Origin of the sequence: Nonlabens antarcticus, from assembly GCF_015356755.1 — a bacterium.
Classification (GTDB): Bacteria; Bacteroidota; Bacteroidia; order Flavobacteriales; family Flavobacteriaceae; genus Nonlabens; species Nonlabens antarcticus.
Map to the genome: position 1 here is coordinate 1 of NZ_JADFCO010000062.1, position 115,343 is coordinate 115,343.

Here is a 115,343-nt window from a genome sequence, read left to right on the forward strand (position 1 = left end):
TCGACCACTTGAAGCTTGAAAGAAAGCGAGTAGTCTTTTTGGGTACGCTTCACGTAACCCCTGTTTATAGGTGTTTCCATTACACTAAGGTTTTTGTGTATCGCTATTTCAGAACGGGACAGTGTGCAATGAATAAATGTCCTTTGTGCTAATTAATTTCTAATTGGGATTTTTGTTTCTAGTTGGTACTATTGAGGAAACCCAATTACCTTTGCAGCGTGAGAACCCATAGACATTCCCATAGTTTTCAGCTTAAAAATCAACTAGGTTTTAAAGAACGGCTTTTGGCATATTATAAGACCGAGCAGTATGTTGTTTTTCTGGACAGCAATGAAGCCGAAAAACACGAGTATGCCTGTTTATGCGGTATAGGTGCCATCGACCTAATAAAGTGTAATGTAGGAGGAGCTTTAGATCGGCTGGAATCGTTTCAAGAAGAGCATCAAGATTGGATTTTTGGCTATCTAGGGTATGACTTAAAGAACGAATTAGAACCATTACAAAGTCAAAATAGGGATCTGATGGAATTTCCAGACCTTCAGTTTTTCATCCCTGAAACGGTCGTTGAAATAGGAGTAGACCAGGTTGTATTCCATTCTTACGAAGAAGATCCATACGAGCTTCAAAAGCTTTTTGAGAAAATCCAGCAACAGGAGTTGAGATCGGACATCAAATTTTCGGCACAATCCCCACTAATTGCGACCGATTCCAAAACAGATTATTTAGAAAAAGCAAATGCTTTTCTAAAACACATCCAGCGTGGTGATATTTATGAAGCAAATTTGTGCACTCAATTTTATGCGAAAGAGGTGGAGTTGAATCCGCTAAAAGCGTTTGCAGATTTGAATGCGAGCAGCTCTCCGCCCTTTGCAGCTTATGCTCGATTTGATAATCATTATATTATCAGTGCCAGCCCAGAGCGCTACTTAAAAAAAACCGGAAGACAGCTGCTTTCCCAGCCAATAAAAGGAACCGCTGCGCGGTCCAGCGATCCAGAAACAGATCGCCAGATCAAAAATGATTTGCTGGCAAATCAAAAGGAACGATCAGAAAACGTAATGATTGTGGATTTGGTGCGGAATGACCTTTCTAGAATAGCAAAAAAAGGTAGTGTTGAGGTTTCTGAGCTGTTCGGTATGTACACTTTTCCGCAGGTACATCATATGATCAGCAGTATTACAGCAACCCTCTCAGATCAATTTTCTGGAATGGATGCGATTAAGGCGACATTTCCTATGGGAAGCATGACGGGCGCGCCTAAGATCAGCGCCATGAAAATCATTGAACAAACCGAATCTTTTAAACGAGGCGTTTATAGTGGCGCCGTGGGATATATGAGTCCGCAAGGAGATTTTGATTTTAATGTGGTCATTAGAACGCTTCTTTATAATGCAGAAAAGCGCGTGGTTTCCCTGAGTGTAGGCAGTGCTATTACAGCTGCAGCAGTTCCAGAATCTGAATATGAGGAATGCCTTGTTAAAGCTGCAGCTTTGATGAAGGTTCTAGTGCAGCAAGGCATTGATTTTCCTTAAATTTGGCGCATGCAACAAGCCTTTGCGCAACATATTCAGCAACAGTTCCCGCAACTTTTTAAAAAGAGATTTTTAATCGCCATAAGTGGCGGATTAGACAGTGTAGTTTTGACCCATTTACTACTTAAAAACAATGTTGATTTTGAACTGGCGCACTGCAATTTCAATCTTAGAGGTGCAGAAAGCGATGGGGATGAGGAGTTTGTAGAGCAGTTAGCAAAAGAATTAGAACTTAAAGCCCACAAAAAGCATTTTCAGACAAAGAAATTTGCCGCTGAGAAAGGTATATCTACGCAGATGGCAGCACGGGAATTGCGATACGATTGGTTTTTCCAGCTATTGCAAGAGCAAGGTGTTAAAGCTATTCTTACCGCACACCACCTAGACGATCAGATCGAGACTTTTATGATGAACCTCAATCGCGGAACAGGAATAACCGGCCTGAGCGGTATTCCAGAACATACGGACCAACTGTTGCGGCCATTATTGCCTTTTTCCAGAGCCCAGATTCTAGCCTATGCACGAGCAAATGGTTTGACATGGCGGGAGGATTCCAGTAATGAAAGTAACGACTATCAGAGAAACGCCCTGAGAAATAAGGTGCTTCCCAGCTTGCATGAAGAGTTACCGCTTCTACGTGCAAATTTCTCTAAAACGCTGGGGTACTTGAAAGACGTGGAGTCCATTGTGGATGATGCGGTAGTCCGCTTTCGCGAAAGCGTTACCACCACAAATCCAACAGGAATTGATTATCACCTGGAAGAAGTCAAAGCTTATCCCAATTATAAGAAATATATATTCTATGTATTTCACGAGTATGGTTTTTCAAATGTGCCTGAAGTACTGCGTTTGATGGAATCTGAAACCGGTAAATACCTAGCCAATGCTGAATATATTCTACTGAAGGATAGAGATGTGTTGCGGCTTGAAAAAATACAGGAGCCCATTACAAAAAAGTGGTATTTACTTCCTGAAACGACACAGGTACAAGTAGCGGCTGCGATGGTAGTTTTAGAAACGATCGCAACGGAAAACCCAATAGATTTTGTGAAGTCCCACATAGACAAAAATGTACTGTGGCTGGATAAGGAACGGCTGGAATATCCGTTAACTTTACAGGCATGGCAAGCTGGCGATCGCATGAAACCTTTTGGTTTTAATGGTTCACAATTGGTTAGTGATATTTTGACAAATAAAAAACTTTCTCGAACAGAGAAGGATCGGATTATGGTACTTTATTCCGCAGAAAAAGTGCTTTGGATTCCAGGAATTAGATCGAGCAAACATTTCCCTGTGACACAGCAAACGAAAGAGATACTAAAAATTAAATGGATTCTATGAGAAAGCTGATTATAGCTTTTACGCTGCTTTTTAGTGCAGTGATGCATGCCCAGTTATCTGACCCCACCAGCTGGCAAGTTGAAGTAAATGATTTAGGAAATAACGAGTACGAATTAATGACCACCGCCACGCTCGAGCCGGGATGGCACATATATTCACAGGTTCCCATCGATGCAGAAATAGGACCGACGCCCACCCAGTTGCGATTCTATGAAGCTGATGGAAATTATAAACTTCTAGGTCCCAACGAAGAAATAGGAACCTATGCAGAATTTACAGACGTATGGGGAACTGACGTCCTTCAATTCAAGGATCGAGCAGTCTTCAAACAAAAAATAAGATTAGAAAACCTTGATATAAAATACATCATTGCAGAGGCTGTATTTATGGTTTGCGACGATGAGCGCTGTATTCCCGGCACGCCTGAAGTGCTGATTTTCAAGATAGATCCAGACGCCGTTGTAGGCGATGATGTTACTACCATTATTGATAGTTACTATGATAACGACAAACAGCCACTAGTTGCAAGCGCACCAGATTTATCCAGCTTAAACAGTACTACAACAGCAGGAGAATCTGATGAAGATGTTGCGGCAAGCGATTCTACAAAAGGGGAGTCCGTTGAAGAAGATAATTCAAATGATTTGACTACCATCTTTATTTTGTGTCTGCTGGCTGGGTTTAGTGCGTTGCTCACGCCTTGTGTGTATCCCATGATCCCTATGACCGTCTCGTTTTTCACGAAGCAGAGTGAGAATAAGGCCAAGGGGAAGTTTCAAGGCTTGCTCTACGGGTTCTTTATCCTTTTGATTTACGTGCTTTGTAGTTTGCCATTCCATATATTTCAATCCGTTTCTCCTGATATTTTCAACGAATTCAGTACGAATCCGTATTTGAATATATTTTTCTTTGTGATTTTCGTGATTTTTGCGATTAGCTTTTTTGGTGCTTTTGAGATCACCATGCCTAATTCTTTGATCAATAAAGTAGATAAAGCTTCTACGGCTGGCGGGATTATAGGCGTGTTTTTTATGGCGCTGACCTTAGTGCTGGTTTCTTTTTCTTGTACCGGTCCCGTGATAGGTGGCGTTTTGGGAAGTGTACTTTCTTCTGATGGTGGTGCTACTGCGCTAAGCGTTGGACTTGCCGGTTTTGGTTTTGGATTGGGAGTTCCATTTGCATTGTTTGCAATTTTCCCCAGTTGGATGAATAATTTACCGAAATCCGGAGGCTGGTTAAATACTGTCAAGGTCTTTTTAGGATTCCTAGAGTTGGCTTTTGCCTTCAAATTTTTATCAAATGCAGACCTCGTCTGGCAAGCTGGCTGGATCCAGCGGGAGCTCTTCATTGCGATCTGGATAGCGATATTTGGTGCGATGGCGATTTATCTGTTTGGAAAAATTCGTTTGCCTCATGATGATAAGGACCAGCCAATCTCGGTGGGACGTTTACTGCTCGCGATTCTTGCCTTGTGTTTTACCTTGTACTTAGTTCCAGGATTGTGGGGCGCGCCGCTTAAATTGATCAGCGGTTTTCCACCGCCTATGACTTATAGTGAGTCACCGTATGGTTTTTCCAGCAGTTCAGGAGTTTCTGATATTGACTTGCCAGAGGGTGCCCATTTGACCGTCCATGATATCGTCGCTTTTGATGATTATGAAAAGGGAATGGCTTATGCTAAAGAAGTTGGGAAACCTGCCATGATTGACTTTACCGGCTGGGCTTGTGTGAATTGTAGAAAGATGGAAGAACGCGTTTGGGGAGAGCCAAAGGTTCTGGAAATCCTTAAAAATGACATTGTTTTGATCTCTTTATATGTGGACGAGCGTGCTGATTTGCCTAAAGATGAGCAAGTTATTTCCGCTTCTACCGGTAAGAAAATCAGAACGATTGGAAACAAATGGAGTGATTTTCAGATTGAAGAATACCAGGTAAACGCACAGCCTTTCTATGCATTGGTAGATGCTGATGGTAACGATCTCGTGGCGCCCGTAGGTTATACCCCAGACCTGAAGGAATATACCCAGTGGTTGAAATCCGCGCTGGATCAATAAAATAAGTTTATGAAAAAAGTTATTGTTTTAAGTTTAGTGATCATGTTGATCTCTTGTAAGGATAGTGCTGATAATTCCGCTTTCGCGAAAGCGGACAAGCAAGAAATATCAAAACAATTCAACGACTGGCTGGAGACTCAATTCCAGGTAGATCTCTCCCGCGATCCAGAAATGCAAACTGGAATGGGAATCAAAACCGATTATGATAAGTGGACAGACATTTCTGCGGAGCGTGATCTAGAGGATAAACAACTAGCAGAAAAGCGCTTAGTTTATCTCGCAGATTCGGTTAAAGTTAGCGCTTTAGAAGGACAAGATTTGTTGAGCTACAAATTATATAAAACCATTCAGGAACAAGAAATTGCAGATTACGACTATCGTTTATATACTTATCCAGTCAATCAAATGCATGGAATGCAGGCTGAGATCCCTGCATTTTTAATTAATATGCATCAGGTAGAAAGCGAGTCAGATGCTCTAGCATACATCTCGAGATTAAAAGGAATACAGCCATTATTTGCAGAGTTAAATAAGGGACTGGAATTGCGGGAGATCAATGGAATTATGTTGCCCAAATTTGTTTATGAGTTGGTCTTGAAGGATTGCAAAAACCTTTTGCTAGGAGCACCATTTGAAAAATCTGCCTTTCAAAGTACGTTATCAGCAGATTTTTCAGATAAAGTTTCAAAATTAAAAATAGCGCAAAATAGAAAGAAAGCGTTAGTGGAAGCGGCTAATGAAGCTCTAGTTGATAACGTAAAACCAGCTTACGAGAGTTTGATTGCCACCTTACAGGACCAACAGCAACGAGCAACTGGAAATGATGGTGCCTGGAAATTTCCTAAAGGAGAAGAATTTTATGAATACGCTTTAAAACGAACTACCACTACAAATTTGAGTGCGGGAGCAATTCACGATTTTGGATTAGTGGAGGTCGACCGCATTCACAAGGAAATGGAAGGGATCATGAAAAAAGTGAAGTTCGAAGGAACACTTCAAGACTTCTTTAGCTTCATGCGAACGGATTCCCAATTTTATTACGAAGATTCCGAGGCAGGAAAAGCCAAATACCTAAGGGAAGCGACTGCTAAAATCGAAGCCATGAAAGTAAAGTTGCCAGAGTTATTTAACACAATGCCAAAAGCAGATATTGTTGTAAAAGCCGTAGAGTCCTTTCGGGAAGCAAGTGCTGGAAAGGCATTTTACCAGCAACCCGCAGCAGATGGTAGCCGTCCTGGAACCTATTATGCAAACCTATTCGATATGAAAGCTATGCCTATTTATCAGATGGATGCACTGGCTTACCATGAGGGGATTCCGGGCCATCACATGCAAATCGCAATTGCACAGGAATTAGAAGGTATACCAGAATTTCGCAAGCATCTATTTTACACCGCCTATGTGGAGGGTTGGGGATTGTATTCTGAATTGATTCCTAAGGAAATAGGCTTTTATCAGGATCCATATAGCGATTTTGGAAGATTGGCTATGGAACTATGGCGCGCTTGCCGACTCGTAGTGGACACCGGAATCCATTCCAAAAAGTGGTCTAGGGAACAAGCTATTGAATATTACACAGCTAACACTCCCAATGCAGAAAGTGATGCGGTTAAAATGGTGGAACGTCATATCGTAATGCCATCGCAAGCTACAGCTTACAAAGTAGGAATGAATAAAATCCTCGCCTTAAGAAATAAATCAAAAGAAGCTTTAGGTAAAAATTTTGACATCAAAGAGTTTCACGATGTGATTCTAACTAGCGGAGCGATGCCATTGAGCTTATTAGAGGAAGAAGTAGCTGCTTATATTGAGGAGAAGGAATAGAGGTCTAATTTTGAGCTTTGAGCTATGATGCTTATGAGTTTTGGTGGCATTCACTCTTGCGCACCCCATTGTCTTCGACGTGCGTTCCTCTCGCAAAAAGGCTCGTAGGATGCAGGAAAAGGTAAGCCAAGTGATCTAGAATGATAATTGTTCTTATGAAGTGATCCTAAAAAAACAGCTCCTCGCCTCAGATGAGCAGAGGACAGATCTTTCTCGCCATTTATGGCGATGCGATCAGGAGTGGTTGAAGGTGTAGGGTTTTAATATTGGTTTTCAAAATTCTATTATGCGCAGGCCACATCACCTTTAGTGTTTCTCCGGTGGAGAAAGCAAGAACTAATTGAACTTGAAAATGAACCTAAAAAACAGTTCCCTGCCTCAGATGAGGAGAGGACAGATCGGTCTTGCCATTTATGGCGATGCGATCAGGAATGTTTGAAGGTGCAGGGTGTTGATAGTATTTATCAAAATCCACTTGTACGCCATACGCATTGCCTTCAACGTGCCTCCTCTCGCAAAAGCTCGTCGGATGCAGGAAATGGAAAGCAATTCTGATTGAACTTGAAAATGAAAATGAAACTGAATCTGAAAATGAGGGGAATCTTCAATCTTGCGCAGGCCTCATTGCCTTCGGCATTTCTCCAGCGGAGAAAGCAAGTCACCTCATATATTCCTGTTACTAATATACCTACCACTAAAATCCATCGTTCATTTTTTTTAAAAAACAGGAAAAAAAAAGGGCTGCCATTTGGCAGCCCTTTCTAATATTAAAGTGTGATGTTATTAGTTCACTTGGAACTTCACTCTTCTTACTAATTGTCTAGCAGGATCACTTGACTTCTCAACGGAAGCATCTTCTCCTTGACCTTGATGTGTTAATCTTGATGCGTCAACACCAGTAGCAACAAGAATATCATATACCATCTTAGCTCTACGCTCAGAAAGTGTTTGATTATAATCAGAAGTACCTAATTCGTCAGCATAACCTGTAAGATTTGCAGATGCACTTGGGTTCTCATTCATATACTTCGCAAGGAAGTTTATAGAAGATAGAGAATAGTTAGTTGGCTTAGTACTATTGAACTCAAAGTATACGTTAACATAACCTTCGTTGATCAATTGCTTAATCAATCCTGAACCGTCTGTACCGTTTGTTCCAGTTGCGTTAGAACCTTTCATTGCATATTTACTATCAAGAGCATTCTGATCTAAATATCCAGGAAGAGTATAATCTGTATCATTAGCAACCTCTGTTTCAAGAGTAGAAACTCTAGAGTCAAGATCATTCAATTGAGATTGGACACTTCCGTTGTACCAGTCTGCATGTACTTCATTTCCACCTAAAGCGAAAGAGAAACCAACAGATGCGTTAACTAGAAAACCGTCAAAACCTCTTAAGTTTTGTGCAGCAGTACCATCAAACGTACGATCCTGTCTTACGTGTCCAAAAATGGAAAGATCACCAAAGAACGTTACGCGGTCACTTAATCTCAACTGTGGAGTAACACCTACAGTGAAATTTAACATTTCGTCTCTATCGTCTATATCTAAAGGCTCTTTATAAGACATTGCAGTTACACCAGCACCAGCGTGAACCAAGAAATTGAAACGATCTGTCCATTCTCTAAAACCTAAAAATGTACCAGCATTTACAACACCTTCTAGAGAAACACGATATGCATGAGATTTGAAAGGGGCACTATCATCATCTCCTTCAAATCTGTTGTAACCTAGATCTAAATTGAAACCAAATTTGTCATTCACCATGTAACGAACTCCTAAATCTCCTTGTGCAAATGATGGTGTGTTTGTGAAATACCCGCCAGCAAGAGGACGAACTGGTTTGTGAACTCCTGCTCCTACATCAATAGACCATTGATTATAAGGTATTACGTCACGGTCACGTGGACCATCTTGAGTCATAGTCTCTTGAGCCATGGCAGCTGCGCCACTAAGTAAGAGTACTGAAAATAATAATTTTTTCATTTTATAAGTTTTTGCTTTCAAGGGGCAAATATAGTTTGGTTAGTTTAAATATCCACGTATTTGATTCTTAAATTCCTCTTTTAACTCTTTATTAGCTCAAATCATCTTGTTATTAGGATGTTATTAAGAAATTAGCAATACTAATATTTTCATACATGAATTGGATCAAGTCTTATGTACAGGGCTGCTGGGTTGGTAGACAGTCATAAAAAATAATCTTTTGATTTCAAGTTCTTTCAGCAAATTGGGTTAGGCTATTTCAAAATTTGATATTGATAATCAAATTATATTGGAAGCCGCTGAAACAAAGTCGAGCTTTTTCTCTTTCAAATCAAGATTTAATAGGTTATCGTTATATAGGAGTGATAGTTATAAACATGCTCAATAGGCGCAGCAAATGGAATGATAATAATGATAATAAGGTATTGTTTTGACAGGCAGACTTATGAACTATAGCAAGTGAAACTATGTCGCTAGCGAGGTGGTTAAAAACAAGTGACCTCTTGAAATTGCTTTCAAAAATTTGAAGGTATTAATATTGGGACTGACCTTTAAGAAAAACTGTCTTGATGTTCGAAATACAAAGGTGATCGATCTTCTTCTTACTTATATAAACAAGGTATGTAGGTGGTGGTTTGTAACCTGCTACCTTCAGCTACCAAAATTAAAGAGCAGAGTGAACTATATTATTACTACCAAATGCCAGTAAGCCGTTATGATGTACTAATTTTGTCATTGTCGCAAAATGCTTTTTTATAAATCAAATAGAGTTTAAAAGAATGTAAAAAGCCCAAGTTTGTTATTTACGATATGAAAGGCATACTGGGATATAAAGCCAACAAACGATTATAATATGAAAATCAATAATATCTGCTGTATAGGAGCAGGCTATGTGGGAGGGCCTACTATGTCTGTTATTGCAGCAAAATGTCCGCACATCCAAGTGAACGTGGTAGATCTTAATGAACAACGCATTGCCGCCTGGAATGATAACGATCTTGAAAAATTACCTATTTATGAGCCGGGACTTGCGCAGATTGTAGGTAAATCTCGTGGTGTGAATTTGCATTTTAGCACGCAGGTAGATCAAGCCATAAGAGATGCCGACATGATTTTCATCTCGGTCAACACGCCTACCAAAACTTATGGAATAGGGAAAGGCATGGCGGCAGATCTGAAGTATATCGAGCTTTGTGCCCGTCAGATTGCGGCTGTTTCCCAAAACGATAAGATAATTGTGGAAAAATCGACCCTTCCGGTACGGACGGCAGAAGCGTTGAACGATATACTTTCCAACACTGGTAATGGAGTTAAATTCCAGGTGCTTTCTAATCCTGAATTCCTTGCCGAAGGAACGGCTATTGAAGATTTATTACAACCAGATCGTGTGTTGATAGGAGGGGAACGAACTCCTGCTGGAGAAGAAGCCATGCAAGCATTGCACGATGTTTATAACCACTGGGTTCCTACAGAGCGCATTCTAAAAACTAATGTCTGGTCATCAGAGCTTTCTAAGCTAACGGCTAATGCGTTTTTGGCACAGCGTGTTTCCAGTATCAATAGTTTAAGTGCATTATGTGAAGCTACGGAAGCTGATGTAGATGAAGTGTCGCGTGCCATAGGTCAAGATTCTAGGATCGGATCTAAGTTTTTGAAATCGAGTGTTGGCTTCGGCGGTTCGTGTTTTCAAAAGGATATTTTGAATTTGGTCTATCTATGTCAAACCTACGGACTTCAGGAAGTAGCCGATTATTGGCATCAGGTCATCATCATGAATGATTATCAAAAGCGCCGATTTGCCCAAAAAATAATCAGTACGCTATATAATACCGTTAACGGTAAAAAGATAGTCCTCTTAGGTTGGGCATTTAAAAAAGATACGAATGACACCCGGGAATCGGCGGCGATTTATGTGGCGGATTACTTATTGAGTGAGCAAGCGGAATTAGTGATCTACGATCCAAAAGTCACCGCAGAACAAATTTATGCAGATCTGGATTACCTAAACACCAGAACCGAAGAAGAAAACAGGAAGTTAGTTACGATAGTTCATGACCGAACCGAAATTTTTAATGATGCGCATGCGATTGCTATTCTTACAGAATGGGATGAATTTAAAGAAATCGACTGGAAAATGGTTTATGATAAGATGCTTAAACCAGCCTTTATATTTGATGGTCGTTCCATTCTTGACATGGAACAATTGAGCGAAATTGGTTTTAAAGGATTTGCTATAGGGAAAGGGTAGGGTTAAATTGACAAACGACTGGCTCGGTTGTCGCTGCACTCCAACCTTGCTGACGAAAGACAATCGACTTGATTTTAGATAAATGGAGACTTTTTTAGTAGGAGTGAACTTCAGACTTTATTCCGACAGCCGTTGATTACCTATTTTTCAGTTGCACATTTAGACAAGTTCAATGTGAGTTGTAAATTTCAATTATGAATGCCGATTCCATTTTGTTAAGCAATATATTATAGCGAATTACTTATTGCCACGCTGCTGGAGAGCGGAATCGGTTTGAACCTAATTGAAAAATTAATTGGGAAAAATTTGAAAGAAATCTTTGAATTTCAACTGCTAATCTGTTCTTGACTGCGCGCAAATCAACATTTTTACTAAATACTAAATACTAAATACTAAATACTAAATACTAAATACTAAATACCCAATTCATGCAAAAAACAATTCTCATCACCGGCGGCGCTGGATTTATAGGTTCTCACGTGGTGCGACGCTTTGTAGTGAATTATCCAGATTATTACATTATCAATCTGGATGCGCTGACCTATGCTGGGAACCTGAAGAATATTGAGGATATTGAGAATCACGCCAATTATCAGTTTATCCATGGAGATATTACAGATGGAAAGTTATTAGAAGGGTTATTTGAGAAGCATTCCATAACCCACATCATCCACCTTGCCGCAGAATCCCACGTGGATCGCTCGATTGAGAATCCGCTGGAGTTTGTGAAGACTAATGTGATGGGAACGGTGGAGCTGCTGGAAGTAGCACGTCGGTTTTGGAAAGATGATAAGAATCACCTGTTCTATCACGTGAGTACCGACGAGGTTTATGGGAGCCTGGGAAAAACAGGGTTGTTTACAGAGCAGACCGCTTATGATCCCAACTCGCCCTACAGCGCATCAAAGGCTAGCAGCGATCATTTCGTCAGGGCTTATGGGGAAACTTATGGAATTCCGTTTATTATTTCTAATTGTTCGAACAACTATGGGCCGCACCATTATCCGGAAAAACTGATTCCCTTATTTATTAAAAATATTATAGACAGCAAACCGCTTCCCGTTTATGGTGATGGGAATTACACCCGGGACTGGTTGTATGTCGAGGATCACGCTAGGGCGATCGACCTTGCGTTTCATAAGGGCACGTCAGGGGAGACCTATAATATAGGAGGCCATAATGAATGGACAAACATGGATCTTGTGCATTTATTGTGTGATGTTATGGATGAAAAACTCAACCGGGAAAACGGTACTTCCCGCAAATTGATTGCATTTGTTAAGGACCGCCCGGGCCATGATTTAAGATATGCTATCGATGCTTCAAAGATCCAGAATGATATGGGGTGGAAACCTGATGTTGATTTTGAACAAGGGTTGCGTTTGACGGTAGACTGGTTTCTCCAGAATCCAGAATGGTTGCAGAAGGAATAATGGTGATCTCGCTTTCGCGAAAGTGGAAACAACATCATTACTATCACAAAACATAAGATCTTATTACATTTGGCCTTTACTAAAAAATTAGATTTTTAACATGCGCACAAGGCCATCTTTGAACTTTGTACCCCATATTTAATACTCCACTATGAAAGGAATCATACTCGCTGGCGGCTCAGGAACACGATTGCACCCGTTAACAAACTTAGTGTCAAAACAGCTGTTGCCGGTGTATGACAAGCCCATGATCTACTACCCGCTATCCACCTTGATGTCGGCGGGAATACAGGAAATCCTGATCATCACAACTCCCAAAGATGCCGCACTTTTCCAGGAATTATTAGGCGACGGCAAAAAGTACGGCTGCGATTTTCAATATGCAGAACAACCTGAACCCAACGGCCTTGCCGAAGCTTTCATCATAGGCGAGAAATTCATTGATGGCGATACCGTCGCCTTGATTTTAGGAGATAATATCTTTTACGGCTCTGGTCTGGCACAGCTGTTACAAAACAATACAGATCCAGATGGCGGGATCGTATATGCTTACCACGTCCAGGATCCAGAGCGTTATGGCGTGGTAGAATTTGACGGGAATGGCACGGCAGTCTCCATTGAAGAAAAGCCCAAACGGCCCAAGTCATCTTTTGCAATTCCAGGGATTTACTTTTATGACCATACCGTAGTAGAAATAGCAAAGAATTTGCAACCCAGCAAGCGCGGTGAGCTGGAAATAACAGACGTTAATAAGGCCTACCTAAAAGAAGGAAAACTCCAGGTTCAGATTATGGATAAGGGAATTGCGTGGCTGGATACGGGTACTTTTGACAGCCTGATGCAGGCCTCGCAGTTTGTGGAGGTCATCGAACAACGCCAGGGCCTGAAAGTAGGTTCTATTGAAGGCACCGCCTATGAAATGGGTTATATAACCCGGGAGGAGTTGGGTCAATTGATCCAGCCTCTTCTAAAAAGTGGTTATGGTACGAACCTTAAGGATCTAACAAAATGAAAGTAACCGAGACTTTTTTAAAGGGCTGTTTTATTATCGAACCCACTGTTTTTGAAGACGAGCGCGGTTATTTTATGGAGAGCTATAATAAGGAGCGTTTTGAGAAAGCAACGCAGCTAGCTGTAGATTTTATTCAGGATAACGAGGCGAGATCCTCCTACGGAGTCATACGCGGGTTACATTTTCAAAAAGGCAAGCATTCCCAAGCAAAGCTCGTACGCGTGATGGAGGGAAAAGTTCTTGATGTAGCGCTGGACCTTAGAAAGGATTCAGATACTTTTGGAAAACATGTTGCGCTGGAGCTTTCTGGAGAGAACAGGAAACAGCTATTTGTACCCAGAGGTTTTGCACATGGGTATTCCGTGTTGTCTGAAACCGCTCTGTTTTTCTATAAATGTGATAATGTCTATAGCAAGGACAGCGAGTCGGGAATTGCTTATGATGATGCTCAATTGTCAATCGATTGGAAGATCCCTTTTCATGATCAAATTATTTCATTGAAAGATCAGAATTTGCCGGCTTTTGCTTCTTCATTGAAACCGACAAAGGACTAGCTCGATATTCGCTTCACTCCAATCTTGCCGACGTAGGACAAAAGACTTTTTTGTTTTTCCTCACTTGCGTTCTCCGCTGGAGAAATGTCCGATAGGACAATGAGGTGATTGATTCCATTCAAAATTCTTATTTTAAACGGAAGTCGGGAATAGAAATGTGCAAGGAACATAGAATGCTGACAAACCATATCTCGACTTTCGCTCGATACTGGTTAGAGGTTATTTATTCTAAATTAGAAATGTTCTACAATTTCATGACTCTTGCTTTCTCCGTTGGAGAAATATCCGATAGGACAATGAGGTGTCTGGTTTCATTCATAATTCATTAACGTTCAACCGCTTTTGATTGTTTTTGTTTCTCTAATCTTAAAATTCATGTTTTGAACGGAAATCGGGAATAGCAATCTGAAGGAACATAGAATGCTGACAATCCATATCTCGACTCTCGCTCGATATTGGTTAGAGGTTCTTAATTTTGAATTAGAATATTCTACAATTTCATGGCTCTTGCTTTCTCCGCTGGAGAAATGTCCGATAGGACAATGAGGCACCTGGTTCCTTTCACATCTCGACTTTCGCTCGATACTGATTAGAGGTTCTTAATTTTGAATTAGAATATTCTACAATTTCATGGCTCTTGCTTTCTCCGCTGGAGAAATGTCCGATAGGACAATGAGGCACCTAGTTCCTTCCGCACCTCGACTCTCGCTCGATACTGGTAAGAGGTTTTGTATTTTAAATTATTGAGATTTTACAATTTCACAGCCTTTGCTTTCTCCGCTGGAGAAATGCAAAATGAAATGAAGTGTCAAATCGATATATTATTGGTAAAGCTTACAAAAACTTGTTTCCCTTCTGGGGAAATGCCGAAGGCAATGGGGCCAGCACAGGAGGTAAATATAATTTTATAGTTCAGGTTCACAAAATCCTAACTCTTACCATCCAAAAGAAAGAATGTAATTCCTGCGAATCGATCTATTTTCGTTAAACCAAGTGTTTTCCACCTCGACTCCGCTCAGAGCAACGCCTTAGGGAAGACGGAAGATGAGATGTCAACAAACCACAAACCGTCAAAAGTCTTATATCTTAAGTCACGAGATTTTACTAAGGGAAAACAAGCATCGTAGGTCATTTTTATCCTATTATTCTATCTTTACCACTCCAGCAAAGGATCAGCAATTGATTCTTAAAACCAACTAAAACTTACAAGTTTCATGAAAGTTGCCTTAATTACAGGAGTTACAGGACAAGATGGTGCCTATTTGAGCGAGTTTCTTCTCAAAAAAGGATACGAAGTTCATGGGCTGAAACGCAGGTCTTCTCTTTTGAATACAGATCGTATTGATCATTTATATGAAGATCCGCATGTGGAGAACCAGCGTTTTATATTGCATTATGGAGATATGACGGACAGTACGAACCTGACCCGTTTAATACAGCATATCAACCCAGATGAGATCTACAATCTCGCTGCGATGAGTCACGTTCAAGTATCTTTTGAAATGCCTGAATACACCGGGAATACCGATGGATTAGGTACACTAAGGATTTTGGAAGCAGTACGATTGCTGGGGCTGGAGAAGAAAACAAGAATTTATCAAGCTTCAACTTCTGAGTTGTATGGGAAGGTGCAAGAAGTGCCGCAGTCAGAAACGACACCTTTTTATCCGCGGTCGCCCTATGCGGTTGCCAAAATGTATGCCTATTGGATTACGGTAAATTATCGGGAGGCTTATGGTATTTATGCCTGTAATGGGATTTTGTTCAATCACGAGTCGCCCATACGTGGTGAGACTTTTGTGACCAGAAAGATTACCAGAGCTGCAGCACGTATAGCTTTAGGGCTTCAGGATAAATTTTATTTGGGTAATCTAGATGCACAACGCGATTGGGGCCATGCTAAGGATTACGTGCGCATGATGTGGATGATCCTGCAGGCAGACGAGCCAGAGGACTGGGTGATTGCCACGGGAAAGAGCACTTCGGTTAGGGATTTTGTGCGAATGGCATTTTTAGAAGTGGGAATCGAACTGGAATTCAACGGGTCTGGTGCAGGAGAAACGGCAACCGTGGTCAACTGTACCCATAATGATTTTCAAGTGGAGATCGGTAAGGAAGTTTTAAGTGTTGATCCTGCCTATTTTAGACCTACAGAAGTGGACCTGCTCATCGGCGATGCCACCAAGGCTAAAACAAAGCTGGGATGGGAATGCCAATACGATCTACAGGATTTGGTTAAAGAAATGATGCAGGGCGATGTCAAGCTCATGAAAAAAGACCAGTTTCTTAAGGATAACGGGTATGATACCCTTAATTATTTTGAATAGTCGAAGTGCCGCACCTGATGCGGCATCTCCTGATACGAGTACCATAATTGAATCACACCACGTTATCATAATTTAAACGCTATGAACAAATTTTCAAAAATTTATATAGCAGGCCATCGCGGTCTTGTGGGAAGTGCGATTGTTGACAATCTTAGCGATAAGGGATACGCAAACTTAGTTATGCGAACCTCGACCGATTTGGATTTGCGGGATCCGGTTGCCGTCAAAGACTTCTTTGATAAGGAGAAGTTGGACTATGTTTTTCTCGCTGCTGCGAAAGTTGGAGGCATCGTGGCTAATAACACTTATCGGGCAGATTTTATCTACGAGAATCTCATGATCCAGAACAATGTGATCCATCAAAGTTATGTGTCAGGGGTAAAGAAATTATTGTTTTTGGGCAGCACCTGTATTTATCCCAAGGAATGTCCACAGCCCATGAAAGAAGAATATTTGTTGACCGGGCCGCTGGAATATACGAATGAACCCTACGCGATTGCCAAAATTGCCGGAATCAAAATGTGCGAAAGCTACAATTTACAGTATGGTACCAATTTCATTTCTGTCATGCCTACCAATCTATACGGTCCCAATGATAATTTTGATTTGGAAAAATCCCACGTATTGCCCGCTTTACTTAGAAAAGTACATTTAGGAAAAGCGCTGGAAGAAGGCAACTGGTACATCATAAAAGCCGACTTAAACTCACGACCCATTGAAGGAGTGAATGGTGACGCTACCCAGGAGGAGCAACTGAAAGTTCTTCATAAATACGGTATCATTTTGTCAGATCAAGCAGTCCAAGTAGAAATATGGGGCTCAGGTAAACCCATGCGGGAATTTCTATGGAGCAAAGACATGGCAGATGCCTGTACCTTTATCATGAAAACCGTGGATTTCCAACAAATCGCTGAGGTCTCAACCCCAGATTCTCAAGAGATCCGCAATACCCATATCAATATAGGAACTGGCATAGATATTAGTATAGCAGATCTAGCCCAGCTTATTAAGAGCATGGTAGGCTTTAAAGGCAGCTTTTTCTTTCGGGATGAGAAACCAGATGGTACGATGAAGAAGTTGACGGATGTGAGCAAGCTGAAAAAGTTGGGGTGGGAATATAATATGCAGTTGAAGGAAGGGATTCGGGAGATGTACGGTTGGTATATAAAATAATCTTGTTTTGTTTCTCTGTGCCTGCACGCGGAGTCTATGGAATCTTACTTTCAAGTTCTGAACATGAATACATTGTCTCTCCGCGCCTGGACGCGGAGTCTATGGGATCCTTCTTTCGATTTCTGAACACGAATCAGATTTGTTACAATTGAGTTTAGGCAATCACGAACGGTATTCTGATTTATTGTTTCTCCGCGCCTGGACGCGGAGTCTATGGAGTATTTCTTTCAAGTTCTAAACATGAATCAGATTATGTAAAACTGAGTTTAGGAGGTCACGAACGGTATTCTGATAATTTGTAGGCTTTTCCTCCGTCCAGTGGATCCCGCGTCAGGCGCGGGAAGACAATTTAAGTTTTGTAAAATGAATACATTGTTCCTCCACCCATTGGGTCCCGCGTCACTTCGACTTCGCTCGGTGCGGCGCGTGTGCGCTAAGACAGAGGGCAATGGAAGGTTTTGGATTTATTGTTCATTATCCATAAACCCTTTCCAATCATCCGTCAAATCCCACCATTCGGGATTGTCTTTTTCGATCAGGTCAATCTTCCATTGTCTTTTCCACTTTTTTAATTTTTTCTCTCGTGCAGCTGCATCGTGAACCCATTGGTATTCTTCAAGGTAAACCAGCATTTTAACATTATACCGTTTGGTAAACCCCTCGAATATTTCCAGTTTATGTTGTTCCATCCTATTATCAATTCCGCCGGACATACCAACGTATATAGTTCCGTTTTTCTTACTGGCAAGAATATAGACGTTGTAGCAATGATAGTCTCTTCTGGGCATTTGATTTTGGGCTTCTGATTCTGCGCACCTGGACGCGGCTGTCTATGCGTGTAACGTCATTTTTAATGATTGACGTATGGGAAAATTACGAAAAATCCTGTTGAGGAGGTCACGAACGGTATTCAAGTAATTTGCAGTTTATCCCTCCGCCCAGTGGATCCCGCGTCAAGCGCGGGAAGACAAATACACACAGGTTGTTTCTCCGCGCATGGACGCGGAGTCTATGGAATCCTTCTTTCAAGTTCTGAATATGAATCAGATTTGTTACAATTGAGTTTAGTCAATCACAAACGGTATTCTGATAACTTGCAGATTATTCCTCCGCCCAGTGGATCCCGCGTCACTTCGACTCCGCTCAGTGCGGCGCAAGCGCGGGAAGACAAAACAAATTATTCCATACGCCTAGGACGCTAATCCCTAATAATTCCAATTAAAAAGATCAAAACGATAACGTTGTAGCATAACCTGAGCTACCAAAATGCAATAAATGAATCTGGTAGTATAGAATATTCTTACCTTTGCCGCTCAAATGTTTACGACCGTTTAAAACAATCAGCTTGAAAATACTTATTACCGGTGCCGCCGGATTTATTGGAAGTAATTTATCAGAATATTTTATCGATAAAGGCCATCAAGTTGTAGGTCTTGACAACTTTGCTACCGGACACCGTCACAATATTGAGCCGCTGCAAAAATTTGAGAACTTTACATTTATAGAAGGAGATATTCGGGATTTAGATACCTGTCATAAAGCGGTTGATGGCTGTGATTATGCATTGCACCAGGCAGCTCTGGGCAGTGTTCCCAGGTCCATTAAAGACCCCATTACTTCTAACGACGTGAACGTAGGAGGCTTTTTAAATATGCTAGTCGCTTGTAAAGATGCGGGAGTGAAGAAAATGGTATATGCCGCCAGTAGTTCTACTTATGGCGATTCAGAAGCTTTGCCTAAAGTGGAGGATGTCATTGGAAAGCCATTGTCTCCTTATGCGATTACAAAGTATGTCAATGAATTGTATGCAGACGTATTCTATAAAACCTATGGACTGGATACGATAGGGTTGCGTTATTTTAATGTTTTTGGTCGCAAGCAGGATCCCAACGGTGCTTATGCTGCTGTGATTCCTTTATTTACAAAAAAATTAATGTCTAAGGAGTCTCCTAACATTAATGGAGACGGCACCTTTTCTAGGGATTTCACCTACATCGACAACGTGATTCAGGCTAATGAAAAAGCAATGTTTTCCACTAATCCTGAGGCGGTGAATACAGTCTTTAACGTAGCTTACGGAGATAGAACTAATCTGAATCAATTGGTAGATCTTCTTAGAGACGCACTTGCCAAGTATGATCCTGAAATTGCCCAGATTAAAACCACCTACGGAGAACATAGGATAGGGGACATTCCTCATTCCTTGGCTTCTATTGACAAAGCAAAATCGCTGTTGGATTATAACCCTAAATACAATATCAAATCTGGTATTGATGAGGCGGTAAAGTGGTACTGGGAAAATTTATAATATCGCTTTCGCGAAAGCGAAGACTTTAAAAATAACAATGGAAATTAAAATAGCAGTAATAGGATTGGGATATGTGGGGTTGCCCTTAGCGAGATTGTTCGCTACTAAATTCCCTGTGGTGGGATTTGATATCAATACATCCAGAGTTGATGCGTTGCGCAACGGTCATGACAGCACTTTAGAAGTGGCTGATGATATTTTGCAGGATGCGTTAAAAGATAAAAATGACCGTAATAACGGTCTTTACTGTTCTGCAGATATCGCTGCTATAAAGGACTGCAATTATTACATCGTTACGGTTCCCACACCAGTCGATAAAAACAACCGTCCCGTACTCACGCCACTATACAAGTCCAGCGAGACCGTAGCTAGTGTTTTGAAAAAAGACGATATCGTCATTTATGAATCCACTGTTTATCCTGGAGTTACAGAGGAAGAATGTGTGCCGGTACTTGAAAGGGTCAGCGGACTCAAATTTAACGAAGATTTCTTCGTAGGCTATTCCCCAGAACGCATCAATCCAGGCGATAAGGAGCATACGGTAGAAAAAATATTGAAGGTTACTTCTGGTTCAACACCTGAGATTGGAAAAAAAGTGAATGCATTATATGCCGCAGTGATTACCGCTGGAACACATCTAGCACCAACAATCAAAGTGGCAGAAGCTGCAAAAGTGATCGAGAATTCCCAGCGCGATATCAACATTGCCTTTGTCAATGAATTGGCCAAAATCTTCAACATCATGGGCATTGATACCCACGATGTGCTAGAAGCGGCTGGGACAAAGTGGAATTTTCTTCCCTTCAAGCCTGGATTAGTTGGTGGTCACTGTATTGGGGTAGATCCTTATTATCTGGCTCAAAAGGCACAAGAATTAGGCTACCACCCAGAGATTATCTTGGCAGGTAGAAGAATGAACGACAGCATGGGACAATATGTCGCAAGTGAAGTGATCAAATTGATGTTGAATCATGACTTAAAGGTAAAGGGAGCAAATATTTTGGTTTTGGGAATCACCTTTAAAGAAAACTGTCCAGACGTGCGCAATACTAAGGTGGTGGATGTGATCAAGCAATTAAAAGAATATGGGACTACTGTGGATATTTACGATCCTTGGGCAAGTCCTGAAGAGGTGATGAAGGAGTATAATTTGATCACGACTAGAGAAATACCTTCGAAAAAATATGATGGGGTAGTTCTAGCAGTTTCTCACAAGGAGTTTATGGAGTTAGATATTGATGCTTTGAAGAGTACCGACGCGGTGGTTTATGATGTGAAGGGGATTTTAGGAGATCAGGCACAAGCCAAATTATAAACTATTCTAAAATTTAGGGCAAAAGCAAACATGTTAAGTTAATTCAGGCAAAATAAGCTTGTTTGAATAAAGAGTAGAAATGGAGATAAAGAAAATTTGTTGCATCGGAGCAGGCTACGTTGGTGGTCCTACGATGAGCGTGCTCGCTCAGAAAAACCCTCAGATAAGGGTAACTGTAGTGGATACAAATGAAGAAAGAATAGCTGCCTGGAATGCATCAGATTTAGAGGTTTTACCTATTTATGAGCCAGGATTAAAAGAAGTTGTAAATGAGGCAAGAGGTAGAAATTTATTTTTTAGCACGGAAGTAGAAAAAGCTATTGAGGAGGCTGAAATGATATTTATATCTGTAAATACACCTACGAAGACCTATGGAAAGGGAAAGGGATTTGCATCAGATTTAAAATACATTGAATTATGTGCGAGGCAGATTGCTAAGGTTTCTAAGACGAATAAAATCGTGGTAGAAAAATCAACCTTACCTGTTAGAACCGCACAGGCCATAAAAGATATTCTTGATCATACGGGAAATGGAGTTGAATTTCAAATATTATCCAATCCTGAGTTCTTGGCAGAAGGAACTGCTATTGACGATCTTGTAAACCCAGATCGTGTTCTAATAGGTGGTGAAGAAAGTGAGAAAGGTAAGATTGCTGTTAAGGCTTTGTTTGATATATATGCTAATTGGATATCTAAAGAAAAAATACTCACCACTAACGTATGGTCATCTGAATTGTCAAAATTAGCAGCTAACGCCTTTTTAGCACAACGAGTGTCTTCTATAAATGCTATATCAGAATTATGTGAAGTTACTGGAGCAGATGTAGATGAGGTTGCTAAAGCTATAGGGACCGATAGTCGAATTGGTTCTAAGTTTTTAAAGGCATCTGTAGGCTTTGGTGGCTCTTGCTTTCAAAAAGATATTTTGAATTTGGTTTATATAGCGAAATCTTACGGGTTACACGAAGTAGCGGATTATTGGGAGCAGATAGTTATTATGAATGATCATCAAAAAAATAGATTTGCTGATAAAATAATAAGCACTTTGTATAACACAGTTTCGGGTAAAAAAATCACTTTTCTCGGTTGGGCATTTAAGAAGGATACTAATGATACACGGGAGTCAGCTGCTATTTATGTAGCTGATGCTCTATTAAATGAAAAAGCAGAAATAACAGTTTATGACCCGAAAGTTAGCGCAGAAAGAATATATGCCGATTTAGATTATCTAAATTCTCGCAGTCCAGAAGAGAATAGACGACTCTTGAAAATTGTTGATGATCCGTATGATGCCTGCACAGACTCACATGCTATAGCTGTTTTAACAGAATGGGATGAATTTAAAGAATACAACTGGAAAAATATTTTCGGGACTATAATTAAACCTGCATTTGTTTTTGATGGTAGAAAAATACTGAACGGTTATGCTATGAAAGAAATAGGATTTAAATATAATTCTGTAGGCGTTTTAAACTTAAAAAGCTAGTATGAAAATTTTAGTTACAGGCGCAGCTGGTTTTATTGGTTATCATTTGTGTGAAAAACTTATTAGTCTTGGGCATGAAGTAGTTGGTTTAGATAACATTAATGATTATTATGATGTCGACCTAAAATATGCTAGGCTTAATGAGTTAGGCATAATCAGAGATTCCATTAGCTTTAATAATCTTGTTGATAGTACAATTCATGGATTGCAAATGCAATTCGTGCAAATGAATCTTCAGGACGAAATGGAGTTGCCTAAGATTTTTGCAGACCACAAATTTGACATTGTTTGTAATCTTGCCGCTCAAGCAGGCGTTCGCTACAGTATTGAGAAACCCATGAAATATGTAGAAAGCAATATTGTAGGTTTTGTGAATTTATTGGAATGCATTAGGAATTTTAAAGTAAAAAAATTGATTTATGCCAGCAGTTCTAGTGTTTATGGTATGAATGTGAAAGTTCCTTTTTCTACCGATGATAACGTAGATCACCCGATAAGTATGTACGCGGCCACTAAAAAAAGTAATGAATTAATGGCACATACGTACAGCCATTTATTTGGGATTGAAACTATAGGTTTACGCTTTTTTACGGTGTACGGTCCTTGGGGAAGACCAGATATGGCAATCTATTTATTTGCGGATGCAATATCTAAAGGCAATCCAATTAAAGTCTTCAATAATGGAAAAATGAGTAGAGATTTTACTTATATTGACGATATAGTAAATGGAATTCAATTTTTTTTAGCAAAAACTCCTAATGAAAACTCGTTAAACTCCTCAAATGTGAATTACAAAATATTTAATATAGGAAATGGTAATCCACAATCTTTGACTGACTTTATAAGTGCTATCGAGTTTAACTTTTCTTTAAAATCGAAAAAAGATTTTTTATCTATCCAAGATGGAGATGTTCCTCATACTTGGGCCGATATTTCTCAACTAGAAGGTTTGGGATATAATAGCACCACGGGTATTACAGAAGGAATCCAAAAATTTGCCGCCTGGTATAAAAGGTACCATCATGAAAATAATTAGTATAAGTAATATAAATTTAGAAACGGATAATGGAGATGCCCATGCTATTAGGACGAAACTTTTACATAAGGGATTAGAAAAAAAGATAGATTTAGAAATATTTTCTTATTCAACTGCGCAGCACGTCGAAAAACAAATTCCGTCTGGAAAGTATTTGTTTAGTAGTAATCTTGGGAAAATTAAAATAGCAGTTTATATTAATCATATTGTGAACTCATTTTACTTTATTTTTTTTCTATGTAGAATAAAAAGACAGACTTCACTATTAATTGATAAGTTACCTATCAATTTAGTAATTCCCTTTATATTTTTTAAATTATTTAGAAAAAATAAAGTAATAGCACAATATCATGAGTTTCTAATTTACCATAGTCCCCCATCAAAACTTTATATTCGATATATAAAGGATTTCCATTATTGCCTTTTAAAAATCTTGTTAAAGGCTGTTGATTTTTTGATTGTTATTTCACATGAACATTCCAAATATTATAAAAAATTCCTCAAAAAAGAAGCCCAAATACTTATTGTACCAATTCTTATTGATGCATCTCTAAGTATTACATGTAGAAAGATCGATGATTTTTCTAGATTTAAAATTTGTTATGCAGGTGCCATTTCTAAAAGTAACGGAATTGAACTGTTATTAGAAGCTATAAAGAATAACTCTAAATTAGAATTATTAATATTTGGACCTTCAGATAAAACCTATTTTGAAATTTTGAAGCATAACTACTTTTCTTATTCGAATATTAAATTTGAGAAGGCGAAAAGTAATCAGGAAACAAAGATTGTTTTATCACAGCAAGATTTACTAGTAATTCCTAAAATACAAGATCTGCGGTCTGTTGGATACATTCCCACAAAATTAGCAGATTTCTTATTTTCCGGAACCCCTGTATTGGCGACAAATATTGGCGAATTAGATAAGTATATTATTGATGGTCATAATGGATACTTAGTAAAAGCAGATAACTTACCAGAAATGAGGGAAAAGATAAATAATATTTCTCTTAAGTCTGTAAATGAATTACGCTCTATAGGAGAAAACGGTATATTGACTTCAAAAATGTTTCATTATGAAAAACAGGTTGAATCGATTTTAAGTGAAATTTTCAGAAATGAATAAGCAGTTATTAAATTCTTTTCTCTTTTATGGAGTCAGCACAGGATTAAGTCGTTTTATATCACTAATTCTAATTCCTATTTATGTCCGGTATTTTAACACAAGTGAATATGGTGTTATCGACATAATTCAAACCGTTGTAAGTGTAATTGTTATTTTCGGAATCTTGCAATTGGAAACTTCAATTCAGCGTTATTATTACGAAACGAGGGGGAGATACAGGAAAATGATGATTTCTACAGTATGTTTTACTATATTTTTCATTTCAATAGTCCTAGTTATTGTAATAAGTATATTCTCAAAATTAATTTCAACTGCATTGTTTGATATACCATCTTACAGCACTGAAATAATTGTAGCCTCGCTAATTATACCTTTTTTAAATATTACCGTTATATTTTTCATCGTTTTGCGTTATTTGAAAAAGCCAGTTTTATTTTCAGTTTTGATATTGCTACAAGTAGTAACAAGTGCAGGTTTAACGCTATTACTAGTTTTAAAATTTGATCTTGGAATTAAAAGCGTTTTTTTAGGACAACTAGCTGGTTACATAATTGTTGCAATAGTTCAATTATACGTACTACGTAATAATCTTGTATTACAATGGAACAGAAAGATTCTCAAAAAAATGTTGGTATTTGCTATTCCGCAATTCCCTGCTAGAATTGGAAGTGCAAGTGTAACTTACCTTAATAGATTTGTTATGCTATCGTTATTAACGACTTCGGCAATTGGAATCTTTTCTGTTGCATTAAAATTCGCGTCTGTGATGCAACTATTAAATATCTCATTCTCGATGGCTTGGATCCCATTCATGTATGAGAATTTAAAGAAAAGTGATCACAAAGAAATTTACAAAACGGTTTTTGAATTCGTAATTCAAATAACTTTCGTTGTTGTTTTTGTTGTTAGTTTGTTTTCAAAAGAAATCATTCAATTGTTTACTGTCGAAGCTTATTACGACGCAGCGTATTTATTACCAGGATTGATATTGTATAATGCATTGTTTATTGTTAAAGCCATCACAGATATAGGAATTGTAATAACAAAGAAAATGATTTATATATCGTACGTTTATTTTATTGGAGCTTCTGTAAATGTTGGGTTTTTGTATTTAGGAATATATTTCTTTGATTTAAAAGGTGTTGTATATTCGATGTTACTTACTAACATTGTGATAGTTTTTTTAGGATGGTTTTTTTCGGAAAAGCTATATCATATTGGAATGAATTTGAACAAATATTTACTTTATTTAACTACGAGTATTATATGTGTAGTGGTTCTCATGAATTATAATTTTAATGATTATTTTAGGTATAGTTTAGCTTTACTATCCTTATTATTTATGATATATCAAAATAAAGGTTACGTTAAAAAATTTTTTGTAACATAATAAAATTTGTAATAAATAATTGCTTCGATATTTGTTTTCGAGCTAAATGTAAAAATAAGGATTAAAATCAAAATTTTATTTTAAGCAATTTTTCAATTGTAATAAAAAAACAATATATTGGAAACTCAGGTTATAGTATCTGTATTGATGAGCATTTACGATGAGCCCATAGAATGGATCAATTGCTCAATTTCTTCGATTTTGAATCAATCATTCCTGAATTTTGAATTTGTAATCATCAATGACAATCCTTCTAGAAATGAAAATATTGTTCTTTTAAATAAGTTTAAAGGAAAAGATTCTCGTATCAAAGTTATAAGTAATGTAGAAAACTTAGGATTGACAAAATCATTGAATATTGGGTTGAAAATTGCAAAAGGGAAGTATTTAGCTCGGATGGATGCCGATGATATTTCCTTGCCATTGAGGCTTGAAAAACAAGTTCAATTTTTAGAAAAAAATCTAGAGTATATTTTGTGCGGTTCAAGTCGAATTGATTTAATCGAGGGAAAGGAGAATCTTGTGACATTACCAATTACCGATGAAAATATTAAGTTGGAAATGCTCTTAAGAAATTGCATAACGCATCCAACCGTGATGTTAAGAAATGATATTTTAAAGTCTAAAAATATTCATTACGATGAACATGTAAAAAAATCTCAAGATTATGCGTTATGGGTGCGAATGTCTTCCCTTGGGAAATTTTATAATATATCAGAACCTCTCATTCATTATAGAATATCCAATAATCAAATTAGTAAAAAAAATTATAACGAACAATATAAGTTTAGTAACGGTAATAGACTTATGTATATAAACCAATTCATGATATCCTATGGCATTGATATATCGGGTAAAAATAATTTCAATAAAATTAATGTTCTTAAAGTAAATAAACGACAGAAAGAGATCATGCAATCAGCAATTATGATTTCTAAAAATAAAATAAGTACCTTTTCTCTTTTAAAATTCATTTTACGTTTTAATTTTGTCAGGTACTTATCTGTTCACAAATATTTATTACATTATTTATTACACATAAGTAGAAATGCATAGTTTATCTAGAATCTTATTATTTAGAATTCAATTTCTTCTGGGTTTATTTGGTTTATTTTATTTTTTATTATTTAGCGATTTTCCATTTATTTTAAACTGTATTTTTTTCGGTTGTTTACTATATAACCTAGTTAGCAACCTGAAGAATGGATTTTCTATAATTTATTTTTATTGTATTTTACTTTTATCAACATTACTTCCGCTTGTAATCGTTAATTTGGGTATTCTTTCAGATTTAGTCCGTCCAAACTCTATTCGATCAATTATTCTGTCCGAAAGAATCTACGGTGTAGTATTCGACTTAATTCTTTTTTCTACTTTTATTTTTAGTTCATATTTAAATTTAACTTTGGGATTTTCTTTTACTAAAATTCAAAAACAAATAACTAAAAATAAAACTTTATTCTTAGAAATTCTTATTCTTTTTTTTTCATTTATGATCAATCGGAATAGTTCGAATATTTTATATAATTCCTATCATGGTGATGGCTATGTAGATGGAGAAAGTTTCGGTGGTTGGTCAGTATTTTTTATCGTCACAATGGCATTTTACATTTATAAAACTAATTTAGAAAATAGAAGACATCTTTTTTTTTCTATTGCTGTTATCCTTTATTGGTTTTTGTTTGGTAATAGGGGTGAGGTTTTTCCATTAGTATTCTTTATCCTATTAAAGATATCTAAAACTAATTTAAAAATTAAAAGTTGGAAAGTTTTATTATATGGTAGTTTTGGTGTTGCTGTATTTATGATCAATGGTCTTATGAGATCTGGAACAACATTTAATTTTTCTACATTTTTAGGTTCATTTTTTTCTAATTTCACTGGTACGCCGGTAACTTATTCTTTGATGGCTGTGGTTTACCATACTGAGAGGGTTGGGTTTGCTTACGGTATTACGTTTTTTGAATATTTTTTGAGATCGCTGCCTAGTTTTATTCAATCTGAAAGACCAGGCGATTTATCGATGTTCTTAGTGAAAGAATATTCTACCTTGGGAGGTACGCATTTTATTGGAGAGCCATATTTTAATTTCGGTATATTAGGTGTTTTCTTTTTCATGCATTCATTTAGCTCTCTTTTTTTAATAATAGAAAAAAAAGCAAGAGCTCTCTATGAGTATCGTTACATATTTATAGTGTTGATATTTCTAGGAACTAGGACGGTCTGGTATGGGTACATAACATTTTATAAAACTTTTCTTTTATTAAGTTTTGTTCTAATTTTTTTGTTCATCCTCAAAAAGTTTAGATTTAGTTTAATTTAATTTCATTAAATGAGAATAGGCTTTGATGCAAGTAATATTGGCGGTGGGGGTGGTATCACTCACTTAAAAGAAATTTTGGAAAATTTCTGTAATGAAAAAATATTTGAAGATGTTGATGAAATTGTGGTTTTTGCCAGTCGAAAAACACTAGAGCATTTACGTCCATGTACAAGGATAAGTAAAGTAACATTTCCTGCTCTCAATGAATCACTTGCAAAGCGGCTTTTTTTTCAGTTATTTAATTATGATAAAGAGGTATCTAAGCGTTGTGACATTTTACTATCTCTTACAGGTGACTATCTAGGCAAGTTTAAACCTTTAGTCGGTATGTCACGTAACATGCTACTCTATGAAAGAAATGTATGGGGTGATATAAAAAGTTTTAGAGAGAAAGCTCGATTTTACATCAATTATTTAAAACAAAAGTGGTGTTTTAAAAACTCCAGTGGCATAATATTTATTTCAAATTATGCCACTCAAATAATCATTAAACAACTTAGACTCGATAAAAAAAATACTAAACTCATACATCATGGGGTTTCCACAAGATTTGAATCTAATGTAAAAGAACAAAAGGATATAATTAATTATAATGCCAAAAATCCTTTTAAAGTATTATATGTAAGTCAGGTTCATACCTATAAACATCAATGGAACGTTGTCAAAGCTGTGGATCGTTTAATTAGCTCTGGATACCCCATCGAATTGAACCTTGTGGGGTCAATCATTTATAATCCTGCTGGAGTAATGTTGAAAAATGCATTGAATCATGCACAGAATAAATCATTTATAATTTACCACGGTCACTTGCCTTATAATAAAATTGACAATATTTATAAAGATACTGATGCTATTATTTTTGCATCAACCTGTGAAAATATGCCTAACACTTTACTCGAATCGATGGCATCTGGCTCTCCAATTGCATGTAGTGATAAGCAACCGATGCCAGAATTTATTCAACAAGACTGTTATTATTTTGACGCGCAGTCCACAGACTCCATTGAGAATGCGCTATCGAGATTGATAAATCATCCAACGGAACGCCGTATTTTTGCGGAAAATAATCTAAAGAAAATCGGCAACTATTCCTGGCAGAAAACAGCTAAAGAAACCATAGAATATTTAATTTATATCCACAAAAATTATTGTAAAGAAAATATAAATCATGCTTAAATATAAAACACTATTAATTACTGGGGGCACGGGATCATTTGGGAATGCGGTACTCAATAAGTTTTTAGATACAGATCACTTCAACGAAATCCGTATTTTTTCAAGAGATGAAAAGAAACAGGATGACATGCGTAATTTATATAAAAACCCTAAACTGCGTTTTTATATAGGTGATGTTCGTAATTATGATAGTGTTGAAAGGGCGATGAGAGGTGTTGATTATGTTTTTCATGCCGCTGCATTAAAACAAGTTCCTTCCTGTGAATTCTTCCCTTTAGAAGCAACCCGTACAAATGTTTTAGGAACTCAAAACGTTATAGACGCTGCTGTGGTAAGTAAAGTTTTGAAAGTAATTTGTTTAAGTACTGATAAGGCAGCGTACCCCATTAATGCAATGGGCATTTCTAAGGCGCTAATGGAAAAAGTTGCAGTCGCTGCCTCCAGAAATAGTCCAGATACCACAATCTGCTTGACACGTTATGGTAATGTAATGGCTTCTCGAGGTTCTGTAATTCCATTATTTATAGAGCAGATAGAATCAGGAAGAGAATTAACAATAACGGATGCATCGATGACCAGATTCCTTATGTCTCTGGATGAGGCAGTGGATTTAGTTCTTTTTGCGTTTGAGAATGGCGAGGCAGGTGATTTATTTGTTAATAAGGCCCCTGCAGGAACGATCGGTGACTTAGCAGAAGCCTTAAAACAGCTATTGAATGCGAATAATGAAGTGAAAGTCATAGGTACGCGACACGGCGAGAAGTTGTACGAGACCTTATGTACGAGAGAAGAAATGTCAAAGGCTCAGGATATGGGAGAATTTTACCGCATACCAGCCGATAACAGAGATTTAAATTACGCTAAATATTTTTCCGAAGGAAAAATGGAGCAATCCGTCTCTCATGATTATCATTCCCATAATACGGAACAAAAAAATGTTGAAGGAATGAAATTACTTTTAAAGAAACTTCCTATAGTTCAGGAGGCAATTAAAACAAGTCAACATAATTGAAAAAACTAGTATTTACAAAAGGAGGATTTCATATAGATAACCGTGGTACAATTAATTTTAATAATAATTTTGACGCTACCGCTATCAAACGCATGTACTTAATTTCAAACTCAGTGCATCTAGAATACCGTAGATGGCAGGGACACAAGATTGAGAGTAGATGGTTTTCTAACGTTATTGGAGAAGTTGAGATACAAGTTATACACATAGATGATTGGAACCAGCCTGACAAAAATCTACCAGTAAAATCTTTTAAGCTAAAGGGCAATGGTCTTGATATTCTTTATGTACCTAACGGTTATGTAACCAGTATAAAATGTAATGAGGCTTTATCGAAAGTTTTGGTAATGTCCGACCATGCTTTAGATGAAGTTGATGACGAATATAAATTTCCTACCGATTATTTCTTTAACGCTAATTAAATAATAGACGATCATGAAAAAAATAAAATTAGCAACAATTTTAGGTACACGACCTGAAATAATACGTCTTGCAGAATGCATTAAGAAGGCAGATAAATATTTTAATCATGTTCTGATTCATACCGGTCAGAATTATGATTATGAATTAAATGAAATATTTTTTGAGGATCTAGGTTTGCGAAAACCGAACTATTTTTTAAACGTTGCTGGAGATAATCTGGGACAAACAATAGGAAATGTTATTTCTTCTTCTTATGAGATACTAGCTAAGGAAAAACCAGACGCCCTATTATTGTTGGGGGATACAAATAGTGTATTGAGCACGATAGCCGCCAAGCGCCTAAAAATCCCAATATTCCATATGGAAGCGGGTAACAGATGTTTTGATCAAAACGTGCCAGAAGAAATTAACCGCAAAATTTCAGATCACATTAGTGATATAAATTTAACTTATACAGAAAACAGTAGACGTTATTTATTGAGTGAGGGCTTTAGAAAAGATCACGTTTTTCTAACAGGATCTCCGTTAAGAGAAGTGCTTGAGAAATATAAGTCCGAAATTGAACGTAGCAACGTTGTTAAAAAATTAGACCTCAAGGAAAATAACTACATGGTAGTTAGTGCACATCGTGAGGAAAACATAGATCTAGGATCAAATTTTTCTGTCCTAGTTAAAGCGTTAAATAAGGTTGCAGAAGAGTATCAAATGCCCATTATTTTTTCAACACATCCTCGTACAAAAAATAGGATTGAAAAGGAAAACATCAAATTTCATAAACTCGTTCAAAACGTCCCGCCACTCGGATTTTTTGATTATGTTAAACTTCAACAACAATCATACATAGTGTTATCTGACAGCGGCACTATAAGTGAAGAGTCTGCCATGATGAAGTTTCCAGCGGTAAGTATAAGAACAAGTACAGAAAGGCCTGAGGCTATTGATGCTGGAACCATAGTTTTGGGAGGTATTACAGAAGATGAAATTCTAAATGGGATTAATATTTCAAAAGGCCTATTTCATCAGGATATTCAGTTGCCATTTGAATACAACATTAGTAATAGTTCTGAAAGAGTTATCAAAGCGATTCAAAGCTATACATCGATCGTAAACAAGGTGATCTGGGATAAAAGTATATAATTATGATTAAAATCTTAATACTGGGAAGTAAAGGAATGGCAGGTCATGTTCTTTTTGACATTTTATCGTCTCAAAATAAATATAGCGTATATGGACTAGCGAGAGGAATCGAGAGCACTGATAGGACATTTAATCTTGATGTAACAGATATCGAGGGGCTCAATAACATTATTCAGAAGAATGACTTTGATATCGTTATAAATTGCATTGGAATTTTGAATAAGGACGCAGAGAATAATCCTGCTAAAGCGATATGGTTCAATAGTTATTTTCCTCATTATTTAGAGAACATCACTAGAAACACAAATGTAAAGATCATACATATTAGCACAGACTGCGTGTTTTCAGGAAAACGTGGCTCTTACACTGAAAACGATTTTCGGGACGGAACCGGCTTTTATGCAACATCCAAAGCTTTGGGGGAATTAGAAAACGAAAAAGATCTAACAATAAGAACTTCCATTATCGGACCAGAATTGAATCCAAAGGGAATCGGTTTATTTCATTGGTTTATGACGCACTCCATGGATGATAAACTTCAAGGGTTTTCTCAAGTGTTCTGGTCGGGATTGACCACAATTGAACTTGCTGACATAGTCATCCAATCAATAGACGCTAATTTAACAGGTCTTAGAATAGCATCTGTAGTTCCCAGTATAGATAAATTTACGCTTCTTAAAAAGTTCAACTCGGTATTTAGTAATGATTTACATGTTATAACCGAGAAAGATGATTACAAAAGCAATAAAAGTTTAATATCTACTAAGAAAGATTTTCATTACATCATATCTAATTATGATGTAATGCTGTATAATATGAAAAAATACCTGATATCTAAGTCCGCAACTTACCCTCATTATAACATCCATTAATGAGGATATTGATTGTAACACAATACTTCTATCCGGAAAATTTCAGGATCAATGATGTAGCTCTAGGATTGAAGGACCTTAACCACGAGGTGACTGTCTTAACTGGTAAGCCTAATTATCCAAAGGGAGTATTTTATGATGGTTATGGTTTTTTTAAACCATCCAAGGAAACTTGGAAAGGTATAAGTATTCATCGCTCACCGTTAGTACCTAGAGGCAAGGGTGGAGGCCTTAGATTGATTATTAACTATTTAAGTTTTGCAGTTTTCGCGTCACTAAAAAGTTTGTTTATCAAAGGGGATTTTGATGCTGTATTTGTTTACGAACCATCGCCTATCACTGTAGGCCTGCCAGCTATTACCTTGGGTAAAAGAAAAAAAGTTCCTGTTTACTTTTGGGTTCAGGATCTATGGCCAGAAAGTATAGAGGCAGCCGGTCAACTCTCTAATAGGAATATCTTAGCACTAGTTAATAAATTTACTAAATGGGTTTATAGAAATTCTAAGAAGATTCTGATCCAGTCCCCAGGTTTTAAAGAGTATATATTAAATCAAAATGTGAGTGAAAGTAAGATTCTCTATTTTCCCAACTCCACAGAAAGTTTCTATAAAGTAGTAGAACCTAGGATTGATATACAAAAACAAGTTCCTGATTCAGCTTTTACGGTTATGTTTGCTGGCAATATCGGTGAAGCTCAAGATTTTGATAATATTATAGAAGCATTCAGAATTATTCTAAACACTACTAAAGAGATTAATCTCGTAATTTTAGGGGATGGTAGGAAGAGAAATGAAATTGAGCAACAAATTATTGAAGAAGGATTAAATCAAAACATCATTTTTCTCGGCAGCAGACCTCCTGAAACTATGCCTCATTATTTCGCATGCGCCGATGCTTTGTTAGTTTCCCTAAAAGATGAACGCATATTCTCATTAACCATTCCATCTAAATTGCAAAGTTATATGGCTTGCGGTAAGCCCATAATTGCTTCCCTAGATGGAACTGCTTCCAGAATTGTAAATGAGTCAAAATCTGGAAGATCCTGTAAACCTGGTAATCCTAATGATTTGGCAAAAGTGATACTTGAAATGTTTGAATTAAATGATGAAGAAAGAAAGGTATTGGGACAAAATGCCTTGAATTACTGTGGAGATAATTTTAATAGAGATAAGTTACTTTTTAAATTAACTGAAATCCTTTCAGGAAACTAATTAATATTGCAGAACAGTAAATTTACATCGATAATTTCTGATCTCTATCGTTTAAATTATTATTAGATTTTGAGCATAGCTCGACATCAAATTAAACGGAAGTTTTAGATTTCAAGAAATGTACATCCATTTAATTACCCTTATGATAACTAAAGACCATTTATTAATAATGAAATTTTTAATAGGCGGTCTGTAACGTATTGTTGAAATCGTAAATACTAAAAAAGGATTTAGGTTAATTTACATTAAAATTTAGCCTTCAAATCTCGGAAAATTCATAAAAGTATATCCAGTGAATAAAATTATTATTTCAGGAGCCTCAGGTTTCGTAGGGCAAAACCTTATACCTTATTTAGAGGGTAATGGATTGAATGTTATTGCACTGTCACGCGAAAGTAAAGTTGCAAAAACAATTACATACGACGGTATTTCTATAGATAACTGGAATAACGCATCCACCTTTGTCCATCTAGCAGGCAAAGCGCACGACCTTAAAAAGACATCTGATGACTCTGCTTATTTTGAAGTTAACCGAGATCTGACTATAAAATTATTCAACCAGTTTTTAAAGAGTGATTGTTCTACCTTTATCTTTATGAGTTCCGTAAAAGCAGCGGCAGATGAAGTGGAAGGAGTTCTTGAAGAATCCTATATTCCAGATCCCCAAACTCCCTATGGAAAATCAAAGCGAGAAGCGGAAGAATATTTGCTAGCCCAAAACTTACCTCACGGTAAGAACTTGTATATACTAAGACCTTGTATGATCCATGGCTCTGGTAATAAGGGAAATTTGAATCTACTTTATCAAGTGGTAAAAAATGGAATTCCTTATCCGTTGGGAATTTATGAGAATAAAAGGTCTTTTCTTTCCATTCAAAACCTCAATATTATTATTGCTGCGTTCATAAAACAACAACCAGCATCAGGAATTTATCATATTGCTGATGATGAGCCTATTTCAACATCTGATTTGATTCGATTGATTGGAGCTGTTTTGAAAAAGAAACCAATGATTTTAAATGTACCAAAGCCTGTAATGCAAGGATTGAGTAGACTAGGTGGTATGCTGAAAGCCCCATTTGATACCAATGCATTGCAAAAACTAACGGAAAGCTATGTTGTCAGTAATAAAAAGGTCAAAGAAAGCCTTAATATAACCCAGCCTTGGGATACTATTGCTGGCCTAAAGAAAACAATTGAATCATTTGACCTTAAATAATGACTTATCTCATAATATTTTTCATATTGATGGTGTTGTCATTTGCATATTATAAAATAGCAGACTACTTTAATATCGTCGACAAACCCAATCATCGCAGCTCCCACACCATAAATACGATTCGAGGCGGCGGTATCTTATTCTACTTTGCCATACTTATTTATTTTATTTGGAGCGATTTCAATTTCCCCCTCTTATTTGTTGGAATAACGATGATTGCGGTAGTGAGTTTTATTGATGATCTTCATCCTTTACCCCCTAAACTGCGTTTGCCCGTACAATTTATTTCGATTGTTTTGGTACTGCTGCAATTGAACTTAGACTTTCCGTACTATATTTTATTACTGCTGCTTATTTGTGGTGTAGGATTTATCAATGTTTATAATTTTATGGATGGTATTAACGGCCTCACGGGTCTGTATTCTTTGGTAGTTGTGCTGTTCATGATTGTATTTAATGAATATAGTTATTCGTTTATTGATCTTGATTTACTTGTGTTTATCGCTCTGTCATTGATAATATTTGGGTTTTATAATTTTCGAAAAAAAGCATTATTTTTTTCTGGGGATGTTGGAAGTATTAGTATGGGAGTGATATTTTTCTTTTTATTACTCAAGTTGTATGCAGTGATACAGGCTCCTTCTGTGATCTTGATTTTTAGTGTTTATGGTGTTGATGGTGTTATCACTATCCTTAAAAGATTGCGTTTAAAAGAACGTATTAGTGAAGCTCACAGGCGTCATGTTTATCAAATCCTTGTGGATAAAGCAGGAACCTCGCATCTTACTGTTTCCGCTCTTTATGCAGGATTACAAGCTGTGTTATGTTCTATTTTCTATTTTATATATGAGATGAGTATTCTTGCTCAAATTATTATCTCGTTAGTCACATTACTATTGACTACTCTTCTTTATCTTTTTGCTAATTACAAATACCAGCCAGATACCCTAATATTTGAAAATGATTAAACCAGCGAGGATAGTGCTTTCTCCTATGATTTATGAAGAGGAACTTAAATTGTCTTTAGGTGCTTTTAATTCAAACACTATAGCGGAAGATATTAGCCGTTTTGAACAACAATGCCAAAGCATTTTAAATATAAATAGGCCTATTTTAGCACTTAATAGTGGTACAGCTGCGATTCATCTATCATTGTTATTAGCGGGAATTAAGAAAGGTGATCATGTGCTTTGTCAATCCATGACTTTTGTAGCAAGTGCGAATCCGCTGTTATACATAGGTGCTATTCCAGTTTTTATTGATAGCGAGAAGAACTCATGGAACATGGATCCTCAATTGATGGAAGAAGCCTATCAGGATTTAAAAGGAAAAGGAATTCATGTAAAAGCGATAATGCTTACCAGTATTTATGGGATGCCTTTTGATTATGAATCTATTTCCGCTTTCGCGAAAGCGAACCAACTGAAACTCATAGATGATAGCGCGGAAGCTTTGGGAAGTTCTTTTCAAAATAAAGCCAACGGAACATTGGGCGATTATGGAATTATCTCGTTTAACAATAATAAAATAATAACGACATCTGGAGGGGGATTGTTAGTTTGTCCATGTCAGGAACAGTATGAAAGAGGTTTGTTTCTCGCCACACAAGCAAAAGAGAAACAGCCGTATTATCAGCATGAAGAAATAGGTTACAATTACCGAATGGGGCACATCAATGCGTTATTAGGATTGGCTCAATTGCCTTATTTACTGTCAAGAATACGATCTAGGCGAGCTATGAATGCATTTTATCAGGAGCTATTTAAGGATATTGCTGGAGTCACGGTACAGGTGGAGAAGACGGCAGACTATTATTCCAACCACTGGCTTAGCGCCATACTGGTAGATCCATCTAAAACAGGAGGTATTTCAAGAGAAGATCTGCGACTGGCCTTGGAGGCTGAAAATATCGAATCCAGACCGCTCTGGAAACCCATGCATTTGCAACCTTTATATGAAAAATATCCCTATTATGGTGGAACGGTATGCGAAGAATTGTTTGAACAAGGTTTATGTTTACCGTCTGGATCTAATCTTACTGATACTGATAGAAGTAGGATTAAGGCTGCGGTATTGAAGGTTTTTAATTCATAAATCTATTTTAAAATATTTTGGTGATTTTGTTTTGAGTCAATAATTTAGTTTAGGCATGAGGCATGAGGCATGAGGCATGAGGCATGAGAGATGAAAAAATCAAAGTCGATCTGAATTACTTCCCCTAATGATTCCTGTTTCGAGCGGAAGACAAATGATGGATTTTGAATATTTGCTAGAAACTTTGATGTGCTTGTTTTCCCTTGGGGAAATGCCGAAGGCAATGGGGATGGTATATCGAGAATCAAAATCAAAGTCAATCTGAACTACTTCATCTACTGATTTATGTTTCGAGCGAGAGTCGAGAAAAGGTATTTGTACCAAACAAGAATCAACAAACCACATCTCGACTCTCGCTCGATACTGGTTACTGCATTTATGGATGAATAGTTAAGATGATGATGAGGCCTGTCACTCTGAATTTAGTTCAGGGTCTCTTGATGCAGCGGTCAAATCTGGTCAGCAGTTGCGATTGAGATCCTGTTGATTCTAGTTAACCTCAATTTAACAATCAGTTTCAGGAGATGCTGAACCAAGTTCAGCATGACAAGAACAATCAGAGATGTTGAAATTTTATTTGTAAACCTATTTTTGTTTTACTTGTTTTTCCTTTGGGGAAATGCCGAAGGCAATGGGGATGGTATATCACGAATCAAATTTGATTCAATTTGTTTTTTAATCATCCATCCAATAGATCCCGCGTTACCTTGACTTCGCTCAGTGCAGCGCATTCGAGTTAAGACCAATATTTATTTCCAATTTCCAATTTCCAGCTTCCAGCTTCCAACTTCTAGTCTCCAGTTTCCAATCTCAAGCTTCCAACCTCCAATTTCCAATCACCAACCTCCAAATTCCATTCTTCCACCAAAACTATAAACAACAACGGGATATATCGAAAAACCCTATCTTGCACCTGCTAAAAAAGAAATTTGTGAGGTGGAGTTATTTTAAAGTGCGTACGCGACAGATACTTTGGAATGAAGACAATAGGGTGCGATTGCGTAATCTCAATTACCTTCCCAGATGGTTGATTATTTTAATCGATGTGGGAATCGTTGTGTTTTCTTTTTTCCTGACGTGGTTGATTGCCTCAAACATGAACGTCTCTTTTTATAAGATCTTGACACGACCGCAGGAATGTGTTTTTATTTCCTTGATCTATTTTAGTTCCTTTTTTTTATTCAGCACATATGCTGGACTGATACGTCATAGTACGTTTGTGGATGTATTTAAGATAGCAATTTCTTGTTTGGCCAGTGCGCTATTTTTAACGGCAATCAGTTATTCCTACTTCGTTTTTTACGGCGATAAAATATTTTTGATTCCGTTTTTGATGATCAATATGGTCATCACTTTTTCCTGCATGTTAATGTTACGTCTGGTGGTAAAGTCTCTGTATTCCTACATGGTTACTATGGGTAAGAAAAAACATCGGGTATTGATACTGGGAGTGAATGACGACAGTATTGCCGTAGGAGAAGCACTGGCAACCACCGAGCAACAGAATTTTGTACTAGCTGGTTTCGTGAGCCTTAAAAAGAAATACAAGAAAATTAATATTTTAGGTGTTCCTATATTTAGGTTTGATGATCATTTTTTCGAAGCGATCACACCCTATAAAGTGAACGGGATCATCATGGTAGGTAACCAATTGAGTGTTAAAGAAAAAAATGAGATTGTCGATCGGGCACTAGAGCATAAGCTGCGCATTTATCATGCACCCACAATTACCCAATGGGATCAAGATGCCACTTTAAATTTTCAAATCAAGGAAATCCAAATCGAGGATTTGCTAGAACGTCAGCCCATCACCCTGGATGATACTCAGATTAACGCTTATCTAAATGATAAGGTAATACTGATTACAGGTGGTGCCGGTTCCATAGGAAGCGAAATTGTGCGCCAAGTAAGTCAATATAGTCCTCAACTGGTGATCGTCTTAGACCAGGCCGAATCCCCCTTGCACTGCCTAGAGTTAGAATTACGTAAAAATTATCCAGAGATTGAATTCCAATTTGTACTGGCTGATGTGCGTAAAAAGAACCGACTGGAAATGATATTTGCCGCTCATGAGATTTCCGTTGTATTTCATGCGGCAGCGTATAAACATGTACCACTAATTGAGCGCAACCCCACAGAAGCTGTACAAGTGAATATATTAGGAACCGTTACCCTAGCAGATCTTTCCGCTCAATATCATGTAGATCGATTTGTAATGATCAGTACTGATAAAGCAGTAAATCCTACCAATGTCATGGGGGCTAGCAAACGTGCTGCTGAGATTTATGTCCAGGCACTGATGAAAGAAAACCTTTCTACTACAAAGTTCATAACTACACGATTTGGTAATGTCTTAGGTTCCAACGGTTCTGTAATTCCATATTTTAAAGAGCAAATTTTAAATGGAGGGCCTATAACGGTGACCCATGAGAATATAATCCGGTATTTTATGACCATTCCAGAAGCTTGTCAGTTGGTACTGCAGGCAGGAACTATGGGGCAAGGTGGAGAAGTATTTGTATTTGATATGGGCAAACCAGTACGAATTATGGATCTTGCCAAGAAAATGATTCAGCTTTCTGGTTTAGTACCAGGAAAAGATATAGAAATAGCTGTTATAGGGTTAAGACCTGGGGAAAAGCTTTATGAAGAGTTATTAAGCGATGCCTCCACCACGCTGCCCACACATCATAAAAAAATCATGAGGGCTATTGACGAGACGATGAAATTAGAGGATGTCATGAACCTTATTATCGAAATTGCGGCGGCGGCGGAAACGTCTAATGATACATTTATGATCAGTAAACTAAAAACTTTAGTTCCTGAGTTTATCAGTGAAAATAGTGTGTATCAATTGCTAGATTTGCCTGCAAATGCTGATGATTAAAACCTTAATTTTGCAAAATTAAATAATAATAATGCTGCGTACCTTCTCTATACTCTGCGGATTGATTGCGATCCTTCTACTTACAGGATGTTCCAATAAAAAAGACATTCTTTATTTTCAAAACTTAGAGGCTAAGGAATCTTTTAGCCCGAAACCCTATAAATCTATTATCAAAAATAACGACCTGCTTTCCATTATTGTCAGTAGTTCAGATATGGCGAGTGCTATAAAATACAATAGACTGGTGCCAAGTATCCGAGATGATCAGGATACTCGACTTACAGGTCAGCCTCAATTACAGACCTACCTAGTGGACAATGATGGAAGTATTGACTTACCGGAATTAGGGATCACACAAGTTGCTGGTAAATCTAGATTTGAGCTGGAACAAGAACTGACTGCAGAATATAGGAAATATATTAAGGATGTAATTGTCACCATACGGTTGACTAATTTTAAAATCACCATACTGGGTGAGGTAAATAAACCTGGTACTTATCCCATCAGAGATGAGCGGGTAACGCTACCTCAAGCTTTGGGAATGGCTGGAGATATGACAGTTTATGGAAAACGTAAAGATATTATCCTATTGCGGGATAATAATGGAGTACAGGAAAGTCATGTCATAGATCTTACGCAAACTGATGTATTAGAAAGTGAGTTGTTTTATTTACAACAAAATGATGTCCTTGTGGTAAACCCGAATGATACTCAAGTAGCCACTTCTGCTTTTAATAGAAATAATGGATTGTACGTATCCATTGCTTCTTTATTACTGTCTGTCATCATTTTAATTGCGAGATAATGAAAGAATTGAATTCCCCCTCTATGGAAAACGAAGAAAGTCTAAGCGAACAAATCCAGCCTTACCTGAGAAAATGGTGGTGGTTCGTGGTTTCAGCCCTTGTTATTTTATCCGTAGCCGCGATTTATCTGAGATATTCCACGAGTATTTATCAGGCAGAAGCCTCTATACTGATTAAGGACACACAGTCAGGCGGCGGTATTTCTGAAATTGCAGCTTTAGGCGATCTGGGCAGTTTGGGAAGTAACTTCAATACCGTAGAAAACGAGATCGAAATTCTTTCTTCCAGAAAATTAATGTCCCGGGTCGTAGAAGAGCTTGCTTTAGATGTTCAATACTTTAATGAGGGTAATGTCAAGATATCAGAATCTTTTCAAAGTGCTAGTTTTAGAATTGTAAAGAACCAAACCGAAGAATTATCCGAACCTGTTGCGTTTTATGCACAAAAAATATCAGCCACGGAAATAAGCTATTGGAACGAAGAGGATAAAGAGCGTAAGACGGTTAAAATGGGATCTGCAGTTTCTCTAAAGGAGAAACTGAGTGTTGTTTTTTTAGACTCTAAAATTGCAATCACTAGGGAAGAGGAGAAATTTCCTTTATTTCTCATTACAATAAGTGATTTAGAATCGACGGTTATCCGTTATACTCATAAATTAATGGTTGATCAGGCAGTAAAATCTGGAAGTGTCATTAACCTGTCAATTGCAGACCCAGTACCAAACAAGGCTGAGGCTATTTTGAATCAGCTGATTGTTGAATACAACAAAGACGCGACGGAGGATAAAAATATTGTAGCGCAGAACACGGTGAACTTTATCGATGAGCGTCTGGCCAATATTGAGCTGTCCTTGGATTCCGTTGAAATTAAAAAAGAAAATTTTAAGAGAAGCAACAACTTATCAGACATTGTAGCAGAAGCCACTTTAAATTTAGAGTCTAGCGCAGCATATACTGCTCGTCAAATAGAAGCTCAAACACAATTAAGTATTGCTAGAGATCTGAAGAATTACATGTCAAGCTTGGGGACTAATGAATATATTCCAGCTAACCTGACCATGGAGAATTCTTCGATTAATCAGATCATCAACAACTACAACGAGTTGTTGCTTACTTACAATCAGCGTACCGAGACGGCTACGGATTTAAATCCGCTGATACAAGAATTACAAGGTCAGTTGAGTAGTCTTAAAACAGCGATCAATTCTTCGTTAAATTCCTATATTCAATCATTGGAAACGAGATTAGGAAGCATCTCTTTACAAAGCAGCACGATTGATCGAAGACTGGGCGAAGTTCCGGGAACGGAACGTACTGCACGTGATATAGAACGGGACCAAACGATCGTTGAAGCTATATACCTATACTTGTTTCAGAAAAAAGAAGAAACAGCCATTAGTCTTGCGGTAACGGCTCCAAAAGCAAAAATTGTTGACAGCGCTTTAGTCGCAAACCAACCTATATCGCCCAAGCCACAAATTATCCTGCTGGGTGCGCTTATTGTAGGTCTGCTGATTCCGTTTGCTTTTATTTACCTGAAGGGCTTGCTGTATAACAAAATAGAAAACAGAAAGGACATCACTGCGAAGTTGACAAACACCTCTTTCCTAGGTGAAATACCCAAGCTATCGACTGACGACGAAGATACAATCAAGAAAAATGATCGCTCTGTACTTGCAGAATCCTTTCGTATTTTGAGAACAAATTTGCAATATAAAATTGCGACCTTGCCTAAAACAGGTAAAGCTCCGGTCATTATTGTGACTTCTTCCGTAAAGGGAGAGGGAAAAACATTTGTATCTTACAATCTTGCCATGACTATGGCAAATTCTGGCAAAAATATACTTTTGATAGGTGGTGACATACGAAACCCACAACTTCATAGGTATTTGCAAGAGGGAAGTAAAAGCCTAAAAGGTGTTACTGAATTTCTAGTTTATCCAGAATACACAAACCAAGAATTGATCCATACCAGTGATGAGAACGAAAACCTTAAGATCATGTTATCAGGTTCCATTCCACCTAACCCAGCAGAATTATGGTTAAGTGGACGTGTGGATGAGTTGCTCGATTACGCAAAGGATACTTTCGATGTCGTCATCATTGATTCAGCACCATCGATGTTGGTGACTGACACCTTATTAATAAGCGATAAGGCAGATGTCACGGTTTATGTTTCTAGAGCAAACTATACGGAAAAACCATTGTTGGATTTTGTAAGTGATACTATTGAAAATGGCAAACTCAAAAATGTCTCTATGGTATTGAACAATGTTAAAACAGCCAATTTTGGCTACGGGAATAAGTATGCCTATTCCTACGGTGTTGATCAAGATAGTGGTTGGGATAAATTCCTAAAAACAGTGAAGCTGAAGAAATAAAAAACGGATCTTTAACTTACCCTCAAATGAAAATGGCCTTGTGTTTTTCCACTAGCGTTTTTAATTGACTATATTGTTTTTTGGAGAGTTTTGTTTCTTTTATTTTGGTCAGGTGCTCTACACGATGCGCATCCGTACCCAGAAAATCGTAGGCATTAGCTTCTAAAAGCGTCATAGCTTTACGCAAGGCATCCTTGCCGTAATGACCTGACAAGGAAAGCAAGTTCAGTTGCAACGCACAGCCTCGCTCTTTAAATTCCAACATTTCTTCTGGACTCAAGTAACGGTAACGTTCTGGATGGGCTAGTATGGGATTCAGGTCTTTATGATCCATTTCAAAAATTAATTCCTCTGCTTCTTGAGGCTTTTGAAAATAGCTGAATTCAAATAATAAATGATTATCCGGAAGTGTTTGATAATCACCCGTTTCCAATAGTTTTCCAAACCCACCATCCATCATATATTCTGAGGATGTTCCCAGTAGGAAATCAGCGTGAATGCCCAGTTGGTTTTTTGTTTGATGGAAACAGGTGACAATGCTTTCTACATCATTGCCATAATAATCTTCCATCGTATGTGGGGTCGTGTAGACACCCTTAAACCCCAGAGCTTTGAATCCGGCAATCATTTCCAAAGTCGTGGCTAGATCTGGAGATCCATCATCGATTCCGGGAAGCAAATGATTGTGGATGTCCACCATTCCTTCTAAAAGATCTACGAGATAGATTTTACGGCTAAAAAAAGTCATTACTTGTATTGAGATAATAAATCTTGAACTTCTGGCATTTCATATACCTGCGGATACAATTCTTCCAGTATTACGGCAGATTCACGATCGGATTTCAAGGCGTTTTGAAGGTGGAACCTTGCTTTCACAGATTCGTTAAGTTTGTAATAAGCGCCTGCAATTCTATATTCCATGGCAACATGCGCAGGATAAAATTCCATTCCATGATTTAAATTGGAAACTACGGCTTCCGTTTCTCCTAGTGCGAGTAGTATATCTGCTCTAGAAGTCCAGGTCTTTTCCTCATAATTTCCCAACTCAATCGCCTTGCTGTACCCATATTCTGCCTCTTCAAAAAAATTGAGGCGTCTATTGAGGTCGGCATATCTGATCCAGTATAACGCGTTTTCTCCATCAACATCCACTGCTTTTTCAATGTAACTTAATGCTTTGGGATAGTTTAGGTCTTTCGTATAATAATCCACAATTGCAATCCAGCCTTTATCCAGTAAAGGATCTTCTGTGACGCATTGTTTAAAATACTTTAAAGCCAACTCCTTATTGCCTAATTTGTTGAAGCATTTTCCCAGTCGCAGGTAAGCGAAAGAGGTAGGGTCATCCAGCTCTAAAGTGATTTGATAATTTTCAATTGCTTCATTATAACGGCCTAATTTTTCCAGCACCTTGCCTTTTTCAAGATAAGCACCGATGAATAAATCATCAGAAATAATAGCAAATTCAAAAGCAGCAAGTGCTTTTTCATACATCTTCAAATCAAAATATTGTTTACCCACTTGATGCCAGGCAACTTCACAATAAGGATTATCATTTAAAAACGAGTTTAAAAACTCAATAGCTTGTTCATGCTCCTGTAGAAAATCAAAACAATACATAATATTGTAAAGTGCGGAATAATCCATCTCATCGAGATCCAGGCACTGCATAAAATTTGTTTTGGCGTTGGAATAGTCCTCTATAAAAAGGAATTCCATGCCCATTAAATTATAAACATCAGCTTTATCGTCTGTCAAAATGAGTGCGTCATTCAATAGATTGATTGCTTTATCGTGACGTTCTGTTTTGGAAAATATGTTTGCTTTCTGAATGTATATTTCAGAATTTTGAGGCTCTAATTCATGCAGCTCATTCAGCAGGTTGTGTGCCAGGTCAAACTTATCGTCAAACACGAGCATCTCTGCATGAAACAGCTTTAAATTCACTGATGTGGGGTGTTGCGCCATAGCCAGGTGTATAGCCTTGCGTGCCAGCGTCATTTTCCCCTCGTCGAGATAATGTTCAATAATCTCTTCAAATTCATCGCTGTCAAAAAAACCAACTTCGTTCGTTTTAAGCATCAATTCAAACTTTGCAATGCTCAAATCGTCGTCATTATTAAGGTTGAATTCCATAGTCCGAATATTTAATGATTCGCTTCTTACTAAGTTCAAAATTATTGCCAAAGTCTCACTGCTTCCCAGCAATCTATTGTCAACATCTTATAAACACTGATTTTACTGCTATTTTAGGCATAAAACTCGTCAACAACATCGGTAAGAATGCGACAAGCCTTATCGATTTCGGCCACAGTCACCGTGTAAGGAGGTGTGATGCGTATAGCGCGTTTTTCAAACAACAACAGGAAAAATATAACGCCTCGATTTCGGCATTCGTCAACAATGGCAGCCGTGAATCGGTCATCGGGCAATATGGCAGCCAGCATTAATCCGGTGCCTATTATTTGTTTGATATTTGTGGAGTTTAAGCTTTCGCGAAAGCGTGCTTCTTTCATCTTTACTTCTTCCATCAATCCCTCGTTTTCAATCGCATTCAAAGTAGCCAGTGCTGCCGCAGCAATAACGGGATTCCCACCAAAGGTAGTGATGTGTCCCAACATAGGGGTTTTTTTAAAGTGCGAAAGATGTTCCTCGCTGGCAGTCAAAGAACCTATGGGCAGGCCACCGCCCAATCCCTTGCCGCTAATCACCATATCTGGAACAATTCCATATTTTTGAAAATGCCACATGGTACCGGTACGTCCGACGCCCGGCTGGATCTCATCCAAGATCAGTAATACGCCCAGTCTGGTGCAGGTTTTCCGCAACTGCTCAAACCATTGCTGATTAGGCATCAAAAAACCAGCGGCTCCTTGAATAGTTTCTAACACCACGGCCGCCGTTCTTGACGTAATTTTCCTTAAATCAGGAATGCAATTGAATTTGATATGTCTGATATCTGGAATCAAAGGTCTAAATGCCGATTTCCGCTCTTCAAAATCCATCAAACTTAGCGAACCTAAAGTATTTCCGTGGTAACAATTTCTCATGGCGATGATTTCACTTCTTCCCGTGACGGTTCGTGCCAGTTTTATGGAAGCTTCTATTGCCTCAGTCCCGCTGTTGACCAGATAGGTCATATTCAATGGATCTGGAAGTGTGGACGCGAGTTTCTTACATAAATTAACTGCTGGCGACTGCGCATATTCCCCATAGACCATAACATGCATGTATTGCTCTGCTTGATCCTGGATAGCTTTTACTACCACTGGATGACAATGTCCTAATGGCAATGCGCTCACCCCAGCAACCATGTCTAGATAGGCGTTGCCGTCTGTATCATAGATATAACTTCCAGCCGCTCTTGCGATTTCTAATCCTGAAGCGTAGGGCGTGGTAGGAGCCTGGTATTTGAAAAAATCTTCTTTCAATTATCTTCTTTTGCTGGTAGATTTTTCACTTTGTCTTTTTCTCGGGTCTTCAAATCTTTCTTTTTAAGTACGCTGTTTTTATCCAGCTCTAAAGGCTCTTCAGTTTTAAAGAAATCTTCTTCAACTTCTGGCAAGGGTAAACCTTGTATCTTAATCTGTTTGGGAATGGGTTTTCCTTTGAACAAATCATCCTTTGAAAAAATTTGCTCGTCACCACGCCATTTCATACCACGCAAGGTTCGTGCATTTTCTGGAAGCTCGTCGGGTGGGAAGGTCGTTCCTCGCACATCATCATAGTTGGTATTGACAGCTACCTCTCCGTCTGCAAATTCCAGCACCATTCTGCCACTGGTACGTTTATCAATGCCTATTAATTCCTGGGTGTCATTGCGCACGTAGATCAAATGTTCGACGTTTTTATTAATGTTTACAATGTCCAGCTCGTTCTCTTTGAAAAAGCCCGTAAGTTCTTTCCCCTTAATTTGATTAAAGCCACCAGCGGTATCCCGATCTACAATAAAAGCATTGTAAAATACCCGAAGTGAGTCCAGTTTTTCTGTCTTGACGTTGCTTTGGATAAAAATACTATCGCCAGTCATCTGGCTTTTACCGCTCCATAAGATAGGGTTGCCTATCATTTTTGTCAATCCTGTAACTTGCCTAGAAACAATACTATCTGACTTTCCACTCAAGTCGGTTTTAAAGATGCGAACGCCGTAAAACCCGCGTACGAGGCGATCGTCTTCTTTACCGGTGACCATTAGCGTGTCGGCATGAATATAGACGCTGTCCTTATCTTGTAGGGTAATCGCTACCGCACGTTTGGTCAGGAACACGGAGTCTTTATCCCGGTAAACTTCTGCATAATCGCCCTTCAGGATGCTTTTATTGATGGTATCTGTAATGATGATGTTATTGACCGCGCTGGCAAAGTTGCGACCTCGGTTAAAATACAGGCTGTCGCCTTTTACATTCCTGTCGTTATAGTCAATGCTGGAATTCTTTACAAAATAGCCTTCATCTGCTCGCGTGTCGTAAAAACCTCGTTCACAATAAACCTTACTGGTCTGGCCTGTAATAGTAGATGGGCCGTACATATAAGCATGACCGTTATCTGAATAGAAATTTAGATGATTTGAATTGATGACATATTCTGGATTTGTCACGACTACGTTGTCCAGAAATTGATATTTTTTATCCTTCATAAAATACCTGCCCACCCGACTTTTAAGGGTGCTGGCTGTATCGCGAACGGTACCGCCACTGCGGTAATAAGCTTGCTGCTTTGCGCGGTCAAAGTATAACGTATCGGTTTGAAGGGTTGATTCGGGACTTTTCATATCCACATTGCCACTGGCATAGGCAAGCTGTGAATTCCCATTGTATTCTGCATATTTTGAATTCATGCGGATGCTGTCGCCCTGATTCATTTTGACATTTCCTATAGCTTTGACAAAATTACTCTTCTCATAAAACACCGCTTTATCACAATACATTTTAATGCCGCGATGTTCAATAAAAACCTGTTCGCCACCATCTCTAAAATAAATAGCAGCTCCTGGAAATTCATCTTGATTAACGGTAGCAAATGGTGCTTTCACACGGATCAAAGAATCCACCGGTTGCTCTTGAGCCTGCATTTGAGTGCTCGTAAAAATTATAAAAAATAGGATTGCTAGGTTTCTCATTATAGAGCAGTTTTTTGCGAAGCTAAGGAAACCCATAGCATCGGTTCAGGCAAATCATGTACTGTTGAAATAAGAACTCTAGAACTGGCAGAATATTTTGCGTCTGTGCTGCTTGTGATTTCTTTCACTTCGTGTTTAAGTGTATTCCAGCCGGGTTTGATGCTTACCTCATAGACAGTGGAAAGATCATAACTCTCGTCGTTCTCATTAGAGAAAAGTTGTTGTGTGCTGTTATTTCCTTTGATGCCAACTGGTTTTTCTGAGTAGATAAAGTAGTAATAGGTGCCGGTTATGGCTTTGTTGACACTTGGCGTTATCACTTGCTTTATAAATTCCGCTGAGGTAGTTGGATAAATGGTGGTTACATATTCGCTTCTTTGGAAAACTTGGAACCCGTAATTCTTTCCTGCTAATGCCAGTTCTACTGTGGCGCCATCAAATACCAACCCGTCTGTATTTGCAAAAGTTTCCTGGGCATTTGGAATTTCTAACGCGTATCCTAATGTTTCTGAAGAGTCCGCTTTCGCGAAAGCGGATGCTGTCAAATTATTAAAATCATCAGGCAGCAGGATCTCCAGATGACCTTTGGAATCAATGGTTCCAGAAAACTGAGGAGCCACAAAATAACCCATGATATTGATGTCGCCCTCTGGTTTATTCCACTTTGAAATACTGCCGGACAAAGTCATTGAATGGGTGTCATTGTCACTGACAGTATTAACTTCTCTTCCCGCATCAGGTTTGCAACCCATTAAAAATAGGAGGGAAGTAAAAAAAAAGAAATAGGAAAATATAGTTTTCAATAGTTAAATAGCAATTTATAAATCGTGCTCAAGGCTTAAAATATGAGAAATCATAATGGGACAGAACATAAATCTAGGTTCATTGATTACCGAGTTTTAGTGGATTTGAACATTGAATCCATAATGGTTTGAATGCCTTGATACATAAATACGACCGCCAATATCGCAAATGCAATCCCAGGCATTAAAAATACAATGGGATGCTCGCTGCCGGCTCCAATGTAAATGAGGATAGGACCTGCGATAAAAAAGGGAATCGCAAGCATTAGTTTCTTGATACCTTTACTTAAAACATCACGATCTGTGGAGGGTTGTTCTGACATTAGCAAATTCCTATGTGGTTGAGTACGTTGCGCACGCTACCGTATTTTTTTAATAATTCTTGAGCGCGATCATAATCCAGCTGTGCGCTTTCCATAATCATTCGCGTTCCTCGATCGACAAGCTTATCGTTGCTAAGTTGCATGTCCACCATTTTATTTCCTTTAATATGCCCTAATTTAATCATTACACTGGTACTGATCATATTCAAAATCATCTTTTGTGCCGTTCCAGCTTTCATGCGACTGCTGCCTGTTACAAATTCTGGTCCTACAACTGCCACCATAGAATGCACCGCCGTCACATCTAACGGACTACCAGGATTGCAAGTGATACCACCAGTTGTAATTCCAGCAGTATTGCAAGCATCTAATCCGCCAATTACGTACGGAGTGCGACCGCTTGCGGCGATACCTATAACGACATCCTTATCGCTGATGTTGAATTTTTGCAGGTCCTTGAAAGCTTGTTCACCATCGTCTTCTGCATTTTCTACCGCATGACGTATCGCATGATCGCCACCAGCAATGATCCCAATAACCTTATCAGCAGCTACCCCAAAAGTGGGCGGACATTCACTTGCGTCCAAAACACCTAATCTACCACTGGTACCGGCGCCAATATAAAAAAGCCGGCCACCAGATTGCATTTTTAACACAATCGCATCCACCATTTTTTCAATGGCGGGAAGAATGTTTTCAACAGCTGTAGCGACGGTTTGATCTTCTTGGTTGATCGCCTTTAACAGCTTTGTCGTGCTCATCTTTTCTAGATGATCATGTTTGGAATCTTGTTCTGAGATATTCTTAAACTCCATGGGATGTTTTTATTCTTGATGGACTGGGTTGATGTGTGATCATGATTTCATCCTTAGATAAAAATTAGAAAAAATAAAACGAAAAGTAAAAATAAATTCATCTAGCGATTAAAGCCTCAAAACTTTCTATTTCAGCTTGAAAATGAACTTGAAATCAAAGTTTAATTTCACATTTTAACAAAGAACCTGTTCTCGACTGCGCTCGAACTGACATTTTATCCAGTTTCCAGTTTCCAGTTTCCAGTTTCCAGTTTCCAGTTTCCAGTTTCCATTTTCCAACTTCTAGCTTTCCAAACCCTAAAGTTACATTCCAAATTTTAACAAAGAACCTGTTCTCGACTGCGCTCGAACTGACATTTTATCCAGCTTCCAGCTTCCAGCTTCCAGTTTCCAACTTCTAGCTTTCCAAACGCTAAAGTCACATTCCAAACTTTAACAGGAAACCTGTTCTCGACTGCGCTTGAACTGATATTTATCCAGCTTCCAGCTTCCAGCTTCCAGCTTCCAGCTTCCAGCTTCCAGCTTCCAGCTTCCAGCTTCCAGTCTCCAGTTCCCAGCTTTCCAAACCTTAAGGTTACATTTTAAACTTTAACAGGAAACCTGTTCTCGACTGCGCTCGAACTGACATTTTACCCAGTTCCCAGTTCCCAGTTCCCAGTTCCCAGTTCCCAGTTCCCAGTTTCCAGTTTCCAGTTTTCATTTTCCAGCTTCTAGCTTTCCAAACCCTAAGGTTACATTCTAAACATTAACAGGAAACCTATTCTCGACTGCGCTCGAACTGACATTTTTACTAAATACTAAATACTAAAAAAACTACTTTTCGATACTCAATATTCCGTAATCGGTGTTCAGTTTTCTATTTTTCTAACCTCTAACCTCTAACCTCTAACCTCTAACCTCTAACCTTAGAATCCCACTGTTTCCACAATCTCCAGATCATAACCTATCATTCCTATACGTTTGCTTTGCTCACTATTGGTCATTAACTTGAGCTTGGATATGTTCAAATCATGTAAAATTTGAGCACCAATGCCGTAATCTTTATTGTCTAAATTTCTACGTGGTGCTTTATTGGTTCCATTTTCTTGTAATGCTTTCAATTCTTCCAGTCGGCCTAGCATATTTTCTGGTTCGAATTGCTGGTTGATAAATACGACAGCACCTTTTCCTTCCTTATTAAGTCGCTCAAACATCGCATCCAGTTTGCGATCTGCTTCTGAAGTTAGGGTAGAGAAGAGGTCATTGTTAACTTGGGTAGAATTCATGCGGGTCATCACAACATCATCGTGATTCCAATCTCCTAGAGTTAAGGAAATATGAATTTGATCGTTAGTGGTTTGTTGGTAGGCTCTGAGACGGTATTCGCCAAACCTAGTCTTCAACATAAAATCTTCTTTTTTAACAATCAGACTGTCATTTTTCATGCGATAAGCGACAAGGTCTTCAATGCTGACGAGTTTTAAACCATGCTTTTTAGCCACTTCCATAAGTTGTGGTAAACGCGCCATGGTACCGTCTTCATTCATTATTTCTACAATAACTCCCGCGGGTTCATGGCCTGCCAGTCTTGCAAAATCAATCGCAGCTTCTGTATGGCCTGTACGTCTTAAAACACCACCGTCCTTTGCCCGTAATGGAAAGATATGTCCTGGCTTGGTCAGATCATGCGATTGTGTGTTCTTGTCAACTATAGCTTTAATGGTCAAGGCACGATCGCTAGCACTAATACCGGTCGTCACACCATTACCTCGCAAGTCAACCGATACTGTAAAAGCTGTTTCCATGGGGTCAGAATTGTTATTGACCATCATGTTTAGATCCAGTTCTTTCACGCGCTGTGGCGTTATGGGACAACAGATCAAACCACGACCATGAGTGGCCATAAAATTGATCATTTCTGGCGTAACAGATTCTGCGCTGGCAAGAAAATCACCCTCGTTTTCGCGGTTCTCGTCATCTACAACGATGATGACTTTTCCGTTTTTTATGTCGGCGATGGCATCTTCTATACGATCTAACTTAATGCTAGTTTCCTGGGGTGTAGTAACCATTAATCTAAGTCTCTTTTTAGAGCACAAAGATAAGGATTATGCCGATGTTGGTGGGAGTTTGGGCTTCTTTTTAAACTTGTCCAATAGGGCACTGAAGGTAAAGTTGATATTGAAAAAACCTTGATCTGTAGTAGCTCGATAGGTTAGGAATATGCCGATAGGGAATATTATGGCCGTACTCAACCATGCCCCTATCCATGCCGGGAAAGCCCCTTCTGCCGATGCTTTTTCAGCAAATATCCCGATGAAGTGATAGGTAAGAAAGAAAATAGTAGCGATAACTAATGGCAACCCCATGCCTCCCTTTCTAATAATAGCTCCTAACGGTGCTCCTATGAAAAACAGAATGATACAAGCTACTCCCAAAACAAATTTCTTATGAATCTCAATTTCATATTTATTCAAGCGTACCAGTTCTTGTTGCAGCTGGTCCTTACGTGTTCTGAGCAGGTATTTTTGTTGGGTAACCTTATTTATAGCATCTTCCAACGAGCGCCGTTGCTCTGTGATGCTAAGCCGTTCAAAAAATGGAGAAGTATTGGTTGTGGTATCAATATATTTTGCAACCCGCTCTGTCAATCGATCTGGAGACCATTTGAGCCACTGATTTTTATTGTGAATTTCCTTAGTATTATTAAAATTATAGGAGAACGAATCTATCTGCGTTTGTAGTTCATTAATTTTTAGCATTTGATGATCATCGGTAACGCTCTCACTATCCATATCTACATCATTCAATGCAGATACATCCTGATTTAAAGTATAGACATCAAAATAACTTTTAACAAAAGGAGACGACGCTCTTTTTTGAGGTTTATCAACAAAGAGATCCTCATAATAGTTCCCATTATAAAGTACCAACTGAATAACATCTGATTTAAGGGAGCTTTTGAGTTCGCCTTTTTCAGCCTTTATAACCTTAAAATTTCCCGCACTTCTTGGGGATTTCTGATGTATGATCACATCAGTGAGAAATTCTCCTTTTTCACCGCTTTTATCAGATACCTTGATATTAATATCGCCCAGCTGGTTGAACACATTTTCACTAATTGCCATGGCAGGTTTGACTTGGGCTATGTTACGCCGCAGATTGCGCTGCTTTAAATTCCCCCATGGAATAACAGTATTCGCAAAAATAAAACTGGTAATTCCTAAACTAAAAATAACGATAATTAAACTGAGCATAGCCCGTTGCAATGAGATCCCGTTTGACTTCATGGCAGCAAACTCATAATTCTCAGCCATATTACCGAAAACCATAATGGAGGCCAGCAAAATACTTAATGGTAATGCAAGTGGGACTATTACGGGAATGGTGTACATCATGAACTTTACGATCGTAATCGCATCGATGTCCTTTCCTGCAATATCTTTAATGTAGAGCCAGATCGCCTGGAGAATCAAAATAAACATTAACACAATAAAGACGCTTAAAAACGTCTTTATGAATTGTGTCAATATGTAGCGATCTAGTATTTTCAATCTAGTTCATTTCCTCAATATCCCAATTTTTATATTGAGTGGGATCAAAGATAAAACTGTTTCTAGGCAATGGCTCGTTTGTTTTAAACGACTTTAAGGTAAATGTAATCACCGTGCCGCTGCGCTCTGTAATAATCGTATTATAAATGTGCTTTGTGTTCACATCAATTCCTAACAAAATACTCTTATAATCAGAGCCGGATTTAATAGGCTTTAGTTTCACATATTGGATTTTTCGACCCTTCACATTTTGAACGATATCAAGGTCTTTTGTATATCCCTTTTGGTAGAAAGTCATGATATTGGAAGGGTTTATCATTTCACTTCCATCATTAGTTTGAGTAGCGATGGTAACCTGTTCATCCTCCCGATTGATGGTATATAATTTTTTACCGTCAAACATATAAGTCGTACCGTTATAGGTCGCGTTATATTTATTTCCGCTCAATTTTGCTTCACCTTGCAGGTCTGTGTCAAAGTTTGCTTTGACGTTTTTCAAATTTCCTTTGTAAGTAAACATCACGTTTTTGTAGCCGTTATATTTGGTGGCTACCTCGTCTAATAATTTTGTTGCTTGAGTTGATTGTGCTGTTGCCGCTTTCGCGAAAGCGAAACACATAAAAGCCATTAAATAAATCCTCGTCATTCTCATTTTAATTATTCTTTTCTTCATTTAGAAATACCTCTAACGATGCAAGATCTGTCACTAAAACCTGTCTAGCTTTACTTCCTTCAAACCCTCCTACAATTCCTGCAGCCTCGAGTTGATCGATAATACGACCGGCACGGTTATAGCCCAGTTTCAATTTACGTTGTAAAAGAGAAGCGCTTCCCTGCTGCGCTATCACTATGATCTCAGCAGCCTCGCGGAACTTTGCATCTCGTTCTTCGATACTAATATCAAGACTTGTGCCACCTTCTTCACCGCTGTACTCCGGTAATAAATATGCATCTGGATAAGCCTTTTGCGAGCCTATAAAGTCAACAATCTTATCCACTTCTGGCGTGTCAACAAAAGCACACTGGATTCTTATAATCTCGTTTCCAGAAGTGTACAGCATATCACCACGTCCTATCAATTGATCAGCACCACCGCTGTCTAGAATAGTTCTGGAATCGACTTTTTGTTGGACTCTGAAAGAAACACGTGCTGGGAAATTTGCCTTGATCATACCCGTGATAACATTTACAGACGGACGTTGGGTAGCGATAATCAAGTGAATTCCTATGGCACGGGCTAGTTGAGCGAGTCTGGCGATAGGTGTTTCCACTTCTTTTCCAGCAGTCATGATCAAATCTGCAAATTCATCCACGACAAGTACGATGTAAGGGAGGAACCTGTGACCGTTTTCAGGGTTGAGTTTACGTGCTTTAAATTTTGCATTGTACTCCTTAATGTTTCGACACAAAGCATCTTTAAGAATATCGTAGCGCTGGTCCATCTCGATACACAAACTATTAAGGGTATTAATAACCTTAGAATTATCTGTGATAATAGCATCTGCGCTATCTGGAAGTTTTGCTAGATAATGGCGTTCGATCTTATTGAATAAGGTAAGCTCTACTTTTTTGGGATCCACCAGGACAAATTTGACTTCTGCGGGATGTTTAGCGTAGAGTAAGGATGTCAATACCGCATTTAAACCAACTGATTTTCCTTGACCTGTAGCACCTGCCATGAGTAGATGAGGCATTTTGGCAAGATCGACCACAAAGGTTTCATTGCTAATCGTTTTTCCAAAGGCAATAGGCAACGCCATTTCTGCATTTTGGAATTTTGGGCTTGCGATAACAGACCTCATGGAGACGATGGATGGATTCTGATTAGGAACCTCGATACCTATAGTTCCTTTCCCGGGAATAGGCGCGATAATACGTATTCCCAAAGCGGCTAATGATAATGCAATATCGTCTTCCAGGTTTTTAATTTTAGAAATACGAACACCGGCTTCTGGAACAATTTCATATAAAGTAACAGTCGGGCCTACCGTAGCAGTGATTTTTGCAATGCCTATTTTATAGTTCTTAAGCGTATCAACAATTTTGTCTTTGTTTGCCTGTAGCTCCTCCTCGTTAATGGTAATAGTTTTCCCCTGGGTGTAATCTTTCAAAAGATCGATAGGAGGGAACTTGTAGTTACTAAGCTCTAAAGTAGGATCAAATTCTCCAAAATCCTGTACCAGTTTTGAAGCGGTATTGTCCATTTCCTCTTCTTCTACCGTTTGTTCAATATCCATTCCTAAGTCATCATCGTCTGTCGCTGGAATTGATTTTATCACAGGTTTCGCAGGGGTTTCGGTTTTTAAGACTGGCTCTGGAACCTGATCGTCTTTATCATTCTTTTCAAGTGAATTGGTACCTGTAGTTTTACCCTCTACAGTAGAGGTTTCCCAAGCTTTTTCTTCGTCAGAAACCTCTGTATTTATGTTAAGTTCTTCCTTTTCAAATCCCTCTTTTACTTGGCTGGCTTTTGATTTGAAGAATACACTTACTTTTTCTGGTGTTACTTTTAGACGCAATACTAGGTATAGGATCGCAGCGCATATCATAAATAAAATCGCACCTATAAAACCTATGTAATCTTGTAAAAAGTCGTTGAGTTCATAACCTACCATTCCGCCCATTAATGGGTTTTTTTCATGGAAAAATCCAAAGAATATGGACAACCAAACCATGAGCGGTAAGCCCCAGATCCATAGATAGGAAATTCGCTTTCGCGAAAGCGAAAAAGCCCCACGTTTAGCAGCAAAAAGATATACTCCGGTGATAATAACAAGGATGGCAATGGAATAAGCTGCTATACCAAAACCATCGTAAACGAATAGATCCCCCAGCCATGCACCTAGTTTACTCAACCAGTTTTCGGCCACTAATTCACGCTCTGTCAATCGGCCCAAAATGCTTTGATCGCTGCGCCAGGAAAGTAGGAAGGAGGTGAAAGAAAGTATGAGCACAATGCCTATGACCATCATTAAAAAACCAACGATAACTTCTTGAAGTCTAGTTAATTTGTAAGAACGAACCGTTGCCGATTTGCTGCTCTTTACAGTAGATTTTTTTGTTGTTGATTTCTTGCGCGCCATAAAACGGTGTGAAGGGGCAAAAATAGCATTATTGTATGGCTTTTATGAAATAGCCAAATTTATGTTTGAACAAATTAAATCTCTATAAGCACCCTGAAATAGGGAACATAAATGATAAGGCCTATAATCGCGGCAATGATGGCCGCAAAAAAGACGGCACCAGCTGCAATATCCTTTATATGACCGATCTTAATATGGAATTCAGGATGGATAAAATCTGCAATACCTTCAATGGCAGAATTCAAACCTTCAGCAGTTAAAACCAGACCAATGGCAAAAAACTGGATCATCCATTCCGTTGCGGTGATTTCAAATAGAAACCCTAAGACAGTCATTAAAATGGCAAGAAATACTTGAACCATAATACTGGGTTCATTTCTTATGAGGCTAACAGCTCCATTAAAAGCATATTTAGTCCCTTTGATCCTGCCTCTTAAAAATTGATAAAATCTCAATTATAGAAGTGATTTAAGCGCGGCTAAATAATCTGGTTCTTTACCTATTTCTGGGACTTGCTCATTGTAAATAACCTTGCCGTTCTCATCTAGCACTACAACTGCTCTAGAGTGAAAACCTTCAAAAGGACCATCTGTAATGGTGAGACCATATGCATCTCCAAAAGCTCCATCCTTAATGTCGCTCAGGTTAGTTACGTTTTTAGTATCCTCACTATCTGCAAATCTTTTCATGGCAAATGGAGTGTCTCTAGAAATACAAAGAACCTCTGTATTATCCAGTTGTGTCGCTCTCTTGTTAAAATTGCGTACGGACGTAGCGCAAACATCTGTATCAATGCTCGGGAAAATATTCATGATGACACGCTTCCCTTTAAAATCCTGTAAGCTGGTTTTTGAAAGGTCAGTGGAAAGTAGATTGAAACCCGGAGCTTGTTTTCCTATTTCTGGAAGATTTCCTGAAGTGTGTATTTCATTACCGCCTAGTGTGATAGTTGCCATAAGGTTGTCTTTAAGTTGTGTTTTCTACAAAATTATCGAACAGTGGGGCTGTTTAAGTTGGTAAAATGTTAAAATAAAAAGGAACAAAGTACTACAAACTCCTGCTTAAGGTATAGAGAAATCATATGCTTTTAGGTAATTTTGTTTAAAATATCTATCATGACCATTACGCAATTGAAGTATGTACTTGCTGTCGCTCAATATCAGAACTTTACTAAAGCGGCTAATAAAGTTTTTGTCACCCAGCCTACCTTAAGTATGCAGATTCAAAAATTAGAGGATGAACTGGATGTACAGATTTTTGATAGAACAAAAAAACCAATCGAGCTTACTGAAACTGGGAAAAAGATTGTACAACAAGCCCATAATATTGTAAATGAAAGTGATCGCATTCAAGATATTGTTGATCAAGAAAAAGGATTTATTGGTGGCGAGTTTAAAATAGGGGTAATCCCTACGGTGATGCCCACGCTGTTACCTATGTTCCTTACTAATTTTGTCAATAAATATCCTAAAGTGCGCTTGCGCATAGAAGAGTTAACTACAGATAATATTATTGAAGGTTTGCTAGAGGGCTCTATTGATGCTGCCATAGCCGCAACACCGTTACAAAATGATATGATAAAGGAGCGTGTTTTATACTACGAGCCCTTTGTTTGTTACGACCCTAGAAATGCCAGCACAGAGAAAGGAAAACTGAAGGTTGAAGACATTGATATTGACGCCCTACTATTGCTAGAAGACGGGCACTGTTTTAAGGACAGTATTCTGAATTTATGCAAAAGCTCTCGAGATTCTGACGAGGAGCGTTTTACGCTGGAAAGCGGCAGCTTTGAAACCTTGATAAAATTATCTGATGAGGGATTAGGAATGACGTTATTGCCTTATCTAAATACGCTGGACCTATCTGATAACCGTATGAAAAACTTGAGGTATTTTGAAGAACCATCACCAGCCCGCGAGATAAGCTTGATATACCATAAGTCAGAATTAAAAATGCAGATTATTGACGCTTTACAGGCGGTAATTGCTGGAGTGGTAAAGGGAGCAATAGCCTTTAGTAATGTGCAAATTATCAGTCCGCTGGGGAAGAAATAGGAAATCAGCACAGCTGTTTATAACCTAACAACTGTACACGAATTTTTGAAGTCATAAGCAAACCATTGAAAATTGGATCAAGACATTACCATTTCCGGTTGAAACCTAATTACACTTTGAGACCAGTTTTAAACAAAGAAATTGACAAAAATGTTTTAGTAGACTACACATGGAAATGAACCTATGCAGAGTATTTGGAATGGAATGACGTCGTTATTTTAAACTTTATAGACGGTTGGTTCAATATTAAACTAGGTTTTCCGATCAATCAGGTAAATGTCCAACTATGGAAGCATCAATTGGAAACAAATGAAGATCTTCTACTAGATTACAACTCATGGAATGTACATATAGAACGCCAGCAACATGTGTGTAAAAAGCATCTATCTAACTGGAATCCTATAAATAAAAATTGGAAAATTCGTTGTGGTCCAGGTTTATTGATAATCCCATTCACGGCTCGAGACATTCACCGCAACACGGACAAACAGGATGGGATATTTGGACTGGAGATCTTACGGAATCGAATAATTTTTTCTCACCGATGAAAGCTAGCGACCTACTTCAAATTAGACCGGAATTAATTCAATACTTAGGATTAGATGTGGGACTTCAATTCACAATCCATAAAGATGGTATTGCACTTGTTTGTGAAAAGAATGAAGAATAAAATAGATATCAAAACAGTCAAATAATTGACTTGCATTTGATGTCTATTATTTTTATGAAACAATAGAAGTTATCGAAAACGGGCATATGAAGCTAACCGCCGGAACCTTCCTGTAACAGGCAAACGTTCAATTCCGGTTGTAATTCATAGAGATTACTCAACCAGATTTTTAATTCTTCGATTTCAAAAGGCAGTAATCGATCCATTGCTTTTTGAAGCTCTCTACAGAATAATGAGGAATCGAAACTTACTTTTTCCAATATCATTAACGTGTACTCAAACATTGCTCGGGCCATAAATTTATAAATTAGGAGTAGCGTAATTTTAGGTCAGATCGTATCATTTGGTGAATTAAATATAGTGATTTAAAACGGATTTTGAATGTCATATTTACTTTGACTTTAACAATTGACAGGTTAATGGCTTAAATATTTGGAAACACTTTGAAGGTCAATTAATGACGAATAGCAATTATTCAAAGCGCAAATGCATTTAATCAAGTACTCTTAAAATCATTTAAATAGCTCAGGAAGCCATTGCAATTCTAACTTAAATCACTGAATCAGGAGATCGCAGCACTACGTTAATAATGTCAAGAAATAATGCTAATGCGCCACAAGCTGGCCAGGCATGATTTCTCCCACTATTTATTATAAAAAGTGTTCTTTAAATCTACCGCTTTACAAGTGTATGAGTTGGTCTGAATCTACATTTCTAAAATGAGAAACTAATTCATTAACAAAGTTTCCTTCTCTATCAAAAATCATGAAGGAAGACACAACAAAAAGATGCTGAAATGATAGGTTTTGCCCACAGACAATTTGATTATTTCAATGCCGTTAAACGATAGCTGGTAGATTATTCCAGGATTGCTATCGAGATAATGGAAAGTAATGCCATAAAAAATGTAGAAAGAGCTACTTTTTTTAGTTCCGGATCTAATAGGATAGGACTTTCATTTTTTGAAACCGTTCTCAAATGAATCAAAAGCGGCAAGAAAGCCAGCAGCGGCAAAAAAGCAATCATGGACCAGCTGTTATTTAAAACATCCATGGCATGATAAATTGAATATGTAAATCCTAACATACAAACGAGAGCAGTGATTACCGTAAAGTAATGAAGCACTTTAGCATTAGCCAGTCCTATTTTCACAGGAATGGTGTTTTTTCCTACTTTACGGTCTGATGCGAGATCTCTCATATTATTCAAATTCAGAACAGCTACACTTAATAATCCCACCGTAATTGAAGGTAGAATGAGTTGCCAGTTCATATCCTTGAGGATTAAATAATGAATTCCCATAACACTGACGGGTCCAAAAAATATAAATACAAATAAATCACCCAGCCCGCGATAACCATAGGCATTATCACCTACCGTGTATTTTATCGCAGCCCATATCGCAGCAATACCCAGCACTAGATATAAGAGGGAAATAAGCAAATGTTCTCTACCCAGACTTACATAAATGAGAGCGATGGCACTCAAGAAAGTAAGAATGGATGTGATAATAATCACCCGTTTCATTTGTGCTGGAGCAATGATCCCACTTTGAATCGTCCGCATGGGACCTATCCGTTCATGGTTATCGGTTCCTTTCAAGCCATCTCCGTAATCATTGGCAAAATTAGATAGAATTTGAAGCCCGAGGGTTGTAACCAGCGCAAGAATAGGAATCCACCAGTTGAAGGAGGTAGAAACGGTTACCGGTCCTAGCAGTAGGCTGTATGTTTCCGCTTTCGCGAAAGCGAAATCCAAATAAGAATAACTACTTCCCAAAAGAATACCACTAATACTTAAAGGTAAAGTACGAGGGCGAGCCGCACTGATCCAGGCCTGAGCTACCGTATTCATGATGCCATAATTTTAACCATTACCTCCTTGAGCAGATCTGCATGGGGGATTTGATTTGCGCCCACACCTTTTGATTTCACGTCCAGCTCGCGGATTAATTTCACGGCACGGCTGCAATATTTCATAGGATAATTGCGAACGGCGACCATCAATTCATTGACGAAAAAAGGGTTGATTCCTACCGTTTTGGCGACATTTCTAGGAGAGCGATCGTTTAGAGCATGTACCTTTAATAGCTGGATGAAAAAACTGTACAGCTGCGCGGTGGTCAGAACAATAGGATTGTCTTTTGGGTTTTCTGCAAAGTAATTGATGATGCGATGAACATTCACCGTATCTCTTGCGCCCAGCGCCTTGCGTAATTCAAAATTATTAAAATCCTTTGAAAAGCCTATATTCTCCTCAATGACTAGCGGCGTTATGGGAACACTTTTATTATGAACAATAGCTAATTTTTCCAGCTCATTACTCACTCTACTCAAATCATTTCCTATAAATTCCACCAGCATCTGGGTCGCTTTAGGTTCAATCGTAAACCCCTTATCCTTTAAATGACTCGTGATCCAGTTGGGCATTTGACTGTCATAAATTACCTTGCTTTCAAAAACGACTCCGTTTTTCTTGATATTTTTAAAAACCTTAGTCCGTCCGTCTGGTTTTTTATATTTGTAATTAAAAACCAAGATCGTGCTCGCTGATGGATTTGCCATATAGCTTTCCATCAGGGACATTTTTGAGGCTAGATGCTGGGCTTCCTTAATAATAATGACTTGATGTTCTGCCATCATGGGAAATCTTTTAGCAGACTCTACTATTTCTTCCACCTTGACATCTTTTCCATACATAACCATCTGGTTAAATCCCTTTTCGGCTTCATCCAAGACATTTTCTTCAATATAATCACTGATCTGATCGATAAAATAGGGTTCGTCACCGTGTAAAAAATATACGGGTGCGTATTTTTTGTTCTTAATGTCTGAAAGAATATTCTTGAGATCACTCATGAAGAGCCGTGCTGCTTTTTGTAATATTGTGGAATGAAGGCATTGCGACTGCCGCCTGCAAATTTCAGGGTTAAAAGTACTGAAAAAGGGCGTTTCATTTTTGATCCTATCCGTAAAAAGTTTGTTTCCCTACAACCAGAAGAATGGGTACGTCAACACATCATTCACTGGCTCAGGGATTTCAAAAAATTTCCTATCAGTTTGATTAATGTTGAAAAACAACTGGTTGTTGCGGGAACTTCAAAACGGTACGATATTATTGTTTTCAATCCTGATGGAAGCATTCATATAATTATTGAGTGTAAAGCGCCAGAAATCAGCATTAATCAAAACGCATTTGATCAGATCGCCAAATATAACCTGGTTGCAAATGCAAGTTATTTGATGGTCAGCAATGGAATGGAACATTACTTTTGCACCATGGATTATAAGAACAAACGTTATGACTTCATAAAAGACCTGCCAGAATATACCTTATGAAATTAGGAATAATAATACTCAACTGGAATGGACTCGAGCTTTTGAAGAAGTTTGTACCATCGGTTATAGAATTTTCTAAGGGTCATACAATCTATATAGCAGACAATGCCTCTACCGATGAAAGTGTAAACTGGCTTCAAGAGACGTATCCCTCGATCAAAATACTACAGATTCCAGAAAATCGAGGCTATGCAGGCGGTTACAATTATGTAATCCCCATGGTGAGCGAGGACGTCTTGTGCTTATTAAATAGTGATATTGAAGTTAGCGCGGGCTGGTGCGACCCTATGTTGCACGCTTTTCAAAACAGTCCTAACCTGGGTGCAGCTCAGCCTAAAATTCTGGATTACAATAACAAGGATACTTTTGAGTATGCTGGAGCAGCCGGTGGTTTTCTAGACCAATTGGGGTATCCCTACTGTCGAGGTCGCATTTTTGATTATGTAGAAATGGATCATGGTCAATATGACCAAAGAATTGATATAGACTGGGCTAGCGGTGCTGCTCTGTTTATAAGTAAGAGTGCCTTTGAGGATTGCAAGGGCTTTGATGCTGACTATTTTGCGCATCAAGAAGAAATTGATCTTTGCTGGCGCTTGCGGCAAATGGATTATTCTGTTCAAATCATTCCAGAATCTCAGGTGTATCACGTGGGTGGTGGAACTCTCCATAGCATCAACCCTCAAAAAACCTTTCTCAACTTTAGGAACAGTCTAATTACCGTTGTCAAAAATGACGCTCGATCTTACTGGTGGCTTATCATTTTTTTACGTCTTCTTCTTGACGGTCTGGCTGCTTTCAAATTTATGATAGGACTAAAATTCAAACACGTGCTGGCAATTTTAAAGGCACATTTGAATTTCTACAACGATTTTTTAAAGATTCTTAAAAAAAGAAATGAGGTTCAAAAAAGGTCGATAAAATCTGCTAAAAATAAAGGTGTAAAATCTGTGGTGGCTACATACTATATTATGGGTAGGAAACGTTTACACCAGCAATAATCCCTATGGTAAACCTATGTTAACAGTTCGATTAGGTTCCTGGAGATGTATATTTTTGAATGTTAAAATTAACTCTAACACACTTTAAATGAAAAAACTAGCCCTAGTTGCACTTACTGCTTTAATGGCCGTATCCTGTGCATCCAAAAAAGACCTAGAGTCCGCTCTAGAAAAACAAAAACGCACACAAGAATTATTAGACACAGCTACTGTAGAATTGAACGCTTGTCTCTCTGACAAAAAAGTTTCTTATGCACAACTGGAAGCTATGCGCAGCCAGGTTGCAGATCTACGTGCAAACAACGAAGGTTTAATTAGCAACACGGGTGATCTTACCATGCTTTCAAAGAAGGGTGCTGATAATTTAGAAAAATCATTGGAAAGTCTTCGTGAGAAGGATCTACAGATCCGTACTTTGAATGATGCGATTACTAGAAAAGATAGTGTAACTCTTGCTTTAGTTCAAAGTTTCAAAGGTGTACTAGGTAACTTAAATGACGAGGATATTAGCATTAATGTAGAAAAAGGTGTGGTGTACGTATCTATAAGCGATAAGCTTTTATTTGCTAGTGGTAGTGCTACCATCAATTCTGCAGCAAAATCAGTTTTAGGTAAAGTTGCCAAGGTTGTAAATGACAAGCCAGAAATCGAAATTATGGTAGAAGGTCATACAGACAATCAATCAATCAACACACCACTTTTCAAAGATAACTGGGCGTTAAGTTCTGCACGTGCAGCTTCTGTAACAAGATTGCTACAAACAGACTTCAATGTAGATCCTGCGCGCATGACAGCAGCTGGTAGAAGTTATTACATTCCAGTAGCTAGTAATGATACTGCAGCGGGTCGTGCTAAAAACAGACGTACAAGAATTATTGTACTTCCTAAATTAGATCAATTCTTTGATATCGTAGAAAAAGGTATGGAAGAAGCTAAGGCAAAAGCTAAAGCTGGCGAGTAATCTTTAAAGATTAAAATTATTGAAACCTCCTTTTAAAAGGAGGTTTTTTTTATGCCCTAAAGCCAAGGGTGTAATTTCAAGATTTTATGTGAGCTGGGAAATTATTACTATCGTATTAATCGCTAAGTATTATTGGGATGATGAGCTGGAGTTTTTTTTCTCAAAATATAGCTTCAAGAATTGGTTGTAGACCTCTATTTAATGGACAATCCTCCTTGATGTAATGTTGATGTAGGTATCGCTTTCGAGAGACTTTATTATTGATATGATATGTATGTTGCTATCGCTTTCGCGAAAATAGAATCCTTGAGAGCTTCTTAACTGGTAACGGATTAGTTAAAACTATTGGTTTTCTTGCAAGTTGGGATTCGGGATTTTAATAAAGACTCAAGCAATCTTTTCAGATTTAGTTATGATAGGGTGGGGATTGTATTGTGATTGATCAAGTTGTTACCTTAAGTTCTACAGTTCAATTGCATAAATCGATAGATGCAGATTTCGCGAAAGCGGCAATAAGATGGAGAGAATAATAATGTATAATATCTTTTTGGTAGATCAATTATCCGAAATAAATAATCTCTTACCGTTTTACACCACAGAGAATATAGCAACGCCATAGACGGCAAATCGTAAGAATCGCAACAATCCAATAATCACCCAGTTTTTGAAAGGGTATCGCAACATTCCCGCTACAAGGCTACCAACGGAAAAAGGGAGCGGTAATAAGGCACCCACGGCAATTAATATACCACCCCATTTTCTGGCCATAATAAGTTGTTTGGCCATTTTTACTTCTAGATAGTTATGGATGGCTGGAATTTTAAGAGACCACCTTCCTAAGAAATAAGAACACATCCCGCCTAGATAGGAGAGTAGTGCTATAAAAAAGAGATTAAGTGCAGGATCTGCAGTCTTACCGGCCCAGGCGATAAATAGTTCTGGTGGTATCAAGCCTAAAATAGTTTCAGATACGAAGAAGAACGCTAGAACGCCATAATTGGGTAGTTCTGCGACTGCAAGATCTAAAGCCTCTGGTAATGGTAGTACAAAGAAATGAAAGAGGACCAGTAAGGCAACAACCAGTAAAACCGGTGGCATCGATTTTTTAATGCTCTCAACAACAAAGGAGTAGAATCCAGTAACCTGATAGTAACGGTGAGCGCGTTTAGGTTGAAACTTGTCTTTAAAAGAGGGCATTATGACTTTTTACGGAACTGCAAAATTAGTGATATCATGAGCTGATTCTTGTTAAATTCTCGACAATAAAAGTTTTTGAACAAAGTCAGCAGCATCGCTCGTTTCAAAGGATTTAAATTCGCTATTTTTGCAAATCTCAAAAATGAAAAACAAAGAATTTATGGCTCCAGATCCGCAAGTGAAAATCAAAACTCTTTACGATTATCAAAAACGTGATTTAAGTGAGATTTTTGATCGAATTGACGATAAGCCAGACGATTATAAATTATTGTACCAGCTGCCTACCGGCGGCGGTAAAACGGTGGTTTTTTCTGAAATCGTGCGCCGTTATATCAAACAAAAAAACAAAAAGGTGGTCATCCTAACCCACCGTATTGAACTGTGCAAGCAGACTTCTAAGGTTTTAGACAGCTTTAATGTTAAGAATAAGATTATCAACTCAAAGGTGAAAGAGCTTGATGATCAAAAGGATTTTGACTGTTTCGTTGCCATGGTGGAAACGCTTAACAATAGAATCCAAGACGATAAATTAAAGCTGGAAGATATAGGAATGGTGATTGTAGATGAGGCTCATTATAACAGCTTCCGCAAACTGTTCAAATATTTTGAACATTGTTTTATGTTGGGAGTTACTGCGACACCATTGAGTTCAAACTTTAAGTTGCCCATGAAGGACAACTATGACGAGCTTCTGGTAGGTGATAGCATCACGTCACTTGTAGAAAAAGGATTTCTTGCCCAGGCGGTAACGCATACTTACGATGTAGGTTTAAGCGGACTAACGATAGGGATGAATGGAGATTACACGGTTAAATCCAGTGAGAAACTGTACACAAACCACAGCATGCAGGACAAATTATTGCAGTCCTATTATGATACTTCTAACGGGAAGAAGACGCTTATTTTCAACAATGGAATCCGCACCAGTATTGAGGTTGAGGATACCTTTAAAAGAGCTGGACTGGAAATAAGACATCTTGACAATACAAATTCACGGGAAGAACGTAAGGAGATCCTGCGCTGGTTCAAGAAAAAGCCAGATGCGATCTTGACGTCAGTTAGTATATTGACCACAGGGTTTGATGAGCCTTCCGTAGATTCAATTATCTTGAATCGTGCAACAAAATCTTTGACGCTCTATTACCAAATGATAGGTCGTGGGTCTCGTATTTTTAAAGATAAAGAAGAGTTTCAAATTATTGATTTAGGAAATAACGTGGCCAGATTTGGTTTATGGAATGAGCCAGTGGACTGGCAGCAAGTATTCCGTTCTCCAGACTTCTACGTAGAAAATATTGTTTCTGACGAGGAAATTGAGCGCAATTTTGTCTATAAATTACCAGAAGAAGTTAAATCTGAATTCCCTAAAACAAAAGATTTTGCTTTTGATGTACGTGGTGTTTATAAACGTATTACTAAGGAAAACCGCAAATCTAAAGAGGTTCTGGATGAATCCATTGCTCAACATGTTCAATGGTGCGTAGAGAATAGTGAGGATGTGTTTGACGCAAGGATTCTAGCTAAGCTTTTAAAAGAGGATATTAAAGACCGCATCAGACGTTACTCTTATTGTATTATTAATAATACAAACAATTACAAAGACTGGCTGGAAGAGGACTATTACCGCAGGTTGCGTATGGCTTTACAGCAAGAATTTGCAGGAGTAGAAAGTTGAAAATCAGCAGGGCAGTTTTAAAAATACCGCTTTCGCGAAAGCGGAACATTTATGTCGGAATCAATCCTATTTTGAAAACAGGAGCCTAGATAAGTCTTAATCACTGAAAACAAAAAACGCACCCTTTTGGGTGCGTTTTTTTTAAATCCAATTTCTAATTTACTTATTCGGTAACTTTTAAAGTAGGACGGTTAGCACCGTTTGCAAGATCCCATGCAGTTGCAAATATCAAATGTGTACGTTCCTTATAAAGTTCGTACTCGATTTTGTCCGGTGTATCAGATGCTTTGTGATAATCTGCATGAGTACCGTTGAAATAAAAGATAACAGGAACATTATTTTTAGCAAAATTGTAGTGGTCAGATCTGTAGTAGAATCGGTTAGGATCATCCGTTCCGTTGTAAGTGTAATCTAAGTCTAGGTTTACAGAATTTTTGTTTGCCTTTTCGCTAATTTCATGTAAATCCTGGCTTAACATATCACTACCGATGAGGTAGATATAGTTAGATTTCTTCTCTCTCTCAGGGTCGATGCGACCTATCATGTCAATGTTAAGATCTGCAATTGTATTTGCGAGCGGATAAACAGGGTTGTCAGTGTAGTACTTACTCCCTTGTAATCCTATTTCTTCTGCAGTTACATGCAAGAAAAGAATGGATCTTTTAGGACCGTGGCCGTCTTCTTTGGCTTGTTGAAAAGCTTCAGCTATTTCTATTAAAGCGATAGTTCCACTTCCATCATCATCTGCTCCATTGTAAATTTCACCTTTTTGAATTCCTACATGATCTAAGTGAGCAGATATTACTAGAATTTCCTCTGGCTTTTCTGAACCTTCAATAAAAGCCAAAACATTCTCTGAGGTAATTTTTCGTTTACCGAAAAACTCTTCTGGAATAGGCTGTAGGTACTCGCCGTTACCAGCACCGCCGGGAACGCCCATTTCCATATATTTTCCTTTTAAATACTCGACTGCTTTTCTCTGTCCTGGTGTTCCAGTCATGCGACCTTCCATATCGTCACCAGCATACACATAGAGTTGCTCCTTCAACTCTGCAGTTGTAATCGTATTCATATACTTCATCACTAAATCGCTATCAGCCATCATGGATGACTCTGGGTCTCCCATAGAAGATTCTGGCGGCGCTGGTGATTCAGTCGTGTCTGATGATTGATTTTTCATGCTATTGCAAGAAGCAAGAATAGCAACAGCCATAGAGGCTGTGAGAATTGTTTTACGTATCATAAGTTATTAATTAATCTTTTTTGAGCACCTTATATTCTTCATAACACTCACTAATAGCATCAAGAATTTGAAGGTCGTTTGCTCCAGTTATAAATTCTTTTGAATACTGGCAATTTCTTAAAATGGCATCGATACTTACCTTATCCATTTGTAATAGGTTTACTAATGTCTCGCGATCATATTTAGATTGCAACAGATTGCGGATCTCATCTTGTTCTTTAATTCTTCTAACCTTGCGCAGGGATTTTCCTTCTTTACCAAAGGTGTTGAACAAGAAGTCTGCGGGATTAAAGATGGAGCTTAATACTTTATTTACTGCGGCTGGTCCAGATCCTCCAGCTTCATAAGACTCTGGTAAACCACTAATGCTAAATTTTCTACTCGCATATATAGGAGCGCGCTTTGCATCAATTTCCAGATAACCAGTCAAACCGCTATTCTTCACAATAACATCTTCTAAGGCAATTCCTTTCTCTGTCATAGAAATCGTAACATCTCCATATTTCAACCAGTCTTCAGTAACACGCACGTTAATGGTTTGAAAACCGATGTAGGAGAAATATAGAGTATCATTTACGGCAGCTCTTATCTCAAACGTACCATCACCTTTTGTAATCGTACCGATCACTTTGTTGAGGTTTACAATGTTTACATCTTGTAAAATGCTGTCGTCTTTAGCATTTAAGACCTTTCCCTTCACGATGCCGGTGGTCTCTGAGGGTTCAGTGCTAGAGCTATTTTTAATTTGAGCATTTCCAACAAATATGGAAGCTACAAATAATATTAAAAAGACGAGATTATTAGATTTCATAGGAAGGGACTAAAATACGATAACTGCATTGTTAAAGAAAATTATTTACTAAAATTAGTGGCCGATAAAAAAGCAATCATTTTTTTGAAAGCCTTGCCTCTATGACTTATGGAAGCCTTTTCGCCAAGCTCCATTTGAGCAAAACTTTGTTCAAAACCAGCTGGTTGAAAAATAGGGTCGTATCCAAAACCTTTTGCTCCAGAACGTTCCCTTAAAATTTCTCCATCACAGCGACCTTCAAAAGTATGTTGCTCACCATTTAAATAAAGAGATATCACAGTTAGAAAATAGGCAGAGCGATCTTTTTCATCACTTAAGCGTTCCATCAATAAATTCATATTATCATCAGAATCACAATTTAACCCAGCATATCTAGCAGATTTCACACCAGGTTCTCCATTCAACGCTGGTACAATGAGTCCAGTGTCGTCTGCAAAAACGGGTAAGTCAAACAGGTCTCTTACGTAATCTGTTTTCAGAATGGCGTTTTCTTTAATAGTGTCTGCTGTTTCAGGAATCTCATCATGCATTTTGACATCTTCAAGACTCAAAAGTTTAATAGAATCAGGCATCATAGCCTGAATCTCCTTGAGTTTGTTATTGTTATGGGTGGCAAATATGAGTTCCATAAAATTTATAGGGTTTTAGAAATTTGAAGAAGTAAATCGGTATCCACCTCATGTTTAATTTCCGGACGATGTAATTCACAATCTGTACCAAAAAGCAATTTGATCTTCTTTTCCTCCCGTTCGATCAATTCATCGGTAAGATATTCATCCTTAGTCCCGGCTATATGGATAAACCTATTAGTTAGGGATTGAAAAACAGTTCCATCCGCAGCATCCAATTCTGCTGGTATACTGCCACTGTGCATGATTAATGCTTTAATAGGTTTTTCGTAATCTTTTAGAAATCTAGTAGCAATAGAAACGCCTTGAGAATAACCCATAATCACTAATCGCGGATCGTCATATATATGTTCTTGGCGTAGTAATGCTTTCAAATAATATAGATTATTCTGCATCTCCCGTTCCGTATCTACTCGTGTGAGCCAGCTAGCTCCTACATGTTTAAACTTTTTATCGAGATAAAATTTTGAAGGTGCCTGAGGGACAATTACTGCATTTAACTCAGGGTCTAGTTTAGAAAAATATCGTTTGAAAAACGTCGATAGGTATCCTAAACCGTGTAGGCAAATCCATATATTTTCAGTGGTTGATTTAATGGGGTAAAGAATTTCATAACTGTTGGAAGTTGTATAGGAGACTGTTTTAATCATAGAACTGCGTTTGATGCCGTATTTTTGATAAAGATATGGACAAAGAAATCATCCTTGAACGTTGCAACGCGATTTGCAAAAACACATTAATGGAAACACTCGACATCACATTTGTAGATGTAGGAGATGATTTTCTGACCGCAAAAATGCCGATAAATTCTAGGGTACATCAGCCCGATGGAGTGCTGCATGGAGGAGCTAGCGTTGCTCTTGCAGAGTCGGTTGGGAGTGCTGCCAGTTACCTGTTTTTAGATACCGATTCCTTTGCGATTCGCGGGCTAGAAATAAGTGCAAATCATACCCGTTCAAAGGTCGATGGCTACGTACTCGCTACCGCTAGATTCCTACACAAAGGTCGCACGACTCAACTCTGGGAAATCAGGATCACGGACGAGGAAAATAGACTAATTTCCATTTGCAAATTAACCACCATCGCTCTTAAAAAAGAGTCTTAAAACCTGCTCGCTTGCGCGAAAATCTACTCACATATATATCAGAACTTCTTACCGCAGACCTGCCATTTTTACTTTTACGTAAAAAAGGAGGCACCAGCGTTGATGTGCTTCATCAGAATTCCCGAAAGCTTCATAAAACAGTGCCTGACAAAATGACTTGTGGTGTTTTTTCAAAATTTCAAAAATCGGAAAACCAGATATTTATATGGGGTGAAATGATTAAAAAGTTTACTTGGGACCATGCTGTCACCTCAAGCAGTACTTCAGCTGTTGAAATCCATAATGAAGGACAAATGCATCATGAAAAACTAGTAGATAACGCTGTAAAATCAATTAAAAATACCGAATTAAAGAAAGTAGTACTGTCTAAAAAGCAGACGTTGAAAAGAACAAATCCGGACCTTGATATCCTAAAGAATTTGCTGGATATGTACCCTAATGCAAACTGTTATTTCTTTTACCATCCTGTCGTCGGTAAATGGATGGGAGCTACGCCAGAAACTCTTCTTTCCTACAAAAATAACAAGTTGCAAACCATGTCTCTGGCCGGTACACAACCAGCTCAAAATACCAGCGAAATTACTTGGGGAAATAAGGAAAAAGAGGAGCAGAAATTAGTCACTGATTTTATAGTAAGAGCACTAGAATCATCAGCAGTAAAGGAGATTAAAGTAGGCGAAGTAGAAACGGCAAGTGCGGGAAATCTGCTGCATCTTAAAACTGAAATTACAGCAATAACTCATTTTGAAAATTTACAGAAATGTATTTCAGAATTGCATCCAACTCCAGCAGTTTGTGGTTTGCCCAGAAAACAAGCTTTAGAATACATTCTGACCCATGAAAATTATGACCGTAGTTTTTATACCGGTTATTTAGGATGGAATGATCCCGTAAATGAAACGGCAGATTATTATGTGAATTTGCGTTGTATGGAACTATTTGATGATCACATAAATGTTTACGCGGGTGGTGGTATTACCTCCTTGAGTGATCCACATGCAGAATTTCAAGAGGTTCAAAACAAGTTGATGACCATGGCCACAGTTTTAGTCTAAATGCTAGCTTCAAATCTTAAAGATGCTGTTAATCCATTGCCTACAATAAGCATTGAATCTTACCTTTGAGTTATGACTACAGCAATTCTTCATGCCCAGCAAATTATTCTTCTTTTTAAGAAAAGAGGCGTTAAGGATATTATTATTTCGCCAGGCTCTCGCAATGCACCATTAACCATTGGTTTTACGTCAGATCCATATTTTAATTGTTACAGCATAGTAGATGAACGTTGCGCTGGACATTTTGCCATGGGAATTGCGCAACAATTGCAAAAGCCTGCTGCATTATTATGCACCAGTGGAAGTGCATTGTTAAATTATTACCCAGCGGTAACAGAGGCTTTTTATAGTGAGATCCCGCTAATTATTTTGAGCGCAGACCGGCCGCCACATAAGATTGATATAGGGGACGGTCAGACCATTAGGCAACAGCATGTATATGCAAACCATATTTTATTTGATGCACAACTGCAGATGATAGCAAATACTTCTCAAAAAGAGTATCTGGTAACTAATGAACGGGCGATTAACAAAGCGATCAATACGGCCATTTCTAAACACGGTCCGGTACACTTGAATATTCCTTTTGAAGAGCCACTCTATAATAAAGTGGATCACTCGCTTTTGGAAGTCAGGGTGATGGATGTTTTAAAAGATGAAACTACGATCATCCCTCAAGAATTTTTTAATCAGTGGAATGCAGCTTCAAGAAAGCTCGTTATTCTTTCCACATTGAATCCGCCGGTTTTTGAAAAAGAAGATCTAGACCAGTTGACTTCAGATCCTAGTGTTCTAGTTATGAGTGAGGTGAGTTCTAATGTAGTTCATGATAAAATAGTATGGGGAATCGACACTTTAATTGCGCCCATTGAGTTTGATGATGAGCAAATCGCTGCCTTGCAACCCGATTTAGTTGTTACCATAGGTGGTATGATTGTCTCTAAAAAGATCAAACAATATTTACGCAGATTTGAAACCAAAACACATTATCACATAGGCAAACGTCGGGCTTACGATACGTTTTTTAAATTAACAGCCCATATAAAAATGCCACCCACAAAATGGTTGAGTCACCTTTCTAATGACTTTGTTTCCAGTGATTATCAGGAGCACTGGTTAGCTCATTTTCAAAATTATCTAGAAAAACGACCTGCTTATTTCGAACAGATTCCATGGAGTGACATGAGGGTCTTTCAAAGGGTATTTGATCAATTGCCTGACAATATTTTGTTACAGTTGGGAAATAGCAGCACGATCAGATACGCACAGTTGTTCCAAATGAATCCTACACATCGCGTGTACTCAAACCGCGGTACCAGCGGTATTGATGGTTGCACCAGCACAGCTATAGGGGCTGCGGTGGGTAGCAATCAACAGACGATTCTTATAACGGGTGACATTAGCTTTTTCTACGACTCCAACGGATTGTGGAATAATTATATACCTAGTAACTTCAAGATAATCCTAGTTAATAATAGTGGTGGCGGTATATTTAGAATTCTTCCTGGTGAAAAGGATGAAGACTATTTTGCTACTTATTTTGAAACAAAGCACGAGCTCAACGCCAGCGATTTGTGTCACATGCACAAAATAGAATATCAAAATATTGATAATGAGTCCGCTTTCGCGAAAGCGTGGGAAACATTCATCAACAATAACAATAAACCACAATTGCTAGAGATTTTCACACCACGGGAAATCAACGATCAGATATTGCTGGACTACTTCAAATACTTGAAATAAAACTTTTTAACGCATTAATTTTTCATTAGATTTAAGGACAACTAATTTAAACCTGATAAAACTATGAGTAAATTTGATGAAAAGCTGGAAAAATATGTTGCATCCCATAAGGAGCATGTAGGAGGGAAGCTGGATGAGGCTCTGTTGAGCAAGGTTACAAAAGGATTGGGGCCATCTATTTACAATCGTGACGCAGAAACGGTAAGCGCTGAAAAAGCAGAGATGCAGCGAGTTGTGGATAATTATTTGACTAAAAAACTGGGGTTGTCAGGAGATAACCTAATGGCTTCCGTAGAAGCTGTGATGGAAAAATATGGTAAGAGCAACCGCTCTAAATATCGTGCGGTAATTTATTATATGCTGTGCGAACACCACAAAAAACAAGCGGTTTATAACTAAACCAAAATTAATTAATTGCTTTCAAAAAAAATCCCCAGGCCTAGGCTTGGGGATTTTTGGCTTGCGATATGCGCTCAACTATTCTGATACAGCGGCTACCTCTTCAACAGTTACCATTTCTCCCTTATTCCAGGTTTGGATGGTATAGTTCATTACATCTGCCACTTCTTGATCGTCTAGACCTAAAGGCATCATGATACTATTGTAAGGCTGGCCGTTCACCACTATTTCTCCTTTAAGTCCGTATTTGACCGCATGGATGCTTTCTGTGCGTCGATCCGTCAACCAGTCAGAAGGATTGAGTGGTGGAAACGCTCCTGGCGCACCCTTGCCGCTAGGAAGATGACAGGTAATGCACAACTCGCCATAAATCTCTTTACCGCGTTTTACACTCAATGTTAAGGGATCTTGCGACACTTCTTTTTCAACGTTAGTGCTACCGATCTCCGATTGATATTCGGTTTCATTTTTACAGCTTGAAAAAAGAAATATTATGAGAAGCAGGGATAAGTATTTCATAGTTTGGAGTTTAGGGTTCAAAGTTTAAAAGTTAAGCGTATTAAGTATTACGTATTAAGAAGTAGTAAATAGTTTAAATGCTAGTTGTTGTAAATAGATATTAAGGCGTTTCGCTTTCTTAAAACTGAAACTGAAATTTAAAGGAGTCCAAAACAGAAAAAGAAGCTCAAATTAAACTTTAATCACAATCACAATAAGGTACAGCGTTAAAAAAATAGCTAGTATTACCCAACTTTTTTTCTTCAGATTTCGCTATGCTAATCTAAAGTTATTTTGTGATTCTATATATTCCTTTTCCTTCCACGCCTATGTAAATTTTGCCATCTGGGCCAGTCTGCACATTGCGCAACCTACCGATGCCGTCTGCTATTTTTTCTCGCTTAGTGACTTTATTTCCATTCATATAGAGCATTTCTAAATACTGGAATTTTAAGCTACCTACTAATAAACTACCATTCCAGTCGCCATATGATTCATCATTGATTACTGCAAAACCACTGGGGGCGATGCTGGGAACCCAATAATAGATGGGTTGTGCCATTCCCTCCTTAGCAGTTATTTCAGTGAAGGAGCTACCGCTATAATTGATACCGTAACTTATTACAGGCCAGCCATAATTCACGCCTGGTTTGATGATGTTAATTTCATCACCACCGCGCGGGCCGTGTTCATTTGCCATTATCTCACCGGTAACTGGATGGCGCAACAACCCTTGCGGATTCCTATTTCCATAAGTGTAAGCAGCTGTTTTAGCATCTAGAATTCCCACGAATGGATTATCCTCAGGAATGCTGCCATCATCGTTAATTCTGTAAATTTTACCTCCATCTCGAGTTAGATCTTGCGGATTCACATCACGTTCACCACGCTCACCTATGGAAAAGAATAACTTGCCATCTGTTCCCCAGGCAAACCTGCTGCCAAAATGCTGCCCTTTCTTAGTATCAGGTGATGCTTTATAAAGTACTTTTAAGTTAGTTAACGCATCCTCAACTAATACGGCACTTGCAATTGTAGTATTCCCGCCATCTCCAGAATTAGAACTAGCGTAAGATATGTAAATGATATTAGTAGCATTAAAATCTGGATGAACAGTAACATCCATCAGTCCACCTTGTCCTCGAATATAAACGTCAGGAACATTTTTAATTTCTGTAGATTTTGTACCGTCGTAGCGGTAAAGTTTCCCTTCTTTTTCTGTATAAATCAAATCACCGTTAGGTAACCAGTTCATTCCCCATGGATTTGTTAACCCTTCTACTACTGGAGTTATGGTATAGTTTTTTTGATCTTCAATTAAAGGTATGTTTTCTACTTCTGGAATATCCTGATTTACTGAAACAGGTAAAATAGTGGTGTTGTCAGAAATAGAATCTGGCAATACTTCAAGAGTTCTGTTTTCACTGAATTCCTTTTTACAAGAAAATAAAAGTACAGACATACAGAATAGCAGCAGAGAATTTTTCATAACAAGATATTTCTTTAAAAATACTTTGAACCATTGGATAATACAGACTTGTGGCATAAAAAAATCCTTAAATGTATTAGTTTAAGGATTTTGGATCGTAAAATAAGAAAACGAAGCTAGCCGACAAGCACGTGTGCATTAAGCCAACTTATATCTTCTTCTGGTATTCCAGGACTCAGAGAAACCTCTCTCTGGGCGGAATCTTTTGTTGATCAATTCTTTGGTCGTGTTAAAGGTGTTTGAAGCTTTCATAATACTATTGTTTTAAGGTTATACTTAATAGACGCTCAAATTATTAATATGTTACAGTACTATGCAAAACAAAGTAGTATTATTATTTATTAAGCTGAAAGTTAGATAGTTTATTTATGAAATAAAACCTGAGCTTGCGGCTCAGGTTTAAATTTTAAATGGTGAAAGACTCTACTTGTTCTTCAGATATTCATAAGGAAAGAGTGTGTATCTCTTTTCAATTTTTTGTCTTTGCTACCATTTTGTAAGTAGTTTTCGCATCATCATTTTCAGACAACTCCACCTTATGAAACTTTTCTCCAGTAGCTAGAACCCAACCTTTTATATACGCTAGGAATTCAGATCCATTCATTTGCTGATTTTCACTCTGATTTGTTTTGATGAACAAATAGCGATCATTCGGCAGTTCCATAACTTGTAACGAAAGAGTACCGTTATCATTTTCAAATCTGGTAGCTCCATTGATGAGTATGTTTCTGATTGATGCTATGTATAATTCATACTCATCACCAGTCATGCTGTTATCATTGCGCACCATAAACTCATCTGGAAACTCTTTGCTAATTCTCAAAACCAGTTCTTTTGCTTCTGTTGAAATACCGCTGTATATATCTTGTTGCCCAAATTGAAAACCATCGAGTACCTTTTCATTTTCAATGTTTTGTAACACCGAAGATTCAGTACTTAATTTTTGAGCAGTAATTGTATTGATGGATATTCCAGCAATCAATAGCATCAAGATGAATATTAGGTTGTGCATTTGAGATTTTGAATTGGTGAATACTTGATTCATAGTGTTTAAAATTTAAAAAACTAAGATAGAGTAATTACTGCACTTCAAAAATTATAGGCAGTCCGTATATTACTCCTACTTCTTTACCTCGTTGCATTCCAGGTTTCATTTTAGGTAACATATTAATTACACGGGCAGCTTCTGTCTGTAATTCAGGTGCTTTAGCTCTGGATTGAACACCAGTAATTAAACCATTCTTGTCAATCTTAAATTGAACAGCTATAGTTTGTTTACCCGTTAAACTTAAGTCGTTAGCCAGTCCCGTATTGAAATTTTTATTTACGAACCTGGTTATGTTTTCCTGCATACATTTCTTTTTCTCAGCATTATTTCCTGTGCAACCTGGATAAGTAGGAACCTCTTCAATTATGGCAAATGGAACATCACCATTTTGTATTATTAGGTTTGTATCATTGTTGCTTGGAGCACTTAAGTTTTCTTCGATTGTTTCCGTTTGCACTATTTCTTCATATCCATTATTTTCACCTTGGTTCTCGTATTTCGCTTTTTGCTCTGCAATAAAAGTTAGATACTCTTCTTTAGACATTCTTGCTTGATCAATAGGTCCAGTTCCAGAGAAACTAGGTGTTCCTTTGGGAGTTTCATGAATGGTTAAAATGTAATTATTATTTTCTGTATCACGAACCACGGTATTTCCATTTCTACTAATTTTTTGACTTATGGCTCGGTATTCCGCATAAGCAGGATCTGTCAAGAATTTTTGCATGGATTTGTAAAGATCTTTCTTATCATTCTCAAAATTTAATGGCATTTCTTTAGAAATGTTCTCGAGCTTAGATCTTTCTTTGTCAGTTACTCCTTTATAGAAATCCTTTTGACCATACACATGATCTTGTAATGTGGGTAAATCAGTTAATTCTATTGTCTTTGCAGTAATTTCTTCATCCGGTTCCTGTTCCGTAGTACAAGCCGTATAAGTCAAACTTGCAAAAAGTACGGGTAACATCCAGAGCAGTTTGCGCACTGGGAATCGGGAGATTTGGTTTTTTTGTGTCATGGCTATTCGGGTTTTAATGGTTTTATATTTGAAAAATGGGTTTGAAAATGAGAAGTCAGGACAGTCCAGAACTTGCTTTAAAAGGTTCTCGTAATAGGATTTTTTACCGTGTACAGCAATGGTTTTCTCGTCTGCGATATGCTCGTGAATCATTTTGAGCTCTTTTTGGGCCAGGTAAGAAATAGGGTGGAACCAGAAAACAATGCGCAATGCTTCATAGAATAAAAGATCCCAGCTGTGGCGTTCTATTACGTGAGTTTTTTCGTGTAATAATATCTGATCATATTCTGCTTTCGCGAAAGCGTCGTTGATATAAATATGGTTTAAAAATGAAAATGCGGTAGGCAACTTATGTACCGTCGTTATATAGAAACCATCTATATATCTGGTCTGGCCTTCCTCTTTCCATTGATAAATACGCGCGAGTTTGTACAGGAATAGGAGTAGGGCAGCGGCAGTTCCTATACCATAAAGTGTCCACAAACTGGTTGTCAGATCAAATTGTGATGGCTGGACGGTTGTAAAGGCAGCATTATTAAGACTCATCATTACCTCTGGAGCAGCGGCGGTATCCTGCATCACAATGGCATCCTGAATGATAAAATTATCAACTGGGATCACCAGCAACGGCAATAAAAATGAAACAAAAGGTATTGCAAGCAGATATATGCGATGGGTTTGAAAGCCTTGAGTTCCTTTAAAGAAAAAGTAGTATAACAAGTAGAAAACGAGCGCCAGTACACAGCTATGTAGTAAGTGTATCATGAATTCGGTTTTTTATTGATTTCTTCAAGAATTTCTTCTAAATCTTTAACGCTCAGTTTTTCCTGCTCCATAAAGAAGGAAACCATACTCTTGTAAGATCCTTTAAAATAATTACTTGCAAGTTTCCCGGCAGTAGCTCTAGAGTAGGAATCCCGATCTACCATAGGAAAGTAGATGTGCCCGCGACCTTCCTTGCGGTAATACACAAACCCTTTACTTTCTAGAATTCTTATAATGGTAGAAACCGTATTGTAAGCCGGTTTAGGCTCTGGCATCTGCTCTATAACGGCAGCAACATTTGCTTCTTGCAGGTGCCATAAGATCTGCATGATCTCCTCTTCGGCCTGAGTTAGTGTTTTCATGAACTGGAAGTTTAGTTCAAATATAAACTAACTTTCTAGTTAAACTAATATTTTAGTTGAATATTTCAAATAAAAAGAGATCATTTGATCTCTTCCCAAAGTTTTTCTGAAGTTAGGCGGTAGGTTCCCAGAAAATCCCAGCGGCATTCCTGCGGTGAAATAACCGATAAAAACACAACATCTTTACCTTGATAAAGGTGATAGGTTTCTCCCACGATAGGTTCAAAGGAAAATTTAGCGCCGTAAACCAACTGATTATCATCAAATTTTTTCACCATCGCATCATACTCGGCCTTGAGCTGGTCAAATTGCGATTTAATCTCGTGATTGACCTTATTAATATTGTTTTGTTTCCATGAGGTGATGTCTGGAGTCGTAATTCTGGGAGCGCCCACACCACTGGCATAAGGTAATAACGCAGCATTATAAGTGCCGCTTTCTGAATCGTACACTACTGAATCTGGTTTTTTATTTTCACTCATACCACAAATTTAAGGGATAGTCGGCAGGTTCTTGAAGTCCTAACGGGATTTTGTGAATCGGCTGATATCTAGCTGGCATTTCTGTTTTTGCCTATTGATTAGAAATTATGGGAATGCTTTTGTATTCTATCCAGGGGAGAATCTGGTTGTAGTTCGCTTTCGCGAAAGCGAACAAAATAAGGTGTAACAAAGCAGACTCCCTGACAACTTATAAGCATGACGACAACCATCAATTACATCGATTTTGAACCTCAAGTACTGGAAAAATCTTTTTGGGGAATCCATTCTTATGAGAACATTAGGGCAACACTAGATCGTGCAAACGAATGGATGCATAGGAACTACAGCAAGGAAATTATCAACGTGGAAACCGTGGTGCTGCCTAATATTTATAAGAAATCTGAAGCTATAACAGATCAAACCACCCAATTTTATACCGGTGGACAATCTGTACAGAATTTCCAGATCATTAGAATATGGTTTAAAGGATAGGAGGTTTTACCTTTGAATATAATACTGAAAACTATGAGCAGCATCAACTGGAAAACCGCCAAGGAATACAAAGACCTCACCTACAAAAAAGCCAACGGCGTTGCAAGAATTGCCTTCAACCGGCCAGAAGTGCGCAATGCCTTTAGACCACAAACGGTAAGTGAGTTGATCGATGCCTTTTATGACGCTCAGGAAGATCTTTCTATAGGAGTTGTGGTATTAACTGGTGAGGGACCTAGTTCTAAAGATGGTGGCTGGGCTTTTTGTAGCGGTGGCGATCAGAATGCTCGTGGAAAAGACGGCTATAAAGACAGTTCTGGAACCGGAAGACTCAACATTTTAGAAGTACAGCGCATGATAAGATTCATGCCTAAGGTTGTTATTTGTGCCGTACCAGGATGGGCGGTAGGCGGTGGTCACAGTTTGCATGTGGTTTGCGATATGACGATTGCCAGTAAAGAACACGCCATCTTCAAGCAAACAGATCTAGACGTGGCCAGTGTGGATGCGGGTTATGGAAGTGCTTATCTGGCCAAAATGGTAGGTCAGAAAAAAGCACGCGAAATTTTCTTTTTGGGACGTAACTATAATGCCCAAGAAGCGATGGACATGGGAATGGTGAATGCCGTTGTCCCGCATGAAGAGCTGGATCAAACTGCTTATGATTGGGCTCAAGAAATTATGGAAAAATCTCCTACCGCGATCAAAATGGCAAAATTTGCACTGAATGCTACTGATGATGGGATGGTAGGGCAGCAAGTTTTTGCTGGTGAAATGACTAGACTGATTTACATGACAGACGAAGCCAAAGAAGGACGGGATGCATTTCTTGAAAAGCGGAAACCAGACTTTGGAAAGGACCGCTGGATACCCTAATCCAATTGTCTTTCAAACCTTTTGATGGAGTGCCGGTTAAATTCGGGATTATTACTTTGAGATGTTGACATATAACCTATGAAAAAATGAAGAATAAACTGACTATTATTGCCGCCTTTCTAGTCGTACAATTGAGCCATGCTCAAACCGTTCAAAATGCTTTATTGTGGAAATTAGAAGGTAAAGATATTGAGACCAGTTATATACTAGGAACCATGCATGTTTTGTGTGACGCAAGCCTTACGCCTAATGTTGAAAAAGCGCTCTATGCAACAGATGTAGTCGTTTTAGAAATAGATATGGACAGCCCAACACTGCAAACAGAAATGATGCAAGGTATCATGCTTCCAGAGGGGGAATCCATTTCCAAATACCTCACAGTGGAAGAATCAAAAACTCTAGATGAATATTTGAATACTCAGATAAAGATGCAACTCTCTATGGTTGATAAAATGGTGCCTCTTATGGTAGAGAGTCTGCTCATTCCTTCCATGCTTGACTGTCCAATGCAATCCATAGAAAATAATTTGATGGCACATGCTCAAAGAGAAGAGGAAGAGGTAATGGGACTTGAAGCAGTCCAAGATCAATTCAATGCTTTTAATGAGATTCCTTTGAAGGAACAAGTATTGTCGTTATTAAAAAAAGCATATGATAATGGGAAACTGGATAAAGCAGTGTTTAAGAGGATGCAAGACGCATATATGAAACACGATTTAAATGCACTTATGCTTATTATGAAAGAGGAGAGCAGTAATTTTATGGAGAACAGCAACGCTTTACTCGATAACAGAAATCAAAAATGGATACCGCGGATTCTTTCCATAGCACAAAAACAGTCTGCTTTTTATGGTGTAGGAGCAGCCCATCTGGCTGGTGAACGCGGAGTGATTAATTTGTTGCGAACACAAGGCTATGTGTTGACACCTATACTGGCTGATTAAGCGAGAAGATTAAAAAGGAACTTGGAGGATTATGTTTAATGCTTCAAAATTTTTAAAGATTCTGATGCCTCAGCTTAATTCTTATTCTTGTTTCATCCTTTCATTTGAGACATGTTTTATCTTGGTCTGCATTTCTCATTCTATAATTGAGATAAAAATTAGGCAAAACTTCACAAAAGATGTAGTTCAAAGGTTCTATTAGCACATTTTTAAGTAAAATCTTTAGAAATATTTATAAATTAACTCCACGGTGATGTAATAAATAAATATTGATATGGTTGATGACTTAAAAAAAAGCGAGTTCCCCTATCAAGAAATGATGACTCATACTTGTGTTATTTGTTGGGTAGTGGATGATAATGCCAAATTATTACAAGCTAATACAGAATTTTTTGAAGCAGTAGGTCGCCAAGAATCTTTTTTTGATGATCATACTATTTATGATATTCTAGCTCGAGAAGATGAATGGCCAGAATGCAATGACGATGAAAAAAAGTGCGTATCAAAATCATCCAAAACTCTTAAATTTTTTAAGGAAAACGGACAGCCGGTTTATCTCAAATGCAACATAGGAGTTCATGGTGATAGAATCTATGTTGCAGGCATAAATATTACAGAGGATGTTGTAGCTCATACTGATTCTAAAACCATCTCTGCTATTGCAGAAATAGGTGGCTGGTCCTATATTCCTTCAGAGGGTCGTATGCATTACACGGAATATTTTTACAATCTTTTAGGAATTCCTAAAGATCGAAAGATAGGTAAAGAAGCTGCCATGAATTTTGTGCATCCAGATAGTCGCGCGTTAATGGTTGAATCAATCAAGAATATTTTTGAGTCGCATCTTCCTTTTGACATCGAAATTAAACTTATCACTACTGCTAATAAAATTATATGGGTTCGTTCTGTAGCTACATTAGAAGTATATAAAGGTGAGGTGACTTTTGTCCAGGGAATCAGCCAGAACATAACTAAATATAAAGAGCAAACAATAGATTTAGAAGAAACTAGGGCTAACATGCAACTAGCCTTAAGGGCAATGAACTCTGGTTATTTTACGCACGACCTTATAAATGATGAGATCGAGTATAGCGATTCCTTTACAGATAAAATGAATTTCCCGAATAAACTATCTCAAGAAGAATTTATCAATCATTTGCATCCTGAAGATAGAAAGGAATCACAATTGCAACATAATAGAGAAATCGCAACTAGTGATGTTTTCTATATAAATGCATTCCGGGTACAATCTCAGAATGATACTTTCAGACATTTTGAAGTACATGGATTTAAAGTGTTCGATTCAAATGGAGATCCTATTAAATTAGTGGCAAATTTAATTGATGTTGAAGATAAATACCGCTTAACTAAAATGCAGGATAAGCATAGGTATCACATGAAAACCTTATTAGAAAACACCTTTGTACGCAGTATTTTGCTGGACAAGGAAGGGGTTATCACAGGGTTGGATGGAAATACGCGCTCATTACTTCAAGAAAAACTAGGTTACAATCCTATTCTCAAAAAAGTTTTATTTAAAGAGATTCTAAGTGATCATGATCTGCTTAAGTTTAATATCATTGAACGCGTTTTAAATCAAGGTCAGGAGTATAGAAAAGAGGTTTATTTAGATCTTTTTGATGAAAACCGCAACTGTTACGAAGGTTTGTTCAAACCTATACTGGATTATTCCAATCGTATAGATGGTTTTGTATTCTACCTTTTTGACTTGACAGATCAGGTAAGGATGCAAGAAGATCTGAAATCTTTTCAAGACAAATTGAAAACAGTACATCATTTTAAAAACAACGTTCTCTCACAAATAGAAAAGGATGCACAAACGCCTTTTCATGAGCTGATTGAATCCACTAAAAATATTTTTAAGAAACAAAGTATAGCTGATCAGGAGGATCAATTAATAGCGGCTCAAATAGAAGGAGCAGACCAATTGATGCATGCTTTTGACAGCATGATAAATAATCCATCATACGAGAAGAACTTTTACTTCATACAAGAACCTATCGATTTGTCACTTTTTCTACATAATATGCGTTCAGGAACAATGCATCGTGCAGATCTTTATAATCTTGATTTTTCATTTAAGAATTTTGAGATGCCTACTTCAATTACCGCAGATCCCATATTTTTAAAACAAGCTTTTGAAAACCTATTAGACTATTCTTTTAAAGTTTCTAAGGGAAGCGATCTTTCTATATCTACCTATCGAAAGGATAACCATGCTGTCATCAATGTAAAAATATCAGGTCCTCAATTAGTTTCCACGCAACTTGACGCTGTTTTTCAATCGCATGAACAAGATGCTACTAAAAACACACTTGTGTTTCAAAAGTTAGGTCTAGGAATTGCCTTTGCTATGAAATATTTGGAAGGAATAGGAGGATATATTCACGTAACAAAAGATTCCTATAAAATTACCAATTTTATAGTAGCACTACCTTTAGATAAAACATTTATATAACAGTTCTATTTATCACTTCCTCAATAGTAAGTTGTAAATGTTTAGGTAAAATGTTGTCTTTAGGGAGCACAGAAAGCTGTCTATCTTCATTAGAATCGAAAACATTTTTAAACAATGGTGGTTGTTCCGTTAGTTTCTTGCAGATATCTTGAATAAGATCGCTGTGATGAATCAAATCCTTACTCCCTAAATGAAATATTCCTCTACGTCTTCTATTAATTAAATAATGAATCTGTTGTGCCAGTTTGTCTATGTGTGTAGCATTTATAACCACATTAGGAAATACTTCAATAGAATTTCCAGCGGATATTTGCTTCTTTAATTCCTGAACTCGCGGACTCTTCGCACCGAATATCATTGGAACTCTGCAAATTAAATATTTATTATTAGGCAGTCTTAACAGCCCATTTTCAATTTTTATTTTGAATCTACCGTAAATGCTTTCTGAAAATGTCTTGTCATACTCATAACTAGGAAAGTTCGTAAAGCGATCAAAAACATTAGCGCTAGAAAGAAATATAATGCGAGAATCATTTTTCAGGACCCATTCGATTATTTTATAATGCAAATGAATTTGGCCATTTACATTACCTCGCAGAGCGCTAACGATAAATTGAGGTTTTAACTGATCCAGAAGGATAGAGACCTCTTCCGTTTCCATATCAAATTGATGGAAATGCCGATTTTTTTCCAACATTTTATTGTCGGTAAAATAGGTCGCGTGAACGGAATAATAAGGCGCCAGTTCTTTATAGATCGCGTTGCCCACAAAACCACTACCGCCTATTATTAAAATATTCTTCAAATAAATTTAAGCTTTATAGAAAGGTAACTTGACTATTGTTGCAGGAACTAATTTTTTACGAATTTGTATAAATATTTTAGTGTCAGGAACTCCCATGGAAGAAGGAACATAGCCCATTCCTATGCCCACATTCATAGAAGGGCTCATAGTACCACTAGTTACAATTCCTAGTTCGTTGCCATCAACATCTGCAATTACATAACCTCCACGTGGTATGGCGCGTTCTTCCATCGTAAAGCCTATGAGTTTGCGGTTAACTCCGCTTTCTTTTTGTTTTGCAATGGCTTCTGAGTTAACAAAATCCTTAGTAAACTTTGTTACCCATCCTAAACCTGCTTCCAGTGGGCTTGTAGTATCATCAATATCGTTGCCGTAAAGACAGAAACCCATTTCTAGTCGCAAGGTATCTCTTGCCGCAAGGCCAATAGGCTTTATTCCAAAACCTGCTCCAGCTTCCAGCACTTTGCTCCAGACTTGTTCCACTTCACTGTTTTTACAGTAAATCTCAAAACCGCCACTACCTGTATAACCTGTTGCGCTGATAATCACATCATCAATTCCAGCAAAAGTTGCAACTTCAAAGTTGTAAAACTTGATAGCAGACAAATCTACACTAGAAAGCGACTGCATGGCCTCCACCGCTTTAGGACCTTGAATTGCCAGCAGTGAATACTCCTCGCTTAGATCTTTCAAATCAGCTTTAATGCTCTCGTTAAATTTTGAAATATGATCCCAGTCTTTTTCAATATTAGAGGCATTCACCACTAATAAATACTGCTCTTCCTTCAATTTATAAACTAACAAATCATCAACAATCCCTCCCGTTTCATTAGGTAGATAGGAATATTGTGCACGTCCTACAGTGAGTTTTGAAACATCATTTGAACATACTTTTTGTAAAAGATCCAGAGCATTTGGTCCCTCCACAAGGAACTCTCCCATGTGAGAAACATCAAAAACACCTACATCTTTACGTACGGTTATATGTTCAGCAGTTACTCCTTCATATTGAACAGGCATGTTATAACCCGCAAATGGAACCATTTTGGCACCTAGAGATTCATGAACTTTGGACAGAGCGGTATTCTTCATTCTTATTTAATTTATGGTAAACAAAGGTATCAAATTATGATGGTAATACAGAAGATTTCATAGAAGCTCACACGTTATGTATCGTGGTTTTTTTGACAACTATGTGGTAACTTGCTTATTTAAAATAGGCCTATGAAATTATTAACAGCCCAACAGCTGGCTCGTGCAGATCGTGCCACCTTGAAGAATCAACACCTCACTAGTGATGAATTAATGGAACGCGTTTCTATTCTAGTTTTCAATAAGATTCACGAGCGGCTGGGTGGAGCAATCGTGCCTATAAAAGTATTTTGTGGTATAGGAAATAATGGTGGTGATGGTCTTGCCATTGCTAGACATATGATCCAGCACGGTTATCAAGTTGAGGTTTTCGTTACGAATTGTAGTAAGCATAGATCAAAGGATTTCCTTTATAATTATGACCTGATTAAGGGCGTGACAAATGACTGGCCCACATTGCTGGATTGTACCGATGATATTCCCGAGATAAAAAGCGGTGACATAGTTATAGATGCGATTTTTGGGATAGGCTTAAATAAAGCTATTGAAGGCTGGATGGCAGATCTCGTGACGCAGATCAATGTCTCAAAGGCCTTTATAATTAGTATAGATATGCCTAGTGGGCTGTTTGCAGAAAAGGCATACTCTAAAAATGCTGCAATTATAAAGGCTAATCATACTTTCACTTTCAATAACCCTAAGCTTACCTTTTTTCTACCGCAGACGGGTAATTTTGCGGGCAGCTTTGAAGTCATCGATATAGGTTTAGACCCAGAATATATACAAGGTTTAGAACCACTTGCGACCTTAATTACTCCACAAGCAGCTAAGCATATTTATAAGCCTAGAGAAAAATTTACATACAAGGGAGACTATGGCCATGTGCTTGTTATGGCTGGTAGTAAAGGAAAGATGGGAGCTGCAGTACTTTCTTCAACAGCTGCAATAAATGCGGGTGCTGGAAAAGTAACGGCTTATGTACCGGCATCCGGTAGTGATATTTTACAATCTGCTATAGTTGAGGTGATGACAATTTCTGATAGTGGTCAGGATCATCTTGCCGGTTTCAATCCCAACTTGCAGGATTATAATTTATGTGTAGGTCCTGGAATCGGTCTTGAAGATGGAGTGGTTTCCGCTTTCGCGAAAGCGATTAAACAACAGTCATCGCCCATCGTCATCGATGCTGATGCATTGAACATCCTGGCTCAACATAAGGAACTGATGGAGTTCGTTCCGGCATCTTCAATATTGACTCCGCATGATGGAGAATTAAAAAGATTGCTCGGATCCTGGAAAAACGATATTGATCGTTTGAAAAAAGCTTCTAAATTTTCAAAGAAGCACGATGTGATTTTAGTGCTGAAAGGATCACACACGATAACCGTTTTAGGAGATCATCTTTACATCAACGACAGTGGGAATCCCGGTATGGCAACCGCTGGAAGTGGTGACGTTTTAACTGGAATCATCGCCGCTTTTATTGCGCAGAAGTATGAGCCATTGATGGCAGCCGTTTTTGGCGTCTATATTCATGGGGCTGCGGGAGATGTTGCATCAATAACCTATGCACATGAAGGCTTGCGAGCTGGAATCATATCTAATTTTATAGGGCCTGCTATACTACAGTTATTTCGCAGAGAAGAACCAGTTGCATCCCAAATAAAAGAGGAAAATTATTAAGGAGTGCTGCTCAGAAAGGATTTGACCCACTCGATAGCGTCATCCAGTGAATGGAAAGTTTGAAAGTATTCTTTATTAAAAAACTTTGATTCTATAGCCGCCATAGGCTTTATCCCATTGGGGTCCACTAATGCGAAACACTTTAAATCTAAGAACTCTCGATTGATGTGGTGAACCATGGGATCGATACTGTAATTAAAAGTACGATTGCTAATATATCCAAAAGGTGTGTTTCCAGGAAAATTAGATCTTATTAGATCTAATATCAATTGATTCTTGTCTTTGTCGATGTGTACTCCAGGGTACATTTCACCTATAATCATGTTAGGATAAATCTGAAAAGATCCGAAATCTAATTTTTGAATTGTCATGTACACTTAAAAAGGGGACAAAAGTAGTCGGTAAATGCTGAAACAATGTAAAATTAAACAATAAACGGATTGCGGTCTATCATGCTAAAGAAGTCCAACTTTAGCCTCAAACAGTATCCAATAAAAGATATCGTAAAATCGACATATAAAAAAAGCCTTAGAATTTTTCTAAGGCTTGATAACTGAAAATTATAACTATTTTATTCCGTTGATTCTTTCGCTTTTTCAATTTTGACAGTCAATTCATTAGATTCCTTATCTAGATCCATAAAAATAGAATCACCTTCCACTAATTGTGAATTAACAATTTCTTCTGCAAGAGTATCTTCAATATATTTCTGGATCGCTCTTTTTAAGGGTCTAGCTCCATATTGTTTATCAAAACCTTTATCGGCTATGTAATCCTTAGCGGTATCACTTAAAATTAAATGATATCCTAGGTCATCGATTCGTGCAAATAGCTTAGCCAGTTCAATATCAATGATTTTATGGATATCTTCTCTCTCTAGCGGGTTGAATATGATCACATCATCTATTCTGTTTAAGAATTCTGGTGCAAAGGTCTTTTTCAAGGCACCTTCAATAACACTACGAGCGTTATCCATTTCTGCATCCTTACGCGCAGCAGTTCCAAATCCAACTCCAGATCCAAAGTCTTTCAGTTTACGAGCTCCTATATTAGAAGTCATAATTATGATCGTGTTTCTAAAATCAATTTTACGTCCCAGACTATCCGTTAAAAATCCGTCGTCCAGTACTTGTAGTAACATATTGAATACATCAGGATGTGCTTTCTCGATTTCATCTAACAAGATAACCGAATATGGTTTTCTACGAACTTTCTCAGTCAGTTGTCCACCTTCTTCATAACCTACATATCCCGGAGGTGCGCCTATCAAACGAGATATGGCAAATTTCTCCATATACTCACTCATATCAACACGGATCAAGGAATTTTCAGAATCAAAAATCTCCTTTGCAAGAACTTTTGCAAGTTGCGTTTTTCCAACTCCCGTCTGACCTAAGAATATGAAAGAACCTATGGGTTTGTTAGGATCTTTTAATCCAGCGCGATTACGTTGGATCGCCTTAACCACCTGTTTAACCGCTTTATCCTGTCCTATTACTAGATCTGTAATAGAGTGATTCAAGTTGCTCAACTTCTTCATTTCCTTAGTGGCGATACGATTGACGGGTATTCCAGTCATCATGCTCACGACCTCAGCAACATTTTCTTCAGACACGGTGTCGCGCTGGAGCTTAGAAGCTTCATGCCATTCTTCTTGAGCTTCTGAGAGTGCTTTTTCTAGCTTTTTCTCATCATCTCTTAGTTTAGCAGCTTGCTCGTACTTTTGTTTTTTGACAACACTATTCTTCTCTTGTTTGACTTCTTCTAACTGCTTTTCAAGGTCAAGAATTTGCTGCGGCACTTCAATATTGGCTATATGAATCCGTGATCCTGCTTCATCCAGTGCGTCAATAGCCTTGTCGGGAAGAAAACGATCTGTCATGTATCGACTCGTTAACTTTACACAAGCCTCAATAGCTTTGTCTGTATAAGTTACATTGTGATGATCCTCATACTTGTCCTTAATATTATTAAGGATTTCAATAGTTTCTTCTACCGTTGTAGGTTCCACCATTACTTTCTGGAACCTGCGTTCTAGTGCACCATCTTTTTCAATACTATTGCGGTATTCATCAAGGGTAGTAGCTCCTACACATTGAATTTCTCCACGCGCTAATGCAGGTTTGAACATATTGCTCGCGTCTAGGGAACCTGCCGCACCTCCAGCACCAACAATGGTATGGATTTCATCAATAAACAGTATGATGTCCTCATTCTTCTCCAACTCGTTCATCACCGCTTTCATACGCTCTTCAAACTGACCACGATACTTGGTTCCAGCAACAAGGCTCGCAAGGTCCAGAGTGATTACACGCTTATCGTATAAAATTCTAGAAACCTTTCGCTGCACTATGCGCAAGGCTAGGCCTTCGGCAATGGCACTTTTACCTACACCAGGTTCTCCTATTAATAGAGGGTTGTTTTTCTTACGACGGCTTAAAATTTGGGAAACACGTTGTATTTCCTCATTTCTTCCTACAACCGGATCTAATTTATCCTCTTCTGCCATCTTAGTAAGATCGCGACCGAAGTTGTCCAGTACCGGAGTTTTTGATTTTTTATTACCCTTTTTATCGCCACCAGTAGGGGAGAAAAGGTTTTCCTTACCGTCATCGTCTTTCATGTCCTCAGGATCATCGCTGAAGGATTGCGCCAGTGGGTCTTCAAAAGAACCATCATCCTGTGATAGCATTAATTTGAATTCTTCTTTAACGCTGTCATAATCTACCCGTAGCTTATTTAAAAGCTTTGTAGTGGGATCGTTTTCATTACGCAATATGCATAATAATAAATGAGCTGTATTTATGGAAGTGCTTTGAAAAAGTTTTGCTTCCAGAAAAGTCGTTTTCAATGCACGCTCTGCCTGACGGGTAAGGTGCAAATTCTTCTTTTCATTGATTGCTGCGCCAGTCCCAGGATTGGGAGGGCTCAGTATTTCTACCTTGCGACGCAGGTGATCTAGGTCAACAGACAGATTGTTTAAAATCTCTATCGCCTTACCATCTCCATCGCGCAATAATCCTAACATTAAATGTTCAGTTCCTATAAAATCGTGTCCTAGCCTCAGTGCTTCTTCCTTACTGTAGGCGATCACGTCCTTAACTCTTGGTGAAAAATTGTCGTCCATTTCGCTTCTTTGTCTAAATGTAATTAAAGATATGTTTCAAAAAGCATTCCGAACTATAATAATGGGTTAAAGGGTAATTGCGCTTTCGCGAAAGCGTTCCTAACATCATCCATACAGCGCGATTTAAGCTATAAAGTAACTTATCCACACCATTGACCTGTAAGTGTTAATAAAAACACGCTTAGAACGCTTCTAGAGCCTTATCGTTACTGTCATTTTGCTTAAATTGCTCGTTGTTAAAATTATAAGCTTTAAAATAGATTTTTAAATGGCAGATGGAGAAAAGTTAATCCCGATCAATATTGAGGATGAAATGAAGTCAGCTTACATCGATTATTCGATGTCAGTCATAGTGTCACGGGCACTGCCAGATGTGAGAGATGGTTTGAAACCGGTTCACAGAAGGGTACTTTTTGGAATGTATGAGTTGGGAGTTCTATCAAACCGCAGTTATAAAAAAAGTGCGAGAATTGTAGGAGAGGTTCTCGGTAAATATCACCCACACGGTGATACCTCCGTTTACGACACCATGGTACGTATGGCCCAGGAATGGTCATTGCGCTACATGCTTGTGGATGGACAAGGAAACTTTGGTAGTGTGGATGGTGATCCTCCAGCAGCAATGCGATACACAGAGGCTCGCATGCGCAAGATTTCTGAAGAGTTGCTTGCAGACATAGATAAGGAGACGGTAGACACGCAGCTTAACTTTGACGACACTTTGTCTGAGCCTACAGTTTTACCTACTAAAGTGCCTAACCTATTAGTAAACGGTGCCAGTGGTATCGCGGTAGGAATGGCTACAAACATGCCTCCTCATAACCTGACTGAAGTCGTGGATGGTATTGTTGCTTACATTGACAATCACGATATTACGATTGATGAACTTATACAATTCATTAAAGCTCCAGACTTTCCGACGGGAGGAATCATCTATGGTTATGATGGCGTTAAGGAAGCCATGCATACCGGTAGAGGACGCGTTAAAATACGTGGACGGGTTAGAATTGACGAAGTAAAAGGTCGCGAATGTATTATCGTGGACGAGCTGCCATACCAGGTCAACAAAGCCGACATGATAAAGAAAACGGCAGATCTTATAAATGATAAAAAATTAGAAGGGATTTCTTCTATTCGCGATGAGTCGGATAGAAATGGAATGCGCATCGTTTACGTTTTGAAACGTGATGCGATTCCTAACATTGTGGTTAATACCTTATATAAGCATACGGCGTTGCAGTCCTCCTTTAGTGTGAACAATATCGCACTAGTTAAAGGACGACCACAAATGTTGAATGTGAAGGACATGATTCACCATTTTGTGGAGCACCGTCATGATGTTGTCGTGCGTCGTACCACTTATGAATTACGTAAAGCAGAGGAACGAGCACACATTCTAGAAGGATTGATCATTGCGAGTGATAATATTGATGAGGTGATCAAAATTATCCGGGCCAGTCAGAATGGGGAGGAAGCTAGAGAAAACCTGATCAAAAGGTTCGAGCTTTCTGAAATTCAGGCACGTGCTATTGTAGAGATGCGTTTACGTCAGTTAACAGGTCTTGAACAAGACAAATTACGTACAGAATATAACGACCTACTCTTAACTATTGCTGACTTAAAAGATATTCTAGCTCATAAAGAGCGTAGAATGATCATTATTAAGGAAGAGCTTGCGATGATTCGTGAAAAATACGGTGATGATCGTCGTTCACAAATCGAATATGCTGGTGGCGATTTGAGTATGGAAGATATGATTCCAGATGAGCAAGTTGTTATTACTATATCTCATGCGGGATATATTAAAAGAACAAGCTTGAATGAATACAAAACTCAAAATCGTGGTGGAGTAGGGCAGAAAGCAAGTACAACCAGAGATGAAGATTTCCTAGAAGATATATTTGTGGGAACAAACCACCAGTATATGTTATTTTTTACCGAGAAGGGGAAATGTTTCTGGATGCGGGTTTTTGAGATTCCAGAAGGAAGCCGCACCTCAAAAGGTAGAGCGATTCAGAACTTGATCAATATCGAGCAGGATGATAACGTGAAAGCGGTGATCTGTACTCAAGATATCAAGGACGAGGAATATATCAATAGTCACTATGTGATTATGTGTACTAAGAAAGGTGTCGTCAAGAAAACTTCTCTTGAGCAATACTCTAGACCACGTTCTAATGGTATCAATGCCATAACCGTTCGCGATGGTGATATGTTGTTAGAAGCAAAATTAACTACTGGAGATAGCCATGTATTATTAGGCTTGAAGAGTGGAAAAGCGATCCGATTTGATGAGAAGAAAACCAGAGCTATGGGTAGAAATGCCAGTGGTGTTAGAGGTATTCGTCTTGCAAATGATGAAGATGAGGTGATAGGAATGGTAGCGGTGAATGAAATGGATTCTAACATCCTAGTGGTTTCAGAAAAGGGATACGGGAAACGCTCTAGTCTTGAAGATTATCGCGAAACAAACCGCGGTGGTAAAGGAGTCAAAACAATATCGGTTACTGAAAAAACGGGTGGACTTGTCGCTCTTAAAAATGTAACGGATGAAGATGGTTTGATGATTATCAATAAATCTGGAGTCGCCATTAGAATTGATGTTGCTGATCTTAGAGTAATGGGTCGCGCAACTCAGGGAGTTCGTTTGATTAACCTTAAAGGGAATGATAGCATTGCCGCTGTCGCGAAAGTTGCCAAGGAAGAAGATGCACCGGAAGAAACTGAGGAGTCAGATTTAGATGATAGTGTTTCTACGGAAGGGTCAGAAGAAGAATCTGAAAATGGCACAACCCTTGCAAATGATGATAGTGAAGAATAAAAATTAAACTAAAAACTATGAAAAAGATAATTATTGCTGTAGCTCTTGCTGTCTCTACTATAGGACTTGCTCAAAAAAGAGAGCTTAGAAAGGTTGAGAAAGCAATCGAAAATCAAGATATCAAAGAAGCTACTGAGGAATTCAATGGAATAAATGAATCTGAAGTAGAGGATAAGTACATGGCTGAGTATAAATTTTATAAGGCAGTGATCCTTTTAGGAAAAGCAGATGCTCCTACAGCTAAAAAAACGCAATTGCGAGACATCATCACGATGTTAGATGATTCTGAAAAGTCTGGATATGATGAGAAGGATAATCTTGCCTATTATCGCAAGTCAGCTGCGGATGCTATTTTTAAAGAAGCACAAACTGATTTAGAAGCGGGTAATCAAAAAGCTGCTTTAGAATCTGTTTTGTATCTACTAGAAGTCTATCCTGAGAACGATAAGATGAGAGAAAATGCAGCAAACCTAGCTTATGGAAATCAAGACTTTAAATCTGCACAGGAGAATTATGAGAAACTTATTGCTAAGGGTTACACCGGCTCAGAGGAAAGCATAATTGCGACCGAGGTAAAAACAGGCATAGTGTCTGTGTTTCCTAATCAACAATCAGCTAAAATGGCTGTATTGTCAGGAGCATATAAGGATGTCAAAACTGAATCCACCGCTTCTCAATTGGGATCTATGGTTACTAATCTAGCCTGGATTTATAAAAAGAATGATGAAATGGACAAAGCAAACAGTCTCATAATGGATTCTCTAAAGAAATATCCAGAGGATATTAGTTTGAAAGCTTCCACTCCAGATTTGTATTTGATGCTAGGAATGAAGGATAAGTATGAGGTAGCAGTTAAAGAATTAAACACAGAGATTACCGACCCTCAAGTATTCGAAAACTTAGGAGTAGCTGCTTCTGAAAAGGAAAATTGGGATCAAGCGATTACTTATTACACTAAGAGCTTGGAAATTAAATCTGATAATTATGTAGGTCAAAATAATATTGCAGTAGCGTACATTAATAAAGGAAACTTAGAAGAAACTACTGTAGAAGATCAAGCTAAGTTTTACACAGCAGCTACCACTCATCTAGAAAAGGTTATCGAGCTTAAGCCAGAATTAGATAGTGCAAAGCAAACTTTGCTAGGTCTCTATAAATTCCTAGATATGAGTGACAAAGCAACGGCGCTAGAAGCGAAAATGTAATAGCATTTTAAAGATAAAAATAAAAAGTCCTGCATTGCGCAGGACTTTTTTTATACAATATGATTTAGTATTTATTCAGAGAATCTGTTTGATCATTCTAAGCTTGTGTGTATGAGTAGAGGTTTCTACGTTAAATATTCCAGTTTGATCAATACGATCTATACGCACTTTCCCATGAGCATGAATGATGTGATTATCTTTCATTATAATTCCTACATGGGTAATCAGTCCATCTGCATTATCAAAAAAAGCTAGATCTCCTGGATCTGATTCTTCTATAAAACTTAATACCTGACCTTGTGAAGCTTGCTGACTGGCATCCCGCAAAAGTCTATATCCATTTAACCTATATATCAATTGAGTAAAACCACTACAATCGATACCCATACAATTTCTACCACCCCATAAATACGGCGCATTTAAAAGTAACAAAGCGTTATCAATGATGTTAGATTTAGAGTGCGTTTGCTTTTCAGTTACCGCGACTCCTTTCTGAAACTCATCACCTAAGAAATCGCCCGATGACACTTGTGAGCCCATTACGATCGCACTTAGAGTTCCGTCTTTATGTGTGGTGATCGATATAGGTTCTTTCGCGAAAGCGATATCTTTTTGCTCTGCTTGATGGTGGTAATCTTCACTAGAAATTTCCAGAAATTGTTTATTATCTAACCAGCCCTCATAAGAATCGTTATGCAATCGCACACGCGACCACTTTTTGCGCTGTTCTATGACTTTAAATAACTCTCCATATAGTACCTGCGATACCATCTCACTCTGATCTCGAGCTTCTAATCGCAGGGGGATTATTGAAATGGGGCAAATACCGTACTTCATCTTATTTATGAGCCTCAATTATAATTGCAGTAGCACCGCCACCACCATTACATATACCTGCTGCGCCTATACTCCCACCTTCATTAATTAGCGTGCTTAATAAGGTAGTAACGATTCTAGCGCCACTACAACCTAGCGGGTGGCCTAATGAAACGGCACCTCCATAAACATTGACATTTTTATCGTCCAGACCTAATATTTTGATATTAGCAAGACCTACCACAGCAAAAGCCTCATTGAGCTCTATAAAATCTACATCTTTTAAGGTCAATCCTGCTTTATCCAGCGCCTTAGGTATTGCTTTTGAAGGTGCTGTGGTAAAATGAATAGGCTCAAGTGATGCATCTGCATAACTTAAGATGGTGGCAAGTGGTTTGATGCCCAGTTCTTTTGCTTTTTCTTCACTCATTAAAACTACCGCTGCTGCTCCATCATTGATAGTACTCGCGTTAGCTGCGGTTACGGTTCCATCTTTACTGAATGCTGCTCTAAGTTGAGGGATTTTATCAAGTTTAACGTTAGTAAACTCTTCATCGCGATCAACGATAATATCATCACCTCTGCGCTGTTTTACAGATACAGGAACTACTTCATTCTTGAACTTCCCAGCATCCCAGGCTGCAGCAGATCGCTTATAAGATTGAATGGCATAGTTATCTTGATCTTCACGGGAAAATCCATTTTCGCTGGCACATAAATCTGCACAGACTCCCATCGCGTTTTGATCATAAGCGTCAACAAGTCCGTCGCGCTGCATTCCATCAATTAATGTTGAAGATCCAAATTTCTGCGGAGTTCTCAAATAAGCGTAATGAGGAATCATACTCATATTCTCCATACCACCTGCAACAACGACATCCTGGTCACCGAGCATGATAGATTGTGCGGCCATGCTGATACTTTTCATTCCACTAGCACAAACTTTATTAATAGTAGTTGCTGGAGTTTCCATAGGTAATCCTGCGCCTATTGCCGCCTGTCTTGCTGGAGCTTGTCCTGTATTAGATTGAACCACATGCCCCATATATACTTCTTGTACATGTTTAGGATCTAATTTTATTTTATCAAGCGCTCCTTTAATTGCAATCGAGCCCAGCTCGGTCGCAGGAACAGTGCTTAATGCTCCCATAAAACTACCTATAGGCGTGCGTGCGTAAGAAACTATAACTACCTTTTTCATAATCTTCATTTTATGCGAAAATAACAATTATACCACCCAATTTTTGTCAATTCTATCTCAAAACATAAGCTATCACGATTTCTAAACGGTAATTGATAGCTATGTTGTTATTTTGCACTATGAATTCTTCTAAAAACAAGTTGTACCGTCACCAGGATATTATAGTTAAAATCCTATTGATAACATTTTGTACGGCCGTTACAGTTTATTTCTTTCCTAAAAGTGACCGGTTTAAATATGATTATGCTCAAGGAGAACCCTGGGAATATGAAACCTTATACGCGCCATTTTCATTTGCTATTCTCAAAGGAGAAAAAGAGTTAGAAAGTGAGAAGTTACAAGCTATTGAACAAACACCACGTCATTTTTATAGCAAGGACCTAAATAGCAAAGAGCTTCTCAGAAATTTTGATGAAAGTGTAAAATCAGCTATTTCTGACAGTTTGTATAAGGCTAGTTCTCGCAAATATATGATCGCCGCAAAATCATATTTGCAACAGCTTTACACCAGTGGATACTTAGAAGATCTTCAAAACCTGAAAGACACTCATCCTATTGTTCTCAAGAAAGGAGATGAGTTGACACAGCTTACTTATGGTGAATTAATTCTTCCTACAGAATTACAACAAGACCTCCGTAAGGTCTTTGCTGATTCCCCTCGAGAACTCAGGCCTATTCTTATCAGGAGATTGTTGGTTCTGATGCAGCCTAATATTTTTTACGATCAACAGCTCACTGATTTAAATATTCAGAGCGAGATGGATAAAATATTGCCTACTCGTGGTCTAATTGCTCAAAATGCTAGGATTATCGCTCAAGGCGAAATTGTGGAAGGAGACAAATTACAGATACTAAATACATTAAATAATACCTATGAATCCCAGACATGGTCTGATTCTCAATACAACTGGAAGTTAACGGGTTACCTCGTTCTTGTAGGTATGGCTTTGACAATGTTGATGCTTTTTATCTATAAGTACAGGTATGAAGTTTACAACAGCAATAAAAAGTTACTGTTTATATACTTTAACCTCTGCCTTTTTGTAGTGCTCACGGCAACGGTTGTAAAGTTAGATGCAGATTTTGTATACATCGTTCCCGTTTGTATGGTGCCATTAATTATTAAAGCATTTTTTGATGCGAGACTAGGGCTTTTTACACATGTCATTATTATTTTCATTTTAAGCTTTGTGGTTCCTTACAGCAATGAGTATTTGTTCTTGCAAATGATGGCTGGTATCGTGACGATACTTTCTGGTAAGGAAATTTACAAGAGAGCCAATTTATTTATTACCGTAGGACAGATTGTTACCGTTTACTTCATATCATATTTCGCTTTTTATGCTGTATATCAAGGTGGAGTGATAGGATGGGAATGGAATAGGGTTATCTACTTTATCTTGTGTGGTCTTGCTATGTTATTTGTTTGGCCATTGATTTATGTTTTTGAGAAAGTGTTTAATATGGTAAGTGACGTTTCGTTATTAGAGCTATCTGACACGAATTCTAAACTATTGAAAGAACTGTCTAATAAAGCACCTGGTACATTTCATCATTCCCTCAATGTTGCAAATATTGCCGAAACTGCAGCAAATGAAATCGGTGCAAATTCTATGCTAGTCAGGGTAGGAGCATTGTATCATGACATCGGAAAAATGGCAAATCCGACTTACTTTACAGAAAATCAGGGAAACGGTATTAATCCTCACGATGATCTGGACCCAGAAGAAAGCGCGCAAATAATTATCGATCATATTATTAATGGGATTGAAACCGCTAAAAAGTACAACCTACCAGATCGTATCATCGACTTTATAAGAACACACCACGGCGACAGCTTGGTCTATTATTTTTACAAAAAAGCACAGGAGGAGAATCAAGAAGTGGATGAATCCCTTTTTAGATATCCTGGCCCCAGACCTTACAGTCCTGAAACTGCGATTCTTATGATCGCAGACAGCGTGGAAGCAGCCTCTAAGAGTTTGAAAGCTCCTAGCAGTGTCGCCATTGATAAACTGGTTGAAAGCATCATAAATTCACAAATGGCAGCGGGTCAATTCTTAAATGCTGATATTACTTTCAAACAGCTGGAGTCCATCAAAACGGTGATTAAAAAGAAGTTAGCCAGTATGTATCATTTGAGGATTGAATATCCAGAATAGAATGCATAAAAAAAGCGCATTTATGTTTTGGCAAGTATGAAACATAGATTACATTTGCATCCGCTTTCAGAAACGAAGGCAGTTCTTTAGAATTAGGAGAGGTGCCAGAGTGGTAATGGAGCAGATTGCTAATCTGTCGACGGGCAACCGTCGCCAGGGTTCGAGTCCCTGTCTCTCCGCAATCAGATAATGTCAGAACCGAAACTGACACAAATTAAAATCGGGGTGTAGCGTAGCCCGGTCATCGCGCCTGCTTTGGGAGCAGGAGGTCGCAGGTTCGAATCCTGCCACCCCGACTACAATCGGTAACGATTGAAACTAAAAGCCTGTTAAACTTATGTTTAACAGGCTTTTTACATTCCCGGCCGCCGCGTTTTGATGGTTTGAATATCAATTAAAACTAAACTAAAAGGGCTTCTGTGGTTTCTAAGAAGGTCACTAAAAATTAGCAACCTTTTCTATTGGATAATAGCTAATTTGACATCTTTTTGAATCTACTTGGTCTAAATCCATGATAACATCAATATAAAAAGCTTTTTATTGAATTATGACATCTAGGACATTAGTGGATCTTTAGTCTATTAATGCGGTGAATAGATAATCCCACCATTACTATTATCCTAATTTTAATGTTTTTAAAGTCGGTTTTTTATGGAATAAACTAATTACAGTTAAAAGCTATTCTTAGCAGCCACCTTTGTTCTATTAGGTACAAGGTCTGTTATAGTAGTTCTTCCCACACTGCAGTATTGAAGCTTAACGATAATTGATAAACTGCTTTACTTTAAAAGGATAAGGGTTCATTTATCTGGGAACATTGGAAATCACCCAGTCCTTTTCTCATTATTATAGATGTCTTTTTCACAATTTCGCCAGAAAGTTTCTCGATTATCATAAGCAATGTTGCCAGACCTACTTATTGCCTATACGGTAACACGTAATTGTTTATCCGTCATTAAATCTGTTTCCATAATCACGATTTGATTAAGCTCGTTCAATAGTTCAGAACGCATGCCATTGCTAACGTCGTTCTCGCTAAACCACATTTCTCATCTGGTATTACTAATTGGCAGTTATGTCACGGATGTATAGTTTCAGCCTAAATCTTTCGGGATCTAAAATCTTTGTAATCCCATCAGGTGCACAAAATGACTGTATCAAAATCCCACTTCCTATCAGTTGCTAAAAAGGTACCTTTGCTTAAGACTCTACAAGTTATATTTATTCATGAAAGACGAATAGAAATATTGTATTTATCTCTTTAACATGGCCACTTTGACTTTCATGTTTGACATATCTAAGCATTATATAAACAATAGAACCATTTAAATTATCACTCGGTATTTTAGTGATTTTACAATCTTTCACAATCTATAATATCGATTCTGGCAAATGGCGTGATAAATTTCTATTCCGTTTGAAGTCCTTATCATTTAATTACAAGGAATAATGAAGCAAGAGTCCAATAATATCTTCAATTCAGAAGAAATTCTATCGCAATTTTTTAATCTCTCACAAGATTATTTATGCATCGCAGGATATGATGGTTTTTTTAGAAAAGTAAATCCTGCATTCATTAATCTACTAGGGTTTACCGAAGAGGAATTATTTTCTAGGCCAATTAGAGATTTCGTTCATGAATTAGATCGCGTAAAAACAGCAGAGACAAGAGAATTCCTTACGGAAGGTACGCCATTATTAAATTTTGATAATAGATATGTGACTAAATCTGGAGAAATTGTGTGGCTAAGCTGGACCTCAATTCCAGGACAAGACAATGATCTCATTTATGCAATTGCAAAGAATATCACGCATCTAAAAAAAAATGAAGAAGAACGAAATAATATCATCACAGACCTTACTAATTTAAATAAGGAACTAAAACAAATTTCCTATACAGCAACGCATGACCTCAAATCACCGGTTAACAATCTCATTGCCTTATTTAGTCTTTTAGATTTAGAAGAAATAAAGGATGAAGATAACCTGATTTATATGAATCTATTAAAGCAATCGTCTGAAAGCTTGAGAGATATCTTAAATGAATACATTGATAAAATACGAGAGAAAAACACTTCGCTGATAAAAAAAGATCAAATTAATTTAATGGAGGTGCTGGAGTCAACATTGGTTCCCATCAAGTATCTCATACAAAATACGGGAGCACGTTTTGAATTGAATTTTGATGAGGTGCAATATCTTAATTTTAATTCATTTTACTTGCGCAGTATTTTTTTAAACTTGATTTCAAACTCGATTAAGTATGCTCAAACTGGTATCTCTCCAATAATTTCTATCTCATCTAAGAAAATTGCCAACAATGTTCACATCACTTTTAAAGACAATGGAGTGGGATTTGATATGGAAAAGGTAGGATCAAAAATATTTGGCTTGAACGAAACCTTTCATGGTCATTCAGAAAGTAAAGGTGTTGGACTTTACTTGATCAATAATTACATGAAAAGTCTAGGAGGAAGTGTTGAAGTGGCAAGTGAGGTGAATGTAGGCACGAGTTTCACACTCATTTTTGCGGAATAAGATGAGCTTTAAATAATCTTTAATTCATTGATCCATCTTACCGGAATCCTTCCCCAATAGTTGTATAATTTAAATTGTTTGTAAATAAGGCCGAGTTTTAAAATAAGTATGGTAATTTTATCGCCGATGAAGAAAATCATTCACAAATCAATGTCTTTATTCATGGCGTCGGTAGTCCTTATGGCTACGATGTCATTTACAATGGACATGCATTTTTGTGGAGATACGTTTGTAGATTACTCTTTTTCACAGTCGGCAGATACTTGCGGGATGGAATTATCTTCCACGACTACTAATTGTGAAAACAACATGTTATCACAAAAATCCTGCTGCAACGATACTCAGTTGATCAAGCAGGGGAATGATGATTTAAAGATTTCCTTTAGTCAGCTTAGTCACGAACAGCAGCTCTTTGTTGCGACTTTTACTTATTCTTATCTTAACCTGTTGGATGGAACTACTTCACAAGAGACTCCATTTTTTGATTACGCACCGCCTTTTATTGAACAGGATGTGCAGATCCTGCACCAGACATTCTTAATTTGATTAATTAGATAGTCTCGATCCATACTACTGTTGGGTCGAGAATTGAGCCCAACGATAGATTCGTTAGGGCTCGTTTTGTTGTTTCCAGATTCTTTAGGATCCAATTCAAACACTATTTCAACTATCTAATATTCAGATGATATGCTTAATAAAGCAATTAAATTTCTAATCGAGAACAAGCTCATCGCCGTCTTACTTCTCGCTCTATTTGTCGGTTGGGGTGTCGTAAACGCTCCTTTTAATTGGGAGACAGGTTTTTTACCTACTGATCCAGTAGCCGTTGATGCCATTCCGGACATCGGTGAGAACCAGCAAATCGTATTTACTAAATGGCAGGGGCGTTCTCCACAGGATATTGAGGATCAAATTACCTACCCGTTAACGACTTCATTACTGGGTATTCCCGGTGTGAAGACGATCCGTAGTTCTTCTATGTTTGGTTTTTCCAGTATCTATGTCATTTTTGATGAAGATGTCGAGTTCTACTGGTCGCGCAGTCGAATTCTTGAAAAACTGAATTCGCTTCCTGCGAACTTACTGCCGGAAGGTATCAACCCAGCTTTGGGTCCAGATGCAACTGGATTGGGGCAGATATTCTGGTACACGTTGGAAGGTCGCGATAAAGAAGGCAATGTTACCGGTGGTTGGGATTTGCAGGAATTGCGCAGCATTCAGGATTATTATGTGAAGTATGGATTATCCTCAGCTAGCGGTGTTTCAGAGGTGGCCTCCATTGGTGGTTATGTTCAAGAATATCAGATCGATGTGGATCCTGAAAAAATGCGTCAGTACAACATCGGTTTAGGAGCGGTAGTTACAGCGGTAAAGGAAAGCAACCAAGATATAGGAGCACAAACCCTGGAAATCAACCAAGCCGAATATCTAGTGCGTGGTCTGGGATATGTAAAATCTGTGGCAGATATTGAAAATGCCGTGGTCACTTCAGAAAACTTTACTTCGATCCGTATTAAAGACATTGCTAATGTTCATCTGGGTCCTCAAGCGAGACGTGGAATATTAGATAAAGAAGGTGCCGAAGTTGTGGGCGGTGTAGTCGTCGCAAGATATGGAGCAAACCCGCTGGAAGTGATCAACAATGTAAAGGAGCAGATGGCCGAGCTTTCCACAGGACTTCCCACAAAAGTTCTGGCAGACGGCCGCACCTCTCAAGTGACCATCGTTCCCTTTTATGACCGTACTGAATTAATCCAGGAAACCCTAAGCACGCTCAATGAAGCGCTTACCCTAGAGATCCTGATTACGATTCTGGTCATTATTGTAATGGTGCTCAACCTGCGTGCCTCCATTCTTATTTCAGGATTATTACCAGTTGCCGTATTGATGGTCTTTATTGCGATGAAGCTCTTCGATGTCGACGCAAATATTGTAGCACTTTCGGGTATTGCCATCGCCATTGGAACCATGGTGGACGTGGGTGTAATTCTTGCCGAAAACATGATTAGGCATTTGGAAGATGAGAAATTACGCTTTCGCGAAAGCGGAATAGAATACACCACCAACGAAATAATCTATAACGCAACTGCTGAAGTCTCTGGTGCAATTTTGACCGCCGTTCTCACCACAATTATCAGTTTTATACCGGTATTTACAATGATAGGCGCTGAGGGAAAACTTTTCCGACCGCTGGCATTTACGAAGACTATGGCGTTGACCGCGTCGCTGGTGATCGCACTTTTCCTGATCCCACCGTTTGCGGCGTATCTCTTTAGAAAAACGAGTCTTAAAAAACGCTCCAAACTTCTTTTTAACGGTCTACTGATTTTATTAGGCATGGCAGCCGTGATCTACGGCTATTGGTCAGGACTAATCTTAGTGGCTTTTGGAGTAAACGGATTGTTCTTTTCGCTTAAAGCGAAAGAAAACTACCAGCTAGCATTCTACAAATTTCAATTCTCCATCACGCAAAATGTGATTAACATTATCATTTCTGTGGTGGCTATCGTATTCCTGCTGGCAGATTATTGGCGACCGCTAGGTTTTGATCGCAGTATTATTTTGAACTTAATTTTTGTAGCCATAATTTGTTTTGGATTGCTGGGAGTTTTCTCCATTTTTCAAAGATTCTATGACAATATATTGCGATGGGCTCTTCAAAACCGAATCCTATTTTTAATTATTCCCACCACGGTATTGATTCTGGGGGCGCTAATCATGCGCAATACGGGTAAGGAATTTATGCCCGCATTAAATGAAGGTTCCTTCTTATTGATGCCCACGTCTTTACCGCATGCCGGTGTGGAAGAAAACAAGCGTGTTTTACAGCAGTTGGATATGGCAGTTGCCAGTATCCCAGAAATAGAAACGGTGGTTGGAAAATCTGGTAGGACTGAATCTGCGCTGGATCCCGCGCCGCTGTCGATGTATGAAAATATGATTCAGTACAAATCTGAATACATGCGCAATGAGGATGGTGATCGACAACGCTACCGTGTCAATGATGATGGCCTTTTTGTTTTGAAAAATGGAAAATTTATCATCAACCCAAATAATGAGATTGATGAGGATGCAAATTATGAAGCTTCCCAACTCAAAACCAATGCGAATAATCACGACCTCGTTGCTGATGACAGCGGCGAATATTACCGCAACTGGCGACCATCCATCAACAGTCCCGATGATATCTGGAATGAGATTGTAGATGCGACAAGGTTGCCAGGTGTGACATCTGCACCTAAGTTACAGCCTATAGAAACTCGCCTGGTCATGCTTCAAACGGGAATGCGTGCGCCTATGGGAATCAAGGTGAAAGGTCCAGATTTGAAATCTATTGAGACCTTTGGATTGCAATTGGAAGAAATACTCAAAAAAGCCGAAGGGGTAAAAGAGCAAGCCGTTTTTGCAGACCGCATCGTCGGGAAACCCTATTTGCTGATAGACATCAAGCGAGAGCAATTAGCTCGTTATGGGATTTCCATTATGGATGTTCAAGATGTTTTACAGGTGGCGATAGGAGGAATGCCGCTCACACAAACCGTGGAGGGACGTGAACGTTATGGTGTTCGAGTACGTTATCCACGAGAGTTACGGGAAAACCCAGAAGACCTAAAAAGTATCTATGTTCCCGTTGAAAAAGGAAGTCCAGTTCCGCTGGGCGACTTGGTGGACATTAGATATGAGCAAGGACCACAGGTTATAAAAAGTGAAGACACGTTCTTGATAGGTTATGTACTTTTTGATAAACTCGATGGCTTTGCAGAGGTTGACGTGGTGGAAAATGCTCAGGCACTGATTCAGCAGAATATAGACAGTGGAGAACTAATCGTACCTCAGGGAATCAGTTACCGTTTTACGGGAACTTATGAAAATCAGCTGCGGGCAGAAAAAACACTTTCTGTAGTGGTTCCTTTAGCTTTAGCTATCATCTTCTTGATTTTGTATTTCCAGTTCAAATCGGTTTCAACATCGCTCATGGTGTTTACAGGAATTGCGGTAGCCTTTGCGGGTGGATTTATTATGATCTGGTTGTATGGACAGGATTGGTTTTTCAACTTTAGCTTGTTCGGCGAGAATATGCGAGATCTCTTTAATATGAAGACCATCAATCTGAGTGTGGCGGTCTGGGTAGGGTTTATTGCGTTATTCGGGATCGCGACAGATGATGGAGTTGTTATGGCGACTTATCTCACACAGACGTTTGACAGGGAAACGCCAACAGACAAAAAAGGAATTAGAATGGCAACGCTTGAGGCTGCAGGAAAGCGCATCCGTCCTTGTTTGATGACCACGGTGACTACTATACTTGCGCTACTGCCCATTCTCACATCAACCGGAAAAGGTAGCGATATCATGATCCCAATGGCGATCCCCATTTTTGGAGGGATGATCATTGATATTACTTCATATTTCTTAGTGCCGGTGCTTTATAGCTGGAAGAAGGAGTATCAGTTGAAGAAAAAAGAGAGACTGGAAATTGGAAACTAGAAACTGGAAGTTGGATGTTGGAAGATGGAAGATGGAAATTGGAAGCTGGAAGCTGGAAGCTGGAAGCTGGATGTTGAAAGCTGGAAACTGGAAGTTGGAAACTGGATGTTGGATGTTGGATGTTGGATGTGAAATTTAAAAATACTGGAATGATACAGTCCTATAAAGATTTAGAAGTACATAAAAAGTCATTTGCTCTGGCTATGGATATTTTTTGGATTACTAGAAAATTTCCCAAAGAGGAGGTTTATTCATTGACTTCACAAATAGTTCAATCGTCTCGATCTGTGAGTGCAAATAATAGTGAAGGCTGGGCAAAGCGGGTTTATGAAGGTGTTTTTAAACAACATCTAATTCATTCGTTGGGATCCAATTCTGAAACTGATGATTGGTTGAACTACGCCTCTGAGTGCGGATATCTTCCCAAAGAAACATTTACGGACTTAGTGGAGAAAAATAACTCTATTGGAAGAATGCTGACAAAACTTCATCAAAACTGGAAGAATTATGAAAAATAAAATATCAAATACAGAAACAATAATGAGATGGACGCTAGCAAAAATCCAGCTTCCAACTTCTAGCTTCCAGTTTCTAACAGCCCTTGCGATAGCTTTAATTACCCAAAATTTCGCATCAGCACAATCTCTGGAATCATACATCAACGAAGCCCAAACCAACAGTCCAGAAATCCAGGCTTTCAACCTGCGCTACAACATCGCAGAGGAGAAAGTAAATGAGGCCAACTGGTTGCCGAATACTGAATTCAGCGCTGGATATTTTGTAAGTGAACCAGAAACACGGGTGGGAGCGCAGCGCGCACGCGTTGGTTTCAAGCAAATGTTGCCCTGGTTCGGAACGATAACGGCTCGGGAGAATTATGCATCCTCTATGGCAGATGCGGAGTTTGTGGAAATCACGATTGCTAAAAGGAAACTGGCATTATCCGTTGCTGAAATGTATTACAAGCTCTATGAAATCCGTTCTAAACAGGCCGTATTAGAGGAAAATATCCAGCTTTTAGAAACTTATGAGCGGCTGGCGCTGACCTCTGTGGAAGTTGGCAAGGCATCTGCGGTAGATGTGTTGCGTCTACAGATCAGACAGAACGAGCTGGTTCAAGAAAAAAAGGTTTTGGCACAACAGGAATTGGGCATACAGGCGGGATTTAATAAATTACTCAATCGCAAGTATGATATAGCGGTAGAAACGGTTTCTGATTTACCGCTGCCCGAGAGTGAGATGGCTTTCAGTTTTGATGGATTGTCCCTTAATCCAGAGTTGCTCAAGTACGATAAACTTTACGAGTCAGTGACACAATCTGAACTGCTCAACCAGCGGGATGCATCACCCATGATAGGATTTGGTGTGGATTACATCCCGGTAAGTGGCCGGACAGATATGATGCCTATTGACAACGGTAAGGATATCTTGATGCCCATGGTTTCGGTTTCCATTCCCATCTTCAATAATAGATATAAGTCTATTACCAAGCAGAATGAACTGCGCCAGCGTGAGATTGAGAGCCAGAAAAGTCAACGGTTAAATGTGCTGGAGTCTGCTTTCGCGAAAGCGAACTCCCAACGTAATCAAGCACGCATCAAATTTGATACACAAACTCAAAACCTGAAACAGGCTAAAGATGCCGAAGAAATTCTGATTAAAAACTATGAAACGGGAACCATAAATTTTAATGATGTACTAGACATTCAGGAACTGCAACTGAAATTTCAAATGAACCAGATTCAATCTGTACAGGAGTTTTATGTGCAACAATCTCTCATTAATTACCTAACCAAAAACTAATGATCAAAGATTTCTACATAAAAAATATGGTATGTGATCGCTGCATCAAGGTGCTCAAAAATGAGATTGAGGCGCAGGAAATTATTTTGCTGGAAATCGAGCTGGGACTTGTAGTGCTTGATATTAAAGATGATAGAGAACTTGAAATTTTAAAATCGGTAGTAGAAAGTAATTGTTTTGAAATTATTGATTCAACTGAGGATAAAATAACGGAACAAGTAAAGGTGAACCTAATCAAGATCGTGGGAAATTTGCCGATCGATCTAAACGAAAAACTATCTACACATCTCGCAGAAAAGATGCATCAGGATTACTCTAAAATCAGCAAGGTATTTTCCTTTACAGAAGGTATTACGATTGAAAAATATTACATCAAACTCAAGATTGAAAAGGTCAAGGAAATGATACAGGCACAAGAGAAAAACTTTACAGAGATCAGTCAACTGCTGGACTATAACCATATCAACCACTTGAGCCGCCAGTTCAAAACTGAAACAGGATTGAGTCTGTCCCAGTACAAAACGGAACATAAAAATTTTAGAAATCCGTTGGACCAAATTATGTAGATATGAACCATAATTATGACACAACTTGCTGACTTACAGTGTTATTTTTATAATTAAAATATCCTAATACTAAACCTATGAAAATGAGAATATTATTTGCATTAGTGCTATTTGCTTCCCTAGGAGCTACCGCACAAGTGACAGCAAATAAACCGGAGGGGAATGTGGACAATTTGCCGGTACATGAATATACCTTAACGCTGAGGGAAGAGATGGTGAACAAGGCAGGAAAAGAAGTGATGGGAATGACCGTAAACGGAAGTATTCCAGGTCCTACCATTGAATTTACCGAAGGTGAATACGCGGTCATTTACGTTAAAAATGAAATGAGTGTGGAAACATCTGTGCACTGGCACGGACTATTATTACCTAATTTTTATGACGGAGTACCGTATTTAAATACGCCTCCCATTAAATCAGGTACAACTTTTAAGTATGAATTTGCCCTGAACCAATCTGGTACCTATTGGTATCACTCCCATACCATGTTGCAAGAGCAAAGTGGGGTTTTTGGTTCTATAGTCATTAATCCAAAAGAGAAAACGATGGATTATGATAAGGATTTAGTCTTGATGTTGTCCGACTGGACCAATGAAAAACCGATCAATGTATTGCGTAACCTAAAACGAGGTAATGAATGGTATCAAATGAAAAAAGGTACCTCAACGCCATTAAATAAAGTAATTGCTCGTGGTGCCTTTGGCGCACAACTTGATTTCTGGAGACAACGGATGGGTGGAGCTGATATAGCGGATATCTATTATCCTGCATTTTTAATTAACGGCGAAGAATCTATAGAGTATCCAGAATATACTCCTGGTGAAAAGGTTCGATTGCGAATCATTAACGGTTCTGCATCTTCACAATTCTGGATGACCTTTGGTGGTGAGACCCCCATGCTTGTCGCTGCTGATGGGAATGACGTTGTTCCAGTTGCCCATAATAAAACATTTATAGGCGTCGCTGAGACCTACGATTTTATCGTTACCGTTCCCCAAAATGGCAAAATAGAATTTAGAGCAATGGCCCAGGACGGTTCTGGAACTGCTACTGCGTTTATAGGAAATGGAGCTGTACTTCCTGCAGAAGTTGTAGCGAAACCAGATAAGATCAAAATGATGCAGCAAATGGCTAAAATGGATATGAAAATGGGAGCACATGCTTTAAAATTCCAGCCTAAGAAAGATGAGCGTTATGAGATGAACGACGAGTACGGTATGCAGATGGACGGAATGAAAATGGAGGATATGAAAGGGATGAAGATGGACCATTCAAAAATGAATATGAATGATGGTAACATGAATATGAAAATGCCGAAGGATTCCATGAGGAATGATGAGATGGACCATTCAAAAATGGATCACTCTAAAATGGAGATGAAGGATGGAAAAATGAAAATGAAGATGCCGAAGGATTCCATGATGGGTAAGAAAATGGATCATACCAAAATGAATATGAAGATGCCGAAGGATTCCATGATGGATCACTCAAAAATGGACATGAAAGAGGATAAAATGAAAATGAATGAGGACACGATGCAGATGGACGGAATGAATATGTTTTCTGAATACAATTATGATTTTCTAAAATCGCCAGTAAAAACGACCTATGATGAAAACCTTCCCGTAAAGGAAATACTACTGAATCTTACCGGGAATATGCAACGCTACATCTGGAGTATGAACGGCGTTCCTTTAAGTGAGGCAGATAACATCAGTATCAAGAGTGGTGAAGTGACCAGAATGACCTTCAACAACCTGACGATGATGCATCATCCTATGCACCTGCACGGTCACTTTTTTAGGGTTATTAATGAAAACGGAGAATACTCGCCCCTTAAACACACTGTTAACGTGCCGCCCATGCAGCAGGTAACGATTGAATTTAGTGGTAACAATGGCGATGAATATGGCGACTGGTTCTTCCATTGCCACATTTTATATCATATGATGAGTGGTATGGCGCGTATCGTGAGTTATGAAACGCCTCGCGATCCACGATTGGAAAAATATCCAGTTAAAAACCTAATTAATGAGGCAGACCAATATTACACGTGGGCCATGGTGGATGCAGCCTCACACATGACAGAGTTTAACTTTGTATCCTCAAACATTAGAAACCAATTTAATGTCACTGCAGAATACGGCTGGAACAAAAACCTGGAAGCCGAGGTGACCTACGAGCGCTATTTACACGATTATTTACGTGTTTTTGGTGGGGTGAATGTTGAAAATGAAATAGACGATAGTTTGGACGAAATCACAACCACTGCTATTGCTGGAGTTCGGTTTTTGACGCCCTACTTATTTAACCTTGATGTGCGTGTCGATAGCAAGCTGCGCCCACAAATAAGCCTGAGCCGCGAAATCCTGATTTTCCCAAGAACAGCCATTTTTGGAATGTATGAATATCAAGCCGATTTTGGTTGGGTGGATGACCTTGCTGTTGGAGACAATTTTAATAAAGAAGTGACCTGGAATGCAGGGTTGGAATACTTTTTATCTAGGAATTTTTCACTGATGGGAAGTTATGACAACCGTTTCGGTGCCGGTGGTGGACTTTCTTGGAGATTTTAAAAAAAATAAATATTAATCGATAAATTTTAAATTATGAAAAATCAAACATTGATTGACGCATTAAACAATTGTATCACGCATTGTAACTACTGTTCAGACGCTTGCCTAGATTCTGACAACATCAAAATGATGGTAGATTGCATTAGAACAGATAGAGCTTGTGCAGAAGTTTGTGCTACGACCGTAAAATTACTGGCGATGGATTCCGCTTTCGCGAAAGCGATGGTAGAAAAATGCCACGAGATCTGTAAACAATGTGCTAAAGAGTGCAGCAAGCACGACCACCAGCACTGCAAAGATTGCGCTGAAGCTTGTAACGCCTGTGCAGATGCTTGTGAAGCATATCTAGCCTAAACAAATTACCACCTGTTGTAGGATGGGGAACTTTAAAAAATAAATAACAACAATTAAAATTTAAAATTATGATTACAATGAAAAAAACAATCGGAACAATAGCACTAGCTACAACGCTAATTTTCAACGTGTCCTGTAAAGACGTAAATAAGGAGGAGTCAATGACAGAAAGCAGCGATATGCAACAAGAAGCCATGAATGATGGTGGAGATATGGCGATGAATGATAACCAAACGGCAAATGCAAAAATCGTTTTGAATGATTATTTCAATTTGAAAGATGCCTTAGTAGGGGATGACAATGCCAAAGCCAAAGAGCTGGGAGCTACATTGATGAATTCCTTAAAGTCATTTGATGCCTCAAGCTATTCTGATAGCCAGCAAACAGAATTGAAAGACATCATGGTGGATGCGGTCGAGCATGCGGAGCATATATCAGAAAGCCCGATAGAGCACCAGCGCGAGCATTTCAAAATATTGAGTAAGGATGTTACTGACATGGTTGCCATTACAGGAACAGACATGAAGCTGTACGAGCAGTTTTGTCCTATGTATGATGGAGGTAGTGCATGGTTGAGTATGAACGAAGAGGTTCGCAATCCTTATTACGGTAGCTCTATGTTGAAATGTGGTAAAGTGCAGAGAGAGATCAACTAATTATCAGAGATTAGAAAATAATGAATCGAGTGCATCCTTAAATTTCTAAAATGAAAATATTTAAAATAATAGCATGGGTTGCGCTTGGTTCATTTATAGTGATTCAGTTTTTTCCAGTAGATTATAACAGTAGTGAAACCGTACCAAAAACAGATTTCATGCTGGTTAACAAAGTACCTGCAACGATAGAAAAAACGCTGCAGGTTTCTTGTTACGATTGCCACAGTAATAACACAGAATATCCATGGTACAATAAAGTACAGCCAGTGGCATGGTACTTAGAAGATCACGTCAAACAAGGGAAGTCTGAACTTAACTTTAATGAATGGGACAGCTATTCCGATCGACGTAAAAACAGTAAATTAAGATCAATGATCAAGCAGATCGAAAGTGGTGAAATGCCCATGGAGAGTTACACGCTTATTCATAGAGATGCCATTATGGATTCATTGAAACAAAATACGGTTATCAATTTCCTAAAAGAATTGAAATCGAAAAATTAAGTCCTGATTAAAGAAAGGGAATTTTTATTGGTTGGTTTATTGAACCCTTTCTCTTTTTTAGGCGAAATAATTACGTTATGATACAAACATATAATCTAAAAGGAATGACTTGCGGTGGATGTAAAGCATCTGTAGAAAAATATTTGGATCAAGTAGATAACATCATCAATGTCGAAGCAAATGTTCAGACGGCTGAAGTTGAAGTGACCATGATTAGTCACATTGATACAGAAATTTTAAAAAGAGCTTTGCCTGATAAGTTTACTCTTTCTGAAAAAGTGTTGTAAAAAATATTAGTAAGAAATTAAAAAAAACAGATCAAATGAAAAACATATTAGTACCAACAGACTTTTCAAGAAACTGCGAAACAGCAGCAAAACTGGCTATTGATATGGCAAAACTTTTTAATTCTGAAATCCATTTTTTGCATCTATTGAATACTCCTGTAGATTGGGTGAAACTAGATAAAATAGACGAACGTAACTACCCTGAAACACTTGCAAAAATAGGTTCTGCCAAAAATAAATTAAGAGATTTAGATATAGAAGCAGGACATAATGGTGTAAAGTCTAGAACGTTTTTAGAGTTTGTTTTAGATGATGAAGCAATTGTGGCACATTCTAAAAACTTTGATCATGATTTTATTATAACGGGAAGCAAAGGCATACAAAAAGGTTTTTTGAAACAGGTGCTAGGAAGTAATGCGCAAAAAATCATCCGTAATGCACGAGTGCCTATTTTGGTGATAAAAGAAGAAACGGTAAGGTTTCCTTTCGAAAATATCGCATTTGTATCTGATTTCAAGGAAGATATTTCTACTGCATTCGAAGTGGTTGAAAGGATAGCCCAAAAATGCAATGCTAAAATCCACTTGTTGAATATCAACACTACATCAGATTCTAATAGTATTGAGAATGGATTGCAACCCATCAAGGATTTTTTAAAGCACTTCCCAAAATTAGAAAACTATGCCATGCACGTTTATAATGAACCTAACGTCTTACGTGGCATTGAAAAGTTTCAAGATTCTAATGATGTCGACTTAATAGTAATGTACACCCATAGCAGAAAAGGATTATCGAGTATGTTTTCAAATAGCATTGCCGAAAGTGTGACGAATCATTCAAATAAACCCGTGATGACAATTCACCTTTAATATGGAAAATTACGATACACTTTCGACCACAATGGCGCAATTACAAGAGCAGGGTTATACCTGTGATTTTAATCTATGTTCCGGACATATAGAATGCAA

The 115,343-nt window shown here is 38.2% G+C and carries 98 protein-coding genes and 2 tRNA genes (1 of these 100 running past the window's edge); 64 read left to right on the forward strand and 36 right to left on the reverse strand.

Features of this window, described 5'->3' with window-relative positions; all coding sequences use genetic code 11:
* The first annotated feature begins 284 nt into the window (after positions 1-284).
* The 4 genes from pabB to IQ282_RS03340 are packed head-to-tail and all read left to right on the forward strand — an operon-like array spanning position 285 to position 6,751.
* Complete coding sequence (pabB, locus tag IQ282_RS03325) at positions 285-1,532, forward strand: aminodeoxychorismate synthase component I (protein WP_228547202.1); 1,248 nt, start codon at positions 285-287, stop codon at positions 1,530-1,532.
* A 9-nt stretch (positions 1,533-1,541) separates the two neighbouring features.
* Positions 1,542-2,873: a tRNA lysidine(34) synthetase TilS gene (tilS, locus tag IQ282_RS03330; protein WP_194850494.1), complete on the forward strand. Its 1,332-nt coding sequence runs from the start codon at positions 1,542-1,544 to the stop codon at positions 2,871-2,873.
* Positions 2,870-4,927: a protein-disulfide reductase DsbD family protein gene (locus IQ282_RS03335; protein ID WP_194850495.1), complete on the forward strand. Its 2,058-nt coding sequence runs from the start codon at positions 2,870-2,872 to the stop codon at positions 4,925-4,927. Before tilS ends, IQ282_RS03335 begins: the two co-directional genes overlap by 4 nt.
* 9 nt (positions 4,928-4,936) lie before the next feature.
* On the forward strand, positions 4,937-6,751 hold the full coding sequence (locus IQ282_RS03340; protein ID WP_194850496.1) for a DUF885 domain-containing protein: 1,815 nt from the start codon (positions 4,937-4,939) through the stop codon (positions 6,749-6,751).
* Between the two features lie 783 nt (positions 6,752-7,534).
* Here the strand turns inward: IQ282_RS03340 and IQ282_RS03345 are convergent.
* Positions 7,535-8,737 (reverse strand): OmpA family protein, encoded by a 1,203-nt coding sequence (locus IQ282_RS03345; RefSeq protein WP_194850497.1) that lies wholly within the window; start codon positions 8,735-8,737, stop codon positions 7,535-7,537.
* An 853-nt stretch (positions 8,738-9,590) separates the two neighbouring features.
* Here IQ282_RS03345 and IQ282_RS03350 point away from each other — a divergent pair.
* From IQ282_RS03350 to IQ282_RS03375, 6 genes are all read left to right on the forward strand, one after another.
* The gene (locus IQ282_RS03350) at positions 9,591-10,985 is read left to right on the forward strand and encodes a nucleotide sugar dehydrogenase (RefSeq protein ID WP_194850498.1); all 1,395 of its coding nucleotides are present in this window, start codon (positions 9,591-9,593) and stop codon (positions 10,983-10,985) included.
* A 428-nt stretch (positions 10,986-11,413) separates the two neighbouring features.
* Positions 11,414-12,418 carry a dTDP-glucose 4,6-dehydratase gene (gene rfbB, locus IQ282_RS03355; RefSeq protein ID WP_194850499.1) on the forward strand — a complete coding sequence of 335 codons (1,005 nt, stop codon included), beginning with the start codon at positions 11,414-11,416 and terminating at the stop codon, positions 12,416-12,418.
* Between the two features lie 151 nt (positions 12,419-12,569).
* Entirely contained in the window at positions 12,570-13,430 is an 861-nt protein-coding gene (gene rfbA / locus IQ282_RS03360; protein WP_194850500.1) for a glucose-1-phosphate thymidylyltransferase RfbA, read from the forward strand.
* Positions 13,427-13,984, forward strand: coding sequence for a dTDP-4-dehydrorhamnose 3,5-epimerase (gene rfbC, locus IQ282_RS03365; RefSeq protein WP_194850501.1), 558 nt, complete (start codon positions 13,427-13,429; stop codon positions 13,982-13,984). Before rfbA ends, rfbC begins: the two co-directional genes overlap by 4 nt.
* Positions 13,985-15,198: 1,214 nt before the next feature.
* Positions 15,199-16,311, forward strand: a complete 1,113-nt coding sequence (gene gmd, locus IQ282_RS03370; protein ID WP_194850502.1) for a GDP-mannose 4,6-dehydratase — start codon at positions 15,199-15,201, stop codon at positions 16,309-16,311.
* An 81-nt stretch (positions 16,312-16,392) separates the two neighbouring features.
* On the forward strand, positions 16,393-17,484 hold the full coding sequence (locus IQ282_RS03375) for a GDP-L-fucose synthase family protein (RefSeq protein ID WP_194850503.1): 1,092 nt from the start codon (positions 16,393-16,395) through the stop codon (positions 17,482-17,484).
* A gap of 464 nt (positions 17,485-17,948) precedes the next feature.
* Here IQ282_RS03375 and IQ282_RS03380 read toward each other — a convergent pair whose 3' ends face one another.
* The gene (locus IQ282_RS03380) at positions 17,949-18,272 is read right to left on the reverse strand and encodes a GIY-YIG nuclease family protein (RefSeq protein WP_194850504.1); all 324 of its coding nucleotides are present in this window, start codon (positions 18,270-18,272) and stop codon (positions 17,949-17,951) included.
* Positions 18,273-18,823: 551 nt separating this feature from the next.
* Here IQ282_RS03380 and IQ282_RS03385 point away from each other — a divergent pair.
* From IQ282_RS03385 to IQ282_RS03480, 20 genes are all read left to right on the forward strand, one after another.
* On the forward strand, positions 18,824-19,792 hold the full coding sequence (locus IQ282_RS03385; RefSeq protein ID WP_194850667.1) for an SDR family oxidoreductase: 969 nt from the start codon (positions 18,824-18,826) through the stop codon (positions 19,790-19,792).
* A gap of 37 nt (positions 19,793-19,829) precedes the next feature.
* The gene (locus tag IQ282_RS03390) at positions 19,830-21,107 is read left to right on the forward strand and encodes a nucleotide sugar dehydrogenase (RefSeq protein ID WP_194850505.1); all 1,278 of its coding nucleotides are present in this window, start codon (positions 19,830-19,832) and stop codon (positions 21,105-21,107) included.
* A 79-nt stretch (positions 21,108-21,186) separates the two neighbouring features.
* Complete coding sequence (locus IQ282_RS03395) at positions 21,187-22,593, forward strand: nucleotide sugar dehydrogenase (protein ID WP_194850506.1); 1,407 nt, start codon at positions 21,187-21,189, stop codon at positions 22,591-22,593.
* Position 22,594: 1 nt separating this feature from the next.
* Positions 22,595-23,629 carry an NAD-dependent epimerase/dehydratase family protein gene (locus IQ282_RS03400; protein ID WP_194850507.1) on the forward strand — a complete coding sequence of 345 codons (1,035 nt, stop codon included), beginning with the start codon at positions 22,595-22,597 and terminating at the stop codon, positions 23,627-23,629.
* Positions 23,616-24,755: a glycosyltransferase gene (locus tag IQ282_RS03405; RefSeq protein WP_194850508.1), complete on the forward strand. Its 1,140-nt coding sequence runs from the start codon at positions 23,616-23,618 to the stop codon at positions 24,753-24,755. The genes IQ282_RS03400 and IQ282_RS03405 overlap by 14 nt, the downstream gene beginning before the upstream one ends.
* Positions 24,748-26,145 (forward strand): lipopolysaccharide biosynthesis protein, encoded by a 1,398-nt coding sequence (locus tag IQ282_RS03410; protein WP_194850509.1) that lies wholly within the window; start codon positions 24,748-24,750, stop codon positions 26,143-26,145. Before IQ282_RS03405 ends, IQ282_RS03410 begins: the two co-directional genes overlap by 8 nt.
* A gap of 117 nt (positions 26,146-26,262) precedes the next feature.
* Positions 26,263-27,201: a glycosyltransferase gene (locus IQ282_RS03415; RefSeq protein ID WP_194850510.1), complete on the forward strand. Its 939-nt coding sequence runs from the start codon at positions 26,263-26,265 to the stop codon at positions 27,199-27,201.
* A 349-nt stretch (positions 27,202-27,550) separates the two neighbouring features.
* Positions 27,551-28,468, forward strand: coding sequence for an O-antigen polymerase (locus tag IQ282_RS03420; protein WP_194850511.1), 918 nt, complete (start codon positions 27,551-27,553; stop codon positions 28,466-28,468).
* A gap of 9 nt (positions 28,469-28,477) precedes the next feature.
* Positions 28,478-29,644, forward strand: coding sequence for a glycosyltransferase family 4 protein (locus tag IQ282_RS03425; protein ID WP_194850512.1), 1,167 nt, complete (start codon positions 28,478-28,480; stop codon positions 29,642-29,644).
* Positions 29,637-30,656 carry a polysaccharide biosynthesis protein gene (locus tag IQ282_RS03430; protein ID WP_194850513.1) on the forward strand — a complete coding sequence of 340 codons (1,020 nt, stop codon included), beginning with the start codon at positions 29,637-29,639 and terminating at the stop codon, positions 30,654-30,656. The genes IQ282_RS03425 and IQ282_RS03430 overlap by 8 nt, the downstream gene beginning before the upstream one ends.
* Positions 30,653-31,078: a sugar epimerase gene (locus IQ282_RS03435; RefSeq protein WP_194850514.1), complete on the forward strand. Its 426-nt coding sequence runs from the start codon at positions 30,653-30,655 to the stop codon at positions 31,076-31,078. Before IQ282_RS03430 ends, IQ282_RS03435 begins: the two co-directional genes overlap by 4 nt.
* 13 nt (positions 31,079-31,091) lie before the next feature.
* A complete protein-coding gene (wecB, locus tag IQ282_RS03440) occupies positions 31,092-32,216 on the forward strand; it encodes a non-hydrolyzing UDP-N-acetylglucosamine 2-epimerase (RefSeq protein WP_194850515.1) in 1,125 nt (374 codons plus the stop codon).
* Positions 32,217-32,218: 2 nt separating this feature from the next.
* Complete coding sequence (locus IQ282_RS03445) at positions 32,219-33,088, forward strand: sugar nucleotide-binding protein (protein ID WP_228547204.1); 870 nt, start codon at positions 32,219-32,221, stop codon at positions 33,086-33,088.
* Positions 33,088-34,299 (forward strand): glycosyltransferase family 4 protein, encoded by a 1,212-nt coding sequence (locus IQ282_RS03450; RefSeq protein ID WP_194850516.1) that lies wholly within the window; start codon positions 33,088-33,090, stop codon positions 34,297-34,299. The genes IQ282_RS03445 and IQ282_RS03450 overlap by 1 nt, the downstream gene beginning before the upstream one ends.
* A 292-nt stretch (positions 34,300-34,591) precedes the next feature.
* A complete protein-coding gene (locus IQ282_RS03455) occupies positions 34,592-35,518 on the forward strand; it encodes an NAD-dependent epimerase/dehydratase family protein (protein ID WP_194850517.1) in 927 nt (308 codons plus the stop codon).
* Positions 35,518-36,486 (forward strand): MraY family glycosyltransferase, encoded by a 969-nt coding sequence (locus tag IQ282_RS03460; RefSeq protein WP_194850518.1) that lies wholly within the window; start codon positions 35,518-35,520, stop codon positions 36,484-36,486. Before IQ282_RS03455 ends, IQ282_RS03460 begins: the two co-directional genes overlap by 1 nt.
* Positions 36,482-37,612, forward strand: coding sequence for a DegT/DnrJ/EryC1/StrS family aminotransferase (locus IQ282_RS03465; protein ID WP_394355192.1), 1,131 nt, complete (start codon positions 36,482-36,484; stop codon positions 37,610-37,612). The genes IQ282_RS03460 and IQ282_RS03465 overlap by 5 nt, the downstream gene beginning before the upstream one ends.
* Before the next feature lie 931 nt (positions 37,613-38,543).
* Positions 38,544-40,499 (forward strand): polysaccharide biosynthesis protein, encoded by a 1,956-nt coding sequence (locus IQ282_RS03470; RefSeq protein ID WP_194850520.1) that lies wholly within the window; start codon positions 38,544-38,546, stop codon positions 40,497-40,499.
* A gap of 31 nt (positions 40,500-40,530) precedes the next feature.
* Positions 40,531-41,304, forward strand: coding sequence for a polysaccharide biosynthesis/export family protein (locus IQ282_RS03475; protein ID WP_194850521.1), 774 nt, complete (start codon positions 40,531-40,533; stop codon positions 41,302-41,304).
* Between the two features lie 23 nt (positions 41,305-41,327).
* Positions 41,328-43,685 (forward strand): GumC family protein, encoded by a 2,358-nt coding sequence (locus tag IQ282_RS03480; RefSeq protein ID WP_194850522.1) that lies wholly within the window; start codon positions 41,328-41,330, stop codon positions 43,683-43,685.
* A 22-nt stretch (positions 43,686-43,707) separates the two neighbouring features.
* On the opposite strand, the gene IQ282_RS03485 is transcribed toward IQ282_RS03480, so the two are convergent.
* From IQ282_RS03485 to tpx, 14 genes are all read right to left on the reverse strand, one after another.
* Entirely contained in the window at positions 43,708-44,433 is a 726-nt protein-coding gene (locus IQ282_RS03485) for a tyrosine-protein phosphatase (RefSeq protein ID WP_194850523.1), read from the reverse strand.
* The gene (locus IQ282_RS03490; RefSeq protein WP_194850524.1) at positions 44,433-45,821 is read right to left on the reverse strand and encodes a tetratricopeptide repeat protein; all 1,389 of its coding nucleotides are present in this window, start codon (positions 45,819-45,821) and stop codon (positions 44,433-44,435) included. The genes IQ282_RS03485 and IQ282_RS03490 overlap by 1 nt, the downstream gene beginning before the upstream one ends.
* A 113-nt stretch (positions 45,822-45,934) precedes the next feature.
* Positions 45,935-47,116, reverse strand: coding sequence for an aspartate aminotransferase family protein (locus IQ282_RS03495; RefSeq protein WP_194850525.1), 1,182 nt, complete (start codon positions 47,114-47,116; stop codon positions 45,935-45,937).
* Positions 47,113-48,804: an OstA-like protein gene (locus IQ282_RS03500; RefSeq protein ID WP_194850526.1), complete on the reverse strand. Its 1,692-nt coding sequence runs from the start codon at positions 48,802-48,804 to the stop codon at positions 47,113-47,115. The genes IQ282_RS03495 and IQ282_RS03500 overlap by 4 nt, the downstream gene beginning before the upstream one ends.
* The gene (locus IQ282_RS03505) at positions 48,804-49,607 is read right to left on the reverse strand and encodes a hypothetical protein (RefSeq protein WP_194850527.1); all 804 of its coding nucleotides are present in this window, start codon (positions 49,605-49,607) and stop codon (positions 48,804-48,806) included. The genes IQ282_RS03500 and IQ282_RS03505 overlap by 1 nt, the downstream gene beginning before the upstream one ends.
* Before the next feature lie 86 nt (positions 49,608-49,693).
* Entirely contained in the window at positions 49,694-49,930 is a 237-nt protein-coding gene (locus IQ282_RS03510) for a DUF6095 family protein (RefSeq protein ID WP_194850528.1), read from the reverse strand.
* Positions 49,930-50,745, reverse strand: a complete 816-nt coding sequence (murQ, locus tag IQ282_RS03515; protein ID WP_194850529.1) for an N-acetylmuramic acid 6-phosphate etherase — start codon at positions 50,743-50,745, stop codon at positions 49,930-49,932. The genes IQ282_RS03510 and murQ overlap by 1 nt, the downstream gene beginning before the upstream one ends.
* A 574-nt stretch (positions 50,746-51,319) precedes the next feature.
* Positions 51,320-51,445 carry a hypothetical protein gene (locus IQ282_RS15025; protein ID WP_262893085.1) on the reverse strand — a complete coding sequence of 42 codons (126 nt, stop codon included), beginning with the start codon at positions 51,443-51,445 and terminating at the stop codon, positions 51,320-51,322.
* Between the two features lie 205 nt (positions 51,446-51,650).
* On the reverse strand, positions 51,651-52,796 hold the full coding sequence (gene ribB, locus IQ282_RS03520; protein ID WP_194850530.1) for a 3,4-dihydroxy-2-butanone-4-phosphate synthase: 1,146 nt from the start codon (positions 52,794-52,796) through the stop codon (positions 51,651-51,653).
* Positions 52,797-52,832: 36 nt separating this feature from the next.
* Positions 52,833-54,278: an LptF/LptG family permease gene (locus tag IQ282_RS03525; protein ID WP_194850531.1), complete on the reverse strand. Its 1,446-nt coding sequence runs from the start codon at positions 54,276-54,278 to the stop codon at positions 52,833-52,835.
* 1 nt (position 54,279) lies between these two features.
* The gene (locus tag IQ282_RS03530; RefSeq protein ID WP_194850532.1) at positions 54,280-54,924 is read right to left on the reverse strand and encodes a LolA family protein; all 645 of its coding nucleotides are present in this window, start codon (positions 54,922-54,924) and stop codon (positions 54,280-54,282) included.
* A 7-nt stretch (positions 54,925-54,931) separates the two neighbouring features.
* Positions 54,932-57,361 carry a DNA translocase FtsK gene (locus tag IQ282_RS03535; protein ID WP_194850533.1) on the reverse strand — a complete coding sequence of 810 codons (2,430 nt, stop codon included), beginning with the start codon at positions 57,359-57,361 and terminating at the stop codon, positions 54,932-54,934.
* 74 nt (positions 57,362-57,435) lie between these two features.
* Entirely contained in the window at positions 57,436-57,816 is a 381-nt protein-coding gene (locus tag IQ282_RS03540; protein WP_194850534.1) for a diacylglycerol kinase, read from the reverse strand.
* Positions 57,817-58,317: a thiol peroxidase gene (tpx, locus tag IQ282_RS03545; RefSeq protein ID WP_194850535.1), complete on the reverse strand. Its 501-nt coding sequence runs from the start codon at positions 58,315-58,317 to the stop codon at positions 57,817-57,819.
* Positions 58,318-58,476: 159 nt separating this feature from the next.
* Between tpx and IQ282_RS03550 the strand changes: the two genes are divergently transcribed.
* Complete coding sequence (locus IQ282_RS03550) at positions 58,477-59,415, forward strand: hydrogen peroxide-inducible genes activator (RefSeq protein WP_194850536.1); 939 nt, start codon at positions 58,477-58,479, stop codon at positions 59,413-59,415.
* A gap of 412 nt (positions 59,416-59,827) precedes the next feature.
* On the forward strand, positions 59,828-60,085 hold the full coding sequence (locus tag IQ282_RS03555) for an immunity protein Imm33 domain-containing protein (protein ID WP_194850537.1): 258 nt from the start codon (positions 59,828-59,830) through the stop codon (positions 60,083-60,085).
* 92 nt (positions 60,086-60,177) lie between these two features.
* Here IQ282_RS03555 and IQ282_RS03560 read toward each other — a convergent pair whose 3' ends face one another.
* From IQ282_RS03560 to holA, 3 genes are all read right to left on the reverse strand, one after another.
* Positions 60,178-60,381, reverse strand: coding sequence for a hypothetical protein (locus IQ282_RS03560; protein ID WP_194850538.1), 204 nt, complete (start codon positions 60,379-60,381; stop codon positions 60,178-60,180).
* Positions 60,382-60,943: 562 nt separating this feature from the next.
* Positions 60,944-61,939 (reverse strand): 1,4-dihydroxy-2-naphthoate octaprenyltransferase, encoded by a 996-nt coding sequence (gene menA, locus IQ282_RS03565; protein WP_194850539.1) that lies wholly within the window; start codon positions 61,937-61,939, stop codon positions 60,944-60,946.
* Positions 61,936-62,943: a DNA polymerase III subunit delta gene (gene holA / locus IQ282_RS03570; RefSeq protein WP_194850540.1), complete on the reverse strand. Its 1,008-nt coding sequence runs from the start codon at positions 62,941-62,943 to the stop codon at positions 61,936-61,938. Before holA ends, menA begins: the two co-directional genes overlap by 4 nt.
* A 33-nt stretch (positions 62,944-62,976) precedes the next feature.
* Here holA and IQ282_RS03575 point away from each other — a divergent pair, with 33 nt between their 5' ends.
* The 3 genes from IQ282_RS03575 (at position 62,977) to IQ282_RS03585 (ending at position 65,385) form a co-directional block, all read left to right on the forward strand.
* Positions 62,977-63,423: a type I restriction enzyme HsdR N-terminal domain-containing protein gene (locus tag IQ282_RS03575; RefSeq protein ID WP_194850541.1), complete on the forward strand. Its 447-nt coding sequence runs from the start codon at positions 62,977-62,979 to the stop codon at positions 63,421-63,423.
* Positions 63,420-64,424: a glycosyltransferase family 2 protein gene (locus IQ282_RS03580; protein WP_194850542.1), complete on the forward strand. Its 1,005-nt coding sequence runs from the start codon at positions 63,420-63,422 to the stop codon at positions 64,422-64,424. The genes IQ282_RS03575 and IQ282_RS03580 overlap by 4 nt, the downstream gene beginning before the upstream one ends.
* 88 nt (positions 64,425-64,512) lie before the next feature.
* On the forward strand, positions 64,513-65,385 hold the full coding sequence (locus tag IQ282_RS03585) for an OmpA family protein (protein WP_194850543.1): 873 nt from the start codon (positions 64,513-64,515) through the stop codon (positions 65,383-65,385).
* A gap of 588 nt (positions 65,386-65,973) precedes the next feature.
* Here IQ282_RS03585 and IQ282_RS03590 read toward each other — a convergent pair.
* The gene (locus IQ282_RS03590; protein WP_194850544.1) at positions 65,974-66,582 is read right to left on the reverse strand and encodes a YqaA family protein; all 609 of its coding nucleotides are present in this window, start codon (positions 66,580-66,582) and stop codon (positions 65,974-65,976) included.
* 142 nt (positions 66,583-66,724) lie between these two features.
* On the opposite strand from IQ282_RS03590, the gene IQ282_RS03595 reads away from it, so the two are divergent.
* Positions 66,725-68,257 carry a DEAD/DEAH box helicase gene (locus tag IQ282_RS03595; RefSeq protein WP_228547205.1) on the forward strand — a complete coding sequence of 511 codons (1,533 nt, stop codon included), beginning with the start codon at positions 66,725-66,727 and terminating at the stop codon, positions 68,255-68,257.
* A gap of 163 nt (positions 68,258-68,420) precedes the next feature.
* Here the strand turns inward: IQ282_RS03595 and IQ282_RS03600 are convergent, their stop codons facing one another.
* From IQ282_RS03600 to IQ282_RS03615, 4 genes are read right to left on the reverse strand one after another with little or no spacing between them, the layout of a single operon-like run.
* Positions 68,421-69,500, reverse strand: a complete 1,080-nt coding sequence (locus tag IQ282_RS03600) for a M28 family metallopeptidase (protein ID WP_194850545.1) — start codon at positions 69,498-69,500, stop codon at positions 68,421-68,423.
* Between the two features lie 10 nt (positions 69,501-69,510).
* A complete protein-coding gene (locus IQ282_RS03605; RefSeq protein WP_194850546.1) occupies positions 69,511-70,311 on the reverse strand; it encodes a carboxypeptidase-like regulatory domain-containing protein in 801 nt (266 codons plus the stop codon).
* Positions 70,312-70,352: 41 nt separating this feature from the next.
* A complete protein-coding gene (rdgB, locus tag IQ282_RS03610) occupies positions 70,353-70,940 on the reverse strand; it encodes an RdgB/HAM1 family non-canonical purine NTP pyrophosphatase (RefSeq protein ID WP_194850547.1) in 588 nt (195 codons plus the stop codon).
* A 5-nt stretch (positions 70,941-70,945) separates the two neighbouring features.
* Positions 70,946-71,590, reverse strand: a complete 645-nt coding sequence (locus IQ282_RS03615) for an alpha/beta hydrolase (protein WP_194850548.1) — start codon at positions 71,588-71,590, stop codon at positions 70,946-70,948.
* 35 nt (positions 71,591-71,625) lie between these two features.
* Here IQ282_RS03615 and IQ282_RS03620 point away from each other — a divergent pair, with 35 nt between their 5' ends.
* From IQ282_RS03620 to IQ282_RS03635, 4 genes are all read left to right on the forward strand, one after another.
* On the forward strand, positions 71,626-72,045 hold the full coding sequence (locus IQ282_RS03620; protein WP_194850549.1) for a hotdog fold thioesterase: 420 nt from the start codon (positions 71,626-71,628) through the stop codon (positions 72,043-72,045).
* 11 nt (positions 72,046-72,056) lie between these two features.
* The gene (locus tag IQ282_RS03625; protein WP_194850550.1) at positions 72,057-73,100 is read left to right on the forward strand and encodes an isochorismate synthase; all 1,044 of its coding nucleotides are present in this window, start codon (positions 72,057-72,059) and stop codon (positions 73,098-73,100) included.
* Positions 73,101-73,172: 72 nt separating this feature from the next.
* Complete coding sequence (gene menD / locus IQ282_RS03630; protein WP_194850551.1) at positions 73,173-74,843, forward strand: 2-succinyl-5-enolpyruvyl-6-hydroxy-3-cyclohexene-1-carboxylic-acid synthase; 1,671 nt, start codon at positions 73,173-73,175, stop codon at positions 74,841-74,843.
* Between the two features lie 63 nt (positions 74,844-74,906).
* Positions 74,907-75,242, forward strand: coding sequence for a DUF2853 family protein (locus tag IQ282_RS03635; protein ID WP_194850552.1), 336 nt, complete (start codon positions 74,907-74,909; stop codon positions 75,240-75,242).
* A 78-nt stretch (positions 75,243-75,320) separates the two neighbouring features.
* Here the strand turns inward: IQ282_RS03635 and IQ282_RS03640 are convergent, their stop codons facing one another.
* The 6 genes from IQ282_RS03640 to IQ282_RS03665 all read right to left on the reverse strand — a co-directional run bounded on the left by IQ282_RS03640 (position 75,321) and on the right by IQ282_RS03665 (position 80,901).
* Entirely contained in the window at positions 75,321-75,761 is a 441-nt protein-coding gene (locus IQ282_RS03640; RefSeq protein WP_194850553.1) for a c-type cytochrome, read from the reverse strand.
* A gap of 268 nt (positions 75,762-76,029) precedes the next feature.
* The gene (locus IQ282_RS03645) at positions 76,030-77,229 is read right to left on the reverse strand and encodes a PQQ-dependent sugar dehydrogenase (protein ID WP_194850554.1); all 1,200 of its coding nucleotides are present in this window, start codon (positions 77,227-77,229) and stop codon (positions 76,030-76,032) included.
* Positions 77,230-77,698: 469 nt separating this feature from the next.
* Complete coding sequence (locus IQ282_RS03650) at positions 77,699-78,274, reverse strand: hypothetical protein (RefSeq protein ID WP_194850555.1); 576 nt, start codon at positions 78,272-78,274, stop codon at positions 77,699-77,701.
* Positions 78,275-78,308: 34 nt separating this feature from the next.
* A complete protein-coding gene (locus IQ282_RS03655; protein ID WP_194850556.1) occupies positions 78,309-80,057 on the reverse strand; it encodes a M56 family metallopeptidase in 1,749 nt (582 codons plus the stop codon).
* On the reverse strand, positions 80,054-80,419 hold the full coding sequence (locus IQ282_RS03660; RefSeq protein ID WP_194850557.1) for a BlaI/MecI/CopY family transcriptional regulator: 366 nt from the start codon (positions 80,417-80,419) through the stop codon (positions 80,054-80,056). Before IQ282_RS03660 ends, IQ282_RS03655 begins: the two co-directional genes overlap by 4 nt.
* 80 nt (positions 80,420-80,499) lie before the next feature.
* Positions 80,500-80,901: a DUF2452 domain-containing protein gene (locus IQ282_RS03665; RefSeq protein WP_194850558.1), complete on the reverse strand. Its 402-nt coding sequence runs from the start codon at positions 80,899-80,901 to the stop codon at positions 80,500-80,502.
* 216 nt (positions 80,902-81,117) lie between these two features.
* On the opposite strand from IQ282_RS03665, the gene IQ282_RS03670 reads away from it, so the two are divergent.
* From IQ282_RS03670 to IQ282_RS03685, 4 genes are all read left to right on the forward strand, one after another.
* Entirely contained in the window at positions 81,118-81,393 is a 276-nt protein-coding gene (locus IQ282_RS03670) for a hypothetical protein (protein WP_194850559.1), read from the forward strand.
* Positions 81,394-81,426: 33 nt separating this feature from the next.
* Positions 81,427-82,269 (forward strand): 1,4-dihydroxy-2-naphthoyl-CoA synthase, encoded by an 843-nt coding sequence (locus tag IQ282_RS03675; protein WP_194850560.1) that lies wholly within the window; start codon positions 81,427-81,429, stop codon positions 82,267-82,269.
* Between the two features lie 86 nt (positions 82,270-82,355).
* Positions 82,356-83,213, forward strand: a complete 858-nt coding sequence (locus IQ282_RS03680; RefSeq protein ID WP_194850561.1) for a TraB/GumN family protein — start codon at positions 82,356-82,358, stop codon at positions 83,211-83,213.
* Positions 83,214-83,487: 274 nt separating this feature from the next.
* Entirely contained in the window at positions 83,488-85,692 is a 2,205-nt protein-coding gene (locus IQ282_RS03685; protein ID WP_194850562.1) for a PAS domain-containing sensor histidine kinase, read from the forward strand.
* Here IQ282_RS03685 and IQ282_RS03690 read toward each other — a convergent pair.
* Positions 85,685-86,497, reverse strand: a complete 813-nt coding sequence (locus IQ282_RS03690; RefSeq protein WP_194850563.1) for a sugar nucleotide-binding protein — start codon at positions 86,495-86,497, stop codon at positions 85,685-85,687. The genes IQ282_RS03685 and IQ282_RS03690 overlap by 8 nt on opposite strands.
* A gap of 6 nt (positions 86,498-86,503) precedes the next feature.
* Positions 86,504-87,589: a glycine cleavage system aminomethyltransferase GcvT gene (gene gcvT, locus IQ282_RS03695; RefSeq protein WP_194850564.1), complete on the reverse strand. Its 1,086-nt coding sequence runs from the start codon at positions 87,587-87,589 to the stop codon at positions 86,504-86,506.
* 132 nt (positions 87,590-87,721) lie between these two features.
* On the opposite strand from gcvT, the gene IQ282_RS03700 reads away from it, so the two are divergent.
* Positions 87,722-89,272, forward strand: coding sequence for an NAD(P)H-hydrate dehydratase (locus tag IQ282_RS03700; protein WP_194850565.1), 1,551 nt, complete (start codon positions 87,722-87,724; stop codon positions 89,270-89,272).
* On the opposite strand, the gene IQ282_RS03705 is transcribed toward IQ282_RS03700, so the two are convergent.
* Both IQ282_RS03705 and IQ282_RS03710 read right to left on the reverse strand, forming a co-directional pair.
* Complete coding sequence (locus tag IQ282_RS03705) at positions 89,269-89,643, reverse strand: hypothetical protein (RefSeq protein WP_194850566.1); 375 nt, start codon at positions 89,641-89,643, stop codon at positions 89,269-89,271. The two genes, IQ282_RS03700 and IQ282_RS03705, sit on opposite strands and share 4 nt — an antisense overlap.
* 200 nt (positions 89,644-89,843) lie before the next feature.
* Positions 89,844-92,399 carry an ATP-dependent Clp protease ATP-binding subunit gene (locus IQ282_RS03710; RefSeq protein ID WP_194850567.1) on the reverse strand — a complete coding sequence of 852 codons (2,556 nt, stop codon included), beginning with the start codon at positions 92,397-92,399 and terminating at the stop codon, positions 89,844-89,846.
* 268 nt (positions 92,400-92,667) lie between these two features.
* Between IQ282_RS03710 and gyrA the strand changes: the two genes are divergently transcribed.
* Both gyrA and IQ282_RS03720 read left to right on the forward strand, forming a co-directional pair.
* Positions 92,668-95,220 carry a DNA gyrase subunit A gene (gene gyrA / locus IQ282_RS03715; RefSeq protein WP_194850568.1) on the forward strand — a complete coding sequence of 851 codons (2,553 nt, stop codon included), beginning with the start codon at positions 92,668-92,670 and terminating at the stop codon, positions 95,218-95,220.
* A 17-nt stretch (positions 95,221-95,237) separates the two neighbouring features.
* Positions 95,238-96,425 carry a tetratricopeptide repeat protein gene (locus IQ282_RS03720; RefSeq protein WP_194850569.1) on the forward strand — a complete coding sequence of 396 codons (1,188 nt, stop codon included), beginning with the start codon at positions 95,238-95,240 and terminating at the stop codon, positions 96,423-96,425.
* A gap of 75 nt (positions 96,426-96,500) precedes the next feature.
* On the opposite strand, the gene IQ282_RS03725 is transcribed toward IQ282_RS03720, so the two are convergent.
* Both IQ282_RS03725 and IQ282_RS03730 read right to left on the reverse strand, forming a co-directional pair.
* On the reverse strand, positions 96,501-97,262 hold the full coding sequence (locus IQ282_RS03725; protein ID WP_194850570.1) for a C40 family peptidase: 762 nt from the start codon (positions 97,260-97,262) through the stop codon (positions 96,501-96,503).
* Between the two features lies 1 nt (position 97,263).
* Positions 97,264-98,442: an acetyl-CoA C-acyltransferase gene (locus IQ282_RS03730; RefSeq protein WP_194850571.1), complete on the reverse strand. Its 1,179-nt coding sequence runs from the start codon at positions 98,440-98,442 to the stop codon at positions 97,264-97,266.
* A gap of 119 nt (positions 98,443-98,561) precedes the next feature.
* Here IQ282_RS03730 and IQ282_RS03735 point away from each other — a divergent pair, with 119 nt between their 5' ends.
* From IQ282_RS03735 to IQ282_RS03815, 17 genes are all read left to right on the forward strand, one after another.
* Positions 98,562-100,604 carry an HD family phosphohydrolase gene (locus IQ282_RS03735; RefSeq protein WP_194850572.1) on the forward strand — a complete coding sequence of 681 codons (2,043 nt, stop codon included), beginning with the start codon at positions 98,562-98,564 and terminating at the stop codon, positions 100,602-100,604.
* A 95-nt stretch (positions 100,605-100,699) separates the two neighbouring features.
* Positions 100,700-100,783: transfer RNA gene (locus tag IQ282_RS03740), tRNA-Ser, on the forward strand.
* 42 nt (positions 100,784-100,825) lie between these two features.
* Positions 100,826-100,900: transfer RNA gene (locus tag IQ282_RS03745), tRNA-Pro, on the forward strand.
* Positions 100,901-102,053: 1,153 nt separating this feature from the next.
* Positions 102,054-103,142: a sensor histidine kinase gene (locus tag IQ282_RS03750; RefSeq protein ID WP_194850573.1), complete on the forward strand. Its 1,089-nt coding sequence runs from the start codon at positions 102,054-102,056 to the stop codon at positions 103,140-103,142.
* A 126-nt stretch (positions 103,143-103,268) separates the two neighbouring features.
* On the forward strand, positions 103,269-103,688 hold the full coding sequence (locus tag IQ282_RS03755; RefSeq protein ID WP_194850670.1) for an HYC_CC_PP family protein: 420 nt from the start codon (positions 103,269-103,271) through the stop codon (positions 103,686-103,688).
* 141 nt (positions 103,689-103,829) lie between these two features.
* Entirely contained in the window at positions 103,830-107,630 is a 3,801-nt protein-coding gene (locus IQ282_RS03760; RefSeq protein WP_194850574.1) for an efflux RND transporter permease subunit, read from the forward strand.
* Positions 107,620-107,769, forward strand: a complete 150-nt coding sequence (locus IQ282_RS03765; RefSeq protein WP_194850678.1) for a phosphotransferase — start codon at positions 107,620-107,622, stop codon at positions 107,767-107,769. Before IQ282_RS03760 ends, IQ282_RS03765 begins: the two co-directional genes overlap by 11 nt.
* A 10-nt stretch (positions 107,770-107,779) precedes the next feature.
* The gene (locus IQ282_RS03770) at positions 107,780-108,148 is read left to right on the forward strand and encodes a four helix bundle protein (protein ID WP_194850575.1); all 369 of its coding nucleotides are present in this window, start codon (positions 107,780-107,782) and stop codon (positions 108,146-108,148) included.
* 22 nt (positions 108,149-108,170) lie between these two features.
* Positions 108,171-109,433 (forward strand): TolC family protein, encoded by a 1,263-nt coding sequence (locus IQ282_RS03775; protein ID WP_194850671.1) that lies wholly within the window; start codon positions 108,171-108,173, stop codon positions 109,431-109,433.
* Positions 109,433-109,999 carry a helix-turn-helix domain-containing protein gene (locus IQ282_RS03780; RefSeq protein WP_194850576.1) on the forward strand — a complete coding sequence of 189 codons (567 nt, stop codon included), beginning with the start codon at positions 109,433-109,435 and terminating at the stop codon, positions 109,997-109,999. Before IQ282_RS03775 ends, IQ282_RS03780 begins: the two co-directional genes overlap by 1 nt.
* 77 nt (positions 110,000-110,076) lie before the next feature.
* On the forward strand, positions 110,077-112,575 hold the full coding sequence (locus IQ282_RS03785) for a multicopper oxidase domain-containing protein (RefSeq protein ID WP_194850577.1): 2,499 nt from the start codon (positions 110,077-110,079) through the stop codon (positions 112,573-112,575).
* A gap of 33 nt (positions 112,576-112,608) precedes the next feature.
* Positions 112,609-112,929, forward strand: coding sequence for a four-helix bundle copper-binding protein (locus IQ282_RS03790; RefSeq protein WP_194850578.1), 321 nt, complete (start codon positions 112,609-112,611; stop codon positions 112,927-112,929).
* Positions 112,930-112,997: 68 nt separating this feature from the next.
* On the forward strand, positions 112,998-113,585 hold the full coding sequence (locus tag IQ282_RS03795; RefSeq protein WP_194850579.1) for a DUF3347 domain-containing protein: 588 nt from the start codon (positions 112,998-113,000) through the stop codon (positions 113,583-113,585).
* Between the two features lie 50 nt (positions 113,586-113,635).
* Complete coding sequence (locus IQ282_RS03800; RefSeq protein WP_194850580.1) at positions 113,636-114,088, forward strand: heme-binding domain-containing protein; 453 nt, start codon at positions 113,636-113,638, stop codon at positions 114,086-114,088.
* A 77-nt stretch (positions 114,089-114,165) separates the two neighbouring features.
* Positions 114,166-114,375 (forward strand): heavy-metal-associated domain-containing protein, encoded by a 210-nt coding sequence (locus IQ282_RS03805; RefSeq protein WP_194850581.1) that lies wholly within the window; start codon positions 114,166-114,168, stop codon positions 114,373-114,375.
* Between the two features lie 35 nt (positions 114,376-114,410).
* A complete protein-coding gene (locus IQ282_RS03810; RefSeq protein ID WP_194850582.1) occupies positions 114,411-115,244 on the forward strand; it encodes a universal stress protein in 834 nt (277 codons plus the stop codon).
* A gap of 1 nt (position 115,245) precedes the next feature.
* On the forward strand, positions 115,246-115,343 hold the beginning of the coding sequence (locus IQ282_RS03815; RefSeq protein ID WP_194850583.1) for a phosphoribosylpyrophosphate synthetase. Its footprint extends 196 nt past the window's final position; 98 of the gene's 294 nt are visible here — the first part of the coding sequence; the start codon lies at positions 115,246-115,248; the stop codon falls past the right edge of the window.

Excerpts from the sequence above, each read along its gene's own strand:
- tilS (WP_194850494.1), top strand. The coding sequence starts at position 1,542 with ATGCAACAAGCCTTTGCGCAACATATTCAGCAACAGTTCCCGCAACTT.
- IQ282_RS03335 (WP_194850495.1), top strand. The coding sequence starts at position 2,870 with ATGAGAAAGCTGATTATAGCTTTTACGCTGCTTTTTAGTGCAGTGATG.
- IQ282_RS03340 (WP_194850496.1), top strand. The coding sequence starts at position 4,937 with ATGAAAAAAGTTATTGTTTTAAGTTTAGTGATCATGTTGATCTCTTGT.
- IQ282_RS03345 (WP_194850497.1), bottom strand. The coding sequence starts at position 8,737 with ATGAAAAAATTATTATTTTCAGTACTCTTACTTAGTGGCGCAGCTGCC.
- IQ282_RS03350 (WP_194850498.1), top strand. The coding sequence starts at position 9,591 with ATGAAAATCAATAATATCTGCTGTATAGGAGCAGGCTATGTGGGAGGG.
- rfbB (WP_194850499.1), top strand. The coding sequence starts at position 11,414 with ATGCAAAAAACAATTCTCATCACCGGCGGCGCTGGATTTATAGGTTCT.
- rfbA (WP_194850500.1), top strand. The coding sequence starts at position 12,570 with ATGAAAGGAATCATACTCGCTGGCGGCTCAGGAACACGATTGCACCCG.
- rfbC (WP_194850501.1), top strand. The coding sequence starts at position 13,427 with ATGAAAGTAACCGAGACTTTTTTAAAGGGCTGTTTTATTATCGAACCC.
- gmd (WP_194850502.1), top strand. The coding sequence starts at position 15,199 with ATGAAAGTTGCCTTAATTACAGGAGTTACAGGACAAGATGGTGCCTAT.
- IQ282_RS03375 (WP_194850503.1), top strand. The coding sequence starts at position 16,393 with ATGAACAAATTTTCAAAAATTTATATAGCAGGCCATCGCGGTCTTGTG.
- IQ282_RS03380 (WP_194850504.1), bottom strand. The coding sequence starts at position 18,272 with ATGCCCAGAAGAGACTATCATTGCTACAACGTCTATATTCTTGCCAGT.
- IQ282_RS03390 (WP_194850505.1), top strand. The coding sequence starts at position 19,830 with ATGGAAATTAAAATAGCAGTAATAGGATTGGGATATGTGGGGTTGCCC.
- IQ282_RS03395 (WP_194850506.1), top strand. The coding sequence starts at position 21,187 with ATGGAGATAAAGAAAATTTGTTGCATCGGAGCAGGCTACGTTGGTGGT.
- IQ282_RS03400 (WP_194850507.1), top strand. The coding sequence starts at position 22,595 with ATGAAAATTTTAGTTACAGGCGCAGCTGGTTTTATTGGTTATCATTTG.
- IQ282_RS03405 (WP_194850508.1), top strand. The coding sequence starts at position 23,616 with ATGAAAATAATTAGTATAAGTAATATAAATTTAGAAACGGATAATGGA.
- IQ282_RS03410 (WP_194850509.1), top strand. The coding sequence starts at position 24,748 with ATGAATAAGCAGTTATTAAATTCTTTTCTCTTTTATGGAGTCAGCACA.
- IQ282_RS03425 (WP_194850512.1), top strand. The coding sequence starts at position 28,478 with ATGAGAATAGGCTTTGATGCAAGTAATATTGGCGGTGGGGGTGGTATC.
- IQ282_RS03430 (WP_194850513.1), top strand. The coding sequence starts at position 29,637 with ATGCTTAAATATAAAACACTATTAATTACTGGGGGCACGGGATCATTT.
- wecB (WP_194850515.1), top strand. The coding sequence starts at position 31,092 with ATGAAAAAAATAAAATTAGCAACAATTTTAGGTACACGACCTGAAATA.
- IQ282_RS03445 (WP_228547204.1), top strand. The coding sequence starts at position 32,219 with ATGATTAAAATCTTAATACTGGGAAGTAAAGGAATGGCAGGTCATGTT.
- IQ282_RS03450 (WP_194850516.1), top strand. The coding sequence starts at position 33,088 with ATGAGGATATTGATTGTAACACAATACTTCTATCCGGAAAATTTCAGG.
- IQ282_RS03460 (WP_194850518.1), top strand. The coding sequence starts at position 35,518 with ATGACTTATCTCATAATATTTTTCATATTGATGGTGTTGTCATTTGCA.
- IQ282_RS03475 (WP_194850521.1), top strand. The coding sequence starts at position 40,531 with ATGCTGCGTACCTTCTCTATACTCTGCGGATTGATTGCGATCCTTCTA.
- IQ282_RS03480 (WP_194850522.1), top strand. The coding sequence starts at position 41,328 with ATGGAAAACGAAGAAAGTCTAAGCGAACAAATCCAGCCTTACCTGAGA.
- IQ282_RS03485 (WP_194850523.1), bottom strand. The coding sequence starts at position 44,433 with ATGACTTTTTTTAGCCGTAAAATCTATCTCGTAGATCTTTTAGAAGGA.
- IQ282_RS03490 (WP_194850524.1), bottom strand. The coding sequence starts at position 45,821 with ATGGAATTCAACCTTAATAATGACGACGATTTGAGCATTGCAAAGTTT.
- IQ282_RS03500 (WP_194850526.1), bottom strand. The coding sequence starts at position 48,804 with ATGAGAAACCTAGCAATCCTATTTTTTATAATTTTTACGAGCACTCAA.
- IQ282_RS03510 (WP_194850528.1), bottom strand. The coding sequence starts at position 49,930 with ATGTCAGAACAACCCTCCACAGATCGTGATGTTTTAAGTAAAGGTATC.
- murQ (WP_194850529.1), bottom strand. The coding sequence starts at position 50,745 with ATGGAGTTTAAGAATATCTCAGAACAAGATTCCAAACATGATCATCTA.
- IQ282_RS15025 (WP_262893085.1), bottom strand. The coding sequence starts at position 51,445 with ATGAAAACTGGAAACTGGAAACTGGGAACTGGGAACTGGGAACTGGGA.
- ribB (WP_194850530.1), bottom strand. The coding sequence starts at position 52,796 with ATGGTTACTACACCCCAGGAAACTAGCATTAAGTTAGATCGTATAGAA.
- IQ282_RS03530 (WP_194850532.1), bottom strand. The coding sequence starts at position 54,924 with ATGACGAGGATTTATTTAATGGCTTTTATGTGTTTCGCTTTCGCGAAA.
- IQ282_RS03535 (WP_194850533.1), bottom strand. The coding sequence starts at position 57,361 with ATGGCGCGCAAGAAATCAACAACAAAAAAATCTACTGTAAAGAGCAGC.
- tpx (WP_194850535.1), bottom strand. The coding sequence starts at position 58,317 with ATGGCAACTATCACACTAGGCGGTAATGAAATACACACTTCAGGAAAT.
- IQ282_RS03550 (WP_194850536.1), top strand. The coding sequence starts at position 58,477 with ATGACCATTACGCAATTGAAGTATGTACTTGCTGTCGCTCAATATCAG.
- IQ282_RS03560 (WP_194850538.1), bottom strand. The coding sequence starts at position 60,381 with ATGGCCCGAGCAATGTTTGAGTACACGTTAATGATATTGGAAAAAGTA.
- menA (WP_194850539.1), bottom strand. The coding sequence starts at position 61,939 with ATGAATACGGTAGCTCAGGCCTGGATCAGTGCGGCTCGCCCTCGTACT.
- holA (WP_194850540.1), bottom strand. The coding sequence starts at position 62,943 with ATGAGTGATCTCAAGAATATTCTTTCAGACATTAAGAACAAAAAATAC.
- IQ282_RS03575 (WP_194850541.1), top strand. The coding sequence starts at position 62,977 with ATGAAGGCATTGCGACTGCCGCCTGCAAATTTCAGGGTTAAAAGTACT.
- IQ282_RS03580 (WP_194850542.1), top strand. The coding sequence starts at position 63,420 with ATGAAATTAGGAATAATAATACTCAACTGGAATGGACTCGAGCTTTTG.
- IQ282_RS03585 (WP_194850543.1), top strand. The coding sequence starts at position 64,513 with ATGAAAAAACTAGCCCTAGTTGCACTTACTGCTTTAATGGCCGTATCC.
- IQ282_RS03590 (WP_194850544.1), bottom strand. The coding sequence starts at position 66,582 with ATGCCCTCTTTTAAAGACAAGTTTCAACCTAAACGCGCTCACCGTTAC.
- IQ282_RS03595 (WP_228547205.1), top strand. The coding sequence starts at position 66,725 with ATGAAAAACAAAGAATTTATGGCTCCAGATCCGCAAGTGAAAATCAAA.
- IQ282_RS03600 (WP_194850545.1), bottom strand. The coding sequence starts at position 69,500 with ATGATACGTAAAACAATTCTCACAGCCTCTATGGCTGTTGCTATTCTT.
- IQ282_RS03605 (WP_194850546.1), bottom strand. The coding sequence starts at position 70,311 with ATGAAATCTAATAATCTCGTCTTTTTAATATTATTTGTAGCTTCCATA.
- rdgB (WP_194850547.1), bottom strand. The coding sequence starts at position 70,940 with ATGGAACTCATATTTGCCACCCATAACAATAACAAACTCAAGGAGATT.
- IQ282_RS03615 (WP_194850548.1), bottom strand. The coding sequence starts at position 71,590 with ATGATTAAAACAGTCTCCTATACAACTTCCAACAGTTATGAAATTCTT.
- IQ282_RS03620 (WP_194850549.1), top strand. The coding sequence starts at position 71,626 with ATGGACAAAGAAATCATCCTTGAACGTTGCAACGCGATTTGCAAAAAC.
- menD (WP_194850551.1), top strand. The coding sequence starts at position 73,173 with ATGACTACAGCAATTCTTCATGCCCAGCAAATTATTCTTCTTTTTAAG.
- IQ282_RS03635 (WP_194850552.1), top strand. The coding sequence starts at position 74,907 with ATGAGTAAATTTGATGAAAAGCTGGAAAAATATGTTGCATCCCATAAG.
- IQ282_RS03640 (WP_194850553.1), bottom strand. The coding sequence starts at position 75,761 with ATGAAATACTTATCCCTGCTTCTCATAATATTTCTTTTTTCAAGCTGT.
- IQ282_RS03645 (WP_194850554.1), bottom strand. The coding sequence starts at position 77,229 with ATGAAAAATTCTCTGCTGCTATTCTGTATGTCTGTACTTTTATTTTCT.
- IQ282_RS03650 (WP_194850555.1), bottom strand. The coding sequence starts at position 78,274 with ATGAATCAAGTATTCACCAATTCAAAATCTCAAATGCACAACCTAATA.
- IQ282_RS03655 (WP_194850556.1), bottom strand. The coding sequence starts at position 80,057 with ATGATACACTTACTACATAGCTGTGTACTGGCGCTCGTTTTCTACTTG.
- IQ282_RS03660 (WP_194850557.1), bottom strand. The coding sequence starts at position 80,419 with ATGAAAACACTAACTCAGGCCGAAGAGGAGATCATGCAGATCTTATGG.
- IQ282_RS03665 (WP_194850558.1), bottom strand. The coding sequence starts at position 80,901 with ATGAGTGAAAATAAAAAACCAGATTCAGTAGTGTACGATTCAGAAAGC.
- IQ282_RS03670 (WP_194850559.1), top strand. The coding sequence starts at position 81,118 with ATGACGACAACCATCAATTACATCGATTTTGAACCTCAAGTACTGGAA.
- IQ282_RS03675 (WP_194850560.1), top strand. The coding sequence starts at position 81,427 with ATGAGCAGCATCAACTGGAAAACCGCCAAGGAATACAAAGACCTCACC.
- IQ282_RS03680 (WP_194850561.1), top strand. The coding sequence starts at position 82,356 with ATGAAGAATAAACTGACTATTATTGCCGCCTTTCTAGTCGTACAATTG.
- IQ282_RS03685 (WP_194850562.1), top strand. The coding sequence starts at position 83,488 with ATGGTTGATGACTTAAAAAAAAGCGAGTTCCCCTATCAAGAAATGATG.
- gcvT (WP_194850564.1), bottom strand. The coding sequence starts at position 87,589 with ATGAAGAATACCGCTCTGTCCAAAGTTCATGAATCTCTAGGTGCCAAA.
- IQ282_RS03700 (WP_194850565.1), top strand. The coding sequence starts at position 87,722 with ATGAAATTATTAACAGCCCAACAGCTGGCTCGTGCAGATCGTGCCACC.
- IQ282_RS03705 (WP_194850566.1), bottom strand. The coding sequence starts at position 89,643 with ATGACAATTCAAAAATTAGATTTCGGATCTTTTCAGATTTATCCTAAC.
- IQ282_RS03710 (WP_194850567.1), bottom strand. The coding sequence starts at position 92,399 with ATGGACGACAATTTTTCACCAAGAGTTAAGGACGTGATCGCCTACAGT.
- gyrA (WP_194850568.1), top strand. The coding sequence starts at position 92,668 with ATGGCAGATGGAGAAAAGTTAATCCCGATCAATATTGAGGATGAAATG.
- IQ282_RS03720 (WP_194850569.1), top strand. The coding sequence starts at position 95,238 with ATGAAAAAGATAATTATTGCTGTAGCTCTTGCTGTCTCTACTATAGGA.
- IQ282_RS03725 (WP_194850570.1), bottom strand. The coding sequence starts at position 97,262 with ATGAAGTACGGTATTTGCCCCATTTCAATAATCCCCCTGCGATTAGAA.
- IQ282_RS03730 (WP_194850571.1), bottom strand. The coding sequence starts at position 98,442 with ATGAAAAAGGTAGTTATAGTTTCTTACGCACGCACGCCTATAGGTAGT.
- IQ282_RS03735 (WP_194850572.1), top strand. The coding sequence starts at position 98,562 with ATGAATTCTTCTAAAAACAAGTTGTACCGTCACCAGGATATTATAGTT.
- IQ282_RS03750 (WP_194850573.1), top strand. The coding sequence starts at position 102,054 with ATGAAGCAAGAGTCCAATAATATCTTCAATTCAGAAGAAATTCTATCG.
- IQ282_RS03755 (WP_194850670.1), top strand. The coding sequence starts at position 103,269 with ATGAAGAAAATCATTCACAAATCAATGTCTTTATTCATGGCGTCGGTA.
- IQ282_RS03760 (WP_194850574.1), top strand. The coding sequence starts at position 103,830 with ATGCTTAATAAAGCAATTAAATTTCTAATCGAGAACAAGCTCATCGCC.
- IQ282_RS03770 (WP_194850575.1), top strand. The coding sequence starts at position 107,780 with ATGATACAGTCCTATAAAGATTTAGAAGTACATAAAAAGTCATTTGCT.
- IQ282_RS03775 (WP_194850671.1), top strand. The coding sequence starts at position 108,171 with ATGAGATGGACGCTAGCAAAAATCCAGCTTCCAACTTCTAGCTTCCAG.
- IQ282_RS03780 (WP_194850576.1), top strand. The coding sequence starts at position 109,433 with ATGATCAAAGATTTCTACATAAAAAATATGGTATGTGATCGCTGCATC.
- IQ282_RS03785 (WP_194850577.1), top strand. The coding sequence starts at position 110,077 with ATGAAAATGAGAATATTATTTGCATTAGTGCTATTTGCTTCCCTAGGA.
- IQ282_RS03790 (WP_194850578.1), top strand. The coding sequence starts at position 112,609 with ATGAAAAATCAAACATTGATTGACGCATTAAACAATTGTATCACGCAT.
- IQ282_RS03795 (WP_194850579.1), top strand. The coding sequence starts at position 112,998 with ATGATTACAATGAAAAAAACAATCGGAACAATAGCACTAGCTACAACG.
- IQ282_RS03800 (WP_194850580.1), top strand. The coding sequence starts at position 113,636 with ATGAAAATATTTAAAATAATAGCATGGGTTGCGCTTGGTTCATTTATA.
- IQ282_RS03805 (WP_194850581.1), top strand. The coding sequence starts at position 114,166 with ATGATACAAACATATAATCTAAAAGGAATGACTTGCGGTGGATGTAAA.
- IQ282_RS03810 (WP_194850582.1), top strand. The coding sequence starts at position 114,411 with ATGAAAAACATATTAGTACCAACAGACTTTTCAAGAAACTGCGAAACA.